General features: G+C 70.2%; 85 protein-coding genes, 1 tRNA gene and 4 pseudogenes. 30 read left to right on the top strand and 60 right to left on the bottom strand.

Annotated features, from left to right (window positions below; translation table 11 throughout):
• Window positions 1-165: 165 nt before the first annotated feature.
• Window positions 166-633: a GatB/YqeY domain-containing protein gene (locus K7G59_RS27495; RefSeq protein WP_225838819.1), complete on the bottom strand. Its 468-nt coding sequence runs from the start codon at window positions 631-633 to the stop codon at window positions 166-168.
• A 108-nt stretch (window positions 634-741) separates the two neighbouring features.
• Between K7G59_RS27495 and K7G59_RS27490 the strand changes: the two genes are divergently transcribed.
• From K7G59_RS27490 to K7G59_RS27480, 3 genes are all read left to right on the top strand, one after another.
• A complete protein-coding gene (locus K7G59_RS27490) occupies window positions 742-1,668 on the top strand; it encodes a metallophosphoesterase (RefSeq protein WP_225838818.1) in 927 nt (308 codons plus the stop codon).
• Between the two features lie 208 nt (window positions 1,669-1,876).
• The gene (locus tag K7G59_RS27485; protein ID WP_225838816.1) at window positions 1,877-2,635 is read left to right on the top strand and encodes a Pr6Pr family membrane protein; all 759 of its coding nucleotides are present in this window, start codon (window positions 1,877-1,879) and stop codon (window positions 2,633-2,635) included.
• Between the two features lie 66 nt (window positions 2,636-2,701).
• Window positions 2,702-2,775, top strand: a tRNA-Pro gene (locus tag K7G59_RS27480).
• 440 nt (window positions 2,776-3,215) lie between these two features.
• Here the strand turns inward: K7G59_RS27480 and K7G59_RS27475 are convergent.
• The 4 genes and pseudogenes from K7G59_RS27475 to K7G59_RS27460 all read right to left on the bottom strand — a co-directional run.
• Window positions 3,216-3,404 (bottom strand): annotated as a pseudogene (locus K7G59_RS27475) (NUDIX domain-containing protein); the annotation flags it as partial.
• Window positions 3,405-3,426: 22 nt separating this feature from the next.
• The gene (locus K7G59_RS27470; RefSeq protein WP_225838814.1) at window positions 3,427-4,380 is read right to left on the bottom strand and encodes an FAD-dependent oxidoreductase; all 954 of its coding nucleotides are present in this window, start codon (window positions 4,378-4,380) and stop codon (window positions 3,427-3,429) included.
• Window positions 4,381-4,476: 96 nt separating this feature from the next.
• Window positions 4,477-4,719: a hypothetical protein gene (locus tag K7G59_RS27465; RefSeq protein ID WP_225838824.1), complete on the bottom strand. Its 243-nt coding sequence runs from the start codon at window positions 4,717-4,719 to the stop codon at window positions 4,477-4,479.
• Between the two features lie 200 nt (window positions 4,720-4,919).
• A pseudogene (locus K7G59_RS27460) lies at window positions 4,920-5,276 on the bottom strand (trans-aconitate 2-methyltransferase); the annotation flags it as partial.
• Between the two features lie 97 nt (window positions 5,277-5,373).
• Between K7G59_RS27460 and K7G59_RS27455 the strand changes: the two are divergent.
• A complete protein-coding gene (locus K7G59_RS27455; RefSeq protein WP_225838813.1) occupies window positions 5,374-6,231 on the top strand; it encodes a hypothetical protein in 858 nt (285 codons plus the stop codon).
• Here K7G59_RS27455 and K7G59_RS27450 read toward each other — a convergent pair.
• The 5 genes from K7G59_RS27450 to K7G59_RS27430 form a co-directional block, all read right to left on the bottom strand.
• Window positions 6,219-7,076 carry an aldo/keto reductase gene (locus tag K7G59_RS27450; RefSeq protein WP_225838812.1) on the bottom strand — a complete coding sequence of 286 codons (858 nt, stop codon included), beginning with the start codon at window positions 7,074-7,076 and terminating at the stop codon, window positions 6,219-6,221. The genes K7G59_RS27455 and K7G59_RS27450 overlap by 13 nt on opposite strands.
• On the bottom strand, window positions 7,010-8,206 hold the full coding sequence (locus K7G59_RS27445) for a cupin domain-containing protein (RefSeq protein ID WP_225838811.1): 1,197 nt from the start codon (window positions 8,204-8,206) through the stop codon (window positions 7,010-7,012). Before K7G59_RS27445 ends, K7G59_RS27450 begins: the two co-directional genes overlap by 67 nt.
• Before the next feature lie 94 nt (window positions 8,207-8,300).
• Window positions 8,301-8,468 (bottom strand): hypothetical protein, encoded by a 168-nt coding sequence (locus K7G59_RS27440; RefSeq protein ID WP_157854473.1) that lies wholly within the window; start codon window positions 8,466-8,468, stop codon window positions 8,301-8,303.
• A gap of 133 nt (window positions 8,469-8,601) precedes the next feature.
• Complete coding sequence (locus K7G59_RS27435) at window positions 8,602-8,919, bottom strand: hypothetical protein (protein WP_225838810.1); 318 nt, start codon at window positions 8,917-8,919, stop codon at window positions 8,602-8,604.
• A gap of 14 nt (window positions 8,920-8,933) precedes the next feature.
• Window positions 8,934-9,428, bottom strand: coding sequence for an ATP-binding protein (locus tag K7G59_RS27430; protein WP_225838809.1), 495 nt, complete (start codon window positions 9,426-9,428; stop codon window positions 8,934-8,936).
• A gap of 252 nt (window positions 9,429-9,680) precedes the next feature.
• On the opposite strand from K7G59_RS27430, the gene K7G59_RS27425 reads away from it, so the two are divergent.
• Both K7G59_RS27425 and K7G59_RS27420 read left to right on the top strand, forming a co-directional pair.
• On the top strand, window positions 9,681-11,024 hold the full coding sequence (locus K7G59_RS27425) for a transcriptional regulator (RefSeq protein ID WP_225838808.1): 1,344 nt from the start codon (window positions 9,681-9,683) through the stop codon (window positions 11,022-11,024).
• A 72-nt stretch (window positions 11,025-11,096) separates the two neighbouring features.
• The gene (locus K7G59_RS27420) at window positions 11,097-12,269 is read left to right on the top strand and encodes a serine hydrolase domain-containing protein (protein ID WP_225838807.1); all 1,173 of its coding nucleotides are present in this window, start codon (window positions 11,097-11,099) and stop codon (window positions 12,267-12,269) included.
• A gap of 77 nt (window positions 12,270-12,346) precedes the next feature.
• Here the strand turns inward: K7G59_RS27420 and K7G59_RS27415 are convergent, their stop codons facing one another.
• A complete protein-coding gene (locus K7G59_RS27415; protein ID WP_225838806.1) occupies window positions 12,347-13,675 on the bottom strand; it encodes a helix-turn-helix domain-containing protein in 1,329 nt (442 codons plus the stop codon).
• Window positions 13,676-13,916: 241 nt separating this feature from the next.
• On the opposite strand from K7G59_RS27415, the gene K7G59_RS27410 reads away from it, so the two are divergent.
• The 3 genes from K7G59_RS27410 to K7G59_RS27400 are packed head-to-tail and all read left to right on the top strand — an operon-like array spanning window position 13,917 to window position 22,812.
• Complete coding sequence (locus K7G59_RS27410; RefSeq protein WP_225838804.1) at window positions 13,917-17,294, top strand: helicase-related protein; 3,378 nt, start codon at window positions 13,917-13,919, stop codon at window positions 17,292-17,294.
• The gene (locus K7G59_RS27405; protein WP_225838802.1) at window positions 17,291-19,975 is read left to right on the top strand and encodes a DUF1156 domain-containing protein; all 2,685 of its coding nucleotides are present in this window, start codon (window positions 17,291-17,293) and stop codon (window positions 19,973-19,975) included. Before K7G59_RS27410 ends, K7G59_RS27405 begins: the two co-directional genes overlap by 4 nt.
• Window positions 19,976-20,013: 38 nt before the next feature.
• The gene (locus K7G59_RS27400) at window positions 20,014-22,812 is read left to right on the top strand and encodes an ATP-binding protein (RefSeq protein WP_225838799.1); all 2,799 of its coding nucleotides are present in this window, start codon (window positions 20,014-20,016) and stop codon (window positions 22,810-22,812) included.
• A gap of 282 nt (window positions 22,813-23,094) precedes the next feature.
• On the opposite strand, the pseudogene K7G59_RS27395 reads toward K7G59_RS27400, so the two are convergent.
• The 3 genes and pseudogenes from K7G59_RS27395 to K7G59_RS27385 all read right to left on the bottom strand — a co-directional run.
• Window positions 23,095-23,698: pseudogene (locus K7G59_RS27395) on the bottom strand (cation:proton antiporter); the annotation flags it as partial.
• 127 nt (window positions 23,699-23,825) lie between these two features.
• On the bottom strand, window positions 23,826-28,721 hold the full coding sequence (locus K7G59_RS27390) for a DNA repair ATPase (protein ID WP_225838797.1): 4,896 nt from the start codon (window positions 28,719-28,721) through the stop codon (window positions 23,826-23,828).
• 91 nt (window positions 28,722-28,812) lie between these two features.
• Window positions 28,813-30,846, bottom strand: coding sequence for an SPFH domain-containing protein (locus tag K7G59_RS27385; RefSeq protein WP_225838796.1), 2,034 nt, complete (start codon window positions 30,844-30,846; stop codon window positions 28,813-28,815).
• Between the two features lie 257 nt (window positions 30,847-31,103).
• Here K7G59_RS27385 and K7G59_RS27380 point away from each other — a divergent pair, with 257 nt between their 5' ends.
• Window positions 31,104-32,162 (top strand): helix-turn-helix domain-containing protein, encoded by a 1,059-nt coding sequence (locus tag K7G59_RS27380; RefSeq protein ID WP_225838794.1) that lies wholly within the window; start codon window positions 31,104-31,106, stop codon window positions 32,160-32,162.
• A gap of 906 nt (window positions 32,163-33,068) precedes the next feature.
• Entirely contained in the window at window positions 33,069-34,358 is a 1,290-nt protein-coding gene (locus K7G59_RS27375) for a serine/threonine-protein kinase (protein WP_225838792.1), read from the top strand.
• A gap of 223 nt (window positions 34,359-34,581) precedes the next feature.
• Here K7G59_RS27375 and K7G59_RS27370 read toward each other — a convergent pair whose 3' ends face one another.
• The 4 genes from K7G59_RS27370 to K7G59_RS27355 form a co-directional block, all read right to left on the bottom strand.
• Window positions 34,582-37,062: a heavy metal translocating P-type ATPase gene (locus K7G59_RS27370; protein WP_225838790.1), complete on the bottom strand. Its 2,481-nt coding sequence runs from the start codon at window positions 37,060-37,062 to the stop codon at window positions 34,582-34,584.
• Between the two features lie 254 nt (window positions 37,063-37,316).
• Complete coding sequence (locus tag K7G59_RS27365) at window positions 37,317-37,928, bottom strand: sulfocyanin-like copper-binding protein (RefSeq protein WP_225838788.1); 612 nt, start codon at window positions 37,926-37,928, stop codon at window positions 37,317-37,319.
• Window positions 37,925-38,203: an SHOCT domain-containing protein gene (locus K7G59_RS27360; protein ID WP_225838787.1), complete on the bottom strand. Its 279-nt coding sequence runs from the start codon at window positions 38,201-38,203 to the stop codon at window positions 37,925-37,927. The genes K7G59_RS27365 and K7G59_RS27360 overlap by 4 nt, the downstream gene beginning before the upstream one ends.
• A gap of 286 nt (window positions 38,204-38,489) precedes the next feature.
• Window positions 38,490-39,395, bottom strand: coding sequence for a hypothetical protein (locus K7G59_RS27355; RefSeq protein WP_225838785.1), 906 nt, complete (start codon window positions 39,393-39,395; stop codon window positions 38,490-38,492).
• Between the two features lie 203 nt (window positions 39,396-39,598).
• Here K7G59_RS27355 and K7G59_RS35110 point away from each other — a divergent pair, with 203 nt between their 5' ends.
• Together K7G59_RS35110 and K7G59_RS27345 are read left to right on the top strand one after the other, a co-directional pair.
• Entirely contained in the window at window positions 39,599-42,721 is a 3,123-nt protein-coding gene (locus K7G59_RS35110; protein ID WP_225838783.1) for a tetratricopeptide repeat protein, read from the top strand.
• A gap of 339 nt (window positions 42,722-43,060) precedes the next feature.
• On the top strand, window positions 43,061-44,614 hold the full coding sequence (locus K7G59_RS27345) for a YibE/F family protein (protein ID WP_374114288.1): 1,554 nt from the start codon (window positions 43,061-43,063) through the stop codon (window positions 44,612-44,614).
• A gap of 406 nt (window positions 44,615-45,020) precedes the next feature.
• Here K7G59_RS27345 and K7G59_RS27340 read toward each other — a convergent pair whose 3' ends face one another.
• From K7G59_RS27340 to K7G59_RS27330, 3 genes are all read right to left on the bottom strand, one after another.
• Window positions 45,021-45,566, bottom strand: coding sequence for a hypothetical protein (locus K7G59_RS27340; RefSeq protein ID WP_225838781.1), 546 nt, complete (start codon window positions 45,564-45,566; stop codon window positions 45,021-45,023).
• 91 nt (window positions 45,567-45,657) lie between these two features.
• The gene (locus K7G59_RS27335; protein WP_225838779.1) at window positions 45,658-47,175 is read right to left on the bottom strand and encodes an alkaline phosphatase; all 1,518 of its coding nucleotides are present in this window, start codon (window positions 47,173-47,175) and stop codon (window positions 45,658-45,660) included.
• Window positions 47,176-47,477: 302 nt separating this feature from the next.
• Entirely contained in the window at window positions 47,478-49,745 is a 2,268-nt protein-coding gene (locus tag K7G59_RS27330) for a cation-translocating P-type ATPase (protein ID WP_225838776.1), read from the bottom strand.
• Between the two features lie 502 nt (window positions 49,746-50,247).
• Between K7G59_RS27330 and K7G59_RS27325 the strand changes: the two genes are divergently transcribed.
• The gene (locus tag K7G59_RS27325; RefSeq protein ID WP_225838821.1) at window positions 50,248-52,116 is read left to right on the top strand and encodes an NAD-binding protein; all 1,869 of its coding nucleotides are present in this window, start codon (window positions 50,248-50,250) and stop codon (window positions 52,114-52,116) included.
• A gap of 37 nt (window positions 52,117-52,153) precedes the next feature.
• On the opposite strand, the gene K7G59_RS27320 is transcribed toward K7G59_RS27325, so the two are convergent.
• A complete protein-coding gene (locus K7G59_RS27320; protein ID WP_225838773.1) occupies window positions 52,154-53,962 on the bottom strand; it encodes a prolyl oligopeptidase family serine peptidase in 1,809 nt (602 codons plus the stop codon).
• Window positions 53,963-54,089: 127 nt separating this feature from the next.
• Here K7G59_RS27320 and K7G59_RS27315 point away from each other — a divergent pair, with 127 nt between their 5' ends.
• Window positions 54,090-54,881, top strand: a complete 792-nt coding sequence (locus K7G59_RS27315) for an SURF1 family protein (protein WP_308295095.1) — start codon at window positions 54,090-54,092, stop codon at window positions 54,879-54,881.
• Between the two features lie 25 nt (window positions 54,882-54,906).
• Here K7G59_RS27315 and K7G59_RS27310 read toward each other — a convergent pair whose 3' ends face one another.
• The 7 genes from K7G59_RS27310 to K7G59_RS27280 form a co-directional block, all read right to left on the bottom strand.
• Complete coding sequence (locus K7G59_RS27310) at window positions 54,907-55,986, bottom strand: hypothetical protein (protein ID WP_225838769.1); 1,080 nt, start codon at window positions 55,984-55,986, stop codon at window positions 54,907-54,909.
• A gap of 128 nt (window positions 55,987-56,114) precedes the next feature.
• On the bottom strand, window positions 56,115-56,795 hold the full coding sequence (locus K7G59_RS27305) for a SigE family RNA polymerase sigma factor (RefSeq protein ID WP_225838767.1): 681 nt from the start codon (window positions 56,793-56,795) through the stop codon (window positions 56,115-56,117).
• A 326-nt stretch (window positions 56,796-57,121) separates the two neighbouring features.
• The gene (locus tag K7G59_RS27300) at window positions 57,122-58,189 is read right to left on the bottom strand and encodes an aspartate-semialdehyde dehydrogenase (protein ID WP_225838765.1); all 1,068 of its coding nucleotides are present in this window, start codon (window positions 58,187-58,189) and stop codon (window positions 57,122-57,124) included.
• On the bottom strand, window positions 58,189-59,466 hold the full coding sequence (locus tag K7G59_RS27295; protein ID WP_225838762.1) for an aspartate kinase: 1,278 nt from the start codon (window positions 59,464-59,466) through the stop codon (window positions 58,189-58,191). Before K7G59_RS27295 ends, K7G59_RS27300 begins: the two co-directional genes overlap by 1 nt.
• A gap of 182 nt (window positions 59,467-59,648) precedes the next feature.
• Window positions 59,649-60,311 carry a DUF5063 domain-containing protein gene (locus tag K7G59_RS27290; RefSeq protein ID WP_225838760.1) on the bottom strand — a complete coding sequence of 221 codons (663 nt, stop codon included), beginning with the start codon at window positions 60,309-60,311 and terminating at the stop codon, window positions 59,649-59,651.
• Window positions 60,304-60,903: a recombination mediator RecR gene (gene recR, locus K7G59_RS27285; RefSeq protein ID WP_225838758.1), complete on the bottom strand. Its 600-nt coding sequence runs from the start codon at window positions 60,901-60,903 to the stop codon at window positions 60,304-60,306. Before recR ends, K7G59_RS27290 begins: the two co-directional genes overlap by 8 nt.
• A 55-nt stretch (window positions 60,904-60,958) precedes the next feature.
• Entirely contained in the window at window positions 60,959-61,303 is a 345-nt protein-coding gene (locus K7G59_RS27280) for a YbaB/EbfC family nucleoid-associated protein (protein ID WP_225838756.1), read from the bottom strand.
• Window positions 61,304-61,540: 237 nt separating this feature from the next.
• Here K7G59_RS27280 and K7G59_RS27275 point away from each other — a divergent pair, with 237 nt between their 5' ends.
• Both K7G59_RS27275 and K7G59_RS27270 read left to right on the top strand, forming a co-directional pair.
• Window positions 61,541-62,293, top strand: a complete 753-nt coding sequence (locus tag K7G59_RS27275; protein WP_225838755.1) for an SLATT domain-containing protein — start codon at window positions 61,541-61,543, stop codon at window positions 62,291-62,293.
• A gap of 113 nt (window positions 62,294-62,406) precedes the next feature.
• A complete protein-coding gene (locus tag K7G59_RS27270) occupies window positions 62,407-62,979 on the top strand; it encodes a dihydrofolate reductase family protein (RefSeq protein WP_225838753.1) in 573 nt (190 codons plus the stop codon).
• Between the two features lie 26 nt (window positions 62,980-63,005).
• Here K7G59_RS27270 and K7G59_RS27265 read toward each other — a convergent pair whose 3' ends face one another.
• Window positions 63,006-64,907, bottom strand: a complete 1,902-nt coding sequence (locus K7G59_RS27265; RefSeq protein ID WP_225838750.1) for a serine/threonine-protein kinase — start codon at window positions 64,905-64,907, stop codon at window positions 63,006-63,008.
• Window positions 64,908-65,154: 247 nt separating this feature from the next.
• Here K7G59_RS27265 and K7G59_RS27260 point away from each other — a divergent pair, with 247 nt between their 5' ends.
• From K7G59_RS27260 to K7G59_RS27250, 3 genes are all read left to right on the top strand, one after another.
• A complete protein-coding gene (locus K7G59_RS27260) occupies window positions 65,155-66,510 on the top strand; it encodes an aspartate aminotransferase family protein (protein ID WP_225838749.1) in 1,356 nt (451 codons plus the stop codon).
• A gap of 101 nt (window positions 66,511-66,611) precedes the next feature.
• Window positions 66,612-67,307, top strand: coding sequence for a GntR family transcriptional regulator (locus K7G59_RS27255; RefSeq protein ID WP_225838747.1), 696 nt, complete (start codon window positions 66,612-66,614; stop codon window positions 67,305-67,307).
• A gap of 48 nt (window positions 67,308-67,355) precedes the next feature.
• Window positions 67,356-68,006: a hypothetical protein gene (locus K7G59_RS27250; protein ID WP_225838745.1), complete on the top strand. Its 651-nt coding sequence runs from the start codon at window positions 67,356-67,358 to the stop codon at window positions 68,004-68,006.
• Window positions 68,007-68,136: 130 nt separating this feature from the next.
• Here K7G59_RS27250 and K7G59_RS27245 read toward each other — a convergent pair whose 3' ends face one another.
• A complete protein-coding gene (locus tag K7G59_RS27245) occupies window positions 68,137-69,954 on the bottom strand; it encodes a bifunctional UDP-sugar hydrolase/5'-nucleotidase (protein WP_225838742.1) in 1,818 nt (605 codons plus the stop codon).
• Between the two features lie 122 nt (window positions 69,955-70,076).
• Between K7G59_RS27245 and K7G59_RS27240 the strand changes: the two genes are divergently transcribed.
• Both K7G59_RS27240 and K7G59_RS27235 read left to right on the top strand, forming a co-directional pair.
• Window positions 70,077-70,709: a hypothetical protein gene (locus tag K7G59_RS27240; RefSeq protein WP_225838740.1), complete on the top strand. Its 633-nt coding sequence runs from the start codon at window positions 70,077-70,079 to the stop codon at window positions 70,707-70,709.
• 175 nt (window positions 70,710-70,884) lie between these two features.
• On the top strand, window positions 70,885-71,106 hold the full coding sequence (locus K7G59_RS27235) for a hypothetical protein (protein WP_225838737.1): 222 nt from the start codon (window positions 70,885-70,887) through the stop codon (window positions 71,104-71,106).
• 555 nt (window positions 71,107-71,661) lie between these two features.
• Here the strand turns inward: K7G59_RS27235 and K7G59_RS27230 are convergent.
• On the bottom strand, window positions 71,662-72,132 hold the full coding sequence (locus K7G59_RS27230) for a hypothetical protein (protein WP_225838735.1): 471 nt from the start codon (window positions 72,130-72,132) through the stop codon (window positions 71,662-71,664).
• A 199-nt stretch (window positions 72,133-72,331) separates the two neighbouring features.
• On the bottom strand, window positions 72,332-73,615 hold the full coding sequence (locus K7G59_RS27225; RefSeq protein ID WP_225838733.1) for an adenylosuccinate synthase: 1,284 nt from the start codon (window positions 73,613-73,615) through the stop codon (window positions 72,332-72,334).
• Window positions 73,616-73,811: 196 nt separating this feature from the next.
• Here K7G59_RS27225 and K7G59_RS27220 point away from each other — a divergent pair, with 196 nt between their 5' ends.
• Window positions 73,812-74,663, top strand: coding sequence for a diacylglycerol kinase (locus tag K7G59_RS27220; protein WP_225838731.1), 852 nt, complete (start codon window positions 73,812-73,814; stop codon window positions 74,661-74,663).
• Between the two features lie 156 nt (window positions 74,664-74,819).
• On the opposite strand, the gene K7G59_RS27215 is transcribed toward K7G59_RS27220, so the two are convergent.
• The 17 genes from K7G59_RS27215 to K7G59_RS27135 form a co-directional block, all read right to left on the bottom strand.
• Window positions 74,820-76,046: a cytochrome P450 gene (locus tag K7G59_RS27215; RefSeq protein ID WP_225838729.1), complete on the bottom strand. Its 1,227-nt coding sequence runs from the start codon at window positions 76,044-76,046 to the stop codon at window positions 74,820-74,822.
• 57 nt (window positions 76,047-76,103) lie between these two features.
• On the bottom strand, window positions 76,104-76,784 hold the full coding sequence (locus K7G59_RS27210; protein WP_225838727.1) for a response regulator transcription factor: 681 nt from the start codon (window positions 76,782-76,784) through the stop codon (window positions 76,104-76,106).
• Window positions 76,781-78,298, bottom strand: a complete 1,518-nt coding sequence (locus K7G59_RS27205; protein ID WP_225838725.1) for a sensor histidine kinase — start codon at window positions 78,296-78,298, stop codon at window positions 76,781-76,783. Before K7G59_RS27205 ends, K7G59_RS27210 begins: the two co-directional genes overlap by 4 nt.
• A gap of 91 nt (window positions 78,299-78,389) precedes the next feature.
• Window positions 78,390-79,616, bottom strand: coding sequence for an acyltransferase (locus K7G59_RS27200; protein WP_225838723.1), 1,227 nt, complete (start codon window positions 79,614-79,616; stop codon window positions 78,390-78,392).
• Window positions 79,609-80,790, bottom strand: coding sequence for an alpha/beta hydrolase (locus tag K7G59_RS27195; RefSeq protein ID WP_225838721.1), 1,182 nt, complete (start codon window positions 80,788-80,790; stop codon window positions 79,609-79,611). Before K7G59_RS27195 ends, K7G59_RS27200 begins: the two co-directional genes overlap by 8 nt.
• Before the next feature lie 162 nt (window positions 80,791-80,952).
• On the bottom strand, window positions 80,953-81,879 hold the full coding sequence (locus K7G59_RS27190; protein WP_225838719.1) for an alpha/beta hydrolase: 927 nt from the start codon (window positions 81,877-81,879) through the stop codon (window positions 80,953-80,955).
• 201 nt (window positions 81,880-82,080) lie between these two features.
• Window positions 82,081-83,280 carry a kynureninase gene (gene kynU, locus K7G59_RS27185; RefSeq protein WP_225838718.1) on the bottom strand — a complete coding sequence of 400 codons (1,200 nt, stop codon included), beginning with the start codon at window positions 83,278-83,280 and terminating at the stop codon, window positions 82,081-82,083.
• Window positions 83,273-84,121 carry a tryptophan 2,3-dioxygenase family protein gene (locus K7G59_RS27180; RefSeq protein ID WP_225838717.1) on the bottom strand — a complete coding sequence of 283 codons (849 nt, stop codon included), beginning with the start codon at window positions 84,119-84,121 and terminating at the stop codon, window positions 83,273-83,275. Before K7G59_RS27180 ends, kynU begins: the two co-directional genes overlap by 8 nt.
• A gap of 176 nt (window positions 84,122-84,297) precedes the next feature.
• A complete protein-coding gene (locus K7G59_RS27175; RefSeq protein WP_225838716.1) occupies window positions 84,298-84,711 on the bottom strand; it encodes a DUF3151 domain-containing protein in 414 nt (137 codons plus the stop codon).
• A gap of 220 nt (window positions 84,712-84,931) precedes the next feature.
• The gene (locus K7G59_RS27170; RefSeq protein WP_225838715.1) at window positions 84,932-86,431 is read right to left on the bottom strand and encodes an MFS transporter; all 1,500 of its coding nucleotides are present in this window, start codon (window positions 86,429-86,431) and stop codon (window positions 84,932-84,934) included.
• A 90-nt stretch (window positions 86,432-86,521) separates the two neighbouring features.
• Window positions 86,522-87,544 carry a class II fructose-bisphosphate aldolase gene (gene fbaA / locus K7G59_RS27165; RefSeq protein ID WP_225838714.1) on the bottom strand — a complete coding sequence of 341 codons (1,023 nt, stop codon included), beginning with the start codon at window positions 87,542-87,544 and terminating at the stop codon, window positions 86,522-86,524.
• Between the two features lie 155 nt (window positions 87,545-87,699).
• Window positions 87,700-88,248 (bottom strand): orotate phosphoribosyltransferase, encoded by a 549-nt coding sequence (pyrE, locus tag K7G59_RS27160; protein WP_225838713.1) that lies wholly within the window; start codon window positions 88,246-88,248, stop codon window positions 87,700-87,702.
• Window positions 88,249-88,258: 10 nt separating this feature from the next.
• Complete coding sequence (locus K7G59_RS27155; RefSeq protein WP_225838711.1) at window positions 88,259-89,047, bottom strand: aldose 1-epimerase; 789 nt, start codon at window positions 89,045-89,047, stop codon at window positions 88,259-88,261.
• Between the two features lie 60 nt (window positions 89,048-89,107).
• Window positions 89,108-90,055, bottom strand: coding sequence for an SRPBCC domain-containing protein (locus tag K7G59_RS27150; RefSeq protein WP_225838709.1), 948 nt, complete (start codon window positions 90,053-90,055; stop codon window positions 89,108-89,110).
• Between the two features lie 85 nt (window positions 90,056-90,140).
• Window positions 90,141-91,781, bottom strand: a complete 1,641-nt coding sequence (locus tag K7G59_RS27145) for a polyamine aminopropyltransferase (RefSeq protein ID WP_225838707.1) — start codon at window positions 91,779-91,781, stop codon at window positions 90,141-90,143.
• 114 nt (window positions 91,782-91,895) lie between these two features.
• The gene (locus K7G59_RS27140) at window positions 91,896-92,420 is read right to left on the bottom strand and encodes a DUF2617 family protein (protein WP_225838705.1); all 525 of its coding nucleotides are present in this window, start codon (window positions 92,418-92,420) and stop codon (window positions 91,896-91,898) included.
• A gap of 794 nt (window positions 92,421-93,214) precedes the next feature.
• Window positions 93,215-93,475: a hypothetical protein gene (locus tag K7G59_RS27135; RefSeq protein WP_225838702.1), complete on the bottom strand. Its 261-nt coding sequence runs from the start codon at window positions 93,473-93,475 to the stop codon at window positions 93,215-93,217.
• Window positions 93,476-93,752: 277 nt separating this feature from the next.
• Here K7G59_RS27135 and K7G59_RS27130 point away from each other — a divergent pair, with 277 nt between their 5' ends.
• Window positions 93,753-94,946 carry a pyridoxal phosphate-dependent aminotransferase gene (locus K7G59_RS27130; RefSeq protein WP_225838699.1) on the top strand — a complete coding sequence of 398 codons (1,194 nt, stop codon included), beginning with the start codon at window positions 93,753-93,755 and terminating at the stop codon, window positions 94,944-94,946.
• 43 nt (window positions 94,947-94,989) lie between these two features.
• Here K7G59_RS27130 and K7G59_RS27125 read toward each other — a convergent pair whose 3' ends face one another.
• Window positions 94,990-95,520, bottom strand: coding sequence for a YbjN domain-containing protein (locus K7G59_RS27125; protein WP_225838697.1), 531 nt, complete (start codon window positions 95,518-95,520; stop codon window positions 94,990-94,992).
• 134 nt (window positions 95,521-95,654) lie between these two features.
• Between K7G59_RS27125 and K7G59_RS27120 the strand changes: the two genes are divergently transcribed.
• On the top strand, window positions 95,655-96,149 hold the full coding sequence (locus K7G59_RS27120; RefSeq protein WP_225838695.1) for a hypothetical protein: 495 nt from the start codon (window positions 95,655-95,657) through the stop codon (window positions 96,147-96,149).
• Window positions 96,150-96,210: 61 nt separating this feature from the next.
• Here K7G59_RS27120 and clpB read toward each other — a convergent pair whose 3' ends face one another.
• A complete protein-coding gene (gene clpB / locus K7G59_RS27115; protein ID WP_225838693.1) occupies window positions 96,211-98,808 on the bottom strand; it encodes an ATP-dependent chaperone ClpB in 2,598 nt (865 codons plus the stop codon).
• A 107-nt stretch (window positions 98,809-98,915) separates the two neighbouring features.
• Between clpB and K7G59_RS27110 the strand changes: the two genes are divergently transcribed.
• Complete coding sequence (locus K7G59_RS27110; RefSeq protein WP_225838691.1) at window positions 98,916-99,338, top strand: pyridoxamine 5'-phosphate oxidase family protein; 423 nt, start codon at window positions 98,916-98,918, stop codon at window positions 99,336-99,338.
• Between the two features lie 143 nt (window positions 99,339-99,481).
• Here the strand turns inward: K7G59_RS27110 and K7G59_RS27105 are convergent, their stop codons facing one another.
• Window positions 99,482-99,817, bottom strand: coding sequence for a hypothetical protein (locus tag K7G59_RS27105; protein WP_225838689.1), 336 nt, complete (start codon window positions 99,815-99,817; stop codon window positions 99,482-99,484).
• A 273-nt stretch (window positions 99,818-100,090) separates the two neighbouring features.
• Between K7G59_RS27105 and K7G59_RS27100 the strand changes: the two genes are divergently transcribed.
• Window positions 100,091-101,128, top strand: a complete 1,038-nt coding sequence (locus K7G59_RS27100; RefSeq protein ID WP_225838687.1) for a helix-turn-helix transcriptional regulator — start codon at window positions 100,091-100,093, stop codon at window positions 101,126-101,128.
• Window positions 101,125-102,141 (top strand): helix-turn-helix transcriptional regulator, encoded by a 1,017-nt coding sequence (locus K7G59_RS27095; RefSeq protein WP_225838684.1) that lies wholly within the window; start codon window positions 101,125-101,127, stop codon window positions 102,139-102,141. Before K7G59_RS27100 ends, K7G59_RS27095 begins: the two co-directional genes overlap by 4 nt.
• Window positions 102,142-102,153: 12 nt before the next feature.
• Here K7G59_RS27095 and K7G59_RS27090 read toward each other — a convergent pair whose 3' ends face one another.
• Together K7G59_RS27090 and K7G59_RS27085 are read right to left on the bottom strand one after the other, a co-directional pair.
• Window positions 102,154-103,194 carry a helix-turn-helix transcriptional regulator gene (locus K7G59_RS27090; RefSeq protein ID WP_225838682.1) on the bottom strand — a complete coding sequence of 347 codons (1,041 nt, stop codon included), beginning with the start codon at window positions 103,192-103,194 and terminating at the stop codon, window positions 102,154-102,156.
• Window positions 103,195-103,486: 292 nt separating this feature from the next.
• On the bottom strand, window positions 103,487-104,596 hold the full coding sequence (locus K7G59_RS27085; RefSeq protein ID WP_225838679.1) for a sugar ABC transporter substrate-binding protein: 1,110 nt from the start codon (window positions 104,594-104,596) through the stop codon (window positions 103,487-103,489).
• Window positions 104,597-104,892: 296 nt separating this feature from the next.
• Between K7G59_RS27085 and K7G59_RS27080 the strand changes: the two genes are divergently transcribed.
• The gene (locus tag K7G59_RS27080; RefSeq protein WP_225838677.1) at window positions 104,893-106,590 is read left to right on the top strand and encodes a fibronectin type III domain-containing protein; all 1,698 of its coding nucleotides are present in this window, start codon (window positions 104,893-104,895) and stop codon (window positions 106,588-106,590) included.
• A gap of 64 nt (window positions 106,591-106,654) precedes the next feature.
• On the opposite strand, the gene K7G59_RS27075 is transcribed toward K7G59_RS27080, so the two are convergent.
• The 5 genes from K7G59_RS27075 to K7G59_RS27055 all read right to left on the bottom strand — a co-directional run bounded on the left by K7G59_RS27075 (window position 106,655) and on the right by K7G59_RS27055 (window position 111,929).
• On the bottom strand, window positions 106,655-107,107 hold the full coding sequence (locus tag K7G59_RS27075; protein ID WP_225838675.1) for a heat shock protein transcriptional repressor HspR: 453 nt from the start codon (window positions 107,105-107,107) through the stop codon (window positions 106,655-106,657).
• Between the two features lie 7 nt (window positions 107,108-107,114).
• On the bottom strand, window positions 107,115-108,284 hold the full coding sequence (gene dnaJ, locus K7G59_RS27070) for a molecular chaperone DnaJ (protein WP_225838673.1): 1,170 nt from the start codon (window positions 108,282-108,284) through the stop codon (window positions 107,115-107,117).
• 42 nt (window positions 108,285-108,326) lie between these two features.
• Window positions 108,327-108,980: a nucleotide exchange factor GrpE gene (grpE, locus tag K7G59_RS27065; protein WP_225838671.1), complete on the bottom strand. Its 654-nt coding sequence runs from the start codon at window positions 108,978-108,980 to the stop codon at window positions 108,327-108,329.
• Window positions 108,977-110,815, bottom strand: a complete 1,839-nt coding sequence (dnaK, locus tag K7G59_RS27060) for a molecular chaperone DnaK (RefSeq protein ID WP_225838669.1) — start codon at window positions 110,813-110,815, stop codon at window positions 108,977-108,979. Before dnaK ends, grpE begins: the two co-directional genes overlap by 4 nt.
• 94 nt (window positions 110,816-110,909) lie before the next feature.
• Window positions 110,910-111,929 carry an MraY family glycosyltransferase gene (locus K7G59_RS27055; protein ID WP_225838667.1) on the bottom strand — a complete coding sequence of 340 codons (1,020 nt, stop codon included), beginning with the start codon at window positions 111,927-111,929 and terminating at the stop codon, window positions 110,910-110,912.
• Window positions 111,930-112,146: 217 nt separating this feature from the next.
• Here K7G59_RS27055 and K7G59_RS27050 point away from each other — a divergent pair.
• Window positions 112,147-112,844 (top strand): annotated as a pseudogene (locus K7G59_RS27050) (Fe-S oxidoreductase); the annotation flags it as partial.

The following is a 112,844-nucleotide window of genomic DNA, read 5'->3' as shown; positions in this document are numbered from 1 at the left end:
TCCACGCGCCGTTTGACGGCGGGCGCGGACAGGCCGACCAGTTGGGCGGCGGTCCCGTGGGGGGGGGGGGGGGGCCCCGCCGTCGTACGAGCATGGACCGGGTCGGGCGTTCGTACGGGGACCGGCGGGCGTGCCGTACCCGAACCGCCGTCGGCCCGTGCGTGTTCAGCCTTGGAGGAGCTTCTTCACCGCGGCGGCGACGCGTCCGCCCTCGGCCTGGCCGGCCACCTTCGGGTTCACGATCTTCATCACGGCACCCATGGCCCGCGGCCCCTCGGCACCGGCGGCCTTTGCCTCCTCGACCGCCTGGGCGACGATCGCGTCCAGCTCCTCGTCGGACATCTGCTTGGGCAGGTACTCGGCGAGGACCTCGCCCTCGGCCTTCTCCCGCTCGGCCTGCTCCGGACGACCGCCCTGCGCGAAGGCGTCCGCGGCCTCGCGGCGCTTCTTCGCCTCACGGGTGATCACCTTGAGGACCTCGTCGTCGGACAGCTCGCGCTTCTCCTTGCCCGCGACCTCCTCCTTGGTGATCGCGGCGAGCGTCAGCCGGAGCGTCGCGGAGCGAAGCTCATCGCGCTCCTTGATCGCGGCGTTGAGGTCGTCCTGCAGCTTCGACTTGAGCGTGGTGGTCATGGGCTCGATTGTCGCAGGTGTCCGAACCCGAACGCCCGTTGATTAACGCCCTCTGACATCGACGGCGGCCGGTCCCGGGGCAGGAGCGGTGTCTGACACGATGGTCGTATGCGCGCGCGATACGGAGTACCCCTGGGAATCATGGCGGCAGGCGCCGCCGGACTGGCGTACGCGGCGGGCTTCGAGGCCCGCTCCTTCCGCCTCCGACGAGTGACGGTACCGGTCCTCCCGCCGGGCATGCGCCCGCTGCGCGTGCTCCAGGTCTCCGACATCCACATGGTCGGCGGCCAGCGCAAGAAGCAGCGCTGGCTGCAGTCGCTGGCGGGCCTCCGCCCCGACTTCGTGATCAACACGGGCGACAACCTGTCGGACCCCGAGGGTGTGCCGGAGGTCCTGGACGCCCTCGGCCCCCTGATGGAGTTCCCGGGCGCGTACGTCTTCGGCTCCAACGACTACTACGGGCCCAAACTGCGCAACCCCGCCCGCTACTTGTTGGAGAAGACGAGCGGCAGGCACGGTCTGAACGGCAACCCGCCGGCCGTGGGCGCGATCCACAACCCGTGGGAGGACCTGCGGGACGGCTTCGACGCCGCGGGCTGGCTGAACCTCACGAACACCAGGGGTGTCCTGAAGGTCGAGGGTGTCTCGATCGAGCTGACGGGCCTGGACGACCCCCACATCAAGCGTGACCGCTACGCACGGGTGGCGGGCGGCCCGTCGGGCACGTACGACTTCTCCCTCGGTGTGGTCCACGCCCCGTACCTCCGCGTCCTCGACGCCTTCACGGCGGACGACTACCCCCTGATCCTGGCCGGCCACACCCACGGCGGCCAGCTCTGCATCCCCTTCTACGGCGCTCTGGTCACCAACTGCGACCTGGATACGGACCGGGTGAAGGGCCTGTCGACGCACACGGCGGAGGGCCGCACGTCCTACCTCCACGTCTCAGCAGGCTGCGGCACGAACCGCTACACACCGGTCCGCTTCGCCTGCCCACCGGAGGCGACGCTGCTGACGCTGACGGCCAGGGAGTAGCACGGCCGGGGCGCTGCGGGTCGGGACACAACGACTCAGGGGCGACGCAGAAGGGCCATAACGGATCGGAATGCCGCACATCAGGGTGCGACGGATTCAAGGGTGTGACCGATCAAGGACATACCGGGCCGAAACATAGCGGAACAGCATGTAACCCACCCAGACGCCCCAAATAGCCTCACCCCTCTCCCCTCCTTAGCGTGAGGGCATGACCGCACCGATACCCAGGGACATCCCGGACCTGCCCGCGGTCCCGTGCCCTCCCCTCCTTCTGCCCGCACCGGTCCCGGCCACGGCGGTGGTCGGCCCGACGCGCCGCCCTCTCGCAGCGGCGTTCCGCCTCCTGACCGCCGTGGCGGCGGCGGCCACGGTCGCCCTGGAACTCCTGCTGGGGACCCCGACCCGAACGCTGAGCTACTTCAGCGTCCAGGCCGGCATCCTGGTATTCGTGATCATGCTCATGTCCGCGACGAGGGCGTGGCGGGCCCGCCGCCCGCTCCCCGCGTCCGTGACAGGCGCCGCACTCTTCTACGCCTTGATCACCGCGCTGGCCTACCACCTGCTCCTGGCCCATACGACGCCGCCGTTCTCAATGACGGACGCGACCACTCCCCCGGCCCGCTGGCACGCCCAGTGGGCGGCCCTCCAACTCCTCCACACGGCCGTTCCGGCAGCGGCCGTCCTGGACTGGCTCCTCCTCACCCCCGCGGCCCGCTTCCGCCTCCGCCACGCCGCGACCTGGCTGCTCTACCCCCTCGCCTACCTGGTCTTCTACCTCGCGCGAGCAGCCTCCCTCCCCCCTTCGACCCCGGCCCGCTACCTCTACCCCTTCCTGGACGCAGCCGCCCACGGCTACCGCAGCACCCTGGCCAACGCCCTCCTCGTGGGCCTCGCCGTCTACGCCCTGGCGGTCCTCCTGGTCGCCCTGGACCACACCCGCCCGACCCCGAACCGCCACCTCGTCTGAATCGGATTTCGTCTCCAGCCGCCGGTGGGCTAAAGTAAACGACGTCGCCGCGACAAGCAGTGACACCGGGGTGTAGCGCAGCTTGGCAGCGCGCTTCGTTCGGGACGAAGAGGTCGTGGGTTCAAATCCCGCCACCCCGACAGCCGAAACACCAGGTCAGGCCCGGTGCTGAGAGATCAGCACCGGGCCTGATTTGCTTTGCGGCCCCGTTTTGGGAGCCATTTGGGAGCCGACTTCAGGGAGCGGCTCCCCAGTGGCTCCCAGCGGGAGGTGTTCCGCCTTCGAGCACTCCGTGCGCTGCGCAAGAGTCACCCCACGGCTTGTGTCGAGGAGACCGCAGCCGGTACGACGATCGATATGCACCGACGGTCCCCGTTAAATGACCGGCAACTCGCACTCCGCACCCGCATCGGGGACGGAGCCGACCCCGTCACGTCGGACAGCCCAGAGTTCGCTCTCACCGCCCGCGCGCTCAAGGAGCGGCGTGTGATCACCATGCCCAAGCAGGATGGGAAGTGGCGGGCGGAGATCACTGACGCGGGGCGCTTCTCCCTGGAACACGGCCATCACCCGGACCGGCCAAGCCCGTCTCTTCCCGCGTCTCACGGACGGCAGCGTCTTCACGTGTCTCACCAGGTTCGACCTTGCCGACCGGGAACTGCCAGGCGACCGAACCCTCGTTGACACGACGACGCACCATCAGCACACGTCTCTCGTGAACGATGACGGCTGCGGCTACGCCCGGCTGGTGCTCCGCTGTCTGCCGCAACGCCCGTTCCTCCAGGTTCAGATCACTTGATGGAGAGCAACGCCCGAGTCTCCTCGGCGCACCCCCACGACAGCGTGACGCCGGCGCCTCCGTGGCCGTAGTTGTGCACGACCACGGTGCCATCCTCCCGCACCTCTTCCTCCACACGGACCGTGGCGCGGGTCGGTCGAGCGCCGATCCGGTGCTCCAGGACACGGGCCTGGGCGAGGCGGGGCTCGACCTCGGCACAGCGGGCGAGGATGCCGGCCGCAGCCTTATCGTCGGGGGCCAGATCGCCTTCGCCGTCGATCGCTGTGCCCCCCAGGACGACGGTGTCGCCGTGAGGATAGAAGCACAGCAGATCGGGCGAGAGGCCGGTGTCCTCGGAGAAGAACTCGGTCAGCCCGGGGTTGGTGACGACGACGTGCTGGCCGCGGATGAGCCGAAGGTCAGGATCCGGCACGAGCTCGCGTGCCCCGAGGCCCGCGCAGTTAACGATCACCGACGCCGGACCGACGTCAGAGAGCGAAGTCAGCCGTCGCTGCTCGACCACACCGCCGGCGTCGCGGAGCCGGCGCAGGAGGTAGTCGAGGTAGGTGGGCATGTCGATCAGTGGCACGGTGAACCGGTAGCCCGCCGTGAACCCGGCCGGAAGTTCGGCCCGCTCACACGGTCGGAAACCCGGCAAAGTGGTGGCCCAGTCCGGCGCGGCTTCGGCCGTGCGGGATGCCTCGATGCCACTGGTGAGCCGGACGGCCGTCGCCGGGTCCTGGGCCAGCTCCCGGAAGATCTCCAAGGACCGTTGTCCCCACTGGTCGACCTTGTCCTTCGGCTCGACCAGGTAAGGCCCCCACATCGCCCCGGCCGCCAGCGAAGTGACCCCCGGCACCTGCTCGGCGATCACGTGCACCGAAGCCCCGGCCTCGGCGAGAACGACGGCCGTGGTGAGCCCAGCCACCCCAGCCCCGACAACGACAACGCGCTCCCCTGCGGTCACGAGGCCGACCCTAAGCCCCGGGTGACTTCGACAGGGCATGTTGCGCGAGTCCAAGATTGCCCCTCCCTGTCCAAAACACCTCTCGTGCTGTCGCACTCAACTCCCGCTCCGCCACCCGAAGCGGATCAGAAACTCGTTCTCCTCCGGAAAGGTGTCGTCCTCGCTGAAGTCCGCGAGCCGCTCCTTGACTGCGATCTCAAATTCCGGCAGCCGGTCGCCGAAGAGGTGGGGTGCGGCAAAGGAGGTGGAGTAGAGGTAGCCGAGGATGCTCTCAGCGGTCCAGGTGCGGTGCACGGGGATCCGCGCCTCCTCGACCCGATCGAAGGGCGACTCCTCCATGATCTCGGTGTACGGGCGGGCTGTGGTGCTGAAAAGGTGCCGGAACCGGCACGCCGTTCCTCGCCGAGGAACGTCTTGATGACATCCCGCACTGCCTCCTTCCAGGGGCTGGTCGCGGTCCAGAAGCTGCTGTCCCCGAAGATGGCCACGACACCATCGGGTGCGACCTGGTCATCCAGGCGGGCCAGGACGGCGGTCTGGTCGAGCCAGTGGAACGCGCGGCAGATCGTGGCCAGGTCGGCCTTCCAGCCGACGGGTGGCACGAAGTCCTCAGCGGTGCTCTCGACGAGCGACAGGCGCGTCCCTTCGGGCAGCTTCGGACGCAGCGCCGACTCGGCCGCAGCCAGCATGTCGGCGTCGTTGTCGAGGGCGATGATGTCGTCGAAGCGGCCGAGCAGCGCCTCAGCCACCAGTCCGGTGCCGGTGCCGATATCCAGCAGGCGACGCTGGCCGCAGGACCGGTGCGGAGCGGCCTGGCCCAGGGTCTCGGCGACGTCTTCCGGGATGCCGGGGCGGAACTGACGGTAGTAGCTGGCGGTCCCAGCGAACAGGTTCATGTGATCTCATCCCATGAGGTACTGGGTGTAACCGAACGTAGCGGCTGGTTTCTCGTGTTTGACTACCTCGCGCTGCCTCGCTGCTACGGTCCCGTGTATGACGCTCTCGGTCTCCACGAGTCAGGCTGTTGACCTACGCGTGCGGCCAGTTGACGAGGTTCTGGATCGCGTGGCGCGGTCTCTGCAGGTGCGTTTCCTACCGGATACAGTGGTGCGCAAGCGTCGGTCTGTGGGAGCACGGACCGACCGCGAGACCTGGGTCCGCATCGAGCGACGCCTGCTCGACAAGATCACCGATCAAGGATGGAACGGCGCGGAGTGCGCCGCCCGCTTGGGCGGCGTCGCCCAGCCGGCATGGCGGGGATGCCTGGTCTGGCGGGACACGAACGAACAGGTGATGTGGCGGGCCGACGAAACTGACCTTCTGCCCGCCGCTCCAGTCGGAAACGCCATTCTGAGTGAGACCCCGGAACTCTCGGACGAGTGGTGGGACGGGTTGAACGCCTCTCTGGACGCGCTGGCAGCGCACCAGACAAGGCGGGTCGCCACACCGGACACCGAGACCATCACCCAGACGTCGGTCACCGAGGCCATTCGGGCTGTCTTTCCCAGCGATTTCGATACGACCGTCCAGCGTTGGGTGCCCGCCCACGCCGACCTGAACTGGGCCAACGTCACGGCGCCGGTGTTCAGCCTCTTCGACTGGGAGGACTGGGGGAACGCCCCACAGGGACTTGACTCGGCCTCGCTGTGGGCGAGCTCGCTTGCCGTCCCGTCTCTGGCCGAGCGTGTACGGCAGGAGCGTCGGCGGGACTTCGAGAGCCGGGACGGCAAGCTGATGACGCTGTTCGTCTGCTCGAAGATCCTTGGGCCGTACGCGCACCCTGAGGATCCTCGGTTGGAGCCTGCACAGCGCACGGCCGAGCAGGTCATCGAGGAGCTTCAAGCGGAGTGATCACGCGAGCGATCGCGGAGGAACTTCCGATACTCCTGGACGGTCCGTTCCTCCACCTGGCCTGCCAAGGCTCTGACGAGTTCCCCAAGGTGGGTCGGCTCGTCGGTGCCCACGGCGATGGAGCCGACCCGCGGGAGATGGTAGGCGACTCTGAATGCTGCCTGGACGCGGGAGAGCCGACGGCCGTCCTGGAGGAAAAGGCGCGGCTCCAACCTGTCCCACACCGAGGCACTGGTACTGCCCCCAAAGGGGCTCATCCCCCAGACCTCGCCACAACCCAGATTCCACGCATTGATGAGGTTGTCCGCCGCGGCCAGCGTTCTGGTGCCGACCAGCAAGCCGGCGCGCACCATGAGAACCGATGGCCTCGGCACGGTCAGGTCGACCACGCTCAGCACCGGTGACGGATCCCATGACGCGACCCCCCAGGCGCCGCACAGCCCCTTGGCTTTGGCGTCATCCAGGGCGGTGCACGCCGCTGCAAGCAGATCCTTGTCGTGCGGGACAGCTTTCCGGAGCGAGTGTTCCGGGTTGTGCAGGAACACCAGGTCCGGCTCCCGCCCCAGCTTCTTGGCCGCCTCCTCCACGGCCGAGTTCAGCCGCGTGGGATCCAGGGAATGCTCCGCCCCGTCGGGCCCCGGGAAGTAGCCGACCTTCGTGGAGACCGTGAACTTCGGCAGCAGGTCACCGGCTGTTCGAGCCAGGACCTGGTGCGAGCGGAAGTCGAGGTAGTTGGTGCTGGTGTCGAGCGCGGTGACCCCCAGGTCCAGCGCCCCGGTCAGGAGCTGGCGTTCGTGACGAGACCGGTGTAGCCCGAGGACAACTCGGGGGTCAGGACCGCGCACAGCTCCTCCTTCACCAGGATCTCGGCGACCTCCACCACTTCGGCCCCTGCGACGGCCGCGGCCTGTTCCAGCACGACCGGCCTGCCGCTCAACAGCAGATGCAGCGCCGGCAGGGCCTTGGCCGCGAGGGTCAGCCTCTTCCCCGAGGCCAGGACATCGACGGTCTCCCCGCTCTCCCGTATCCGGGGAGGGAAGTGGGTGGTGCACACGACGGCGTCGAGCGGCCCGAGGATGTCGAGGAAAGGCACATGCCTGGGCAGGGTCGTCTCCTGCTCGTACGCGGCCAGGTAGTCGGCCGGGGAGCGCTCGCCGAGCAGTGCCGTGGCGGCCTTGGTCAGAGCCGCGCTGTCGGGAACGTGCCAGCGGTCCAGATCGTGCCTGAAGATCTCGTGCTCGCGGCTCCAGTCGGCAAGCCAGGAGAGCCAGCTGGCGCCGGTGCGTTTGGTGATGCCGAATGTGACGTGGAGGCTCTTGCCCGAGCCGCTGCCGGTCCTGGTTGCCTGGTGCCAGTGGCCTCGGGGGATGTGCATGACGTCACCGGTCCTCATCACGCCGGCCCAGATGATCTCGTCGCTCGGGATGGTGTTGGGGTCGGAGTCCCGGTACATGGGGACCTTGCGGGACGCGCCCCGCACCTCCCACTCCTTCTCGCCAGCGAGTTGCAAGATCACGACGTCGTGGTCGTCCCAGTGCAGGGGGAAGCCGGCGGCGTCGTTCGTCGTCAGGTACGCGTTGACCTGCACACGCTCATGGGACCACCACTGCAACGCCCGGCACGCGACCTCCATCGTCGGGTCGAAGACGTTGGCCTGGTCGAGGATGAGCGTCGCGCCTTCTCGCAGGAGGTTTCCGAGGCTTCGCATGTTGACCATGGGGATGCTCTGGCCCCGGGGGCTCACGCTGTCTGTGTAGTAGACAGCCGGGTGCACCTCCACCCCCTTCTGGAAGCACCGGAACTGCGGACGATTCAGGCTCCTGCGCATGGCGATGTCGAGCAGCCGGTTGGGGGTCAGGAGGCGGGAGAGGGGCGCGGGGTCGTCCAGACCGCCTCGCGCGAAACCCTTGCCCAGCTTCTCGGCCCCGCTCCATCCGAGTGCTGTCTCGATCGCGTTGATCAACCGATGTTCCATCGCTGTCCTTCCAAGGGTGTGGTCGCCTGATGTGGACACGGCTGGGGCCGGCACGGCCAGTCGTGCCGGCCCCAGCCGCTTGGTGCGCTCGCGCCTACTCGCTGTCGTGCAGGTTGCCGTCGCCGCCCGGCCACGGCGCGTCGCCGGAGCTTCCGGCGTTGTCGGACCGGAGGCTGTCGTACCGGTCGTGGACGGCGGTCAGCTCTTCGACCGCCATCAGCAGGCCGCTACGGGCCGGAGGCGGTGTCGTGCGCTCTTCCACCTCGTGCTCCTTCCTCTTGGGTCTCCCGCCGGGGCTCCGGCGGGAGGTCAGGGCCGCGCCTCACGGCCGTGGGAGAGACGGATTTCCGTGAGGCGGCGGTCATTGGGCGGCCCAGTGAGCCGCAGCTCTGCGCCTACGGCCGCATGGACTGACCGCTCATCGGCAGAACGGCCGCGTCCTGGCGCATGTTGGCCTCCAGGACGCGCTGGTCCAGTTCGTACAGGCACGCAAGGCACGCAAAGAGAGCCGCGTGCATGCCGCTCGACCGGACGGGCCCGATCCACGTCACCTCGACGTCGTCACGGCCACACCACAGCCAGCACTCGCCATGCGCCTGCCACTCATGCCTGTCCCACAGCGCATAGGCCGTCGGCTCGCCGGTGACGGGGTCGATGTCGCCGCGGGTGGGGCAGAAGACCACATCGCGCTCCGGAGAGAGAGCCGCTCGCACTGCGTGCCTCCCCATCAGGCGACCGCCACCGTCAGCGACTTGGGCTCGGCCCCATCCCGGTGCTTGGCCCACATCGCGAATAAGCCACGCGGTCCAGCGGCAGCCGTGCTCGTCTCCACCGCCATGGGCAGCGCCATCTCGGCCCATACCCGCTTACCGGCGCCGGCGGGCTCCCAGGCACAGCGCGCCGAGAGCAGTCGGACCAACGCCAAGCCACGCCCGTTCTCGTCATCCGGTTGGGCACCCCCTGTACGCGGAACCGACGGGTCGCCGTCCAGGACATCGATCACCAAGCGACCGGGCCAGTTGAACACGGTGACGGTGATCGGCCCCGCCCCGTGGACCACAGCGTTGGTGATGAGCTCCGAGGCGACGAGTCGGATGGCGTCGGCAGTCTCCTCGTCCAGCGGCACACCCCATGCGCGTACCTTGTCGACGATCTCGCGCCGGGCCGGGGGCACCTCGGATTCGATACCCGCGAGGACGAACCGATGGACGAGCGTGGGCATGTCGGACGCCTCCGAAGAACTGGAGAGCGGCTCCATCCCCGACGGGGGGCACAGGAATGGAGCCGCCGATCTGAGGAGCCGCTCCGCGAGCGTTCAACTGAACTCGCTCGCCGGCGGCTGATACTCAGTCAACGGCGGTGCCCCGGCCCACCGGAACGTTTCTAGGGGGTTTCTCCTGGGGACGCCTCCCCGTACTCGGACACGCGAAGTAGCCTTCCAGCTACGTCTTGAGCGGACGACAGGAGTGATGACGTGCCTACCGAGCCGTTAGCAGTCCACCCGCTGACCTTCCTCCTCCAGACGCGTGGATGGGGCAAGGCCGAATTCGCCCGGCTCATGCAAGACCACGGGAGGAAGCTCGGGATCCCGCTCGCGACCAACCGGACGACTGTATGGAAGTGGGCACAGGGCCAGGAGCCGGACGCGGACGCCCAGCGCGTCCTCGCCGACCTGCTGGGCGTCCCGTACGAGCAGGCGCGTGCGGAGGGATGGCCCCGCTGGCTCCCCGTCTGGGAGGTGACCGGACTCACCGCTCCGTGGACAGAGGCCGGTACCGTCGAGGCATTGTCCGATCTTGTGGGGAGTGGACGGATGGACCGCAGAGGCTTTCTCACCATCACAGGAGCCGCCCTGACCGGTCTCGCGGCGAGCTGGGTGGACGCGCCCTCCGCCATGGCCGCGGCGCTCAACGGTGACCAGGTCACGGACACGATGGTCTCGACGATCGAGCAGCGCATCAGCACACTTCGCACACTCGACGACCAGCTTGGCGGCGCTCGGCTGCTGGAACAGGCACGAGGCGACCTGGCTCTGGTCACCGGTCTCCTCGGCGGTGGCCGCTACACCGACAAGGTCAGGCTCCGGCTGTACGCGCTGGCGGCCCGCGTGTCACACCTGACCGGATGGATGGCCTACGACGCCGGCCTACGATCCGCAGGCCAGCGCTATTACGTCGGTGCCCTGCGCAGCGCCCGCACTGCCGGCGACGACGCCTTCGGCGCGTTCATCCTCGTGGAGATGGGGGTGCACGTCTCCGAGGCCGGGCGCACCGCCGAGCGTGTCGACCTCATCTCGACCGCCATCGACAACGCGCCACGCTCTCTGTCGCCCTGCACCCAGTCGTTCCTCCACCTGCACAAGGCAGAGGCCCTCTCACGCGACGGCGACCACCGCGAGGCGGGCACGGCCCTCAACCGTGCCACCTCCCTGTGGGAGCGCCAGGTGACGGACGACAACCCGGACTGGCTCGACTGGTTCGGCGAGGCACAACTGCGGTCGACCGAGGGAAAGGTCCTGTTGCGCTCGGGGCAGGTGGAACGCGCAACCAGTTCCCTGGAGACTTCCGTGACGAGAGCCGCCCCCCGGGACAAGGCCGTACGGTCAAGCCGTCTCGCTGAGGCGCGGCTCGCCGGCGGCGACCTGGAGGGTGCGTTGGACGCCGCGAACTACGGCGCCGAACTCCTGGAGGACAGCGTCAGCTCCATTCGGGCCCTGAACCGCCTCAAGGAGTTCTCCACACGGCTGGAGCCGCACAAGTCCGTCCCCTCCGTGCGCGAGTTCCGGGAGCGCCTGCAGGAACTGTCCGTCGCCGTTTGACGTCGACCGTCTCACCAACCAGGGCGAGCCCGCCTCGGTGAAGAGGGCCGCAAGACTGCCAGGATGGCCGACATGACGACGATCTACGGTGAGGTGGCATCAGGGTTCGAGCCGGTGCGGGCGGCGTTCATGGAGAACTTCACCCGGCACGGGGACCTCGGCGCGGCGGTGTGCGTGTACCGGAACGGCCGGCCGGTGGTGGACCTGTGGGGTGGCGTGGCCGACGCCGAAACCGGTGGTCTTTGGACGCGGGACACGCTGCAGCTGGTCTACTCGGCGACCAAAGGCGCGACGGCGACCATGGCGCACATGCTGGTCCAGCGCGGAGCGCTCGACTTGGACGCGCCCGTCGCGAAGTACTGGCCGGAGTTCGCCGCGAACGGCAAGGCTGACATCCCTGTGCGCTGGCTCCTGTCCCACCAGGCCGGCCTGGTCGCGCTGGATCAGCCGGTGCCGTTGAAGGAGGCGCTGGCCTGGCACCCGATGGCGGCGGCACTGGCCGCTCAACGCCCCCTCTGGACTCCGGGCACAGCGCACGGATACCACGGCCGGACCTGGGGCTGGCTGGTCGGCGAGGTGATCCGACGGGTGTCCGGCCGCTCACCGGGCCGCTTCTTCGCCGACGAGATCGCGGCTCCACTGGGATTGGACTTCTTCATCGGTCTGCCCTCCAGCGAACGCGACCGAGTCAGCCGCATGGTGTACCAGCGGCCGGACGTCGATCTCACCACCCTGCCCACCGAGTCGGTCCCCAAGGAACTCCGTGAGCAGGTCGCCGCTTGGCGGGACCCGAACTCATTCAGCAACAGGGCGTACGCCGTCACCGACCCGCCTGAAATCGACTTCGACTCGCCAGAGGTGCAGGCTGCGGAGCTCCCGGCCTCCAACGGCATCGGCACCGCACGCGCTCTTGCCCGCATGTATGCCGCGCTGATCGGCGAGGTGGACGGCGTGCGCCTGCTCTCCCCGGACGCCCTGGCGTCAGCGACCGAGGAGCAGGCCAGCGGGAAGGACCAGGTCATGCTGATCCCGAGCCGCTTCAGCGCCGGGTACATGCTGCCCACCGGGAGCAACCCGATGATGGGCCCACGCTCCTTCGGCCACACCGGCCGAGGCGGGTCACTCGCTTTCGCCGATCCGGGGCAAGGTGTTGCCTTTGGGTACGCCATGAACAACGTCGTCGGAGGGACCGGCGATGTCCGTGCGGCATCTCTGGTCGACGCGGTGCAGAAGTGCTTGAGGTAGAGAACAGGGTCGATATGGCAAGGACGCGGACGTGAGCCACATCAGCAGAGCCCAGCAGGACCTCAGGGCTCCGCTGTTCAGCTACTGACTGAGTGCTCTCTGCCCAAGGCCATCCATGCCTCTATCTGCAGGCGCTCGGCTACAGCGAGGCGCTCCGACCTCACTTCTCCGTCATCGCGTAGCAGCGTAGGTTCGTACACGCCGTAGTCGGCAAGCAGATCCATCGAGATGTTGCGGGCCATGGACCTCAATTGGTAGCCGCCGTTCGCCAGTGCCTCCAGGTAGCCAATGTGGTGGCATGGAGTGCCCGCGTCACTCGTCACAGGCACTCCAGGAACGTAGCGAGCACTTCCGTTGGGAGGGGTGCGGTCGAGGTGCACCTCGGGCGGCGAGGCTGTGCTTGCCATCACGTCGGCATCCCCGTATGCACCTGCCCATTCAGCGTAGGCGCAGGCAAGGTGCAGGATGCAGAGCAGCTGGTGTTCCAGCCGAGTGAGGTTAAGCACGGGGACACCAGAGTCCGCAGCAAGAGTCACCTGAAGAGTTGCTCCGCCGTCCGAGTGCCAGACCGCATGGATCCCCGGCCCTGCAACCCTCATGCGGCCCCGCCGAATCTGGGGCGGCTGCGACAACAAGGCACGCGGCAGAGCGGCGGATGGGGCTCGCCCAGGTTGGGTGAGCAAGCCGAGAAATGAGCGCACCTCCTGGACGAAGGTACGGTCGATACGTCGCTCCGCACCTACAGAAGGAACAACCGACAGCTGCAGCGCCAGGCCGCCGTCGCCGCTCTCGGGGAGCCATGCTGTGTCGTCCCGGAGCTGCCGGCGTACGCGCTGTGTGTGGTCCTCTGCCTGTCGGAACCGGTCACGATAGAGAGCGGCAATCTCGGACTCATCCAGCCAGGCTGTCGTACGACCGAGCCGACGTGCGTAACCGTACCGCTGCTGCCCTTTCCCTCCGACCGGACGGACTGCATGCGGGGCAATCGGACTCCGGGGGATGCCGATAAGGATGTATCCCAGGTCCGGAGTGGCCACGTCGTCCGCGACCATGCGTATCCGGAAGTCAGGAGGCAGGAACGGGAAGACCCGGCTGCGCAGCGCTGCCACGAGCTGATTGTGGATCTTGTCGCTGATCGTCACAGGGCAGAGCCTCCCGGCATTGCCCTGCCCATCCTCAGCGATACCCACGACGATCAGACCACCGCGGGCGTTGGCCATGGCGGTGACATCCTTGGCGAGCTCGTCCTGGCCGTCGCCGTCCTTCGTGTAGGCGTTGTCCTGCTTGAAGTCCAGGTCGATGTCCTCGGCCGCGCTCTGGGAGCAGAGCGCGGCCAGATGGCTTCGCTCAACGTGGTCGAAGTCCGCCCCCACGAGCTGGGCGACTCTGGGAATCCTCACAGTCACCTGAGTAGCGTACGACCGACCGAGGCGCGGCTACGCCAATCTCCCTGCGCGGGACGCCGGTTGAGACGCTGACAGCTATGACCGCGCCGGTTAGACTGTACGATCTTTGCGCATATGCGTTTGGTCAGCGCGCTGGGGGCGCACACACTGACGGGGAGGGGCGCGGGTGTCAGTTTTTGACCCGCAGAAGCTGGTTCCTGGGGCACGACTGCGTCTGCCTGGACATGCGGACCCGGCGACCGTGATCCAGGTACAGCCTGGCAGCTTCTGGGAGTTCCTGCTGGAGGGGGAGGCCGGGGACTTCCGCCGCGTGAGCTTATCCGAGGATGAGCTGCCGGAGATTGAGGTCATTGACTCCACCAGCGAGCGTTCCTTCGACGCAGATGCGCAGTCGTTCCGGCTCGGTGTAGAGGCTCGCCGGATCCGCACTCGGTTCCAGCACGACATGGGTGCTCTGGCCGTCTCGAGCATCGAGCCGCTTCCGCACCAGCTCGAAGCGGTGTACGGCAAGTTCCTCCAGGAGCCTCGACTCCGCTTCCTCCTCGCGGACGATCCGGGGGCAGGAAAGACGATCATGACTGGGCTCTACATCAAGGAGCTGCAGCTCCGTGGTGCGGCCGACCGTGTACTGATCGTTGCCCCCGCCAACCTCGGCTTCCAGTGGCAGCGTGAACTGGATGAGCGTTTCCGGATCGCTGCGCGCCGGATCACGCGGGAGACTATCGATGCAGACCCGATGGTCAACCCTTGGGAGGCAGACGGGGTTTTCATCGTCTCCCGCGACCTGTTGAAGACCGAATCGGTGCTGGAATCGTTCGCTGCTGCCCAGCGGTCTTGGGACTTAGCGGTTCTCGACGAGGCCCACGGCTATACCCTCAAGATCAACAAGCGGGGTGCGATCGACCGCCGCACCGACCGTTACAAGGCTGCCGAGCGTGTGGCGCGCCAGGCTGACCGGCTGCTTCTCCTTACCGCAACTCCACACTCGGGCCGTGAGGAGTCCCTCTGGGGGCTGATGCGCCTGCTGGACGGCGATGCATATGGCGACCGCTGTCCCGAGCGCGTGGAGATCATGCCTCACCATTACTCCAGGACCACAAAGGAGCAGATGGTGGACCTGCGCGGTCGTGCGCTCTTCCGGCCGCGTACGGCTCACACAATCACCTACGCCCTCGAGGGCTCCGAGTGGGAGCTGTACAAGCGGGTGTCCCGCTTCATCACTCAAGGGCTCACCGAGATACGCCGGGAACGGGCCGACAGCGGGCGAGCGTCAGTGTCAGGGTTCGCCCTGACCACCATGCAGCGACGTCTGGCCTCATCTGTCCGGGCAATCACCCGAACCTTGCGCCGTCGGGTCGAGCGCCTGGAACGCGAGTTGGATCAACCCTCCGGCCACTACGCTGGCATCGGGGCCCCTGAGTTCGATCGCGATGCCAACGGTGACCGCCCCGAGAACGAGCGCTGGGCCCTCGAGGAACAGGCTCTCGACCAGGTCGCACTCTTTCGTACACCAGAAGAGGTCGAAGCCGAACTCGAGCTGCTCAGGCCGCTCCTTGCGCAGGCTGAGGAGACCGAACTGCAGGGTGGCGAAGTCAAGCTCGGCGAGTTATGGAAGATCCTAGACACGTACGGGGTGGGCGACGACGCCTCAAAGAAGCTCCTGATCTTCACCGAGCACAAGGACACCCTGGACTTCCTGGTCGACGAGCTGTCATCGCGCTTCGACGTCACAGCGATCCATGGCGGACTGCGGCCGGCCGACCGGGTCCAGGCTGAGCGGGATTTCCGTGAGCATGCACAGATCATGGTGGCCACGGAGGCGGCCGGTGAAGGCATCAACCTCCAATTCTGCCATTTGATGGTCAATTACGACATCCCCTGGAATCCCAACCGCTTGGAGCAGCGGATGGGGCGGGTGCACCGTATCGGCCAGACGGAAGATGTCCATATCTTCAATCTGGTCGCGGCGAACACCAAAGAGGGCCATGTACTGGGCACGGTGCTCGGAAAAATCGAGACTATGCGAAAGAACGAAGCCCTGGGCGACCAGGTCTTCGATGTCATTGGCGAGATTCTGGCCGGCTACCGCCTTCCCGAACTACTCGAATCGGTCATCTCCGATGAGCGCACCCCTGAGGAAGCACTCAACGAGTTCGGCGCACAGGAGGGCGAATTTGACGAGCGCCTAATCGAGCGGATGCGGGAGCTCTCGGAGAAGGCACTGGCTACCGGGCACATCGACTGGCGGCTCCACCGACGGGCTACCACCAGGGCCGAGGAACGGCGCCTTCCGCCGGAGCACCTCAAGCGCTTCTTCCTGGATGCCGTTGACCACCTGCAAGGCCGGGCGGAGGAGCGACTGGATCGGGCCAGCATCAGGGTCTCCCGGACGCCCGACATCCTCATCGCCCGAGATCGTGACCGTGGCACCATGCGGCAACTGCAGCCTGCCTACGAGAGGATCACCTTCGACAAGACGGTCGCCGTCCAACGACTGGCCCAGGACTCGGAGCTTGGCGCACCACGTCCCGAACTCTGTGGCCCTGGTCATCCATTGTTCGAGGCGCTACTTGACCACGTCATTGAGCAGACCGGCGAGAACCTGTCGCGCGGTGCGGTTTTCCACGACCCGGCGCTGAGCGCGCCGGCTTTGCTGCACATACTGCAGGGGGAGGTCGTCGACGGCCATCGCACAACGGTGCATCGCAGCATGGCGTCCATCATCGAGTCCGAAGGTGAGTTCCGCCCCGTCGGCGGCGCTCTGTACGACCTACTGGCCGGAAGGCTTCCCGATCACGAAATGGGCCTACGGCCATCCCCGCTCCCGGAGCAAAAGCTGATCACCTGGGCCCGCCGGAACGTGTACGAGGACCGGCTGATGGAAGTACGGGACCGGCGAAAGCGGACTGCCGACATCCAGGAGGAATTTCTGCACACGTCGTTCCGCGCCCTCCTGGCACGCTACGACGGCGAGCTGTACGACCTCGAAGAAGAGATGGAACAGGGCATCACGGGCGCAGAGGGGCGCTACCGCCGAGTCGAACTGCTGCGTCGTACTGCAGTTGAGCGCCGGGACCGGCGCATCGCCGACACAGCCCGCACCCGACAGGTCGACCGCGGCCCCGTCACCGTCATCGCCCAAGCCTTGTTGCTCCCCTCCCCAGCCGAGCACATTCCGCACCAGACCTCTCGAGGCGGAACGGGAGCCAGCAATGGGCTGAGCGACAGAGAGATCGAGCGCATCGCCGTCAAGATCAGCATGGACCACGAGTACGCCCATGGCTCGGAGGAGCTCAGGTCTGTTGAGGTAGAACACCTGGGGTTCGACCTTATATCTGAGCGTAGGGACGGCACCCGCTACATCGAGGTCAAGGGCCGCTCGGGAGTTGGCTCCGTGGAACTCACGTGGTCCGAGTACATAGCGGCGGGCAAGTTCGGTCCCGCCTACTGGCTGTATGTAGTGCTTGACTGCGCGTCTGAGCAGCCCCGTCTCTATCGCATCCAAGATCCGGTCACCACGTTGGCCGGCAGCTTTAAGCCCACTCAGGAGGTCCGCTACGGCATCGCCCCCGGGCCCATCATCGACGCTGCACAGGCCGCGGAAGGGGACTCGCCGTGAAACGTGCTCTCATCGAGGAGAAGCTCCCCCTCGTCACGGTGAATGCGGCATCCGACCGGGAGAAGCATCTACGGCACGGCCATATCTCCACCATGCACCTGTGGTGGGCACGTAGGCCGCTGGCTATGGCCCGCACCGTGGTGCTCGCTAGCCTGATTCCCGATCCTGGGCCTGAGAGTCCGCGCACCAGGGATGGACTTCTTACCGACATTGGTAATGCTGCTCGCTTCGAAGCAGCCGCCAAACCCGGAGCGCTAGCCCCACTGCGCGATGCCCTAACCGCAGCCTGGCCTCAGCAGCGTGCCAAGGTGCTCGACTGCTTCGCCGGGGGCGGTGCCATACCCCTGGAGGCTGCCCGTCTCGGCTGTGACACGACCGCTGTTGACATCAACCCGGTCGCCCACCTCATCCAGCGCTGCACATTGGAGTATCCCGCCCGCTTCGGCGGCATCGACGAGAACGGCGGGCGCCCCTTCACCGAGGAACTGACGCACTGGGCTGCCTGGGTGCGCGAAGTGGCGGACAGTCGCCTCGTTGAGGTACTGCCCCGCACTAACGATGGCAGCCGGCCCGCGGTGTACTTCTGGTCGCGAACGATGACCTGCGCCGACCCTCACTGTGGCCGCACCGTTCCGCTCATCTCTTCCCGGAAAGTGGCCGACTCTACTCGCCACAAGGTACGGGTCGACTACGACATAGATAAGGACCGGATCGAGCTGCGCCTTGCCGAGGGACCGCCAGGCGACGGAAGCGACTGGCGAGTGGGCACCAAGACCAGCCGTGGGTCACAGGTAACCGCCACCTGCCCGGCCTGCGGTACTGCTCGCCCCGATCGTGAGTTGCGGGCATACGCACGCGAGCAAGGCTTCGGGCACTACTTGTACGCGGTACTCGATATCGACGCCAATGGGGTGCGCACCTACCGTGAGCCCACAGTTTCCGATCTAATGGCGATCGAACAGGCCGCAATCGAAGCGGAGAGCCTGGAGGACTACCCGGACGGCACTACGGCCATTCCGGACGAGCGGGTGACAGCTTCGCAGTACCGGCGATACCCCAATCTGACGTATGGCATTGACACCTGGGCGGGCATGTTCACCCCGCGCCAGCGCCTCGTGCTCGGCGTACTTGCCCAGGCCGTGCGAAAGGCCCACGCAGCGATGCTGGAGCAAGGGGTTGAGCCGGAACGAGCACAAGCTCTGGCAACTTATCTAGGGCTGGCAGTTGATCGGATCGTGGACTACAATTCGTCCTTTACGACCTGGCGCCCCACAGTTGAAGCCCCAAGGAGCACCTTCCCCCAGCAGGCAATACGTATGGCCTGGGACTTCACCGAGATTGACCCTTTCGGTGCTGGTCCTAGCGGCTGGACCAGCGCATTGACCTGGATCACACAGGCATTTCACCATTGCGCCGTTGCCAACCCCGGTAACCCGGTCCGCGTCCAACGAGCAAATGCACAGCAGCTACCGTTCGCCGATGGGGAGTTCGATGCTGTCATCATAGATCCGCCGTACTACGATGCGTTCCAATACGGCGACCTTTCGGACTTCTTCTATGTCTGGCTCAAGCGATCCATCGGCCATCTCTACCCCGAACTCTTCGCTACGGCCCTTACTCCCAAGCGTGCCGAGGTGATCCAAAATCGGGCGCAGCGCGAGTCCGCCGAGTACATATCTCGCGACGAATTCGAGACCCGCCTCCAGCGGGCCCTCAACGAGGTCGCTCGTGTGGTCTCGGACGACGGAATTGTCTCTCTCGTCTTCGCCCACACCGATACCGCTGCTTGGGAACACTTGCTGCGCGCTCTGCGTCGATCAGGACTTGTCGTTACCACATCGTGGCCGATGCAATCTGAGCGCAACGGTCGTACGACCGACAACATCGGCTCCGTATTGGCCTCCTCGATTGTCCTGGTCTGCCGGAAGATTTCAACCACGACCGATGGCTTTTATGACGACGTGGTGCGCGATCTCGACGCGCGAATCACCGAGCGTCTCGAGGTGTTCGAGGATATGAAGCTGTCCGGGGCGGACTACTTCGTCTCTGCCATCGGGCCTGCCTTCGAGGTGTTCGCGAAGTATTCCCGTGTTCTACGGCTGTCTGGTGAGGAGGTGGAGGTTGACGAACTCATGGTGCTGGCTCGACAAGCGGTTGCCCGACACGCCACTCGGGCTCTAACCCGGGGAGAGTCACTGGAGCGTCTTGACAGCAGTTCGCTCTTTTACCTGACATGGCGATGGGCCTACGACGGCCTTGCGATTCCCGCTGACGAGGCTTACATGCTGTGCCGAGCCTTCGACCTGCACCTCGACTCGCTGACCGCCCGCGGTGGGCTGGTGAAGAAGTCAGGGACCGACTACAAGCTGCTAGCCCCCCACGAGCGGGGCCCTCTCAGGCTTGGCCAGCGACCCTCCTGGGTGGACGTCATGCACGCAGCCTGTCTCCTCCACGACCAGGGGCGCCGACAGGAGCTGGACGCACTGCTGGGCACATCCGGCGCGGGTACGGAGCCTGCCTTCTGGGCCCTGGTCACCGCCGTCACCGAGCTGCTCCCCGAGGGTGCCCGCGAGCGCACCCTGTTGCTCGGCCTCGGCGGCAATCGCGATGTTCTTGAGGAACGGGCAGCCCGCTATGTCCCGGATTTCGAGGAACTCACTCTCTTCGGAACACAGCCCTGACTTCTGCTTCGTCCCATTGCGAAAGGATCTCCGCTTCAGTGCCTGGCCTCCCGAGTTGGATCGAAATCGCCCCACCACACCGTGACATCGTTGACGGCACCTTCGACGATGCGTTGTTCGCTGCCGACCTGGGACGCGTCAGCAAGGGAGAGGGCCCTCAGGACTACCTCGACGCCAAACTCTTCGCGCAGAAGACTTACCTTACCGAGAACCTTCGTGCGGCTCTCGTCGAGATCGGCAACCGGCTGGGTGGCGACCCGACCGCGCGGGCAGTCCACCGGATGCAGACCGAGTTCGGTGGCGGGAAGACCCATACGCTTCTGTCCGCCTATCACCTGTTCGGTAACGCTCGTTCCCTTTCACGTACTCAACTCGCTCGTCAGCTTGCCTCATCGCTCACAGGCGGTCGGCTCCCAGAGGCCACCGTGGTTGTTCTCGACGGTTCGGACCTGACCCCCGACCGTGACGAGGAGTCCAACCGCTCCCCCGGCCGTACCCTGCTCGGGCATCTTGCGTATCAACTCGGTGGAAGCGAAGCGTACGGACGCGTCCGTGAACAAGACGAAGCACTTCAGGGAACATCTGTCACGCATCTGGTCGGGCTGCTCAAGCGATACTCTCCCTGCCTGATCTTGATGGATGAAACGCTTGAATACCTTGCGAAGACGATCACGGCGGACGGTGATCGTGGAGTACGCACAACGAATGCTCTGGTCTTCATCAAGGAGCTGGCCACGGCGGTCACCTCTGTTCCGGGCGCATGTTTGGTTGCAACCCTTACCGCCTCTCATTTGGAAGACTTCGCCGGCGTCAATCACGAAGATCTCCTCGAACGCCTGGTGAAAATATTCGGCCGGACCGAAAGTGTAGTGACGCCAGTCGAGGGTGACGACATCTTCCCTGTCCTACACACCCGGCTATTCCAGAGCACTGGGACGGTCTCCCAGAGACGCGCCGTTGCGGATGCCTACGGCGATTACTATACAGAGCAGTTCGGCGATGCCCTCCCGTCTGTCTACCGGGACCCGGCCTATCGAGACCGCATTGAGGCAGCCTACCCATTCCACCCAGAACTGATCGACCTGCTCACTAATCGTTGGGGATCCCTCTCGGGCTTCCAACGAACTCGTGGCGCGCTGCGCACCCTGGCACACACGATCAAGACGCTCTATGCCTCGGGTCACGCCTTCCCGCTCATCCATCCTGGCGACATACCGTTGCATGATCCGGGAGTGAGGGCCGAGGTGTTGAAGATCGCCGGGGACTCCTACAAGTCAGCCCTAAACGCCGACATCATCCGCGACGACTCACGGGCCCGTCTGGAGGACCAGCGGCGTGGTGGCGAGGTCGAGAAGCTTCGGTTGGCCACTGGACTCGCTACGACGGCCTTCATCCATTCCTTTAGTGCCGACAAGGTCCTGGGGGCCTCTGACGCACAGATGACTCTTGGCGTAGGACAACCCGGCTTGTCTCGCGGCACCCTCGAGGACGTGCGGGACACGGTCAAGAACGCCGCCTGGTACATGAGGTATGAAGGGGGCCGCTACCGGTTCACCACCGAGCCCAACCTCAACAAGGTCATCGTGGAACGTGAGAGTGCCGTTCCCGAGGAGGCCATAGTCCAGCTGCTGGAGGTGGCTACGGCCAAGGTGGCCCCCGCCCAGTCTCCTTGGCGTACGCAGATCGATGTGTTGAGCTCAGTGGACGTCAGGGATGAGCCACGCCTTACCCTTGCCCTGCTACACCCAGATCACCGAGTCGAGCCCTCTGATCCGAAGGCCGTGCTGCAGGTGGCGGGTCGAATCCTCAACGAGTATGACCAGTCCGGCCGCACCAACAAGAACTCCTTGGTTCTGGTCGCGCCTGATGCCGGCGCCTTCGGTCGCGCCCGCTCGCTGGCCAGGACCCTTGCGGCCATGCGGGACTTGCGTGACGACAGCCACCGGCTCAAGAAGTTCAATCGGGAACAGCAGGACGACCTGCGAGACCGGATCACTCGTGCAGAGGAGCGACTCCCGGTCTTGCTCGCCATGGCCTACCGACACGTGTATCTGCTCGCCAACGGAGTCGGCGGTGCTTCGCCCACCGTCTTGCACCTGGATCTCGGGGCTGCTCGTGCCAGCGAGACGGTTACGTCGCGCGTCACCGAGCGGATGCGGTCATCGGACGGCCTACTGGACAGACTCGCGCCAGCAGCCTTGCTCTCAGAGCGCTTCGGGCTGATACCCGAGGACGCTGAGGCGATCGAGATCGAGGGCCTACTCAAGGCGTTCCAACGCTTTCCACGGCTGCCAAAGTTGGCATCAGTCGAGGTCCTGCGGGACTGCTTGGTCGAGGGCGCACGCCGCGAAGTCTTTGGATTGGTCTCCGGCTCCAACTGGCAGGCCGTCGACGCGGTAGTTCGTATAGGAGAAGACGTTCTGCCAGGAGAGATCGACTTCCAGCCCGGCACGTGGCTCGTACGAGCATCCCGCGCGCAGGCCCTACGCGCCACACGGACCCCAGATAGTCCCCCTCCGCCTTCTGAAGGTCAGCGGACCGCTTCACCCACTGTCCCTCAGCCACGCACCCCTGGCACTCCCGACAGGCCGTCGCCGACCCCTTCAGCGGCAGGACCCACGGAACTGCGGCTTCACATCGCCGACGTCCCGGCTGACAAACTTAGGGATGTCGTAAAGGTCACCGTGCTCCAATTCGCTGCTCAGGGCGCCGACGTACGCGTCGACATGGACGTCTCCGTGCAGTCCGGGCAGCCGATCCCTCCGCACATCATCGATCTGGTCGTCGAGGAAGGACTCGGCCAACTCGGACTACGTGCAGAAATGACCGTGGAGTAGGCATCCCGCTGTCGTCTCAGCCACAGTCATCTGCGGAAGAGGGCATCCCTCCGTGGGAGCCATCTGGGAGCCAACCCGCTCCCCAAGCCTCTTGAAGACCATCCGAGACCACCGCACCCCAACGCCCTGACCAGGCAAAACAGCAAACAAGCCGGTGATGATCACGCCCGAACCTCGTTCGGGACGAAGAGGTCGTGGGTTCAAATCCCGCCACCCCGACGCCATAGTGCAGGGGCCTGATCCAGCTAGTGGATCAGGCCCCTGACGGTTTTCCAGAGACTCGCCGCGGGCCAGTTCCAGGGCGATCCGGCCCAGCGACGCGTCGCCGGTGTGCCCGGTGGCGGTGGGCCCGGCTGCCGCTATGAGGAGCAGTACGACGGGCAGGGCCAGGCCGTCGTTGACGCCACTCTCCACATTGAGGAGTTCCCGCAGCTTCGCCGGGATCTCCTTGCGGCCCACGATCGCCGACGCGAACACGGGGTCCGTCGGCGCCAGCACCGCGCCGGCCAGGAAGGACGTCGTCCAGTCCAGGCCGACCAGGTAGTGCGTGACCAGCGCCATGAACACGAACGCCAGGGGCATGCCCAGGCCCAGCGCCCGCGCCGGGTTGTGCCAGCTGGTGCGCAGACACGTGCTGGCCATCGGTGAACAGCACCGCGAAGAGCGCCAGGTCGGCGGTGACCGACACGATCTCGCTGTCCGGGGTGATGTGGATCAGCCCTAGGAAGCCCTCGCTGACCAGCGCGCCAGCGAGGAGGAAGAGGAATGAAGTGGACAGCACGGTGCGGGCAGCGAGCCCGGACAGCAGCACCGCGACGAGCAGAGCCACGCCGAAAACGGCAACAAGAACGACCGCCGAGACCGGGGGGTTGACGGGTTCCGGCAACCGAGGCCGCGTCAGTACAGGCGTTCGGTAGCTGATGTCATTCGTCGGCGGTCGCGACGCACCAGGACGAACGTGGTCAGCACCACCACGACCGAGGCCGCGGCCACCGGTGCGAGGAAGTACACCATCACGGCTGCCTCCGCTCGCTCGCGTGCTGGGCGTTCGGGTTGACGAGCAGGCGGCGTGGATCGGCGGCGCACGTGATGGCCCTCTCGACGGCCGCCATCCGGTCCGCGAGCAGCCCGAGTGCCGCCACGGCTCGCGTGAGGGGGCCGTCTTCCGGGCTGCCGAGGGTCTGGGCACGGACGTACGCCGCCTTCACCTCTGCCCAGCGTGCTGCCTGATCGGCGGAGAGCGTGCCGCGCAACTCGGCCAGCTTCAGCAAGTTGGTCTCAGCGCCCGTCGTCAGAGTCTGGGCCTCGGCCCGGTAGTGGTCGTCGATCAGGGTCGCCAGCTCTGTGTCGTTCATGACCGGCTGGACCCGCTGGGCGATCTTGTTCATGTTCCGGTAGGAGCCCTGGAGCTGGAACGGCGGTTCGATGCGGGTCGTGTCCGACTGGGCGGCCGAGGCGATGTAGGCCGAGTTGACCGCCAGGACCGTCTCCCGGGCCGTCAGCAGGTGACGCAGGACCGCCAGAATCCGCTCCAGCTCGGCGGGCGCGTACGGGTGGATCAGCCGGTCGGCTCCGGCCGTCGGATCGCATTGGGCGATGCGGACCAGCAGGTCGAGGTCGGCGCGGTCGCGGCCGGCGAGCGGGGCGAGGACCGGGTTCGCGGTGAGCGCGTTCTCGATGAAGCTCAAGCCGAAGACCTCCTGCTTGCCGGTCAGGACGTCGCCGAGGTTCCACACGTCAGCACGGTTGGCAAGCATGTCCGGCACCCGGAAGCGGCTGCCGGACTCGGTGTACGGGTTGCCGGCCATGCAGACCGCGAACCGCTTGCCGCGCAGGTCGTATGTGCGCGGTTCGCCGTCGCGGACGCCGTCGATGCGGCGGGTGGCGTCGCACAGCGGGATGAATTTCTGCAGCAGTTCCGGTGAGGTGTGCTGGATGTCGTCCAGGTAGAGGAGCGTGTTGTTGCCCGCCTCCAGCGCGAAGTTGATCTTCTCGACCTCCTGGCGGGCGGTGGTGTTCGGAGCCTCGGCGGGGTCGAGCGAGGTGACCGCGTGGCCCAGCGCCGGGCCGCTGACCTTCACCAGCATCAGACCGAGGCGGTCGGCCACGTACTCCACGAGGGTCGTCTTGCCGTAGCCGGGCGGGGAGAGGAGCAGCAGCAGGCCGCCGGTGTCGGTGCGCTTGGTGTCGCCCGTGGTACCCAGCTGCTTGGCCAGGCTGTCCCCGATGAGCGGCAGGTAGACCTCGTCCACGAGCCGGTTGCGGACGAAGGAGGACATGACGCGGGGGCGGTGGTCCTCCAGGCGTAGGCGGGCGCGTTCGGCGGTCACCAGGGCGGTGCGCCGCTGCTGGTAGGCGCGGTGGGTGGGTACGTCCTGCTCCGCGAAGCGCGCCGTACGGGCGAGGAACTCGTCCAGCCGCAGGGGCAGGCGGCGTGCGGTGATGCGGGGGTGCGTGCCCAGCAGACCCTCGGCCGTCGCCGTGAGTGGGGCGTCGCCGTCGTAGCGCGGCAGGTCGGGGCAGAGTTCGGCCGCCACGGCCTCGGCCAGATCACCCGGGGCGAGATCCGTGCCGGTGGCTGCCGCGTACGAGGACAGCCACGCCTCGACCAGCTGCCGGCGGGCCGGGAGGTCGTCGAGCGCGGTCAGGTCGTCGGCGTAGGCGCTCGTGCCGGCCATGCGGCGGAACTTGTCCAGCAGGGTGCGGGCGCTCGCGCTGAGGACGAACCCGTCGGGGGCGGTCGTCAGCTCCTCGAAGAGGTAGGAGGCGGCGGCCCCCGCGTACTCCCCGCCGATTTCCTCAGCCAGCTCCCGCTCCAGGTCGGCGATCGCGGGTGCCAGACCGAACGTGTCCCGGGCGCGGGCCAGCGAGAGTGCGCGCCGGGTCCACGCCTGGCGTGCCCCGGGGGTGGTGCCGTGAGTCCAGAAGAGCTGGGCGGCGGCGCGGGCGGCGGGTTGGTGACGCAGGGCACCGGCTGCCTCGTACAGGGGCAGGAGCGCAGTGAGGATGAGCGTCGCGTCGTGGTCGTGGACGCCGGTCTCGTATCCCTCGTCGTACGCCTCCTGCGCCACTGTGCGCACCAGGGCCGGGAGGTCTTCGGCCGCCGCGAGGGCGGCCGGGCCGTGTGCGCGCAGCAGGCGGGCGGCCAGGTACTCGGCGCGGTAGACCTCTGGTGACTCCGAGGACAGGGTGCGGTGCCAGTGCGCGCGGGTGGCCGCGAAGTCGGGGTCGGTGACCGGGGCGCGGTAGTCGGTGCCGGTGACCGCGAAGGCGAGGCCGTCGCCGTCCGGGAGCAGGGTCAGGTCGAGGGGCTGGGTGTTGACGGCGAAACGGTGGGCGCCGAGGCGGACAGTACGGCCGTCGTCGGCGTACAGGTCGGTGCGGTCGCGCAGGGCGCGGTCGGCTTCCTGGCGGGCGGACTTCAGGCGGCCGTCGAGTTCCTCGGCTCTCACGCTCTCACCGAGCGCGCGCAGGTCGTCGGCAGTGCGGCGGACCTTGGCCACCATCGGGTCGGAGGCGAAGTAGGTGGCGATCACGTCGGCGTCGGAGAGGGCGGTACAGCGCCGGGTGATGGTCTCCAGGATGCGGCCGGCGGAGGCGGTGAGTTGCTCGGCGCGGCGGGCGCGGGCGTCGGCGAGCGACTGTTTGCGGGTGGCGAAGGCGTCGTAGACCTCAGTGCGCTTGTCGGAGAGGGCGCCGAGGAACTCGTCCGACTCCGCGAAGCGGGATTCCAGGTCCTCCAGCCTGCTCAGAAGCCGGGCGAGCTGGTCGTCGCACGCCTGCGGGGTGTCCGCGGCCGCGAGGGCCGCGGTGACGGCCTGCCCGAGCAGTGCGGTCTCGGCGGCGAACTCGGCGCGGCCCTCGTGGTCGGCCAGTGCGCGGCGGCGGGCGTCGAGGGTGGCACGGGCCCGGTTGACGCCGCTCAGCACCCCGGCGATGCGCTCCAGGACGGACGTACGGACAGTGGCGTCGCCGGAATCCAGAGCGGCGACGACGTCCGTGACCGTCCGGAGGGCGTCGCCGAGTTCGTCCAGCCTGGCGGCCACCGGGGCCGCCTCGGCGACGGTGGTGATGGCCTCGGCGTCGGCGACGAGCTCTTCGACGTCCCTCTGCTGGCCGGCGAAGGCGTCCTCGCGGGCCAGGAAGACCACGGCCCGCTGCCCGAGAGCGGCCAGGTCGACCTCCGCTTCGGCGGCGAGGGCGTCTACGCGGGCGCCGTCCGCGTACCGCATCTCCTTGAGGGTCAGCAGGTGACCGTGGGCGTGCCGCAGGTCGGTCAGCCCCCGCACCCAGGCCGCGGCCTCCTTCGGTGCCTCACCGCGCAGGCGGCGGACGACGGAGGCGATCCGCTCGGCGGCCTCGTCCAGGGCGTCGGCGGCCTGCCGGGTCAGCGCTCGCACGACCTCGAACTCGGCCAGCACCTGCTCGGCCGTCCCACGGACCGCGTCCAGCACGCCGAGCAGGTCGCCCAGGTCGTCTTCGGCCAGCCAGTGGTGGGCGTCGGCGGCGCGCACACAGGCGGCGGCCAGTGCCCGGTAGCCCTCGCTCGTCGAGATGTCCTCCCGCGCCAGGCGCGCGACGGACAGGCAGACGGAAATGCCCCGCACAAGGTCGGCGTTGCCCACGCGCCCCAGTGCGCCGCTCCCGGTGGGGGCGGTGGCGACGTGGGCGTCGGAGACGTAGGGCGAGTTCCAGAGCTGGACCGGATGCACCTGCGCCGGTTCCTCACCCTCGGCACGCAGCACCGCGAAGGCGCCGTCGTCGAACAGGGCCCAGCCGCGGCAGGGAAGCGGGTTCGCGAACTCCTTGCGGATGGTGTTGTACGACAGCAGCAGACCGCGGCTCTCCCCGCGGGCGTGGAACGCGTACAGCACGTCCTCACCGTTGGGCGAGCGGATCTCCCTCTCGAACTCCAGGCCGCTCGCATCGGTTTCGTAGGTCTTGTGGGCACCCGTGGCCAGGCAGTAGCCGCCGGGGAACACGATGCCCTGGTCCTCGGGCAGTCGGCGGCATGCCTGCCCGATGCCGTCCAGGCGGACGACCGCCTTGGTGAGGGTGTTGAACACCAGGTACCGGTGGGCGTCCTCCTTGTAGGGCCGCACGCGCAGCAGGATCAGGGCACCCACGCGCGCGTGCGCGATGTCCGCGTCGGCGAGCGCCTGCAGCGGCTCGTCCACCGGCTCGCTGTGGATGCCTTCGCCCGTCTCGGTGTCGTTCTCCAGCTTGACGGTGAGCGCGCCGCCGATGGTGGCGACGTACAGCTCGCCCTGGACACGGACGTGCGGATGGCGGCCCAGGACATGGTCCTCGCGGGTCGCCTCGGTCCAGGTGAAGGCGTAGGAGGGCGGGAAGGTGTCGTCGCGTTCGCCGCGCGCGTCCAGGAACACCGGCCGGTCGGCCTCGTCCAGGGCCCAGCGCAGCACGCGGATGTCGTCGGCCTTCTCGCCGGTGCGGAAGACCGCCAGCAGTCTGCCGTCGATCCGGCGCAGCCGGAGCAGGCGGGCCTGCTGGTAGTAGCGGTGCAGGTCGGCGAACTCCCGTACGAAGGCCGGGTCGTCCAGCAGGCCCGGCACGGCCGTCTCGGGCAGCCGGCCCAGGTCGCGGTCGTACAGGGCGAACACGTCGGCGACCGCTGTCTGCGGGCGCGGGCCGGGCCGACCGGTGGCGCCGACGAGCAAGGCGTCCCCGACGGCCACGACGTCACGCGGCACGCACGCGTACTCCGTACGCAGGCGCCGGGTACCGGCCAGCTCCAGCCGTGCCGTCCCGAACTCCTCGACGCGACGGGCGTTGAGGAGCTCGGCACGCCGGGCGAGTTCGCCGGCCTGCGCGGTGAGCCGGTCGCGCAGCACCTCGTAGGTGCCGGCGTCTACGGCGTCGTACGCACCGGTCTCCAGGGCGGTGGCCATGGACGGTTCATCCCTTCGAGGAGGTGGCGGACGAGAGTGGTGCCGGAGCTGCCGTCCCCTGTGCGGCAGCTCCGGCACCACCTGGTCCTGGTCAGACCCTCGCCGCGCCGTTGAGGGCGGTGAGCGGGGTGTCAGCGAGGCCGAGTTCGCCCGCCTTGTCGAGGAGCTGCTGGAGGTGCCCGGCGTTCGTGCCGCCCGACTTCATCAGCCGCATCAGCAGGGCCGAGACGGTGAGGTTCTGCACGTCGGCCGTCAAGACCGGGCCCAGGATGCGGGCGAGGTCGTCGGTGAAGCTGGACGTGCCGTCCAGCCAGGGCCTCGCCAGCGTCTGCGCGGTCTCGGAGTGCTGTACGAAGGCGTCGACGCCCTTACCGAGCGCGATCGAGCCGACCAGCTTGTCGAAGAAGACCGAGTCACCGCCGACGATGTTGATGTCGGCGTTCTCCAGGCCGGTGGCGAGAACCGTGGCCTGCGCTTCGGCGACCTGGCGCTGCACGTCCAGTCCAGCAAGCCGGATGGCCTTCTCCGCCTCCAGCCGCAGCCGGTACTCCTCGTGCCCGCGGGACGCCTCGTCCAGGACAGCCATCGCGGCGGCCTTCTCGGTGAGACCGGCGGCCTCCGCCTTGAGCTTCTCACCGATCGCCTCTGCTTCGGCGAGGGCCTTGGCCCGCACGCCCTCGGCCTCTGCACGCAGCCGGGCCTGGGTCGCCTCCGCCTCGGCGCGGCCGGCCTTCTCGATGACCTCGGCCTCCTTGTCGCGGACCTGTACGGCGGCCAGTCCCTCGGCGGCGGCCTCGGCCTGGACGCCCTCGGCGAGCCGCAGCTTGGCCTGTGCGTCGAGGTCGGCGCTCTTCAACCGGGCCTCTGCGAGAGTGAGTTCCTCGGCGGCACGGTGGACGGCGGCCTGCTCGGCGGCCTCGGCGGCCTTGATGTCCTTGACGAGCTTCTCCTGCGCCTCGGCCTCGGCGGCGATGACGACCGCCTGCCGCTGCCGCTCGGCCTCCTCCACGGCGCGCAGCTTCTTGATGGCCTCCTCCTGCTCGGCGACCGTTCGGTCGACGGCGACCCGCTCGCGGATGACCTCGGCGATGTCCCGCTTCTCCGCCTCGACCTCCTTCTCGGCGGCGATCTGGGTCAGCTGGGTCTCCCGCTCCCGCGCGATGACCTCCAGCAGGCGGTCCTTCTCGATACGCTCGTTCTCGACGGCGATGACCCGCTCGCGGTTCTTCTGCGCGACGGCGACCTCGCGGGCCTGGTTCTCCCGCTGGACGCCGAGCTGCTCCTCGGTGCGCAGGAAGGCGGACTGCGCGCGGAGCCGCTCCTCCTCGACCACCCGCGCGGTCTCGGCCTCCTCGCGGGCACGGGAGGTCTCGATCTCCCGGCGCTGCTTGATCTCCGCATCCGCCTGCCGGCGCTCCAGCTCCAGGATCGCTTCGCGGGCGTCGACGTTCTGCCGAGTGATCTCCTTCTCCTCCGTGCGCTGCGCTTCGTTGGTGCGCACGTGCTCCACGGCCGTCAGCTCGGTGATCTTCCGGATGCCCTGGGCGTCGAGGACGTTGGCCGGGTCCAGCTGGGTGAGCGGCGTCTGCTCCAGGTAGTCGATCGCCGCGTCCTCCAGGTGGTAGCCGTTGAGGTCGACACCGATCAACTCGATGATCTTGTAGCGGAGTTCCTCACGCTGGGTGTAGAGGTCGGTGAAGTCCATCTGCTTGCCGACGGTCTTCAGCGCCTCGGAGAACTTCGCGTGGAACAGTTCCTGCAGGGTCCGCTGGTCGCTCGCCCGCTGGGTGCCGACGGCCTGGGCGACCTTGATGACGTCCTGCACGGTCTGGTTGACCTTGACGAAGAATGAGATCCGGATGTCGGCGCGGATGTTGTCCCTGCAGATCAGTCCTTCCTTGCCGGCCCGCGTGATCTCGATGGTCTTCACCGAGATGTCCATCACCTCGGCCTTGTGCAGCACCGGCAGCACGACCTGCCCGGTGAAGGTGACATCGACCTTGCGCATCTTGGAGACGATCAGCGCCTTGCCCTGCTCCACCTTGCGGAACAGCCGGGAAACGACCAGCAGTACGACGGCGACGACGAGGAGGAAGGCGGCTGCGAGCACGCCGATGACAGTCATGGCATACGTCCTTGAGGCAGAGGCGGTCGACGAGACAGGCGCGCGTCAGTGAACGGTGCACTGCTTCGGTGCGGGTTCCGGTGCCGCCCCACCTGCCGGTGTCCGGCACCGGAACCCTCCGCAGTGCTCCCCGCAGGTCATGATGTGCGACCGGTGCACGCCCGCGCATTGCCGATGTCCGGCAGTGTTCACTAGGGTCTGCGTGCCGGTGACCTGCTAAGAAGACGTCATCGGCGCGTCAAAATCCTGGGGGCGGCGTGACGGGGCGGGACATTCCCGAGCAGTATCTGGAAGGCTATGCCCGCATCCTGACCGATGTCTCGGCAACGGGCCGCCGCCTCACCCGGGAAGAGATCGAGTCCCGGCGGATCCTGGGCGAGCAGGCAGCGGAAGCCGGTTACGGACTGCGGGCCCTCGTCAGCGCCCACCTGACCGCCGCACGCGCCGTCCGCTCGCAGAACACCAGCTCGCTCGACAGCGCCCTGGCCGCCGTGCAACAGGCTGTGGACGCCTTCGCCGAGGGCTACGAACGCGCCCAGCGCCTCGCCGTGCGCCAGGAAGAGGCCGCCCGTCGGGAGTTCATCGACGACCTGCTCTACGGTCGCAGCGACCTGGGCCGACTTGCCGAGCGCGCCGAACGCTTCGGCCTGCGCCTCTCCCACGCCCACGCCGTCGCCGTCGCGGAAGGCCCGGTGGCCTACGAGGAGGGCGCGCCGGTCGCCCGGCAGGTGGAGCAGGCGCTGCTGGCCCGCTTCGGCAACCGCAGCGTCCTGCTCACCACCAAGGACGGCCGGCTGCTGTGCATCGCCCCCGGCCACGAGGACGAGGTCCTCCCCTACTTCGCCAAGCAGGCCTACGCCGCCACCGACGGCGGCACGGTCGCCATCGGCCGCCCCCAACCCGGCCCCGGCGGGGTCGTCCAGTCGTACGAGGAAGCGCTGAACACCCTCGAACTGGCGGAGCGGCTGGGCCTGGACGACCCGGTACTGCGCGCCGCCGACCTGCTCGTCTACCCCGTCCTGACCCGCGACCGACAGGCCATGGCCGACCTCGTCCTCGGCACCCTCGGCCCGCTCACCACAGCCCGCGGCGGCGCCGAGCCGCTCCTCGACACGCTCACCGCCTACTTCGACTCCGGCTGCACAGCCGCCGAGGCCGCGCGCCGCCTCTCCCTCAGCGTGCGGGCCATGACCTACCGCCTGGAACGCATCCACAAACTCACCGGCGCCAACCCCGCCGACCCCGCGCACCGCTACATGCTGCAAACCGCGGTCATCGGCGCCCGGCTGCTCGACTGGCCGGCCAAGGACCTCTGACCGGGGCCCCAGGCACAAGGCTGCCTGCGGGCTGCCCCGGCTACCGCGACGGCAAGTACCGGCGCCGATCACTGTGCCGGGTACCGGCATGGCCTTGGTCGCGGCGCAGCCGCCACCATGAGCTCGTCGATCACCGCAGTCACGCGATCGCCGCCGTGCTCGCCGTTGTCGCGCGACAACAGGAGGGACAGGTCACCGTCTTCACCTCGGACGTCGACGACCTGGAGAAGCTGGTCCCGGACACGATCGTCGTCAAGAAGGTGTGACCCGACCCGCGCCCCTCCAGCGCCCACTCCGTCGCAGGTCAGCACGGTCCCGTCCCGCCCCGGCCCCCAGACGAACCTGCGGAAAGCGCGTTGGGGTCAGCTCCAGCCGATGAGTTCCAGCCGGTGCGACCGGCGCACAATGGCCCATCGGCGGCTCGAACCGGTCCACCGCCGCCGACAGCGGGGGCGGCCTCACAGTCGCCCCGCCCGCGACGGCAACCCCGGCACCACTGCCACGTGGGACACCCGGGCTGTCGTACGTGCGCAGGAGCGAGCCGGCACGGGGGGGGACTAGCCCGCTCCTGCGGTCGGCGTCTGTGTACCTCACCATGAGAGCGGGCGCCTCGACGACCCACATGATTGGGTCACTCTGTCCAGCGCACCCGGACCCTGCAGCATCACCGGCGGCGGTAGAAGTCCACCGACCCAACGCTCTTGTGCAGAACGGACGTTGAGACCATCACGGCTCAGCCGAGGACCATGCACGGCATCCTGTGGTCGGCTGCGCAGCCCCGGAAAGGCGCCGTCGGGGGCCGGTACGCTGGAGCCGCTGAGGCACTTTCCACCTTGATCTGAGCCGTCGCGGTGAGTCATGGCCTGCGGCGGTCGAGGCGTCTTTGGGGATGAGGATGAGGCACAGGTGCTGATAGCGGGCCGGTACCGGCTGCGGGACGCGATCGGGCGGGGCGCGATGGGGGAGGTCTGGCGGGCCTTCGACGAGACGCTCGGCAGACCGGTGGCCGTGAAACTCCTGCTTGCCCAGAACTCCGACGCCACCACGCTCTCCCGATTCCGCCTGGAGGCGCAGACCGCGGGCAGCCTCAGCCACCCGCACGTCGTCGGCGTCCTCGACTTCGGCGAATACCAGGACCGCCTCTTCCTGGTGATGGAACTGGTTGATGGCGACAGCCTCGCCGGGGTGCTCACCGGCTCCGGTCCGCTCCTCGCCGAGCGTGTGGCCCGTATCGCCGCCGAGGCTGCCGCCGGACTCGCCGCCGCTCACCGGCAGGGCATCGTCCACCGCGACATCAAGCCCGCCAACCTTCTGCTGGACGCCGACGGCACCGTGAAGATAGGCGACTTCGGGATCGCCCGCTTCCTCGATGATCCCGGCGCGGCGCTCACCGCCACCGGGCAGATCATCGGCACCAGCCTCTACCTCGCGCCTGAACGGGCCTTGGGCCGCACCGCGGGCCCGGCCTCCGATGTCTACTCACTGGGCTGCGTGATCTACCAACTCCTCACCGGCCGACCGCCGTTCCAGGCGGACACCTCGCTCGCGATCCTCCACCAACACCTCGACACGCCCCCGGTGCCGCCCCGGCAGCTCAGCGTCGACGTTTCGCCGGCCTTCGAGAGCTATCTGCTCGGCCTCCTGGCCAAGGAACCCGACAACCGGCCCACGGCCCAGGAAGTAGCCGACTGGTTCGGGCGCGGAGCATGGCGCGGGACACCGGAGCCCCTGCCGAGCGGGCACCAGGGCCACCGGCATCCGAACGGGCCGACTTTCGCCGGTCCGGCGGTGACAGTCCCTGCCACCTCGATGCCGAGTACGTCCGAGCCCGCCTTCGTCGCGGTGGCGGACACCGAGTGGAAGACGAGTGTGCACCGAGCCGCGCCCCGCCGCTCGCGGCTGTCGTTCCTCGGCCGTTCCCGCCTGCTGGCGGTACTGGCTGGCACCGCCCTGTTCACCGTGGCGCTGCTCGTCGGCCTGGCCTGGTTCTCGCCCGGCACCGGCTCGGCTCAGGGGCCGCACGCCGAGCCGTCCACGACCACCGCGACGTCCCCGTCGCGGGACAGCACCGCCTCCTCACCCTCGCCGTCACTTTCCTCATCCCCGGCGCAGCCCACCGGCCAAGAGAACGCGGCGACCAGCGGCCGAACAGGCGCCGGGAAGGTTGACGAACACGGAGGCAAGGGCAAGCACTGACCGGAGTTCGGAGCACTCGCACGTGGTCGCGTCCCGCCGCAGACTCGGGACGAAGAGGTCGTGGGTTCAGATCCCGCCAACGCCCCGCACGCACGCGCGAACGGCACCCGAACGGTCGTTCGGAACGGGAACCACGGGGACAACGGGCAGTAGCCCGATCAGGCGATCGGACGCCCCTCAGCGCTCCGGCGCGAGTCGGCCGAGCAACCGCTCGTAGGTCACCTCAGCAGGGTTCGCCGGTGTCCTGCCGTCCGCTGGTGTTCCAGTGGCGCAGACGGGAGGAGTTGGTGACCACCGAGAGGGAGGAGAGTGCCATGGCGGCAGCGGCGATGATGGGGCTGAGGCGGATGCCCCACAGCGGGTAGAGGGCTCCGGCGGCGACGGGGACGCCCACCGCGTTGTACACGAGGGCGAAGAACAGGTTCTGCCGGATGTTGCGCATCGTGGCGCGGGAGAGCCGGATGGCGGTGACGACGCCGGTGAGGGAGCCGGAGATGAGGGTGATGTCGGCGGCCTCGATGGCGATGTCGGTGCCGGTGCCGATGGCGAGACCGACGTCGGCGGCGGCGAGGGCGGGCGCGTCGTTGATGCCGTCGCCGACCATGCCGACGGTGCGGCCCTCGCCTTGCAGACGGCGGATCTCGTCGGCTTTGTGCTCGGGGAGGACCTCGGCCAGGACGCGTTCGACGCCGACCTGAGCGGCGATTGCTTTCGCCGTTCGGGCGTTGTCGCCGGTGATGATGACGACGTCCAGGCCGAGCTGTTGGAGGGCGGTGATGGCGGAGGTGGAGTCGTCCTTGACCGTGTCGGCGACGGCGAGCACCCCGGCCGGACGGCTGTCGACAGCGGCGAGGACCGGGGTCTTTCCCTGGGCCGAGTAGCGGGAGGCGACCGGTTCCAGGGTGCTGGTGTCGATCCCGGCGTCGGTGAGCAGCCGGGCGGTGCCGACGAGGAGTGCGCGGTTCTCGATGGTGGCCTCGATCCCCTTGCCGGTGACCGAGTCGAAGTCTGTCGGCTCCGGCAGGTCGAGGCCGCGCGCGCGGGCGCCTGCGACGATCGCCGCGGCGAGGGGGTGTTCGCTGCTCTGCTCGGTGGCGGCGACCAGTGTCAGGAGCTCGTCCTCGGTGAAGCCGCCTGCGGTGTGGAGATCGGTGAGGACGGGTTTCCCGGCGGTGACGGTGCCGGTCTTGTCGAGCACGATCGTGTCGAGCTTGTGGGCTGTCTCCAGGGCCTCGGCGGAGCGGATGAGGATGCCTGCCTGGGCGCCTTTGCCGGTGCCGACCATGACCGACAGCGGCGTGGCCAGCCCGAGCGCACAGGGGCAGGCGATGATCAGCACGGAGACGGCGGAGACCAGCGCGAGCGTCAGGGCCGGTGCGGGGCCGGTGGTGAACCAGACGGCGAAGGTGGCGACGGCGATGGCGATCACGGCGGGGACGAAGTAGGCGGAGACGGCGTCGGCGAGGCGCTGGATGGGGGCCTTGGACGCCTGGGCCTGGCGCACCAGGCGGATGATCTGCGCCAACATGGTGTCGGAGCCGACCTTGCCGGCACGCACCCGCAGGGCGCCGGTGCCGTTGACCGTGGCGCCGATGACGGTGTCTCCTGCCTGCTTGGTGACGGGCATCGGCTCCCCGGTGACCATGGATTCGTCCACCAGCGAGGACCCCGAGAGCACGTCGGCGTCGACCGGCACCTTCTCGCCGGGCCGGATCACCAGCTCGTCGCCGACGGCCACCTCCTCCACGGGGATCTCCTGCTGTTCGCCGTCGCGGACCACCCGGGCGGTGCGGGCCTGGAGTCCCAGCAGGGCGCGGATGGCCTCGCCGGTGCCGGCCTTGGCACGGGCCTCCAGCAGGCGGCCGAGGAGGATCAGGGTGAGGATCACGCCGACCGCCTCGAAGTACACCCCGCGCACGTCCGCGGGGAAGAGGGACGGTGTGAGGGTGACGAGGAGGCTGTAGCCGTAGGCGGCCGATGTCCCCAAGGTGATCAGGGAGTTCATGTCGGCACCCCGATGGCGCAGGGTCAGCCAGCCCGTGGAGTGGATCGGCCACCCGGTGTAGAACATCACCGGTGTGATCAGGGCGAGTTGGAACCAGTGGTCGAGCAACACGGCCGGAACCCAGTCGGCTTTGAACAGCTCGTGCGCCATGACCGCGAAGAGCACCGGCAGGGTGAGCACCGCGCCGACGCCGACCCGCCGGCCCAGGTCCGTGATCTCCGCCTGTCGTTCGGCGGTCTCGGCCGCCTCCGACTCGGCGGCCGGCTCCTCGGGCGGCACATCGACGCGTTCGACCGGTGTGGCCGCAGGCGCCGTTGTCCCCTCCGCCGGTTCGACGACGAGCGTTCCCCGGATCATGTTCATCCCGCAGGCGAAGCGGAACGACCCGGCCCGGTCGGGGCTCACCCGAACCGTGGTGCGGGCGTAGGCGGGCAGGGCGGCACTGAGGTGCAGGTCCGGGAAGACCACGCGCGAGGTGCACTCGCCCGTCTCCTGACGGTCGAAGACCAGCTCCGCCGGAATGCCCTGCCGCACGACGATGACGTCGGGGCTGTAGCCGCCACGGACCGTGACCTCCGCCCGCTGCACACCGCCCTCGATCCGCGCGGTACGGGACGTGCGGGGGCCGAAGAAGAACCAGCCCAGGGCCGCGACCAGCCCCGCGGCCACCAGCGCCACGACGACGTCGGCAACACCCATGACGGGGCCTCCATCCCCCGTGCCGGAACCACTTCCACCTTTTCAGACCGCACCGACCGGAAAGAGGGGCCCACCGGCCCCGGCACAGGGGCTGGTCGGGGCCTTTTCGCGGCTCGGTCAGAGCAAGCACGCGGCGGAAGGTCACCTGCGGGCGCGGTCCCGGCGGCCCGCTGACCGGTGCCCTCGTGGGCCTGCGGGCCGTCCTTGCCCACAAAGGTGGATCACGTGCGCGGTCTTGGTCATCACCTCGACGCTCACCTGGTGACGTCCAGCTCTGTGTACATGCCGGCCGCGTAGTGGCCCGGGACATTGCACAGCAGCTCATAGTGGCCCGGCCGCAGCGTCACCGTGGTCCAGGCCGCCGCACCGGAGGCGATGCCCTCTCCGGCACCCGCGCCACAGGTGCGTGACGCCTCGCCGAGGCTGCCCGCTTCCGACACCCGGCCGTCGGAGCCGACGGCACGTTCTCCAGCGGACCGGCCCGCCGGCAGCGGCAGCACGATCACCTCGTGCGTGAGGATTCCCGCATTGACCACCCGCACGGTCACCCTTCCCGCAGGAACCGTGCTCGGGTGGGCCACCAGACGCATCATGCCCATGCCGTACCAGCCGGGACGGAGGTGGTGGTTCGGCGCAGGTCGGTTCGGGCCCCTCATCATGCCGCCCATGTCCCATGCGGTCACGTCCACCGCCGTGCCCGTGGCGGCCGGTGCGCTGCATCGCGCGCCCTGCGCTCGCCAGGAGGCAGGCCCCGTCCTGTGGAAAGCGCCGGACGCGGCCATCAGAGCCGTCGTGGCGATGCCCAGCACCACGGCCGCGGCAGCGAGGGCGATCGCCGGCCACATCCCTCGGCGGCGCGGAGTCATCGGTGCTCCCGAAGCAGCGCGAGCCGACGTCTGTACTCCTCCTCGTCGATCTCCCCGCGCGCGAACCGCTCGGCGAGCAGGTCCTCGGCGCGGCGGCCCTGCCACCCGCCTGCGCCGGGCGGTGGGGGCGCGCCGGGCTGCTGATGGTGATGGGCACCGGTGAGGTAGCGCACCAGAGCGACGAGGCCGAAGATCAAGACCGCCCAGAACAGCACCATGACCACCGTCATGACGACCCAGCCGCCCCAGCCCCATCCGCCGTCGTACCACATCATGCCGACCACTTCCCTCGGCCAACGAGTCCGTCGATGCCAGGATCGATCGGTGCCGGCCCAGGGCGCCCGGGGCCGAAGTTCCCGGGCGTGGGGCCGGTGGACCCAACGCATCGGCCGGACCGGGATGCCGGAGCGGGAGTCGTCGGCGAGGAGGTCCGGTGATCAGCTGATCACCGGCATGCGACCCGGTGGTCCCCGCCTCCTGCATGGTCCGCGTCCGCCAGATGGGCGTTGCGCATGCCGCCACATGGGGAGAGCCGAAAGCCGCCACCGCCCCCGGTGCGGGTCACAGCAGCTCGGTGAGTGGCTCCACGGTCTGCCAGTGCTTGAGGTACTCGACGGCCGCGTGCGGGTTCGTGTTGCGGTTCTTCACCAGGCGGGTGCGCTCCAGCACGGCGTCGTTGTCCGGGAACAGCGTCCTCAGCCGCAGGGTCGCGACGATGAAGTCGTCGCGGTCGGCGACGTTCACCCAGCGCTTGAGGTGGCCTGGCGAGCGCAGTGGCTGGGGGCGCAGCCGCCGGCGGACGATGGAGCGCAGGCCGAGCGGCGACCCGAAGGTGACCAGAAGCGGCAACGGCTGGTCCAGCCGGTGCAGGGCCTCGTAGGCGACGACGGTGCCCAGCGAGTGCGCGAGCACCGCCTTGGTGTCGGGGGTCACCCGGGACAGCACGGCCTCGATCGCGCCCTCGCGGACGGTCTCGTCGTCGAGGTACGCCGCGACCTGTCCGAGGTGGAACACCCCGGTGCTGCTCAGCGCCGCGAAACCGGAGCGGGCGACCGGGCCGAGCCGCCCCAGCATCGCGACGAACATGCGCAGCAGCTCGGCCGGACCCTGCTCGGGGCCCACCTCGGCGCGCAGTTCGTCCAGGGCACGGGTGGCTTCGGCGCGGGCTGCCGGGTCCGAGGCGTGCTGCTGGATGTTGTCCATGATGTCGGCGGCGACGTCCTCACCGGTCGCTGCCATCGGGTCGGGCAGCGGCATGTCCCAGTCGTCCTGCGGGACGTAGCGGGCGTACAGATGGCGGTAGTACGCCATGGCGGCCGTGACGGAACCGTCCTCCAGCCGGGCGGCCTGCTCGGCGCGGCCGTTCTCCCGCAGGGTCCTCGCCAGCGCGCGCATCCAGGCGCCACTCAGCTGCTCCTCGGTCTCCTCCTCGGGACCGATGCCGTGCACCATGACCAACTCAGCCATGCGTCTCCGTTCGCCTGGCGCCGTGCCGTGCACGCGCGCGGCCGTCCGCAGGACGGTACGCCCGCCTGCCCGTCCGTCCGTCCGTCCGTCCGTCACCACCACAACGCGCGGCGGCGGGCGGCGGGTTCCTCGCCGGTCGGCTCGCTCTCAACTCCTCCTGTCAGAGGAGGGAGTTGCCCGACCTCGGCGCCGATAATGCCAGAGTGACGGATGAGCGCAGAGCGTTGGTGATCGCCTCCCACTGGGATGCCCGTGAGGAGAAACCGCACAGCAGGCTCGAGTTCCTGGAGCCCCTGGCAGCCGAGTTGACGCAGCTCCTGCTGGACCCACTGCGCGGTGAATGCGAACCCGCCTTCGCGGACGGGCTGTTGATGAACCCGCAGTCGGTGGTGCAGGTGACCGATGTCCTGGCCGAAGCGTTCGAGGAGGCGTCGGCCGCCGGAGCGCCCTTGGTGCTGGGCTTTCTCGGGCACGGTCATGTCGTCCGCGAGGGCGAGTTCCTCTTCCCGGTCCGCTCCACCCCCGATGCGCCCAGTCCCGAGACGGCCTTCGACCTCGCCTCCGGGCTGGGCGAGCTGGTACGGCGCCACGGTGGTGTGCCTGAGCTGACCGTCGTCATCGATGCGTGCCTGTCGGGGTACGCGGGGCTCTTCGCGACGCAGAAGTGGTTCAAACCCGCCATGCAGACCGGCCGGCGGATCGAGCTGTTGACGTCCTCGGACGGCCGGGTCTCCTACGGACTGCAGTTCTCGGGTGCCCTGAACGGGCTCATCCGGCACGGGGACATCCGGCTCGAGCAGATCCTGCGCACCCGTCCGGTACGGCAGGCGGTGCAGGTCCGTCTGACCCGGCAGGTGCCGCAGGCCACCTCGTACGACGGCGGCGGGGGCGCTCCGGAGGCCCCGTACGACACCTGGCTCGCCCACAACGTGGCGTACCAGCGCGAGCTGAGCGTGCTGGCGGGGTCGGTCGACGCAGGGGTGCTCATGCCTGCGCTGCGGCACTTCCAGCCGCCCGTGGAGCTGGGGGAGTTCGTCGAGACGGTCCGCCGGAACCGGCTGGTCGCCGTGCTCGGCACCATGGGCACCGGCAAGACCACGCTGGCCTCCGCGCTGTGCCGCGCGGAGCTGCTCCCGCCGGAGGAGGCGGAGCGTGCCCCGGCCGTCTGCGGGATCGTCCGTCTCGACACCACCCGCTGGACCGCCGGCTCGGCGTGGTCGCTGCTGTCCGACCAGCTGAAGAAGTACCTCCCTGGGTTCGCCGATGCGAAGAAGGCGTACAACGCCCGTACGCCGGAGGGCGAGCGGACGCTGCTGCCGCGCACGGTGGCCGAGATCGGCGGGCCGCTCGGGCAGATGGAGCCGCGCGGCCCGGTGCGCGTGATCGTGGACGGACTGGACCAGGTCGACGCTCCGCACCGTCCTGAGCTGGTCCGCGAGCTGAGCGCGCTGGCCGGTGCGGCGCCGGAGTGGTTCGGCGTGGTGGCGACGGTCCGGGACGGGGTGCCGCTGCCCGATGACTGGCGGCGCGCGCCCGTTCCTGCGCCCGGGGAACAGCAGCTGCGGGCGTACCTGCGGATGGCCCGGCGTGCGTCCGGGCGGACGCAGAACGCCATCCTCCAGCAGGCGAACGGAAACTGGCAGGTCACCCGAGTTCTGGGCGAGAGTGGCCCGCTGGCCCGGACGGGTCGGGTGTCCTTCACCGATATGTACCGCGAGACGCTGCTCGGCAAGAGGGCACAGGTCCCGGACGGGCGTGGCGTATGGCTCGACGCCGTCCTGGTCGTGACCGCCGCCGCCGGCCCGAGCCCCACGCTGCCCCGCCCGCTGCTCGTCCAGGCGTCCGCCGAGCTGGGCGGTCCCGTGGACGACGAGGCACTGGAGCAGGTCCTGGACCTGGTCCCGGGCCTGGTGGTGCGGTCGGCGCACCCGAACGGTGCCGAACTGTTCGGCGTGTACCACCCTTCGCTGATCGAGTACGTGCAGCAGGAGGAAGACGTGGTGGCCGGCCATCAGGCACTCTGCCGGGTACTTGAAACCATGGCCCCCATGGACCAGCACACGCCCGACGACCCGCTGCACGCCTACGCTGAGCAGGCAGAGCCAGAACATCTGTGGCAGGCGGCCACGCGCGACCCGTCGCTGTACGACCGGCTGCTCGAGTGTCTGGAGCGGCGCCCGGCACCCGAGGCCGGCGTCAACCGGGCCCGCTGGGCGGCCTGGGGGGACCGCCTGGCCGAGCGCCCCGGCAGCGACTCGCCGGTGACGCTGCACGCCCGGGAGCGGGCCGCCTACTGGACGGGCAAGGCCGGGGCCTACGGCCGCAGCCGCGAGCTGTACCGCGATCTCCTGGAGGACCAGCGCCGCGTGTTCGGCGAGGACGATGCACGCGTGCTGGAGTCCCGGTACCGCATCGCGTACGCGACCGGCGAGATCGGCGACTTCGACGAGGCGGTGCGGCTGCACCAGGCTGTACTGCCCGACCAGATCAGGGTGTTCGGTGCGGACGACCCGCGCACCCTGAAGAACCGGCACGACATCGCGTACTGGACGGGCCGCGGCGGGGACATGGCACTGGGGCTGCGGCTGCACGAGGAACTGCTGGAGGACCAGCTCCGCGTGCTCGCGCCGACGGACCAGGCGGTGCTGGAGAGCCGCCACTACATCGCGTACTGGCACGGCATGCTGGGCCGGTACGACACGGCGCTGGCGCTGCACGAGGAACTGCTGCGGGACCGGATCGCGGTGTTCGGCGAGGACCACACACAGGTGCTCTTCAGCCGGTTCAACATCTACAAGTTCCTCGGCGAGTCCGGGCGCCGGCAAGAGGCACTCGACGGCTTCCGCGCGCTGCTGCCGGACGTGCGGCGCATCCGCGGCGAGGACCACCCCAACACGCTGCTGGCGCGGCTGAACATCGCCCGCTACACCTGGGAACTGGGCGATCCGGCGGGCTCCCTGCCGCTGCACGAGGAACTGCTGCGGGACCAGCGGAAGGTGCTCGGGGACACCCATCCCGCCGTGCTGATCACCCGCTTCAACATGGCCAGGATCAAGGCCGAGCTGGGCGACCTGGCGGTCGCCCTCGCCGAAATGGACGTTCTGCTGGAGGAGCGACTGGTCCGCTACGGCAACCCGCTCCACCCCGAGGTGATCAGGACCCGCTTCGGCAGGGCCCAGATCATCGCCCGTGAGGGAGACGTCGAGACCGCCGCGGTGCTGCTGCGCGAGGTCCGGGACGACCGCGCGCGGGTCCTCGGCGAGGACCACCCCGACACGCTGGCCGCACAGGCGGAGCTGGACGGACTGCCGGTCACGGACCTGTGAGACGGTGCGGGGCGGTCGGTGACCGGGGGTGAGCCGGTGGCCGTGGACTGAGTCGGCGACCGGGGGGTGAGCCGGTGACCGTGGACTGAGTCGGCGACTGGGGGCTGAGCCGGTGACCGTGGACTGAGGTGACCGGTCACCGACCACCCCGCCGACGCCTCGCCTCCTGCACCGGCTCGTCGCCGTCCGCCCGAACGAGGCGGCCGTGCGTCCCTGCAAGCGGCCGAGCCGCGTCGTGATCGGCGCGAACCACGACGCAGCCGTTCCCGTACCCTTCCCCAGAGCCGCTGCTCAGGCCCGGCTCCGGAGGGGGGCACCGACGACCGCGAGGGAGACGGCGTGGGAACCGCTGACCGGCACAGTGCCGGGGACTGGAACGAAACCGGTGAACGGCCTCGGGCCGGGGCCCGTCGCGCGAGCGAGTACAGCCAGGAGTACCAGCATGAGCACGCGCAGGAGTACGGGGATCCTGGCCCGTCGGCACCTCCTCGCGGCTCCGCAGCCGGTACCGGCGCGGGTCATGTCCCCGCCCCGGCTGCAGGCCACGGACGCAGCCATGGGCACAGCCATGGGCACACCCGCCCGCACGGCCACGGCCACGGGCACGGGCACAGCCACAGCCACGGGCCTGCCGCGCCGGTCTCCCGGCGTCTGCGGAAGGTCATCGCGGCGATCCTGATCCCCTTCACCGCCGCGGTCGTGGTGGGGCTCCTGGTGCTGTGGCCGGGCGGTGCGCCGTCGCACAAGCGCACCGGCGTCGGCTTCGACCGCCAGACGCAGCAGGCCACGGTCACCAAGGTCGTCGAAGTGAGCTGCGGGTCGGTGAACGCCTCGGGCGGCACCCCGGCCGGGGGCAGCTCGGCGCCGCAGAAGGCGACCGGCACCTGCCACAGGGCCACGGTCCGGGTCGACACCGGCAAGGACAAGGGCCGCACGTTCACCGAGATCGTGCAGCCCGACCAGCCACGGCAGCTGCACCAGGGCGAGGAGGTCGTGGCCGCCTACGAGCCCTCCGCTCCCAAGGATCTTCAGTACTCGGTCACCGACGTCAACCGCCGGTTCCCGATGGGCCTGCTGGCCGGCATCTTCGCGCTCGCCGTCGTGGTCGTCGGGCGGATGCGCGGTCTCATGGCGCTGGCCGCGCTGGCCATCAGCTTCCTGGTGCTGAACTTCTTCATCCTGCCCGCGATCCTGCAGGGCTCGAACCCGCTGCTCGTGGCGGTGGTCGGGGCGAGCGCCATCATGCTGATCGCCCTCTACATGTGCCACGGCCTGTCGGCCCGTACGTCGGTGGCGGTCCTCGGCACGCTGGTCTCGCTGCTGCTGATCGGCGTCCTCGGCTCGCAGTTCATCGACTGGGCGGCCCTCACCGGCAACACGGACGACAGCACGGGCCTGATCCATGGCCTGTATCCGTCGATCGACATGAGCGGCCTGCTGCTCGCCGGCGTCATCATCGGCTCCCTCGGCGTACTCGACGACGTCACCGTGACGCAGACGTCGGCCGTGTGGGAGCTGCACGAGGCCAACCCGGCGATGGGCCGGCGCGGGCTCTACCGGGCGGGCATCCGTATCGGCCGTGACCACATCGCCTCCGTGGTCAACACGCTCGTCCTCGCCTACGCGGGCGCCGCGCTGCCCTTGCTGCTGCTCTTCTCCATCGCGCAGAGCGGCGTCGGGACGGTCGCCAACAGTGAGCTGGTCGCCGAGGAGATCGTGCGCACGCTGGTCGGATCGATCGGCCTCGTCGCCTCGGTGCCGGTCACCACAGCCCTTGCCGCTCTGGTGGTCGCGGCGGACCGGCCCGGTCCGGCGGCGGAAACGGCGCCTGCGGGCGCGGTGACGGCCGGGAAGGCGGCTGCGCGGCGAGGCGGGCGTCGACGGAAGCGCTGAACGGCGCGGCCGGCCCAGGTGCTGAGCGGGGCTGTCCGGCAGTGGCTGGACGTGGTCCCGAACCGGTCGCCAGGCGGCCTCGTTCGGGAGTGGCGATCGATGCCGTCGTGCGTCCGATGCGTATGCAGAGCCGTCTCCGTGTCGCGCGGGGCTCTCCCGGCGCCGGATGCGGGGGCTCTCCTGGCGCCGGAGCGCCGGGTGTCCGCCCGGACGGCAGTCGCCGCCTCGGGTCTAAGGCTGCACCATGGTCGACGACCGCCGCTCCCGCGTCCCGCTGCCGCCGGGCACCTACACCCTGTGCCCCGCCGGCCTCGCCGGCCTCGCCGGTGCGCTCACCCCGATCGCCCAGCCGGTGACCGTCACGTCACCGGCCCTTCGCCGTACGGCGCCTCGGCGCCGGCGCGGATCACTCGTTGACCAGTACGGGCAGGGAGACGACCGCGGCGGCCGGGGTGCCGGTGAGATGCGTGGCGGGGACGGTGAAGTCGATGCCGCCGCTGGCGGCGCGCGGGCCGTCGGCGTGGTCGTCGCCCTGCGCGTCCTCGCCCTCCTCCTGGTACTGGAAGGTGCCCGTGCCCAGCAGACGGCCGCGGGAGTCGTAGTAGGCGGCGCGCAGTTCCAGTGCGAGCACGTCGCTGACGTCGGAGGTGATGGTCAGGTGCCCGGTGACCGCGGGCTTGTCCGTGAGCGTGAGTCGCTTGAGGCTCACCCGGTCCGTGAACGGTCCCGCCTCGATGCGGACTTCGCCCCGGTGCGGCGCCGGCGACAGCGTGGGCGCCGGGGCCGGCTCGGTGCGCGGGGCGGGCAGGGCGGCTGCCGTGGCGGATGCGGGCGGTTTCGGGTCGGCCGGGTGATCGGCCGCCGAGTGGCTGCTGCAGCCGGCGAGGGCCACCAGGGCGGGGACGAGGAGGCCGAGCGCGGCGGCCGTGGGGCGGCGGATGAACGGGCTCATCGGGCTTGCTCCGGGGGCGTCTGGGTTGGGTGGTGCGGTGCTTGCGGGCACGGGGCCGGAGCGCTGAGCGCGCGTCCGGCCCCGCGGGTGGTCAGCTGGTGCGCGCAGCGGTGCCGAACAGGGAGCGGTACATCTTGCCGTACAGCTCGGTGTTGTTCTGGCTGGTGGCGAAGCGCTTGCCGTCGGGACCGTACGCGTAGATCGGCACGTCGGCACCGGTGTGGTTGCCGGAGAGGTAGGTCAGCCACAGGCTGGCCTCGGGGCTGCCGTCCTTGACGTCCGCCGGGTCGTCGGGCGTACGGAAGGTGGCGGGACCGAAGTTCTTCGGGTCGCCGGAGCCGGAGCCGTTGACGATGCCCGAGGAGCGGGCGGGGTCCTTGACGTTGGCCGCGGACGACCGCGACGGCGTGGAGTTGTTGGCCGGGTTGCCCGCGTCGGTGTTGGCCGGCGGGGCAGCCGCCTCGGCGTTGGTGAAGGTGCCCTTCTCGATGATGTTGAAGCCGGCGCACTCGTGGTCCGCCGTCACGACCACCAGGGTGTGGCCGTCCTTCTTGGCGAAGTCGACCGCGGCCTTCACGGCGTCGTCGAACGCCTTGACCTCGCCGAGGGTCTGGGCGGCGTCGTTGGCGTGCGAGCGCTTGTCGATCTGGGCGCCCTCGATCTGCAGCAGGAAGCCCTTCTTGGAACGGCCGTTGAGCAGGGAGATGGACTTCTCGGTCATCTCCGCCAGGGTCGGCTCCTGCCGCTGCGGGGCGTCGGCGGGCAGCTGGGCCTTGGCCTGCTCGACGGTCAGGTTGCCGCGGCTGAACAGACCGACGACCTTGCCGCTGCTGACGTTCTCCAGGTCCGTCCGGGTGGCCGGCTTCTGGCTGCCGGCGGTCTGCGCGGGCAGCGCCGGGTCACCGAAGCTGCCGAGCACCTGGTAGCCCTGCGCCTGCAGCGCCTTCTGGTCGTCCGGCTCGAAGCGGGCCATGCCGCCGCCGAGGATCACGTCGGCGGTGCCGTTGCGGGCGATCTGCTCGGCGATCGGCGTGATCAGGGTCGGGTCGGCGGGCTTGTCCTCGTAGCTGCCGTCGGCCTTCTTGGGCAGGCAGGAGGCGTCCGAGTAGACCGGGCCCTGGCAGCCCCGCAGCAGCGCGTGGCTGAACTGGGCGGCCGGGGTCGCGTCGGTGACCTCGGCGGTGGAGACGTTGCCGGTGGCGAAGCCCGCCTGGTGGGCCTGCTCCATCAGCGTCGTCACCTTCTTCTCGTAGGCGTCGACACCGATGGCGGCGTTGTACGTCTTCACGCCGGACGACCAGGCGGTGGCCGAGCTGGCGGAGTCGGTGACCAGCGACGGCTGGTCGGTGCCCTTCTCCACGGCGTAGGTGGCGACGGCGCCGTAGTTCGGCAGCTGCTCCATGTTCAGCTTGCCGTGGGCGCCGTAGTAGCGCTCCCGGGCGGCGGTGACGTGGGTGCGGCCCATGCCGTCGCCGAGCAGGTAGATGACGTTGTGGATCTCGTTGTCCCGACCTCCCTGCTGGGGCGTCGAGTTGGCCGCCACAGCCGTACCGGCGGCGAGCGCGCCGGTCGTGGCGATGACCGTCAGGATTCTGACGGATCTGCGCATGCGGATGCTCCTAGGACGCTGGGCGCCGCGGCCCGACCCCCCTTGCGTGCCGGCCGCGGGCGCTCCCGGACATGCCGGGTGAGGCGACGGTAAGAGCGGGGTGTGAACACACCACGATGCCGACGTGTCCTCGAGGAGAACAGGTTGACGCTCAGCCGGGGTCCGCGATCGGCTCACGCACCCGGCGCTCGATCTCGTCCTGGGTCGTCGACCCGGCGCAGGCGTGCTCGGACACGTGAAAGCGGGGCGCCCGCCGTCTGCAGTGAGACGGCGGGCGCCGCGCAGGTCCCGGGGGGCTGGGGTCAGCGGTCGGCGGGCTGGAAGCGGCGCAGGCGCAGGCTGTTGCCGACGACGAAGACGGAGGAGAAGGCCATCGCGGCGCCCGCGATCATCGGGTTGAGCAGTCCGGCCGCGGCCAGCGGCAGCGCGGCGACGTTGTAGACGAAGGCCCAGAAGAGGTTGGAGCGGATGGTGCCCAGAGTCCGGCGGGCCAGCCGGATGGCGTCGGCCGCGACCCGCAGGTCCCCGCGGACCAGGGTCAGGTCACCGGCCTCGATCGCGGCGTCGGTACCGGTCCCCATCGCCAGGCCCAGGTCGGCCTGGGCGAGCGCCGCGGCGTCGTTGACGCCGTCACCGACCATGGCGACCGAACGCCCTTCGCCCTGAAGGCGCTTGACGACGTCGACCTTGTCCTGCGGCAGGACCTCGGCGATCACGTGCTCCGGGGCGATGCCCACCTCGGCGGCCACGGCCTCGGCGACGGCCCGGTTGTCGCCGGTCAGCAGCATCGGGGTCAGGCCGAGGGCGCGCATCCGGCGGATGGCCTCGGGGCTGGTCTCCTTGACGGCGTCGGCGACTTCGAGGACCGCGCGGGCCTCGCCGTCCCAGGCGACCGCGATGGCCGTGCGACCGGCGGCTTCGGCGGCGGTCTTCTTCCGCTTGAGGTCGTCCGGCAGGGACATCGCCCACTCGGCCAGCAACTGCTCGCGGCCGACGAGTACGGCGTGCCCCTCGACGACCCCCTGGACACCCAGGCCGGGCACGTTGGCGAAGTCCTCGGGGGCCGGCAGGGTGCCGACGCGGGCGGTGGCTCCGGCGGCCACGGCCTGCGCGACGGGGTGCTCGGAGGAGTGCTCCAGGGCGCCGGCCAGGCGCAGGGCGTCCTTCTCGTCGGTGCCCGCGGCGGTGTGCACGGCCAGCAGGGTCATGCGGCCGGTGGTGACGGTGCCGGTCTTGTCCAGGACGATGGTGTCGACCTTGCGGGTGCTCTCCAGCACCTCGGGGCCCTTGATGAGGATGCCGAGCTGTGCGCCGCGCCCGGTGCCGACCATGAGCGCGGTCGGGGTGGCGAGACCGAGGGCGCACGGGCAGGCGATGATCAGGACGGCGACCGCGGCGGTGAAGGCGGCGGTCGGACTCGCGCCGCTGGCGAGCCAGAAGCCCAGGGTGGCGATGGCCAGGACGATCACGACGGGAACGAACACCGCGGAGATCCGGTCGGCGAGCCGCTGGGCGGCGGCCTTGCCGTTCTGGGCGTCCTCCACCATCTTCGCCATCCGGGCGAGCTGGGTGTCCGCGCCGACCCGGGTGGCCTGCACGACCAGCCGGCCGCCCGCGTTCAGGGTCGCGCCGGTGACCGCGTCCCCGGCAGCGACCTCGACCGGCATGGACTCGCCGGTGAGCATCGAGGCGTCCACCGCCGAGGAGCCCTCGACCACCGTGCCGTCGGTGGCAACCTTCTCACCGGGACGGACCAGGAAACGGTCCCCGACCTGCAACTCCGCGACCGGCACGAGTTCCTCGCGCTCGCCGCGCAGTACGGTGACTTCCTTGGCGCCGAGTTCGAGCAGGGCCTTGAGTGCCGCCCCCGCCCGGCGCTTGGAGCGGGCCTCGAAGTACCGGCCGGCCAGGATGAAGGCGGTGACCCCGGCCGCGGCCTCCAGGTAGATGTTCCCGGCGCCGTCACTGCGCGCGATCGTCAGCTCGAAGGAGTGCGTCATGCCGGGCATGCCGGCGCTCCCGAAGAACAGCGCCCACAGCGACCACAGGAACGCGGCCGACGTACCGACCGAGACCAGCGTGTCCATGGTGGCGGCGCCGTGCCGGGCGTTGGTCCAGGCGGCCTTGTGGAAGGGCCAGGCGGCGTACGTCACCACCGGCGCCGTGAGCGTCAGCGACAGCCACTGCCAGTACTCGAACTGCAGCGCCGGGACCATCGCCATCGCGATCACCGGCACCGCGAGCGCCACCGCGGTCACCAACCGCTGCCGCAAGGGCAGCAGTTCGTCGGCCTCCGTTGCCGCCGCACCGGTGCCGGACTCCGCCTCGGTGCGGGCGGGCCGGGGCTCGCGGGCGGTGTAGCCGGTGGCCTCGACCGTGGCGATCAGGTCGGCGACGGTGACGTCCTCGCGGAAGGTGACCTTCGCCTTCTCCGTGGCGTAGTTGACGGTGGCCTCGACGCCGTCCATGCGGTTGAGCTTCTTCTCGATGCGGGCGGCGCAGGAAGCACAGGTCATTCCGCCGATGGCGAGTTCGACCTCGGCGGCACCGGATGTCGTGGTGGTGGTCATGTCTGCTCCTCGCAGCTCACGGAGGCGGCGGTCCTCATACCCCCCTGGGGTACCTGGCGACGACTTCATGTATACCCCCACCCCGTATCGAACGCAAGGGGATCTCCGGCGCAGTCCACGCTCTGGCGCAGTCCACGGCTGACGCCCCGCGAAGTCCCCCAGGACTGCGCGCAGGAGCGTCACCGGCGCTGCACACGGCCTGTCGCATGCCTCGTCAGCTTGTTGCGGCCCTTACGCCCCCGGACGTCGCCCCGCCCGGCACGGCCGGCCACTCCACCGACGACCGCGTGGACGACGGCATGGACGACGGACCGGTACTCCACCGGCCGGGAGCAGGCGGCCATCACGCCGGACGACCGGCCCATGGGCACCGACGCCCTGGCGTCGGGCTGACGGCACGGCCGTGCAGGCCGTTCCTGGAACCACCGGTGTTCTTGGGGCAGTCTTCACCGCCGTGGGGAGCGTTCCGAACCAAAGCGGGCCCGGCGTGGCGTCGGCACACATGATCGTCTGCGGTGACGACGGACTCGCGCACCGGCTGGCCGCCGAACTGCGCGGCGTCCACGGCGAACGGGTCACCCTCGTCGTACCGCCGGACGAACGCACGGCCCGCCCCCCGGTGGTGGGCCGGGCGCGCGGCACGTCCGGGCTGCTCGACCGGATGGTCAGCGCGGCCGTCGCCAGGGCCGGCGGGAGCGGCGGGCACGGTGCAGGCGCCGGAAGCACCCCCGGCCCCGGCCCCGGCCCCGGCCCCGGCGGCAACGTCGACGGGCCGGACGGCGCACGCATGGTGGAGGCCGCCGCGGTCACCGAGGTCACGCTCGCCGAGGCCGGTGTCGAGCGGGCCGCCGCGCTCGCCCTCGTCTACGACGACGACGAGACCAACATCCGGGCGGCGCTGACCGCCCGACGGCTCAACCCGAGGATCCGGCTCGTCCTGCGCCTGTACAACCGGCGGCTGGGCCAGCACATCGAGGAACTCCTCGACCAGGCTGCCGCGTTGGCGACCGGCGACGGCACCGTCGGAGCCGTGGACGCCTCCACCACCGTGCTGTCCGACGCGGACACCGCCGCACCCGCGCTGGCCGCGTCCGCGATCGCCGGGACCACCAAGGTCGTCCAGACCGACGGGCTGCTGCTGCGGGCCGTGGAACGGCTGCCCGCCGGGGTCGGGCACGTCCCCGCGCCCGGGCTGTGCACGCTGGCGCTGCTCTCCGCGACCAGCACGGATCCGGCCGGGGCCGACGGCTCCGAGGGCAGCGGGGAACACGGGCCCCGGCTGCTGCCGGACGACGACGAGGTACGGCGGGCCGCCGGCCGGGCGACCGTGGTGCTGGAGCAGGTGTCGTTCGCGGACGAGCGGGGGGCCGCCGCGAACGGGCGCGGAGTAGGGGGCGTGGTGCCGCTCGGCTCGCTGTTCTCGCGGCGGCTGCGGTGGTCGCTCGCGGGGATCGTGGGCTGCGTGCTGGCGCTGGCGGTCGCGTTGTGGGTGGTGACGGGCATCCACCCGCTGCGGGCCTTCTACCTCACGTTGCTGGACATGTTCGCGATCGACGACCCCGCCCTCGGGGAGTCCCTCGGCAGGCAGATCCTGCAACTGCTGTCCGGACTCGTCGGGTTGCTGCTCCTGCCGGTGCTGCTGGCCGCGGTCCTGGAGGCGCTGGGCACGTTCCGTACCGCGTCCGCGCTGCGCAGGCCGCCGCGCGGACTGGGCGGACATGTGGTGCTGCTCGGGCTCGGGAAGATCGGCACCCGTGTACTGACCCGGCTGCGGGAACTGCAGATCCCGGTGGTGTGCGTGGAGTCCGACCCGGAGGCCAGGGGGCTGGCGACCGCGCGGCGGCTGCGGGTGCCGGTGGTGCTGGGTGATGTGACCGAGGAGGGCGTCCTGGAGGCCGCGAAGATCCACCGCGCCCATGTCCTGCTGGCGGTGACCAGCGCGGACACCACCAACCTGGAGGCGGTGCTGTACGCGCGGTCCGTCCGGCCGGACCTGCGGGTGGTCCTGCGCCTGTACGACGACGACTTCGCCACCGCCGTCTACCGCACCCTGCGCGCCGCCCACCCGCACGCCCGCACCCGCAGCCGCAGCGTCACGCACCTCGCCGCGCCGGCGTTCGCGGGCGCGATGCTCGGCCGGCAGATCCTCGGCGCGATCCCGGTGGAACGGCGTGTCCTGCTGTTCGCCGCGGTGGACGTGGCCGGCCACCCGGAGCTGGAGGGAAGGACGGTGTCCGCCGCGTTCCGGGCCGGGGCCTGGCGGGTGCTGGCCCTGGAGGGCCGCACCGACGTCCCGCCCGACCACGTGCTGCAGAAAGAGGACCGTGTGGTGGTGGCCGCCACCCGAAGGGGCCTGGCCGAACTGGGCTGAGCCCCCGAAGGGGCTCCCGGCCGAGGAGCCCGGCTCCCTACGCCCGCCCCAGATGCCGCTGCGCGAACTCGATCTCCAGGCGCACCTGCTTGATGCGCTCGTCCACCACCAGGGAGCCGTGCCCGGCGTCGTAGCGGTACACCTGGTGGACCGCGCCCCGGGCCTCCAGTCTCTTGACGTAGTTGTCGATCTGGCGGATCGGGCAGCGCGGGTCGTTGACGCCCGCCGAGATGTACACGGGGGCCTTGACCCGGTCCACGTAGGTCAGCGGGGAGGACGCCTCGAAGCGCTCCGGGACCTCCTCGGGAGTGCCGCCGAGCAGTGTGCGGTCCATGGCCTTCAGGGACTCCATCTCGTCGTAGTAGGCCGTGACGTAGTCCGCGACCGGCACCACCGCGATGCCCACCGCCCATGCGTCGGGCTGGGTGCCGACGCCGAGCAGGGTGAGGTAGCCGCCCCAGGAGCCGCCGGTGAGGACCAGCCGGTCCGGGTCGGCGAGGCCCGAGGCGATCGCCCACTCGCGGACGGCGGCGACGTCCTCCAGCTCGATCAGGCCGACCCGGTGCTTGAGGGCGTCGGTCCAGGCGCGGCCGTAGCCCGTGGAGCCGCGGTAGTTGACGCGGACCACCGCGTAGCCGTGGTCCACCCAGGCCGCCGGGCCCGCCGCGAAGGAGTCGCTGTCGTGCCAGGTCGGGCCGCCGTGCAGGTCGAAGACCGTGGGCAGGGGGCCGGTGGCACCGGCCGGCTTCTGGATCAGGGCGTGGATACGGCCGCCGGGACCCTCCACCCAGGCGTCCTCCACGGCCACCGACGGCGGGCACTTCATGCCGGGCGGGTCCAGGACGATCCCCCCCGCCGTGGACCGGACCACGGGCGGGTGCGCCGCCGACGACCACAGGTACTCCACGCTGCCGTCGGGCCGGGCCGTCGCCCCGGAGACCGTGCCGGACGGGGTGGGGATGCGGGTCAGCTCGTGGGTGGCCAGGTCGTAGCGGAACAGTTCGCCGCGGGCCTCGAAGCCGTGCTCGACGAGCAGGGCCGAACCGTCCGGGTACCACTCGGCGCCGACGTCGCCCGGCAGGTCCAAGGCCAGGTCGGTCTCCTCGCCCGTGGCCACGTTCCACACCAGCGGCTCCCAGCGGCCCCGGCGCTGGTGGCCGATGAGCAGGCGGGTGTCACCGGCGACCGGGGCGAAGCCCATCACCTCCAGGCCCAGCTCCTGCTCGCCGCCCTTGGTGTCGTCCAGCTCGGCGACCGTCGTGCCGTCCGGGCGCAGCACACGCAGCGCCGCGTGCATGGCGTCGCCGTGCTCGGTGTGCTCGACGGCGATCAGGGAGCCGTCGTACGAGAGGTCACCGACGCCGGCCGACTCGCGGTGCCGGTAGACCTCGACGGGCGGTTCCCCCTCGCGGGTGAGGTGGATGGTGGTGCCGTCCTCGTCCGTGGAGCGGCCCACCACCGCCGTGCGGCCGTCGCGGGCCAGCGCCAGACCGGCGGGGTAGGAGGGCTCCAGGCCGGGGACGGCCGGCTCGTCCGGGCCCCCGGCGAAGGGCTGGCGGCGCCAGATGCCGAACTCGTCGCCGTCCTTGTCGTCGAACCACCAGATCCACGCGCCGTCCGGGGAGAGCACGCCGTCCGTCGTGCCGTTCGGCCGGTGCGTGGCCTGGCGCTGCTCGCCCGTCGCGCGGTCCCACGCGTACAGCTCGTACGTGCCCGTGGCGTTCGACACGAACAGGGAGCGCTCCGGGGCGTCCACCGCCCAGTCGGGCAGTGACACCCGGGGCGCCCGGAAGCGCCGCTCCCAGTCCGGCATGTCAGGTGTGTCCGGCTTGCTGCTCTCGCTCATGGCCCCAGTCATGCGCCCCATACTGCCTGGTCGCACCGACAATTGGTGTCGTTCGTGCGCAAGCCTGTGGATAACTTCGCGAACCCCGGGCCGTGCCGCCCCGCACCGGCGCCGTACCGTGGAGGCTGTGTACCGGTTTCTGCTGACACCCCGCTGGTGGGGCATCAACGTCTTCGTGCTGCTCGCCATCCCGTTCTGCGTCTTCATGGGGTCGTGGCAACTGAGCCGGTTCGAGGCGCGGATGCAGGACCACCGCACCGCAACCCGGCAGGCCGACTCCGGCAGGCGGGAGGCCGCCCGGCCGCTGGCCGAGCTGCTGCCCGTCGACAAGAGCACCTCGGGACGGCGGGCCACCGCGAGCGGCCGGTACGGCAAGCAGCTCCTGGTGCCCGACCGGCGGCTGGACGGCAGGAACGGCTTCTACGTCCTCACCCTGCTGCGCACCGACTCCGGCAAGGCCCTGCCGGTGGTGCGCGGCTGGCTGCCCGGCGCGGCGGACCCGGCGAAGGCACCCGAGGCGCCGGCCGGCGAGGTCACCGTCACCGGCGCGCTCCAGGCGTCCGAGACCCCCGGGGACAACGGGGTCAGCAACCGCGGCGGGCTGCCCGCCGGGCAGACGTCGGCGATCAGCTCGGCCACGCTGGTGAACCTGGTGCCGTACCGGCTGTACGACGCCTGGATCACCCTGGACAAGGCCGACGCGGGCATGAAGGCCGTGCCCGCGACCGCGCCGGACAACACCGGTCTCGACCTGAAGGCGTTCCAGAACCTCGGCTACACCGGCGAGTGGTTCGTCTTCGCGGGCTTCGTGGTCTTCATGTGGTTCCGGCTGCTGCGCCGCGAGGTGGAGGTCGTCCGGGACGCGGCGCTGGGCCTGGTACCGGAGCAGCAGCCCTCTCAGCGGACGACGTCCGTCTGAGAGGGGCGGGGCCACGGGCGGGGGCCTACGACCCCGCCAGCACCCCGGTGTAGTACACCGTCCCGGCGCACGCGCCGGGCACCGTGGCGGTGGCCGTCGCGCCCGTCTGCGTGGTGTGGGTGACCACGATGCTGCCCTCGGCCGTGCCGTCCTCGGTGACGAGCTGGGGGGTGGTGCCCGTCGCGCCGCTCGTGTCCGTGCCGCTGGTGGTGCCGGGATCCTCGGTGGTGGTCGGGTCGGGCGAGGGGCCGCCGCTGTCCGGGCCGGTGGTGCTGCCGGTGGGGGTGGTGGCGATGGGGCAGGTCTCCGAGGGCACGAAGGCGAACTTTTCCTCGTAGGCCGAGCCGGGTTGCAGCACCAGTCCGGTGACCTCCTGGGAGGGATCGGGCAGGCCGGCCGCCGCGTCCCCGGCCACATGCCGGACGGCGCTGACCTTGGCCGGGTCGGCGGCGCCCTGCGGCGTCACGCCCACCGTGCCCGTCCCGCCGACGGTGCAGGCGGAGCGGGAGACGTTGCTGACGCGGAAGACGCCGTAGACGGTGCCCGCGGAGTCGGGGGCCTCGGCGCTGCCGGTGGCGGAGCCCAGCTGTTCCGGCGTGCACACCGGGACCGTGGTGGCGACGGTGGCGGAGGGGTCGGCGCCCTGCGTGGAGCCGGTGCTCGTGCCGCTGTCGCCGCCGCCCTGCCGGTCGCCGCTGCTGCCGGGGTCCTTGCCGGGCTCTGCGGACCTGCCGCCGGGGTCGTCGCGCCTGGTGCCGGTGTCGCCGCCGTGGTCCTTGCCGTGGCCGTTGCCGCTGTGGGCCGCGGAGGACTGTCCGGCCATGGCGGTGTTGGGGTCTGAGCCGACGGCGTTGGAGACGTGCACGAGGGCGGGGATCGCGGTGCCGATGAACAGCGCCGCGGCGGCCATCCCGACGGCGGCCTGCCGCTTGCGGGCCCGCCGGGCGGGGACGGCGCGGCGCAGGTGGTCCAGCGCGCCGTCGCTCGGTTCGACGTCGTCGACCGCCGAGTGCAGCATCCGGCGCAGGGCCAGTTCGTCGGGGGCGAGGCCGGTGAGGGCCGGGTCCCGCTCCTCGAAGCCCATTTCGTCGGGGCCGTGGTTCACAGTTCCGTTCCCAGCGTGCGATTGCGTGTGTTCGTGCGCGTGCCGCTTCGTCGGCTCGTGCCAGGCGTAGGGCTCGTGACGCTCGTGCGAGTGGCGTTCATGCGAATCGCCCCCTTCGGCGTTGGCGCTCATGCCGGCGTCCCCATGGCCACGCGCAGGGCGGCGATGCCCCGCGAGCCGTAGGCCTTGACCGAGCCCAGGGATATCCCGAGGGTCTCGGCGACCTGGGCCTCGGTCATGTCCGCGAAGTAGCGCAGGACGAGGACCTCGCGCTGACGGCGCTGCAGCCCCTTCATCGCCTTGATGAGGTCACGGCGCTCCAGCTGGTCGTAGGCACCTTCCTCAGCGCTCGCCATGTCGGGCATCGGCTTCGCGAGCAGCTTCAGGCCGAGGATGCGCCGGCGCAGGGTGGAGCGCGAGAGGTTGACGACCGTCTGTCTCAGGTAGGCCAGCGTCTTCTCGGGGTCGCGGACGCGCTTGCGCGCGGAGTGCACCCGGATGAAGGCCTCCTGGACGACGTCCTCGCAGGAGGCGGTGTCGTCGAGGAGGAGCGCGGCGAGACCCAGCAGCGAGCGGTAGTGCGCACGATAGGTCTCGGTGAGATGGTCGACGGTGGTGCCGACCACCGTGGGCTGAGCGACCGTGACGGCGTCCTCGGAGCCGTCGCGCTGACCGGGTACGCGGGCGGGCCGCGCTGCGGGCATGGGCGCTATCACCGGCATGCCGCCGGGTATGCGGGGCCGGAGCACCGCAGGGGGCGGCCGTAGGGCCGTGCCGCGGGCCGCACTGAGTTCGAGTACCTCTGCCACGCCTGTTGGACACGCTTCACCCCGCTGAGGTTGTACGTGCCGGACGTCACATGCACAACAACCCGCAATACACCAAGTGCCCTCATGCGTCCCGCTCTTCCCCTATGCACCATATGAACGGGCGTCCCCACGCCCGGAGTCCGGCGTCCCCACACCGGACTCCCCACGCCCCCACGCCCCCCGCGAGGGTGACCGCAAAGACGCTCCCCGCCGCACGCGCGGTTGCGCGGGGCGGGGAGGAGATTCTTACTGGGATCCTACAAACCTGTCAGGCGAGAAAACGTGTGAGTGGCATCGAAACCACCCGCGAGGCGCGGCTCGGCCGGTCAGGTCCGGTCCGCCGCCTCGGCGGCCACCAGCTCGGCGATCTGCGCGGTGTTGAGCGCGGCCCCCTTGCGCAGGTTGTCGCCGCACACGAACAGTTCGAGCGCCGTCGGGTCGTCCAGGGCACGCCGGACCCGCCCGACCCAGGTGGGGTCGGTGCCGACGACGTCGGCGGGGGTGGGGAACTCCCCGGCGGCCGGGTCGTCGTACAGCACGACGCCCGGGGCGGTGGCGATGATCTCGCGGGCGCCGTCCACGGTGACCTCGCCCTGGAACCGGGCGTGGACGGTGAGGGAGTGGCCGGTGACCACCGGCACCCGCACGCAGGTGACGGCGACCGGCAGCTTCGGCAGTCCGAGGATCTTGCGGGACTCGTCCCGCACCTTCATCTCCTCCGACGACCAGCCGTCCTCCCGGAGGGACCCGGCCCAGGGGACGACGTTCAGGGCGACCGGCTCCGGGAACGGCCCCGTGCCCTCCCCGACGGCCCGCCGTACGTCACCGGGCTTGGTGCCCAGTTCGGTGCCGGCGACCAGGGACAGCTGGGCCCGCAACGTGTCCACGCCGGCCCGCCCGGCGCCGCTCACCGCCTGGTACGACGACACGACCAGCTCGCGCAGGCCGAACTCGGCGTGCAGCGCGCCCAGGGCGACGATCATCGACAGGGTCGTGCAGTTGGGGTTGGCGATGATGCCGCGCGGCCGGAGGCGTGCCGCGTGGGGATTGACCTCGGGCACCACCAGGGGCACCTCCGGGTCCATCCGGAAGGCGCCCGAGTTGTCCACGACGACCGTGCCGCGCGCGGCGGCGATCGGCGCCCACTGGGCGGAGACCTCGTCCGGCACGTCGAACATCGCGATGTCGACCCCGTCGAAGGCCTCCTCGGACAGGGCGACCACCTCGACCTCCTCCCCGCGCACGGCCAGCTTGCGGCCGGCCGAGCGCGGGGAGGCGATCAGACGGATCTCGCCCCAGATGTCCGCGCGCTGGGACAGGATCTGGAGCATGACCGCGCCGACGGCCCCGGTCGCTCCCACGACCGCGAGCGTCGGCCTGCCGGTCGATGCCATCAGCGGCCCGTGCCTCCGTAGACGACGGCCTCGTCGGTGTCGGAGTCGAGCCCGAAGGCGGTGTGCACGGCGCGCACGGCCTCCGGCACCTCGTCGGCGCGGGTGACGACCGAGATGCGGATCTCGGATGTCGAGATCAGCTCGATGTTGACGCCCGCGTCGGACAGGGCCGTGAAGAAGTCGGCGGTGACCCCGGGGTTGGTCTTCATGCCCGCGCCGACCAGCGAGATCTTGCCGATCTGGTCGTCGTAGCGCAGCGAGTCGAAGCCGATGCCCGCGCGATTCTTCTCCAGCGCGTCGATGGCCTTGCGGCCCTCGGTCTTGGGCAGCGTGAAGGAGATGTCCGTCAGGCCCGTGGACGCGGCGGAGACGTTCTGCACGACCATGTCGATGTTGATCGCGGCATCGGCGATGGTCCGGAAGATCGCGGCGGCCTCACCCGGCTTGTCCGGCACGCCGACGACCGTGATCTTGGCCTCGGAGGTGTCGTGCGCGACACCGGAGATGATGGCCTGCTCCACCTTCTTGTCCCCTTGCGTAATCGGCTCACTGCTGACCCAGGTGCCCTGGAGCCCGCTGAAGCTGGACCGGACATGGATCGGGATGTTGTAGCGGCGGGCGTACTCCACGCAGCGGTGGAGCAGCACCTTGGAACCGGACGCGGCCAGTTCCAGCATGTCCTCGAAGGAGATCCAGTCGATCTTCTTCGCCTTCTTCACCACGCGCGGGTCGGCGGTGAACACGCCGTCGACGTCGGTGTAGATCTCGCAGACCTCGGCGTCCAGCGCGGCGGCGAGCGCCACGGCCGTCGTGTCGGACCCGCCACGGCCGAGCGTGGTGATGTCCTTCTTGTCGGCGCTGACGCCCTGGAAACCGGCGACGATGGCGATGTTGCCCTCGTCCAGCGCGGTCCTGATCCGGCCCGGCGTGACGTCGATGATCCGGGCTTTGTTGTGGACCGAGTCGGTGATGACGCCTGCCTGGCTGCCGGTGAACGACTGGGCCTCGTGTCCCAGGTTTTTGATCGCCATGGCCAGCAGGGCCATGGAGATCCGCTCTCCGGCGGTCAGCAGCATGTCGAACTCACGCCCGGCAGGCATCGGCGATACCTGCTCGGCGAGATCGATCAGCTCGTCCGTCGTGTCGCCCATCGCGGAAACGACGACGACAACCTGGTTGCCGTTCCTCTTCGCTTCCACGATCCGCTTGGCGACGCGCTTGATGCCCTCGGCATCGGCTACGGAGGAGCCTCCGTACTTCTGCACGACAAGGCCCACGTGCGCTCCTCGCTCGGTTCGTTCTGTGTCGGCTCAGTCTATCGAGCGCCCGAAATCGTCCCCTCCGCTCCCGCATGGTGAGACGCGGCCGCCCGTTGTCCGCAGGGCCTTCTGCCCACCGGGGAACGACCCACGCGAAAAGTGCCCCGGGTCACAGTCCGGCGGCTCGCGCGTGCGACGGCCTACTGGGCCTGACCCAGCCCCAGCGGACCGCCGATCTCCTGGGCCATCACCCGGCCCGCCTCGAACTCGAGGGTCTCGTCACCGACGTCGGCCTGGTCGGTGTCGAGGCCGTCCAGTTCCTCCAGGGGCTGGTTGAGGCGGACGTGGATGAGGACCGACTGCAGGGCGCGCAGCACCGAGGAGGCCATGGGGCCCCAGTTGGAGAAGTAGGAGAACTGCCACCACCACAGGGCCTCGGTGATACGGCCCGAGCGGTAGTGGGCCATGCCGTGGCGCAGGTCGGTGATGACGTCGGCGAGGTCGTCGGAGATCCGGGCCGGGACGGGCGCCTTGCGGGGCTCGTAGGGGTCGAAGACCTCGGAGTAGATGTCGACCGGCTCCAGGAGGCGGGCGAGGTTCTCGCGGAGTTCGTCCACGTCCGGCTCCGGGCCGAGGTCGGGCTCGTAGCGCTCCTCGGGGACGATGTCCTCGTGGGCGCCGAGACGGCCGCCGGCCAGCAGGAGCTGGGAGACCTCCAGCAGCAGGAAGGGCACCGTCGAGCCGGGCTCGTCGCCCCTGGCGACCTCCGTGACCGCCACCAGGAAACTCTCGATCTGGTCCGCGATCTGGACCGCGAAGTCGTCCGGGTTCTGCGACGTGGCGTGCAGCGTGGCGTCAGACATCTAGGAGTCGTCTCCCCTCGAAGGCGCGGCCGAGCGTGACCTCGTCCGCGTATTCCAGGTCGCCACCCACCGGGAGGCCGCTGGCCAGGCGGGTGACCTTCAGGCCCATGGGCTTGATCATGCGGGCGAGGTACGTCGCCGTCGCCTCGCCCTCCAGATTCGGGTCCGTGGCCAGGATCAGCTCCGTGACCGTCCCGTCGGCCAACCTGGCGAGAAGTTCTCGTATACGCAGGTCGTCGGGGCCCACACCCTCGATCGGGCTGATGGCGCCACCGAGAACGTGGTAGCGCCCGCGGAACTCACGGGTGCGCTCGACGGCGACGACGTCCTTCGGCTCCTCCACGACACAGATGACCGAGGGGTCGCGCCGGGCGTCGCGGCAGATGGTGCACAGCTCCTCCTGCGCCACGTTGCCGCAGGTCACGCAGAAGCGGACCTTCGCCTTGACCTCCAGGAGCGCCTGCGCGAGCCGCTTCACGTCCGTCGGCTCGGCCTGCAGGACGTGGAAGGCGATCCGCTGCGCGCTCTTGGGACCGACGCCGGGCAGCCGCCCCAGCTCGTCGATGAGGTCCTGGACCACGCCTTCGTACACCGGACTGCCCTTCCTGGAGTCTTACGGTACGTACCGTAGTTGGCCGCGCCCGGTCTTAGAAAGGCAGACCGGGGATACCGGTGCCGCCGCCCAGGCCCTGCGCCAGCGGGCCGAGCTTGTTCTGCTGGAGGGCCTGCGCGTTCTCGTTGGCCGCCTGTACGGCCGCCACGATCAGGTCGGCGAGGGTCTCGGTGTCCTCCGGGTCCACCGCCTGGGGGTCGATCCGCAGCGCACGCAGCTCACCGGCGCCGGTCACGGTGGCCTTCACCAGTCCGCCGCCCGCCTGCCCGTCGACTTCCGTGTTCGCCAGTTCCTCCTGCGCCCGCTGGAGGTCCTGCTGCATCTTCTGGGCCTGCTGAAGCAACTGCTGCATGTTGGGCTGGCCACCACCGGGAATCACGATCAGCTCCTGGATTCGTCGTTCTTCCTGCGTTGTGAACGAGCCTACGTGGTCCACGCGGCCCTCGCTCCGCCACTCTTTCGAGTGACAACGCCACGAGCCCTATACCTGACCAAGGCCCTCTTCTGGGCGGAAAAGTCGGGAAAGCCACCTCTTCGCCACCCATTGGGCGGTAGGAAGGGGGCCGCGCGACGGCGTGCAATGTCACGCGATGTAACCGTTCATAAGGAGTGCCGGGTGGGTCAGCCGGAGATGCAGCCCGAGGGTCCCCCTCATCAGGACGGGCGGGGCGAGGGTGCGGCCGAGCTGCGGCCTGGCGATCTGACCGGGCGGCCCTTCCCGCTCGGCAGCTGGGGCGAGCCGGCGCAGCGGCTGGACGAGCTGTACCGCTGGGTGGAGCACGGCGCCCTGGAGACGGCGGCCTGGTATCTGGCGGACCGGGTGTGGAAGCGGCGCGGCGCACGAGCCCTGCGCGCCGGGGCGGCCTCGGGAGCCGTGGCCGGCGCCGCCCTCCCCCTCCTGGACCTGACCGGGGTGACGGGCGGCGTGGCCCCGTGGGGCTATCTGGCGCTGCTGCTCGCGGTCTGCTGCGTCGGCGTGGACCGCTTCTTCGGCGTCACCTCCGGCTGGATGAGGGACGTCGCCACCGCGCAGGCCGTGCAGCGGCGGCTCCAGGCCCTCCAGTTCGAGTGGGCCTCGGAGAACGTCCGGGAGGTGCTGGGCCCGGCGGAGGGCACGGCCGGCGAGGCCACCGAGCGCTGCCTCGGCGTCCTGCGCCGCTTCTCGGAGGACGTCACCGACCTGGTCCGCACCGAGACCGCCGACTGGATGGTGGAGTTCCGCACGGGCTCCACCCCCCTCGGTATCCAGGCCGCGGTGGCCTCCGGCCCGCGCGCCGAGTCCGCGCACGCGACGGGCCGGTTCCCCCTTCCCCCGCCGAACGGCGCCCGCCCGAACATGCCCCGCCAGCGACCGCCGGAGCCGCGCTAGGCAGGTGACAGGGCACGGCGATGAGTTCTCCCCGGCTTCCCGGTCAGACATCGTGAGAACGTGAGAACCAGGCACGAGACACTGAGAAGCCGACCCACACCCAGGAGACCCGGATGCGCACCCTGATCAGCACTGCCTTCGTCTCGCTCGACGGCGTCGTGGAGGCCCCGGGCGGCGAGCCCGGCTACCGGAACTCCGGGTGGACCTTCAAGGACGTCGAGTTCCTCCCCGAAGCCTTCGAGATCAAGGGCCGGGAACAGAAGGAGGCCACCGCGATGCTGATGGGCCGGGTCAGCTACCAGGCGTTCAGCCCGGTGTGGCCGGACATGCCGGAGTTCGCCGACTACAAGGTGATGCCGAAGTACGTCGTCTCCACCACGCTCGGCGAGGACGACCTGGTGTCGAACTGGGGCGAGACCACCATCCTGCGCTCGCTCGACGAGGTCGCCGCGCTGAAGGAGACCGAGGGCGGCCCGATCATCGTCCACGGCAGCGCCACCCTGAACCACGGCCTTTCGGACGCCGGCCTGATCGACCGCTACCACCTGCTCGTCTTCCCGCTGCTGCTCGGCGCGGGCAAGCGGCTGTTCAGCGCGACGGACAAGGACACGCAGAAGCTGAAGCTGGTGGAGCACGAGGTGTACGCCAACGGCCTGCAGAAGAACGTGTTCGACGTGGTCCGCTGACGCGGGTCGGGGCACGCGGCGCGCATTCACTCCTTGCTGTACGTCAGGCTCTCCCCGCCGCTGCTCTTGGCACGCCTGAGCCGCCCGTCCGGCAGCAGAGTGACCTCGGTGGCCTCACCCGGCGTGCAGGACGTGGCCGGTTCGCCGGAGGTCACCGTGGACGGACCGATCTCCAACGGGCCGCCGGTGCCCGGGTCTTCGGCGAGCGTGGCATCGAAGACGCAGTGGTACGTGCCGCCGCCGTCGGTGGGCCCGTCGGCGACGAGGGTCAGCACCGAGTCCCCCACCTTGCCCTGTCGGATGGTGAGTTCGCGGGTGCTGGCGCCGTCGGAGGTGTCGATGGTCGCCCGCCAGGTGCCCAGGTACCCCTGCGGGATCGCCCCGTCCGCGGACGCGGAGGGGGTGGGCGAAGCCGAGCCGGTGGGGCTGGGCGGCCCGGACGTCGTGGGTGTCGGCGGCGCGTTCGTGCTGACGGTGGGTGCGGGGCTGACCGTGCGGTCGCCCTTGTCGTCGCTGCCGCCCCTGTTCATCAGCGCGTACACCGAGCCACCGGCACCGAGCGCGACGACCAGCGCCACGACGACGAGCAGCACACTGGACCGCCCGTTGCGCCGCGCCGGCTCCGGCGGCCCCGCGACGGGCGGCGGCCCGTACGAAGGGGACCCGTACGAAGGCGTGGCATACGAAGGCGTGGCGTACGAAGGCGGCCCGTAGGGCGGCGTCCCCTGCGACGGCGGCCCGTACGGCGACGCGTACGGCTGCTGCTGCGGATGCTGCTGCGGGTACCCGTACGCCCCGGCGGGAGCCCCGTACGCGGGCGGCGGCGTACCCCCGGGGACGACGGTGGGCGTGTGATCGGCAACCGGAGTTCCTCCGGCACCTCCGTCCCCCACCGGAGCATGCTCGACGGAGCCCGCACCGCCGACAGCCCCGCCCGCACCCGGTGGCGGCAGCTGCACGGGTGGTGCGAGCGGGAAATCGGGACCGGACCCGGCCGGGGGCCGCGCCGCGGGGTCCTCGGCGTCCAGCAGCCGCACCGCGTGCCGCCCCAGCTGAGCCACCAGCGCCCCCGGCAGCCAGGGATCCCGGGACCGTCCCTCGGCGACGGTGTCCTCCGCCCCGCTCCGCTCCAGAATCTCCGCCAGACCGGGCCGCGCCGCGGGATCCTTCCGCAGACACTCCCGCACCAGGTCGGCGATCCCCTCCGGCACCCCCGCCAGATCCGGTTCCTCCTGGGCGATGCGGAACATCAGCGCGTGCGCCCCTCTGTCGTCGGAGCCGAACGGCAGTACCCCGGTGGCCGCGTACGCCAGCACGGACCCCAGGCAGAAGACGTCGCACGCGGGCGTGATCCGGTCCCCCCGCACCTGTTCCGGTGCCATGAACCCCGGCGACCCGACCAGCGACCCGGTACGCGTGAGCCCGTCCCCGGCCGGCGTCTCCATCGCCCGCGCGATCCCGAAGTCGATGACGCGCGGTCCGTCGATGGTCACCAGGACGTTGGACGGCTTGAGGTCCCGGTGGATGATCCCGGCCGCGTGGATGTCCTGGAGCGCGTGCGCGAGCCCGGCCGCGAGGATCCGTACCGACCGCTCGGGCAGCGCCCCGTGGTCGTGGCCCACGACCTGCTGCAGGCTCGGCCCCGCCACATACCCGGTGGCCACCCACGGCACGGCCGCCTCCGTGTCGGCGTCCAGCACGGGCGCGGTCCAGTACCCGCCGACCCGCCGCGCGGCCTCCACCTCCTGCCGGAACCGCGCCCGGAACTCGTCCTGCCGGGCCAGCTCCTCGCGTACGAGCTTCACGGCGACGGTACGGCCCCGGTCCGACCGGGCGACGTACACCTGCCCCATGCCGCCCGCACCCAGCCGCGCCAGCAGCCGGTAGCCCCCGATCTGCTGCGGATCCCCCGGTTGCAGCTCCTCCATCGCGGCCCCGCCTCCCCCACGCCTGTGCAACGGACCGAGATCCGAGAATAGTGCCGCGGCCGGCATCCGCTGCAGCGGATCCCGTCTCCGGCCACCCGTCGACCACCCGTCGACCACCCCTCGGCCACCTGTCGACCACCTGTCGGCCGTCTGCCGCCCGTCTGTCGACAACCTGTCGCAAAAATCCCCCGCGCAGGGAACAGGACGCCGATATCCGTTCCGCATCGCGGACATTACGCTCGCCCGCATGACCCCTCAGCCCCATCCCGAAGCCGGCGCCGCAGTGAAGGCCGCCGACCGCGCGCACGTCTTCCACTCCTGGTCCGCCCAGGACCTCATCGACCCGCTCGCCGTCGCCGGCGCCGAGGGGTCGTACTTCTGGGACTACGACGGCAACCGGTACCTGGACTTCACCAGCGGGCTCGTCTTCACGAACATCGGCTACCAGCACCCCAGGGTCGTCGCCGCGATCCAGGAGCAGGCGGCACGGATGACGACCTTCGCCCCCGCGTTCGCCGTCGAGGCACGCTCGGAGGCGGCCCGGCTGATAGCCGAGCGGACCCCCGGCGACCTCGACAAGATCTTCTTCACCAACGGCGGCGCCGACGCGGTCGAGCACGCGGTGCGCATGGCCCGGCTGCACACGGGCCGCCCGAAGGTGCTCTCGGCCTACCGTTCGTACCACGGCGGCACCCAGCAGGCCGTGAACATCACCGGTGACCCGCGCCGCTGGCCCTCCGACAGCGGCACCTCGGGTGTCGTCCACTTCTGGGCGCCCTTCCTCTACCGCTCCCGCTTCTACGCCGAGACCGAGGAGCAGGAGACCGCGCGGGCCCTGGAGCACCTGGAGACGACGATCGCCTTCGAGGGGCCGGGGACGATCGCCGCGATCATCCTGGAGACCGTCCCCGGCACCGCCGGGATCATGGTTCCGCCACCGGGCTACCTCGCCGGCGTACGCGAGATCTGCGACCGGCACGGCATCGTCTTCGTCCTGGACGAGGTCATGGCCGGGTTCGGCCGCACCGGCGAGTGGTTCGCCGCCGACCTCTTCGGTGTCGTCCCGGACCTGATGACGTTCGCCAAGGGTGTGAACTCGGGTTACGTGCCCCTCGGCGGCGTCGCCATCTCACAGAAGATCGCGGAGACGTTCGGCAAGCGCCCCTACCCCGGCGGTCTCACCTACTCCGGTCACCCGCTGGCCTGCGCCGCCGCCGTCGCCACGCTCAACGTGATGGCCGACGAGGGCGTCGTCGAGAACGCCAAGCGCCTCGGCGAGACCGTCCTGGCCCCCGCCCTCGCCGGGCTGGCCGAGCGGCACCCGAGCGTCGGCGAGGTCCGCGGCACGGGCATGTTCTGGGCGCTGGAGCTGGTGAGGAACAAGGAGACCCGCGAGCCGCTGGTGCCGTACAACGCGGCCGGCGAGGCGAACACCCCCATGGCCAGGTTCACGGCCACCGCCAAGCAGCACGGCCTGTGGCCCTTCGTGAACATGAACCGCACCCACGTCGTGCCGCCGTGCAACGTGACCGAGGCGGAGCTGAAGGAGGGCCTGGCCGCGCTGGACGCCGCACTCACCGCGGCCGACGAGTACACGGACTAGTCCGAGCGCGTAAGGTGGCGTGCTCGTAAGACCATATGCACGACCGTGAGCACGAGTACGTACGAGTACGTCACCTTGACGCCTGAGGAGAGGCCCGGACGATGCCCGGCAACGGCACCGTGACGCGCAGCACCCTGCGCCAGCAGATCGCGGACGCGCTCCGTGACGAGGTGCTGGCGGGGCGGCTGCGACCGGGCCGGGCGTTCACCGTCAAGGAGATCGCCGAGCAGTACGGCGTCTCCGCCACCCCCGTCCGTGAGGCGCTGGTCGACCTGTCTGCGCAGGGCATCCTGGAGGCCGACCAGCACCGCGGTTTCCGTGTCCCCGAGTACTCGGTCGCCGACTACCGGAACATGATCGAGGCGCGCGGCCTGGTCACCGACGGCATGTTCCGGGTGATCGCCGACGGCCATCCGGCCTTCCCCGCCCCGTCCGAGGACCCGCGCACCGCGGCGTCCCTGGCCACCGTCCGCCGCCGCGGCGAGGAGGCCCAGCGCGCGGCCACCGCCGGCGACCTGACCGTGCTGATCGGCTACGACCTGCGTTTCTGGCGTGAGCTGAGCGCCCTGTTCGGCAACCCCTACCTCGGCGACTTCTTGCACCGCCTGCGCGTCCAGGCCTGGGTCTGCGCCGTCCAGCACCTCCTGCGCCTCCCCGACCTGCGCGGACGCCTGTGGGCCAGGCACACCGAGCTGGTCGACGCGCTGGCCCGCGGCGAGACGGAGCAGGCCCGCGCGATCGTGACCGCGGCCAACGCGCACTCCCTGGCACTGCTGGAACTCCTGACCAACGGGTAAGGGACCGTTACGCTGCCCTGACCACCTTTCGTGTGTAAGGAGCCCTCTTTGGCCTGTGACCTGTGGCTGGTACCGCTCGTCGACGTCTTGTGCCACACCCCGGACAACCCCTTCGCCGAGGAACTCGCGCACTACAACGACGCGCTGGCGGCAGCCGGGCTCCCACCGGTGCCCGTGTACCAGTACATGCCGGGCCTGTCCGGCGAGGTCGCGCCCGTGGCCTGCTTCGACTACGACGCGCTGCACTTCCTGCGCCGGGTCCACCTCCTCCAGGTCTGCGGGCTGCCGGTGACGCCGGTGGACGAACTGGGCGGCGACTACGAGCAGTTGCTGGAGATGTTCGAATCCACGGCCCAGCAGTCCCACCTGGTGTGGCACTACGACCACGCGGGCGCGTACGTCCCGGTCGACTTCCCGTACCCGCTCTCGAACGAGGAACTCCTGGCGGGCGGCGGCCCCTTGGGCTCGTCCCAGGCCCTCCTGCGGGAGCTCGAGCACATCGGCCCCGCGATCGGCATCGACCCGGCCAACCCGCCTGCCGCGCCGGCCCCGCCGACGGCTCCCACGGACCTGGAGGAACCGGCCGTCCCGGCACCGTACGACCCCAGCCCCTTCGCCCGCGAACGGCACGTGTGGCTGGGCCTGCACGCGGCGGCGACCCGGAGCCTCGCGCAGGGTTCGATGATCGTGTTCAGCTGAGGCCCGGACCGTACCCCGGCCGGCCCGATCAGCTGACCGGCATCCGCGGCTCGAAGGCAGCCCCGCAGGGTCCGGACCTCTCCGTCCCCTGGGCGCGTGGGCTGCCTTCCTGCCGTCCCTCGAGTGATCCCTAGAAGACCGGCGTGCCGTCCTGCGTCAGCTTCCAGTTGCTGTCCGCGAAGTCGGCCGGGTCCAGCGTGCCCTTCGCCGTGACGTAGTCGATCATCAGCTGGCGGATCTCGTTGGTGGAGCTGTACGCGATCGGCGCCGTGGCGATGTGCGGGTAGCCCGAACCGCCGTTCGCGCGGTAGTTGTTGACGGCCACCACGAAGACCTGGCTGTCGGAGACCGGCGCGCCGTTGTAGGTGAGGTTCTTGATCCTCGACCCCTCCGGCTGGGCGATGTCGATCTCGTAGCCGACGCCCGCCGCCGTGTCGTACATGTAGTCCCAGAACTTGTTGGCGTTCGTGAGGGTCGCGGTGTCGACCTTCGTGCCGGACGGCACCTGGTGGTAGTACTTCGCCGCGTACTCCAGGTAGTCCTTGAGCTGGGCGCCCGTCAGCTTCTTGCCGTAGAGGGTGTTGTCGTAGATGTAGAGGCCGGCGATGTCCTTGATGGTGACGCTGCCCTGCGGGATGTCGGCCGTACGACTGAAGGGGGCCGCGACGGAGATCAGGGGCAGGGCCGCGTCTGCCGTGGACAGGCCCGCCTTCACGGTCTCCGTCTGCACCTTGTGGATGAAGTCCATGATCGGCACGTCCTTCCAGCAGGACTCCGCCGCCGAGAGGTCCTGCGTGCAGGTGCCGACCGCCGTGTTGACGTACTTCACCACCAGCTCGTGGTCGGCCTCCAGGAGCTCCTTGATCTCCGGGTCCTCGTCCACCGTGCTGGGGTTGAGGGTCTGGGCCTTCTTGCCGACGACCTTCCACTGGCCGTGGTGGAGTTCGAGCTCGAAGTCGAAGACGCTCAGGCGGAAGCCCCAGCAGTACGGCTCGGAGAGGAGGACGTCCTCGCCGGTCTCCGCGTTCTTCACCGTGTAGGAGGGGACTTCGACGTGCGTGTGGCCGACGAGGATCGCGTCGATGCCGGGCACCTGCTCGGCGACGAGGTTGGAGGCGTTCTCCACGTACGGCAGCGAGTCGCCCCAGGACGAGGAGCCGTCCATGCCGGAGTGGTCCGTCAGGAACACCACGTCACAGCCCAGGGCACGCAGCCGCGGGACGTACTTCTTCGCCTGCTCCACCAGCCCCGGGAACACCATCTTCCCGCTGACGTTGTCCTTGTCCCACAGGGCGATCCCGGGGTTGGTGAGTCCCAGGATGCCGACCTTGATGTCGGGCGCACCCGGCACGCAGATGCGCTTGACGGTGTACGGGCGGAACGCGGGCAGCAGCGTCGTGGCGTCGAGGGCGTTGGCACCGAGGAGCGGGAAGTGGCACTGGCTCTCGAACTTGCGCAGGGTGTCGATGCCGTAGTTGAACTCGTGGTTGCCGAGGGCCGCAGCGTCGTAGCGCATGTGGTTCATGGCCACGGCCATCGGGTGCTTGGGGCCGTCCTCGCCGTCCGTGCCGGTGATCGGGTCCACGCGGGCGAAGTAGTAGGCCAGGGAGGTCCCCTGGATGATGTCGCCGGCGTCGACGAGCAGGACCCGGTCCTCGCCCTTCGCCTCGCGCTGCTGCTTGATGAGGGTGGCGACCCGGGCCACGCCGCAGGAGTTGCCCGCCCTGTCGGTGTAGGGCTGGTCCTTGTAGTAGTCCCAGTCGAAGACGTGGCTGTGCAGGTCGGTGGTGCCCAGGATCGAGAAGGACCAAGTCCGGGGCGCCCTGGCGGAGTTCTGCTCGGCCGCCTGGGCGGGCGCGGCGGCGACCGTGCCGGCGGCGGTCACGGCGGCTCCGGTGACGGCCGACTTCTTCACGAACTCGCGGCGGTTCATGGGACTGACGGGCATGCGAGGCTCCTGGGGCGCGATCGGGGGTGGTTCATGTGCTGCGGCGGCTACACGCGTAGATGCTTCTCAAGGCCCCATGAACCGAGAACCACGAACAGACCATGTCCAGGTCAAGTTCTCGCATGCTCTGGAATATCGAGAACGTCGCGGTGAAGCTGATCCGCACCGACCCCGACGCTCCGCCGACCGAACTCGCTTCTCTCCACCGGTGGTTCACCCCGGAGGCGGCCACCGCCCGCCGGAGCAGCGGGGCGTGGACGACACGGGTGCTGGAGCGGACACGGATGCCGGACAGCCGTGGGGGGCCACCGAGCACGTCCCCGGGCCGGCCCTGCGGACCGCCGTGCGCGGCGACTTCGGGCCGCTGCCCTCCGCCTCCGCGCATGTCCTCGCACACCGCCTCACGCAGGTCCTGGACGCCATCCACGGCGCCGGTCGCCGTGGACTCGACCGCCGACTCCACGCTCACCCGTACCGGAACCCTCGTCGGCACACCGGAGTTCATGGCGCCGGAGCAGATCAGGGGCGAGCGGGTCACCCCCGCCGGGGACGTGTTCTCCCTCGGCAGCGTCCTGACGTACGCCGCCACCGGCCGCTCCCCCTTCCAGGGCGCGGGCGAGGGCGGGGTGCACGCGCTGTTGTTCCGTATCGCCTTCGAGGAACCGGAGCTGACCGGGGCGCCCGAGGCGGTCGCGGACTCGTCCGGCACCTGCTGGAGAAGGACCCGCGCGGGCGGCCGTCCGTGGCCGAGGTGATGGCGCTGACCCGGCGGGCCCGGAGAGGGCGTGGCTGCCGGCAGCCCTGCTGGCGCGCCTGGACCGGGTGGCGGCGCAGCCGCTGCCGCAGATTGCGTGCCGGGCAGGCTGCCCGCCCCCGGTCCTGACTTCCGTCCCCGAGTTCCCGGAGCCCGGGAAGCCCTACGCGTTGCCGGTGCCGGCCGTGCTCGCGGTGGTGGCCGGCGGCTACTTCGCCCTGCCCACGCTGGTCGCCGCCCCCGAGCCGAACAGCAGACCTCCCGAAGGCGCCCTGGGCCGCACCGCCCTCGCCGGCGCCTGGGGCATCAGCCTGGACGAGGACCGGCCCTTGCTCAGCAGCCGGCTGGACCTCGTACGCGGCGCCACCGTCGTCACGGCCGCCCGCGACGCGATCTGAGCCGGGGCGGCGGTGGTGCGGTCCCGGTCGGACCACACCCTGGTGCCCGGCGGGTTCCGGACGCACGCACCGGTCCGGGCCCGGCCGGCAGGGGGAGCCGCGGAGCGCCGTCCGCCATGCGGCTCCAGGCAGGCATCGGCCAGGTCGGCGTCACCTGGGCCGGGTCCCGGGTCTCCTACGGCCTCGACCGGGTCGCCGGGACCGGCGAGTCCGTCCCTGCCGCCCTGCGCGGCGCCTGGTACACCGGCGGCGGCCCGCGCATCGTCATCGGCGGCGGCAGGGGCGGGTCGATCGCCGTCCACGGCACCGACGACCGGGGCGGACGGCACCGCGCGTGCCGGGCGGCGGTCCTGGACGCTCGCACGACGTCGATCGCCGCGACCGGCGCCCAGCTGATAGGGGGACGCTCGGCCCCCACGTGCGCTCGGCCCCGGTGCCGTACGGCTACGACGTCCAGGGCACCGGCGCCGAGGTCACCCTCACCCGCCGGTACCCCGCGGACAGGGCCACGCTGGTCCTGTACCGCACGCCCTGGACGGTCGCGTCACCCAGGGATCAACGCGGGTCGACGTCGCCGAAGTTCCAGATGAGGACGTCCGTACCGGCCGGCTGCTGGATGTGCAGCGTGAGGTTGTGGAAGGTCACCGAGATCAGGTGCACCGTCCAGTTGCCGTTCGGGCAGACCTGGCTCGGCGAGGGGTTGGGCGGCGACGTCATCGAGACCGAGAACGTGATCTGCCCGGCGTGCGGAGTGATGTTCTGGACCGGCCCCGTCAGAAGCTGGAAGAAGGCGGGCTTGCCCGGGGCCGTGTTGCCGCCGGGGTTGACGCAGACGTACTGGGCCGCGATCTGGTCCGCCGTCAGGAAGACCCTCGCTGGACTGGTGCCGAGTCCAGCGGCCTTACCGCTGCAGGTGACGGTCGCACGGTCGTTGATGACCGTCTTGGAGCAGGTGGGCTCCCCGATGAAGTGCGGGTTGGCGGCCAGGGCGGGGGTCACCCCGATGCCCAGGGCCAGCAACGTCATGGCGAGAAGCCTGAGGACTCGACGCACGTACGTCTCCACTTCTTGTGGTCGGCTGTGTCGACTGTGTCGCTCCCGTGAAGGAACGTCAGAGTCATACCGCAAAACCGAGTCAATTCCCTCTCAAGTAACCCGAATGCCGACATAAATGGTCCCCGCCGGAATCTTCCGACGGGGACCGAAGCGTGCCTCGTGCGGCGGACTACAGGAACGAGTTGATCTCGATCGTCTCGTCCCGGCCCGGGCCCACGCCGATCGCGGAGATCGGAGCCCCGGACATCTCCTCCAGCGCCTTGACGTAGTTCTGCGCGTTCTTCGGCAGGTCGGAGAACGTCTTCGCCTTGGTGATGTCCTCGGACCAGCCGGGCAGCATCTCGTAGACGGGCTTCGCGTGGTGGAAGTCGGTCTGCGAGTACGGCAGTTCCTCGACGCGCTGGCCGTCGATCTCGTAGGCCACGCAGACCGGGATCTGCTCCCAGCCGGTCAGCACGTCCAGCTTGGTGAGGAAGAAGTCGGTCAGACCGTTCACGCGGGTCGCGTAACGGGCGATGACCGCGTCGAACCAGCCGCAGCGCCGGTCGCGGCCGGTGGTCACGCCCCGCTCGCCGCCGATGCGGCGCAGCGCCTCGCCGTCCTCGTCGAACAGCTCGGTCGGGAAGGGACCGGCGCCGACGCGGGTCGTGTACGCCTTGAGGATGCCGATGACACGGCTGATCTTCGTCGGGCCCACGCCCGCGCCGGTGCAGGCGCCACCGGCGGTCGGGTTGGAGGAGGTGACGAAGGGGTACGTGCCGTGGTCGATGTCCAGGAGGGTGCCCTGGCCGCCCTCGAACAGGACGACCTTGTTCTCCTCCAGGGCCTGGTTGAGGACCAGGACCGTGTCGGCGACGTACGGGCGGATCTGCTCGGCGTAGCCCAGCAGCTCCTCGACCACACTGTTCACGGCGATCGCGCGCCGGTTGTACAGCTTGGTGAGGATCTGGTTCTTGGCGTCGAGCGCCGCCTCGACCTTCTGGGTCAGGATCGACTCGTCGTACAGGTCCTGGACCCGGATGCCGACGCGGTTGATCTTGTCGGCGTAGGTCGGGCCGATGCCGCGGCCGGTGGTGCCGATCTTGCGCTTGCCGAGGAAGCGTTCCGTCACCTTGTCGACGGTCACGTTGTACGGCGTGATGACGTGCGCGTTACCGCTGATCAGGAGCTTGGACGTGTCGACGCCACGCTCGTTCAGACCGCTCAGCTCGGAGAGCAGCACCGACGGGTCGACAACGACACCGTTACCGATGACCGGCGTACAGCCGGGCGAGAGGATTCCGGAAGGGAGAAGGTGGAGGGCGTACTTCTGATCGCCCACGACCACCGTGTGGCCGGCGTTGTTGCCGCCCTGGTAGCGGACGACGTAATCCACCGAGCCACCGAGCAGGTCGGTGGCCTTCCCCTTGCCTTCGTCACCCCACTGAGCACCGAGCAGCACAAGTGCGGGCACGCGCGTACACCCCTTCCGGGCGGGGCATGTCCAAGGTCAGGGGCGTGGGCGTAGGGTGCCCGCCGCGTACCACCGCGACCGCCATTGGTCGCACAACCGTCGGACCGGATGCCCCGGAATAGACGAAGCCCCTGGCGCAATAGCGCAAGGGGCTCTTGCACAAAGATGCTACCCGAGGAAGCGAGGCAGGACCGAGGTGGCGACTTTCGCGACGTCCGATCAGCTGCTGTTGATCATCGATCCGGCGGCACGGCATAGGGACGGAGAGTCCGTACGGATCGCGAAAGACGTGCTCAGCGCGGGTGCGACAGCCAAAGTGTGCATGCCGGACGGGCCGGAGGAGTTCGCCCGCGCACTGGGCCGGAGGGGCTCCAGGCGCCCGGTCGTGGTCGGCGACGACCGGGCCCTGGTCCGGGCCGTGACCCTGCTGCACCGGCAGCGGGAGCTGGCCGGGTGCGGACTGTCCGTGGTGCCGGTCGGCGGTGCTGGGCTCGCCGAGTCGCTCGGCGTGCCCGCCGGGACGGTGGCGGCGGCGCGTGCGGTCCTGGACGGCGCCGAACGCCGCCTGGACCTGCTCGTGGACGACAGCGACGGGGTGGTCCTCGGCGCCCTCGGCATCCCGCCGGCGCCGCTGCGGCAGGCCCCCGTGGAGCCGTTGGCCGTCCCCTCCGGCCGCCCCTGGCTGCGCACGACCTACCGCTCCCTGGTCCGTACCCTGGCGCCCCGCCCCGCCCGGCCGGACCCCGCCGGGCCCGTCTGCGGCCCCTCCCGGCTGCGGGTGGAGGTCGACGGGCAGACGGTGGTGGACCTCCACCAGCCCCTGGAGGCCGTGTCGGTCACCCCGGGTGCCTCCGGGGCGGCCAGGGTCGAGATCCGCCCGCTGTCGCTGGGCGCCGAGGCGACCCCGATACGGGCCCACGGGCAGACGGTGACGGTCACGGGCGCGGACTTCCGCTACCGCGCGGACGCGGCGGTGTCGGGCCCGGTGCGGCGCCGGACCTGGCGGGTGCTGCCGGAGGCGTGGGCACTCACGCTGCCTGCCCGATGAGCGCCCCCTGCTCCTTTGTCCGTCCCGAGCCCGGAGATCCGCTGACACCTGGGTGACAGCGCCGACCGGTTGCCGTCCGTCACGCCTCGGCGGGCAGCGGTGTGCCGGGCGGTCGTGCCCGCACGCCGGTTCGGGCACAGGACCACCTCTGGGTGATCACCTGACCTCGACGCTCAGCCCCTCCAGCCCGCGGATCACGAAGTTCGGCTTGCGCTCCGGCTCCGCCGCCAGGGTCAGTGTCGGGGCCTTCTCCAGCAGGGCTGTCATGGAGGCCGCCAGTTCGATGCGGGCCAAGGGGGCGCCGATGCAGTAGTGGATGCCCGCGCTGAAGGAGATGTGGGGGTTGTCCCGGCGACCAAGGTCCAGGCGGTCGGGGCTTTCGAAGACCTCCGGGTCACGGTTGGCGGAGCCGAAGAGCATGGCGATCTCCGCGCCGCGCGGGATCGTCGTGCCGGCGATCTCGATGTCGTCCAGGACCCAGCGTTCGAAGAGCTGCAGCGGGGTGTCGTAGCGCAGCAGCTCCTCGATCGCCGACGGGATCAGGGAGTGGTCCGCACGCAGGGCGGAGAGCTGGTCCGGGTTGCGGAAGAGAGCCCACCAGCCGTTCACCGTCGCGTTCACCGTGGCCTCGTGGCCCGCGTTGAGGAGCAGCACCGCCGTGGAGATCATCTCCTGCTCCGTCAGCCGGTCCCCCTCGTCGTGCGCCGCGATCAGCCCCGAGATCAGGTCCTCGCCCGGCTCCCTGCGGCGGGCCGTGATCAGCTCGCGCAGGTAGTCCGAGAACTCCAGCGACGCCCGCACCGCCTTCGCCGCCGTCTCCTGCGACGGGTTCAGCTCGTACATCCCGCAGATGGCGGCCGACCAGGGCCGCAGCCGGTCCCGGTCCGGCTCCGGGATGCCCAGCATCTCGGCGATCACCGCCACCGGCAGCGGCTCGGCCACGTCTCCCAGCAGGTCACCGCCGCCCGCCGCCACCAGGGCCGACACCAGCTCTTCGGCCAGGTTCTGCACATACGGTCGCAGCCGTTCCACCGTGCGCGGTGTGAACGCCTTCGACACCAGGCGCCGGATGCGGGTGTGGTCCGGCGGCTCCAGGTCGAGCATGCCGTGGTCGTTGAGGACGTGGAACGGCTCGTGCTCCGCCGGGGGCGGGGTCCGGCCGAAGTCCTCGTGCGTGAAACGGTGCTGGTAGGTACGGCCCAGGCGGCGGTCGCGCAGCAGCGACGAGACGTCCGCGTGGTGCGGGACCAGCCACTGAGCGGTCGGCTCGAAGTACAGCACCCGGCCGCGCGCCCGCAGCTCGGCGTAGGCGGGGTACGGGTCGGTGAGGAACGCCGGGTCCCAGGGGTCGAAGGCGAGGTCCCGCCCATCAGCAGCTGCCATGGACGGACGCTAGCCCTGCCCACCCCGCTGTGACCAGTCCCTCCTCGTACGCGCACGTCAGCGGGCGCCGGGACGGACCACGCCGGACTCATAGGCGAAGATCGCCGCCTGGGTGCGGTCGCGCAGCCCCAGTTTCACCAGGATCCGGCCCACGTGCGTCTTCACGGTCTGCTCGGCCACCACCAGCCGCTCGGCGATCTCCGCGTTCGAGAAACCCTGCGCGATCAGCGCCAGCACCTCGGTCTCCCGCTCGGTCAGGCCGCCGACGCGGTGCTTGAGCGGGGCCCGGTGGCTTGCGTCCAGGCGGGAGAACTCGTTGATGAGCCGGCGGGTGATGCCGGGCGCGAGCAGGGCGTCACCCGCGGCCACCACCCGCACCGCCTCGGCGAGTTGGTCCGCGGAGGCGTCCTTGAGCAGAAAACCGGAGGCACCGGCGCGCAGCGCGTCGTACACGTGCTCGTCCAGGTCGAAGGTGGTCAGCACGAGCACTCTGACGGCCTCGTGGCCGGCGGTGATGCGGCGGGTCGCCTCGATGCCGCCCATCTCGGGCATCCGGATGTCCATCAGGACCACGTCCGGGGCCAGTTCGGCGGTCCTGGCGATCGCGTCCACGCCGTCCACCGCCTGCCCGACCACCTCTATGTCGGGCTGGGTGTTGAGCAGCACGGTGAAACCCTGCCGGACCATCTGCTGGTCGTCGACGATGAGTACGCGGATGGGGCCGGCGCCGCTCGTCATGGGGTCTGGTCTCCTGTCGTGGGTGGATGGGCGGACGGGTACGGGGGCGAGGACGGCGACGGGTACGGGGACGCGTACGGATCCCCGTCGGGGGAGCTGTCGTGCGGGAGGAACGCCGTCACGGTGAAACCGCCGTTCCGGGTCCGCTGGGCGGTCACGTGCCCGCCGAGCATCGCCGCGCGTTCCCGCATGCCCAGCAGACCGTGTCCGCTGCCGGGGGAGGGCTGGACCGGGTGGCGGGGGCGGGAGTTCGCGATGTCGAGGCAGATTCCGTGGGGGAAGTGGCTCACCTCCACGCTGACCGTCGACCCGGGGGCGTGCCGCAGGGCGTTGCTCAGCGCCTCCTGCACGATCCGGTACGCCGACAGCTCCACGCCGGGCGCATAGGGGCGGGGCTTGCCGGACACCTGGAGACCGACTTCCAGGCCGGCCGCCCTGGTGTTCTCCATCAGCGCATCCAGCCGGGAGAGGTTCGGCTGCGGGGCGTCGGGGGCCGGTTCGCCCGGATCGTCCGGGTCGCCGGGCGCCTCGGAGCGCAGGACGCCGAGGACACGGCGCAGTTCGGTCAGCGCCTCCAGGGCGTTGTCGCGGATCCCGGCGAGGTTCTCCTTCAGCTCCTGTGAGGGGTTCTCCACGAGGTGGGGTGCCACCTGGGCCTGGATGGAGATCACCGACATGTGGTGGGCGACCACGTCGTGCAGTTCGCGGGCGATACGGCTGCGCTCCTCCAGCAGGGTGCGGCGGGCGCGCTCCTCCGCGGTGATCGTCGTCTGCCGGACCAGCTGGGTACGGGCCTCGCTGCGGCTGCGCAGGACTGTGCCGAGGAGGGCGGCGACCGCGAACAGGACCACCGCGACGGGGCCGGTCGGGGAGTAGCGCTGGGCCCCCACGAGGCCTTCGAGGGCGTACGTCGTCAGAGCGGTCACGCCGAAGGCGGCGACGGTGCCGCGGATGCCGACACGCAGGGCGAGCAGCACGAGCACGGCCATCTGTGCCAGCAGGGCCGGGGTGCTCCAGGGCCAGTTGGGTGCGTTGCCGAGCGGGATCGACTCCAGGTTGTGCCGGACGAGCAGGGCGGCGACCGTGGCACCGCACAGGGACAGGGCCCAGGCGGGGACGGGGCGCCAGAGGGCCAGGACGACGGCGGTGCCCTGGATGAAGCCGGTGATGAGGGCGACGGGCGTGGTGAAGCGGTAGCTGTCGGTCAGTTCGGCACCGCCGCCGATGGCCAGGGTCAGGGCTGCGTAGGTGGTGAGCACATAGGTGAGCAGGCGGAGCCAGCGGTGGCGGGAGAAGGGGGGTGAGTGGGGGGAGGGGTTCTCGCCCAGCCAGGCGCGCAGGCGGGAGCGGCCGGGGGTGGTGGCGCCCGCACCGGCCGTGCGGCTTTCGCCGTCGGGTGCGGCTGGCCCCGGTGGGGCGGTCTCGCCGCCGGCGGCTGCGGGTGCGCTGTGGGGGGCGGCTTCGCCGGACGTGGGTGCAGCGTGGCGCGGGGCCGCTTCGCCAGGCGTGCGCATCGGCACCTGGTGCGGGGCCGCTTCGCCAGGCGGGGGTGCCAGGGTGCGCGGGACTGGGTTGTCGGGGTCCGCGGCTTTCACTTGGTCAACTCTATGCATGGTGCTTGGCCTTTGTCGGGGGCAGATGGCAATGGACCACGCGCGACGGGCGGTTCCGGGTGCGGCGGGGGCCCTGTTCGTAGGTGCGGAACGTCGCCCAGCAGACGGCCAGGGCGAGGGCGAAGACGGGGAGCCACACCAGGCGGGCCGCGACCCAGGTCAGGTCGTCCGGTGAGGTGTGCAGGCCGGGCAGGCGGGCCGCGGGGAGAGTCGCGACCGTCGTGGCCATCAGCGCCGTCTGGTGCCAGAGGTAGACCGTCATCGCGGAGAGGTTGACCAGGGCCGTCGCGGCCCAGGCCGGCGGGTGGGACATCGCGCGGCGCAGACGGTCCCGGAGCAGCAGGGCCAGGCCGCACTGGGCCAGGCCGAAGGTGACCGCCGCCAGGGTCGGTGGGTCGAGGTTGGAGACCGGGGCGCCGGGGACGCCGACCATGGACGCCGGGTAGCCCGCGCAGATGACGAGGGCCGCCGTCGCCGCCGTACCACCCAGGAGAAGGACCCAGGCCGCGCGGCGGCTGTCCAGCTCGCCCCGGGTCCAGGCCGCGCCGAGGGTGTACGGGACCGTCCAGCCCGCCGCCACGTTCGCCCAGGCGAGCCAGGACGGGCCGAGGTGCAGGCCGAAGCGCAGGACGTCCACGTGCAGCACGACGGCCAGGGGCCACAGCGGGTTGAGACGGGCGAGGAGCGGAGTCGCGGCCGTCAACGCCGCGAAGACCATGAGGAACCAGAGGGGGGACAGGGCGAGTTTGAGAAGTGTGTGGACCGTGGCGAAGGGGGTGCCGACGAGCAGGAGGACCGTCGCCACCACCGCCCACAGGCCCAGGAGGGCCACCACAGGGCGGAGCAGCCGGGTCAGGCGGGCACGCAGCCACTGGCCGTAGGTCTCGCCCCGGGCGCCGGCCGAGGCGAGACTTCGGGTCGCCACATGGCCGCCGACCAGGAAGAACACTGCCAGGGTCTGGAACAGCCAGGAGACCGGGGCGAGCCAGGGCACGTGGTGCAGCGGGCTCGCCGTGCGCAGAGCACCGTCCTGCGCCACCAGCGCCGTGACCAGCCAGTGGCCCAGGACCACGCCGAGGATCGCGTACGCCCGCAGTGCGTCCGTCGCACGGTCCCGGGAGGCAGGGGTGGCCGCGTCGACTCGGTGGGCCGCACGGTGGACGGCCTGGTGGAGGGCGCGGAGTCGGCGGTGGGTGTGGTGTGGGGCCGGCTCAGGCACGGGTCACCTCCGAGGACTCGCCGAGGGTGATCCGGGCCAGGTTGGCGAGGGAGGCCGAGCCCGGGGTGAAGTAACCGCTGTGGTTCGCGCCGGCCGCGTCGAAGACCCGCGCGCCGAAGGCTCGGGAGACCGGGTCGGTGCCGAGGCCGATGGTGGTGCCGAAGAGCCGGGTGCTGACGTGCGGTACGTGTGCGACCCAGTCGGCGCTGCCCCGGGCCGCCCAGATCCGGGCACGGGTGTGCAGGCCTGAAACTGAGCCCGCGCCCGTGCCGGGGCTGCCGACCAGGGCTATGTCGTCCGCGTCGGTGCCCTGGGCGGCACGGCCGCAGACGACCGAGCCGTAGGAGTGGCACAGGAGGGAGACGCGGACCGCCGGCGGGGCGACGCGGCGGAGGTCGCGGACGAAGGCGCGCAGGTGGGGCGCCGCTTCGTCGGCTCGGGTGGTGGTCGTGACCGTGGTGCTGACCGTGGCCGGGGTGGTGTAACCGAGCCAGGCGACCACCGCCACGCGGGTACGGGTGCCGGCGGCGGCTCGGTGTGTGAGGTCCGAGTAGAGGGCCGATGCCGCCCTGTGGAAGCGGGCGTAGGTGTCGAGGGACGTGTCGGAGCCGGGGACCAGGACCGCGATGCGGGTGGCACGGGTCAGGTCGCCGAGGACCTCTGTCGCCCGGCCGTTTCCCCGGCCGTCGAAGGCGAGGAGGTGGCGGGAGGCGGCGGCCAGGGTGCGGTCGGCCGCGGCGCGTCGGGGGTCGCCGTGGGCGGCGGCCATGCGGGCGGCCTCGGTCGCGTCGGCGCGGTTCGCCTCGTAGGCGGAGGTGAGGGTGGCCGGGGTGAGGGCAGAGGTGAGGGTGGCTGGGGGCGGGGCGGGAATCGCCGGGCGGGCCGCGGCGGAGAGCGGAGCGACGAGGGCGGTGGTGAGGAGGGTGGCGAGGAGGGCCCGGCGGAGTCGAGGGACGATGCGGGAGCTGCGGCGCGTCGTTCTGTGCAGGCTGGTGGGCGGGCACGCGGCCTTCGGCCGGGTGCCCGATCCCCTCCGCACCGCCTGTGCGACTTTCGTCGCCGGGGGCGGGTGGCCCTCGTGCGGCTGATCCGCCTTCGGCGGCCGCGGGCCGTGCCGCTCGGCGGTCAGCGCGTCGGCCGGCTGCGGGTCCTGCGTTGCCGTGGTGAGCCCCATGGGTGGCTTCCTCTCAGTTCGCCCGGCCATCGGGCTTTCCTGACAAGGAAGTTAGAAATCGGGGCCTGTCGCTCGCGTCCCGCCAGGGAGCTGTTCCGACGCGTAGCTCTCAGGTACTACGGGTATCACCGGGGCCCACCCCCGAAGGGGCGACCCCGTTGCTCACCACGCCAGTTGCGCGATCTCCTCCGCCACCACCGCACAGGCGTCCGCCGCCGGGTCGATCAGCGGGAAGTGGCCCACGTCCGCCAGCAGCGTCAGGCCCGCCGTCTCCCCCGCCTTCGCCGCCGCCTCCGCGTACGACTCGGCCACCGCCTGCGGCACGACCAGGTCCGCACGTCCCTGGACCAGCGTCGTCGCGATGCCCGTGGGCAGCAGCAGGACCGGGTCCGCGTAAGGCCTGCGGACAGCGACGTTCTCGTGGCCGCCCAGCAGTTGCAGGGCCGCGTTGCCGCAGACGTCCAGCTTCTCCGCCACCTCGAAGTCCGCGATCGGCGCCAGCGCGACCACCCCCCGCAGCGGAACGGGGCTGTCGGTGCGCCAGGGGGCGTCGGCGGGCAGGACGTGCCGGGCCGCCGCCCACAGTGCGAGGTGGCCGCCCGCCGAGTGGCCGGTGAGCACCGTGCGGCGCGGGTCGGCCTGCGGGAGTGCCTCGCGGACCAGGGCGGGCAGTGCGTCGAGCGCGGCGGCGACGTCGTCGAAGGTCTCCGGCCAGCGACCCGCGAGCGGGGTGCCGTCCCCTTCGCCCCCTTCGCCCCCTTCGCTCTGCTCGGGGACCGGGCTGCCCCCGCCCCGCCGGTACTCCACGTTGGCCACCGCGAAGCCCCTGCGGGCCAGGTGGTCCGCGAACGGGGTGATGTGGCGGCGGTCGTAGCGGTGGCGCCAGGCACCGCCGTGCAGGACCACGACCAGCGGGGCGAGGGAACCAGGGGCGAGCGGGGACCCCGGGCCGGTGCGGGGGGCGTAGAAGTCGATCACCTGGTCGGGGTGGTCGCCGTACGGCGCGCTGGCGTCAGGGTCTACCGGGCGGTGTGAGAAGGCAGACTCCTCCTCGGCGGCGGCGCGGGCTGCTGCGGCGTCGTCCGGCATACTCCAACCTCTCAGCGACGGAACGGGTTTTGAACGAACCAGGTGGCGATTCCTCGTCGCCGTTGGCGGGGACGGTATCACCGGTGACGTGCGGGGACATGGGGCTGTCACCGAGGGGGAGGGAGAAACGGTTCTGCGGGCCGGGCGGGAAGGGGAGCAGGGGGCCGGGCAGAGTACCGCCCCCTGCTCCCCTGGACTCCCTTAGACCAGCACCTCCCCCAGCACCCGCGCCGCCCGCTCCACGTCCCCGAAGCTCACGTACAGCGGCGTGAAACCGAAACGGAGCACGTCCGGGTGGCGGAAGTCGCCCACCACGCCGCGCGCGATCAGGCGCTTCATCACCTCGCCGGCGTCCGGGCAGCGCAGCGCCACCTGACTGCCGCGTTCCTCATGGGGCTCCGGGGTGACCGACTCGACCCGGCCGGGCTCGGTGTACGCCGCCACGCACTCCAGGAAGAAGTCGGTCAGGGCGAGGGACTTCGCCCGCACCGCCGAGACGGAGACCTCGTCCCAGACCTCCAGGGCCGCCTCCAGGGTCAGCATGGAGAGGATGTCCGGGGTGCCGACCCGGCCGCGCAGGGCGCCCGGTGCCGGGGCGTACGACGGGCTCATGCCGAACGGGTCGGTGTGGGAGTTCCAGCCGGGCAGCGGCGAGTCGAAGCGGTCCTGCAGTTCGTGCCGGACGTACAGGTACGCCGGTGAACCGGGGCCGCCGTTCAGGTACTTGTAGGTGCAGCCGACCGCCAGGTCGACCCCGTGCTCGTCCAGGCCGACCGGCAGGGCGCCCGCGCTGTGGCACAGGTCCCAGACGGCGTAGGCGCCCACCTCGTGCACCGCGGCCGTCAGGGACGGCAGGTCATGCAGACGGCCGGTGCGGTAGTCGACGTGGTTCAGCAGCACCGCCGCCGTGCGCTCGCCCAGCGCGTCCGGCACCTGCGCCGGCGGGAGCGCGCGCAGGGTGCGGCCGGTCAGGCGGGCGGCCGACTCGGCGATGTAGCCGTCCGTGGGGAACGTCGTCGCGTCCACCAGGATCTCGTCCCGGTCCTCGCCGGCCATGCGGACCGCGGCCACGACCGCCTTGAAGACGTTGACGCTCGTGGAGTCGCCGACGACGATCTGGCCCGGCGCGGCGCCGACCAGCGGGGCGATCCGGTCACCGATCCGCTCCGGCGCCGTCCACCAGCCGCTCTCCTCCCAGGAGCGGATGCGCAGTTCGCCCCACTGTCTGCGGACGACGTCCTCGACCCGGCCCGGCACGTTCGCCGGCAGGGCCCCCAGGGAGTTTCCGTCCAGGTAGACGACGTCGTCGAGGACGAACCGGGAGCGCAGCGGGGCCAGTTCGTCCGCCGCGTCCAGCTTCTCGGCCTCCAGTCGCTTCACACGCACAGCGGACTCAGACATGCGACCTCGCCGTCCACAGCTCCGGGAACACGTTCTTGCGGGCACGCTTCTCCAGCCAGGCGACGCCCGCCGAGCCGCCCGTACCGGCCTTGGCACCCATCGCGCGGCGGGTGGCGACCAGGTGGTCGTTGCGCCAGCGCCACACCAGTTCGGCCACGTCCGTCAACGCCTCGCCGAGACGGGCGAGTTCGTCGTCCGGGTCGCCGGAGTAGATCTCCGTCCAGGCCGCCTCGACGGCGGCGGAGGGCTCGTAGCGCTGGGTCAGATCCCGTGCCAGGACGTCCTCCGGGATCGTGTGACCGCGCCGGGCGAGGAGTCCTACGACCTCGTCGTACAGGCTCGGCTCGTGCAGCGCCTTCTCCAGTTCCGCATGGACACGCGGGGCGCCGCGGTGCGGGACGAGCATGGACGCGGACTTCTCGCCGAGCAGGAACTCCAGGCGCCGGTACATCGCCGACTGGAAACCGGAGCCCTCGCCGAGAGCGGAGCGGTACGAGTTGAACTGCGCCGGGGTCAGCTGGCCGAGCGGCTTCCAGGAGGCGTTCAGCGCCTCCAGTTCCCGCACCGAACGCTTCAGCGCGTCGATCGCCACCGCCACCCGGTCCTCGCGCAGGGCGCGTGCGGCGGTCTCCCACTCGTGCACGATGACCGTGAACCACAGCTCCATGACCTGGGTCGTCACCAGAAAGACCATCTCACCGGGGTCGTCGGAGAGGGTGTGCTGGAGGTGGGTGAGCACATCCGCCCTGACGTAGTCCTCGTACGGTGTCGTACCGGCGAAGTCCAGGTTCGGGGTCTCGGGCTCGTGAGTCGCCGAGAACTGGTGAGCCTGTTGGGACATCGCTGTCTCCTGTTATTACTCCGGGTAGCGGTCCGCCCCTGCCGATGCCGGCACGGGGGCCCCGGTCCCCACTGGCATCCTGCGCGATCACCCGGGGCGCGGCAAGGCCCGTCCGCTGCCAGACGGGCCACACCGGTGAATCCCTTCATGGGGGCGCTGGAGCCCAGGTGCAGGGCTCAGCCCAGGGTCTGGGCCGCCGTCGGCGAGGAGTCCTTCAGGAACTGCGTGCAGCGCTCGTACTCCTCCTGCTCACCGATCGCCTGCGCGGCGCGGGCGAGGCCGTGCAGGGCGCGCAGGAAGCCACGGTTGGGCTCGTGCTCCCACGGCACCGGGCCGTGGCCCTTCCAGCCGCTGCGGCGCAGGGCGTCCAGACCGCGGTGGTAGCCCGTACGGGCGTACGCGTACGACTCCACGACCGCGCCCCGCTCGAACGCGTCGTCGGCCAGCTGCGCCCAGGCGAGGGACGACATGGGGTACTGGGCGGCCACGTCGGCCGGGGCCGTACCGGCTGCGAGCAGCGCGCGGGGCTCCGGGTCGTCGGGGAGGTGGGTCGGGGGCGGGCCCGCCAGAAGGTTCTCGTGCATCGTCATGGGTTCCAGTCTGCTGCATCGGCCTTGATCGGTAACGGCTGTGTCCCGCCTGACGGGAAGGCGTGGTCCGGGCCGGGTGCTGCCGACGGCCACGGCACCGACCATGACGTGGTGACCCTGACCGCCCAGGAGGGCCGCCGGCCCTGTGCCGACCCGGACGGGCCGGTGGGGCGCCTGCCGGGCCGGCCCGTCCTCGGACCGGGTGGGCGCGACGGCTCGGTCACCCGGGTCGACCAGGGCTGGAAGCCGTGGCCGCCTCGGCCTCCGCTGCGCCGGGCACCGCCTCCAGCGGTGGATGCGTCACGCAGCCGTGCCTGCGGCACTCAGGCCGGCGGCGGTCCGGTGCCGGGCGGCGGACCAGTGCCCAGGCCAGCGCCGCGCCGGCCACGAGCACGCCCGCACAGATCGGCATCGCCCGCCGGAACGCCGCGTCGAAGGCGCCCGGCGAGCGGTACGCATCCGGTCCCATGGCCGCCAGCAGCGGCAGCGCGGCCACCGCGACCAGGCCCGCCGCCCGCGCCGCCGCGTTGTTGATGCCGCTGGCCAGGCCCGCGCGGGCGGTGTCGACGGAGGCGAGGACCGTGGCGGTGAGGGGTGCCACCAGGATGACCATCCCGGCGCCCATCACCAGCAGGGCGGGCAGGACGTCCGTCAGGTAGTCCGCGCCCGGCCCCACCCGCAGCATCAGCAGCATCGCCGCCGCGCACAGCAGCGGGCCCACGGTGAGCGGCAGGCGCGGGCCCGTACGGTCGGCCAGCGCGCCGGAGCGGGACGAGAACAGCAGCATCAGGGCGGTGGTCGGCAGCAGGGCCGTGCCGGCGGCGAGGGCCGAGTAGCCCGCCACCACCTGAAGCTGGAGCGCGGTGAGGAAGAAGAAGCCGCTGAAAGCCGCGTACACGCACAGCGTGACCAGGTTGACCGCGGTGAACTGGCGCGAGGCGAAGATGTCCGGCGGCAGCATCGGATCCGGGCGGTGCCGCTCGACCCAGGTGAAGGCCACCGCCGCGGCCAGGCCCGCGACCCCCGTCAGCGCCACCGCCGAAAAGCCGCCGTGGGCCTCGATCAGGGCGTACGTCAGCAGGGCGAGCGCCAGGGCGCCGAGGGTGGCGCCGAGCACGTCGAAACGGCCGTGAGCGGCCGGGTCGGCCGACTCCGGGACATGCCGCAGGGCGATGGGCACGCACAGCAGGGCCAGCGGCACGTTGAGCAGGAACACCCAGCGCCAGCCGGGGCCGTCCACCAGCCAGCCGCCCAGGAAGGGGCCGACGGCCGCGCCGATCCCGCCGAAGCCGGACCACAGGCCGACCGCCCGGCTCCGGTCGTCGGGGTGGAAGGAGGCCTGGATGAGCGCGAGCGAGCCGGGCGTGAGGAGCGCACCGCCGACGCCCTGGAAGGCGCGGGCGGCGATCAGCACGCCCGGGGACGGCGCGAGGCCGCACAGCAGCGAGGCAGCGGCGAACCACGCCACCCCGAGTACGAAGACCTTCCGGCGGCCGTAACGGTCGCCCAGCGAGCCGCCCAGCAGGATCAGCCCGGCCAGCGTGACCATGTACGCGTTGACCGTCCACTGCAGGGCGGTCAGGCTCGCGCCCAGGTCGTGGCCGATGCGCGGCAGGGCCACGTTGACGACGGTCGAGTCCAGCATCGCCATGCTGGAGCCGAGGACCGTGGTGAGCAGGATCCACCTGCCCGGGGGCGAGGCCAGCCGGACATCGGGCATGGTCCCAGGTATACAGCGGGCCCGGCGACGTGGACAGTCGCCGGGCCGGCCGCAGAGATCGTCCGACGCGCAGGGCGCGTACGACGACGCTTACTTGATCTTGTTGCCCGCGGAACGCAGGTTCTGCGTGGCCTCGAGGACGCGCGCGGCCATGCCCGCCTCGGCGAGCTTGCCCCAGGTGCGCGGGTCGTAGGTCTTCTTGGAGCCGACCTCGCCGTCGACCTTCAGGACGCCGTCGTAGTTCTTGAACATGTGGTCGGCGACCGGGCGGGTGAACGCGTACTGGGTGTCCGTGTCGATGTTCATCTTCACGACGCCGTTCTCCAGCGCGGTCAGGATCTCCTGCTCGGTGGAGCCGGAGCCGCCGTGGAAGACGAAGTCGAACGGGGACTGCTTGCCGAACTTGGCGGCGACGCCGTCGTTCAGCTCCTTCAGCAGTTCGGGGCGGAGCACGACGTTGCCCGGCTTGTACACGCCGTGGACGTTGCCGAAGGAAGCGGCCAGCAGGTAGCGGCCCTTCTCGCCCAGGCCCAGGGCCTCGACGGTGCGGATCGCGTCGTCGACCGTGGTGTACAGCTCGTCGTTGATCTCGTGGGAGACGCCGTCCTCCTCGCCGCCGGTCGGGGTGATCTCGACCTCGAGGATGATGTTGGCGCGGCGGGCCTGCTCCAGCAGTTCCTGCGCGATCTGCAGGTTGTCGGCGAGGGTCTCGGCGGAGCCGTCCCACATGTGCGACTGGAACAGCGGGTTGCGGCCGGCCTTGACGCGCTCCTCGGACAGCGCGAGCAGCGGACGCACGTACCCGTCGAGCTTGTCCTTCGGGCAGTGGTCGGTGTGCAGCGCGATGTTGACCGGGTACTTCTCGGCGAGGATGTGCGCGTACTCCGCGAGGGCGACCGCGCCGGTGACCATGTCCTTGCTGTACTGGCCGCCGAGGAACTCCGCACCACCCGTGGAGATCTGGACGATGCCGTCGCTCTCCGCCTCCGCGAAGCCGCGCAGTGCCGCGTTCAGGGTCTGGGACGAGGTGACGTTGATGGCCGGGTAGGCGAACTTGCCTGCCTTCGCCCGGTCGAGCATCTCGTTGTAGACCTCGGGGGTTGCGATGGGCATCTGTCCGCTCCTTGGGTGTGCGGGTCGGATTACTGCGTTACGGCCCTGACCTAGACCTGGGGGGTGACATCATCGTCGTCCCCATCTTTCCAGACATGGGGGGATGGTCGACCCCGTCGGCCATCCCCCGGACAAGTCCAGATCAAACCGCCGGGTCAGTCCAGACCCAGTTCATCCTTCGAGAAGGCGAACAGGTACGGCACGCCCGCCTGCTCGGCGATCGCCTCGGCCGCGCCGGTCGCCCGGTCCACGATCGTGGCGACGCCGACGACCTCCGCGCCGGCCTCACGCAGCGCCTCCACGGCGGTCAGCACGGAGCCGCCGGTGGTGGAGGTGTCCTCCACGGCCAGCACCCGGCGGCCCTTGACCTCGGCGCCCTCGATACGGCGCTGCAGGCCGTGCGCCTTGCCGGCCTTGCGTACGACGAAGGCGTCGAGCACCTTCCCGCGCGCGGCGGAGGCGTGCAGCATGGCGGTGGCGACCGGGTCGGCGCCCAGGGTGAGCCCGCCGACCGCCTCGAAGTCCAGGTCGGCGGTCAGGTCGAGCATGACCTGACCGACCATCGGCGCGGCCTCGCCGTCCAGCGTGATCCGGCGGAGGTCGATGTAGTAGTCGGCTTCCTTGCCCGACGACAGGGTCACCTTGCCGTGCACCACGGCCTTGTCCTTGATCTGCTGCAGCAGCGCGCCGCGTACGTCCGTCATGCCGACCAGCTTAGATGCGCCGCCAGCTCCAGGTCGTCGTCGCCTCCAGCGGGTCCAGCGGTGTGACCAGGCGGGGAAGGGTGTTCAGGCCGTTGGGCGGCCCGGTCTGCGGCTCCACGCAGACGGCCTCGGACTGCTCGTCGTAGACGACCACCCACTCCTGACGGCTGGCCACCTTCAGTTCCAGCTGCCCGGGCCAGGTGAGGGTGACGTCGACACCGCCGGGCATGCCGAAGCAGTCGTCCCAGGGGCCGGGCCGCGGCTCGATCCGGTTGCCGGTCGGCAGCTGGTCGTCCCCGCGCTCCTCCTGCCAGGCGGGCTCGAAATCCAGCTGTACGTCCTCGCCGCCGAGGTTCCGGTTGAACCACGGGTGCCAGCCGATCTGCGCCGGGAAGGAGTCCTCGTACGTCTCCACGGACATCGTCAGCGTCAGACTGTCGTCGGCCAGCGTGACGACCTGGGTGACCTGGCCGGGATGCGGCCAGGGCTCGACCAGCCGGTACGTGATCACCGCCTCGTTCTCCGAGACGCGCGCGGTGCGCCAGGCGGCGTCGCGGGCAGTGCCGTGGATGGCGTGCGGCGGGGAGTTGAGCGGCATCTGGCGGACCGTGCCGCCGTCCAGGAAGCGGCCGTCACGGATCCGTCCGCACCAGGGCACCATCGGGAAGCAGCCGTAGCGCTCCCCCTGGCGCAGCAGCTCCACGCCGCCGGTCCGCAGCCCGGCGATACGGCCGCCGTTGCCGGGGGACACGGTCACTTCCACGTCGCCCGCGGTCAGCGTGATGTCTTCGTTACTCACGGGACGACCCTACTGGGGCGACCGAGCGTGCCGATCCGATTCGGCCTGCCCCGGATCGGTCTAACGACGGCGGCGCAGGGCACGGCCCACCACGATGGCCGAGGCCAGGGCGAGGGCCGCGGCCGGGGCGGCCCAGCGCAGGGCCGGGTTCGCCCCCACGGTCTGGGGGGCCGGCACGGGGGCGTAGCGGCCACGCGGCGGGGCGTGGTCGACCTCCTCCGCGCTGCGCCCGATCATCGTCCGGCGCGCGTGCGCTGCCTCGGCGGGGGGCGCACCGGTGTCGGTGAAATCGCCGGTGGTTCGGTCGGCGGTGCCCTCAGAGGCGTCGTCGTCGGCGTCGGGGTTCAGGGAGGACGGCGGGACCTCGGTGTCGAAGACGGAGACGTGACCGGCATCGGGCTCATCAGCACCCTCGGCCTCGGTCTCTTTCTCCGGTTCGGACTCGTGTCCGGACTCCGGTCCGGGTTCGGACAACGGCTCTGGCGCGGGTTGGGACTCCGGCGCCGGTTCAGACAGCGGCTCAGGCGCTCCCTCCGTCTCCGGCACGGACCCGGGCTCCCGCTCGGGCGCCGTGTCGTGCGGCTCGTCCGGGGCGTGCGCCAGTGCCTCCGCGAAACGGTTCAGCAGCCGGGTCACCGCTGAGGTCACCGCCTCTGGCGGCAGTTCCACGAGGCGTCCGTCCACGTCGGCCGTGCCCTCGACGGTGAGGGTGGAGCCACCTTCGGTGTCGGCGAGGCGCAGGGTCAGGGCTAGCTTGACCGAGCCGGCGCCGCGGGCCTCGGTGCCGTCGCCCTCGAGGGCGTACGTGCCGTCCTCCCGGGCGGTGACGCGGACCGCGCCCCGGTAGGTGATGGAGTTCCCGCCGACCCGCAACTTCAGACGCCCGGCGCCGGGTTCGCCATCCGTGTCCTGCTGGAACCCGGGGATCGCCCGGGCGACGCGCAGAGGGTCGGCCAGCGCCGCCCTGAGCCGATCACCGGAAACCGGAACGAAGACCTGGTGCTCCATGTCGAGTGACCCTACCCATGTGCGGACCGAACGTACCCTCCGAGAACGGGTGACCTGTCGTGACCCGCCGGTGCCGCAGGCACCGTCAGTACCGGGGGTGCACCAGCGTCGACGCCGCCAGCCCCCGGATCCGGGTGCGCTGCGCCGCCCGCTCGTCCGCTCTCAGGCCCTCCGGCGTCAGGGTGCGCGGGCGCGGCCCCCGTGGGTCCAGGCCCAGGGGTGGCGGGGTGTGGCCCGGGGAGGCCAGGAGGAAGCCCCAGTCGTGGGGGGCGCGGGAGGGGGCCGCGGAGCGGTCGGGGCCGGGGGCGAAGCCGGAGTCATGGCCGAGGATCCGGTACGGGGACGTGGCGAACCCGGCCGCGCGGAGGGTCGCGTCGACCGTCCAGAAGACCCGGGGGCGGGTGGAGACGGCCCCGGCGTGCACCACCAGCCGCCCGCCGGGGGCGAGAACGCGGCGGGCGAGGCCGTAGAGCTCCTGGGAGTACAGCTTGGTGCTGGCGGTGATGCCGGGATCGGGAAGGTCCGCGATCACGACGTCGTACGGCTGGGCGGGCGCCCTGCGCAGCCAGCCGAGGGCGTCCGCGGTCAGGGCGTGGACGCGCGTGTCGTCGTACGCGTGCCCGTTGAGGGTGGACAGGCCGGGGTCGCGGCGGGCCAGGTGGACCAGGCCGGCGTCGAGTTCCACGATGTCGACGCGGCGCACGTCCGCCCGGCGCAGGACCTCGCGGGCGGCGAGTCCGTCCCCGCCGCCGAGGATCAGCACGCGCGCGTGCGGGCCGCCGGACAGGGCCGGGTGGACCAGACCCTCGTGGTAGCGGCGCTCGTCACGGCCGCCGACGCGCAGCCGGCCGTCCAGGAACAGGTCGAGGGGTTTGCCGTCGGTGCCGCCCGCGAGGACGATCTCCTGGACGTCGGTCTGCACGGCCACGCGGACGTCCTTGCCGTAGACCGCGTGCCGGGCGGCACGCTCGAACTCGTCCGCCAGGGCGGCGGCGGAGGCGAGGACACCGAGCACGGCGAGTCCGGCGACGAGCAGCGCCCAGCGGGCCCGGCGGGTCAGGTCGCGCCGGAAGAGGCCGAGAACCAGCGCGCCTCCGGCGACGACGTTGACGCTGCCGGTGAGCAGCGCGCCGGTCAACTGGCCGAGGCGGGGCAGCAGCAGGAAGGGGAAGGCCAGGCCGCCGACCAGTGCGCCCACGTAGTCCGCCGCGAACAGGTCCGCGACCGCGCCGCCCGCGTCCTGGCGGCGGATGCGCTGGATCAGCTCCATGAGCAAGGGGACTTCGGCGCCGATGAGCAGGCCGATGGCGAGGGAGAAGGCGACCAGCAGGCAGCGCGGTCCCTCGGCCCAGACCCCGCCCCAGCTGCTGGTCCAGGCGAAGACGGCGTACAGGGCCATCGCACTGCACCCGCCGACCAGCGCCAGGACGGCCTCGACCGCGCCGAACCCGGCCGCCGCGTGCCAGCGCAGCCGCTTGGCGGCGAGCGAGCCGATGCCCATCGCGAACACCATCACGGACAGCACGACGGAAGCCTGGGTGACCGAGTCACCGATCAGGTACGAGGCGAACGCGACGAGTTCGAGTTCGTAGACGAGCCCGCAGGCCGCGCACACGAAGACGCACACGAGGACCAGGAACCGCCCGGTGCCGGGCCGGACGGGCAGCCGCGCGGGGCCTGTCCGGGGCGCGGCGACCGGGGGCGCGGGAGCGTGCGATTCGATCACGCTGCGACGTTACGTCACACACTCGGCACGCTTCGTCACCCACACGTGTGGAACTAAGGGCGATTGACGCCTTGCGGGTTTATGTCGCCCCGGGAGTGATCCGCCGGGCAGGCCCTAGCCGCGCCGGCCCACCGGGACGCGTACGCCGACCCGGGTGCGCGTCGCGACCAGCTGGCCGTCCTGCGGGTAGGCGTGCCAGGTGCGCCACTGCACCTGGCCGTCGTGCCGCTGGGCCAGCATGGCCGTGAACGCGTGCGGGCTGCCCGGGAAGACCCCGGCGAGGCCGTGCGGATGGTCGGAGACCAGGGCCAGCAACTCCTGGGCGCGGCCCGCGAACGAGCCGGGCGTGAGCAGTTCCACCCGGGCCGCGAACTCGTACTCCCAGTCCCCCACGCGCTTGGCGACGCCGAGCGGCAGCGGGGTGCTGGAGCCGGGGATGCACGCGACCGTCTCCGAACAGCTGCCCCGCTCCTCGTCCAGCAGGACCTGGTGAGAGGCGCCGAGCAGCCTCAACTGCAGGGTGGCACCGGTCAGTTCCAGGTCGAGGGTGGCCAGGGCGGGAAGCGGTTCACGCCCGAGGGCCCAGGCGAGATCGGCAGCGCGCGTATCGGTGTAGGAGGTGTTCAGGGTCGTGAGCATGGGTCGGCTCCGCTAACACGCAAGGAGGGGGTGTGGTCCGGCGCACCTCGGTCGACACCGGGTGATCGCCATGTCGGCCCGGTGTGCCCGGCCGGCCCGGCGGGACGGGGTGTCTGCGGGGCGTCCGAGGGCTGCTTGGTGCTTTAGAGGGAATCACGAACACCGGCGGTGCCACAGTGTTTTTACCCAACTTCGTCGGGTTTCCATCCCTCAGAGGGCTCCACAGCTCAACTGTTCAACTACGGCGTACGCCTGGCGCGGAAGACAAGCCGCCGAGCGCCCCTCAGCCACTGCTCCCGCAGCCGCCTCCGCCGCATGAGGAACCGCACGAAGACCCGCAGGACGAGTGACCGCCGCACGAGTGTCCAGAGTGGTGACCGCCGGACGACGACGATCCGCTGTCGTCGGCGCCGGCCCACCAGCTGCTGCTGCTGCCCGCGCCGGACGACCCGCGCCCGCCACGGGACGTGCGCCGCCGCTTGTCGCGCTTGTCGCTACGGGCCGAGGAGGCCACGATCAGCGCGAACACGACCCCCACCGCCACCACACCCACCACGGTGCCCATGGCGCCACCTTCCTTTTCCGTTCCCCCGAAGCGGCCCCCCGTGGGCGCCTCGCAGACTGCCTGCCGCTGCTGCCGCGCTGTGCGCGGCAACCGGCAGATGCCCGACCGGTCCGGGGTCCAAAGCACAGTTGAGGAAGTTCTGAGGGACTCTCAGGAGAAACGGCCCTTGACCTGCGCCGGGCCAGGAACGCGAAACGGCCCCGTGGGCTTCAGCCCCGGGGCCGTTCACTCAGAGGAAGTGGTGAAGCATCTCAAGCAGTTTGTTTAGAAAACCGTCATCAACATATTGAGCCACAAATTTAGCAACTATACCCGAAAACACGGAATAAATGATACTTTTTACTGGAATCCGACATTTTTTGTTATGTCGCTTCCGCGTAACCCACCGAGGACCGGGGCTCACCTGCCCTTCGTCCTCCGCTGGTGGCACCGGGATCACGACGATCACCATGTTGGTGCGCGGGCGCTCTGTTGTGTTGTCATCCTGCATCGGAAACCTCCGGCGTCAGGCGGGCCTGGCCGACCCGCACCTGGCGAAGTGAGTCACTCGACGCTCACTCCGCTGGGCACGGGACGGTCACTGGCACCGTCCTCCAGGGGTAACGCCGCCCCCGGAGGCCCGAGTTGGAAGGTTTTCCTGATCGCATTGTGGACTGGACCACACCGGGTGTCAACGATCCCCGAAGCCGGCAGGGACCGGGCTGCGGGCACGGCACGGCTGCCCGCCGGCGAAGGCCGGTTGAGGAAGTCCGTGACCTGGGCGCAGGATGACCCGCATGACCTCCACCGCGCGCCCCTACCTCAACCGCCGGCTCGCCGAGTTCGGGACGACCATCTTCGCCGAGATGTCCGCCCTCGCGGTCCGGACCGGGTCGATCAACCTCGGCCAGGGCTTTCCCGACACGGATGGACCCGAGGAGGTCCGCGAGGCCGCCGTGCGGGCACTGCGCGACGGCCGCGGCAACCAGTACCCGCCGGGGCCGGGCATCCCCGAGCTGCGCTCCGCGATCGCTGAGCACCAGCTGCGCCGCTACGGCCTCACCTACGACCCCGACACCGAGGTCCTGGTCACCGCGGGCGCCACGGAGGCGATCGCGGCCTGTCTGCTGGCGCTGCTCGAACCCGGCGACGAGGTGATCGCCCTGGAGCCGTACTACGACTCCTACGCGGCGAGCATCGCCATGGCGGGCGGCCGGCGCGTACCGGTGACGCTGCGCCCGCACACCGACGGGGGTGCCGGATTCCGTCTCGACCTGGACGAGCTGCGGGCGGCGGTCACCGACCGCACCCGCCTGCTGCTGATCAACACCCCGCACAACCCGACCGGCACCGTCCTCACCCGCGCGGAGCTGGCCGCGATCGCGGAACTGGCGGTCGACCGGGACCTGCTGGTGGTCACCGACGAGGTCTACGAGCACCTGGTCTTCGACGACGCCGAGCACGTGCCGCTCGCCACGTTCCCCGGGATGCGGGAGCGCACGGTGACCATCGGTTCGGCCGGCAAGACGTTCTCCTTCACCGGCTGGAAGGTCGGCTGGGTGACGGCATCACCGGGCCTGGTGACGGCGGTCCGCTCGGCGAAGCAGTTCCTGACGTACGTCTCCTCGGGCCCCTTCCAGTACGCGGTGGCCGAGGCGCTCGCCCTGCCCGACTCCTACTTCGACGGTTTCCGCCGGGACATGCGCACACGCCGGGACATCCTGGCGGAGGGGCTGGCCCAGGCCGGTTTCGAGGTGTTCAGGACGGCCGGGACCTACTTCATCACCACCGACATCCGCCCCCTCAGCGAGAAGGACGGCTTCGCCTTCTGCCGCGCCCTGCCGGAGCGGGCGGGCGTGGTGGCCATTCCGAACGCGGTGTTCTACGACGACCGGGAGGCCGGGGCCCCGTTCGTGCGGTTCGCGTTCTGCAAGAAGGAGGAGGTCCTGCGGGAGGCGGCCGAGCGGCTTCGGCGCATCTGAGCACCGTCCGGGGGCTGCCGCCCCCGGATCCGGCCGGACTCGCCTACTCTCCGTCTTCCTCGGGCTTCTCCGCGTCGTTGACCTCCTGCTCCAGGCCGAGCTGGTCCACGAGCCACTTGTCGAACTCGATCGCGGCCCGCACCCAGCTGACCGTGGAGGAGACGAAGTGCTCCAACGCGACACCGGTGCCGATCAGCATCTGCGCCTCACCGATGAGGCGGACGGTGCCGTCGTCATGGGTGTGCGTGTACATCTTCGGCCACAGCGTGCGCCGGTTCCAGTCGTCGATGGCCTCCAGCAGCGCGGGCTTGGCGCTGATCGGGTGGGGGCGGTCGTAGAAGGTCCGCACCGAGAAGACCGACTGCTCGGCCTCCCCACGGAACATGAAGTACGTGCGGAACTGCTCCCACGGCGCCGCGAGGTCACCCTCCTCGTCGACGACGTACTTCAGCTCCATCTGGTCCAGGAGCTGCTTCACGAGGTCCTGATCCGGGACGACGGGGCCGGCCGGTCCCTGGGGCTGCGGTTCGGGCTGGCCCCCGAAGTTCGGAATCGAGGACGGGTCGATGCTCACCGTAATTTTCCCTTCATGCGGATTCCGCCATCCTCCCCCATGCGGGGAGGGGGGTGGCAAGCCCCGACGCCGCCTGTCAGCCCATGGCTGACATGATCCGGTCCATCGTGATGACCCGGTAGGGGGAGGGCAGGGTGCGGGAACGGCGGACGGCCGGGGGCGAGGGGCGCGGCCGGACACGGTGGGGTCTGGTCGCGGCAGTCCTGGCGCTGCCAGGACTGCTCCTGGCGTGGATGGTGGTGCTGGTGGTGAAGTCGGCGCTGTCGGACTACCCGCTCGGCGGAGCGCCCGAGAAGGTGTCGTGCGCAGAGGCGCTGTCCTTCGGCGGCGCGAGGCTGCCGACCGGGGCGTACGACACGCACTGCACGGTGCAGGCCTGGCAGGACACCGACTACGAGGCCGGTTTCCGGATGCCGAGGGCGGACGTGCGCGGCTGGCTGAAGGCCACCTACCTGCAGGGGCCGGCACCCGGCACGGACCTCTGCGACGAGGGTGCGGACCTCTGCCTGAACCTGAACTCCGATGCCCATCCGCCCCCGGACGGTGTCGACGCGAACGCGGTCGTCGTGAACGTGACCTACGAGAGCGCAGGCACCGCCCGGGTGTCCTTCTCGGCGTTCACCGTGTGACGCGGGCAGTGGACCCGCGTCACACGGTGGCCCGGCCGTGTCGCACGGTGTCTGCCCCGCCTCAGAGCGTCTTGCCGGTCGCGGGACCCACCAGCAGCCCCTCGCCGAAGCGGTCCACACGGACCGTGTCGCCGTCCTTGATCTCGCCGGAGAGGATCTCCTTGGCGAGCCGGTCGCCGATGGCGGTCTGCACCAGGCGGCGCAGCGGACGGGCGCCGTAGGCCGGGTCCATGCCCTCCTGCGCCAGCCAGGCCAGCGCCTCGGGCGTGACGTCCAGGGTGAGCCGGCGCTCGGCGAGCCGGGCCGCCAGCCGGTCGATCTGGAGCCGGGCGATCCGGGACAGCTCGTCCTTGCTGAGGGCGGAGAAGACGACGAGGTCGTCGAGCCGGTTGAGGAACTCCGGCTTGAAGGACGCCCGTACGACCTCGAGCACCTGCTCCTTCTTCTCCGCCTCGCTGCTGATGGGGTCGACCAGGAACTGGCTGCCCAGGTTGGAGGTGAGCACCAGGATGGTGTTGCGGAAGTCGACCGTACGTCCCTGGCCGTCCGTCAGGCGCCCGTCGTCCAGCACCTGCAGCAGGATGTCGAAGACCTCGTGGTGGGCCTTCTCGACCTCGTCCAGCAGCACGACGGTGTACGGCCGCCGTCGTACGGCCTCGGTCAGCTGGCCGCCCTCCTCGTAGCCGACGTACCCGGGAGGCGCGCCGACCAGCCGGGCCACGCTGTGCTTCTCGCTGTACTCGGACATGTCGATGCGGACCATGGCCCGTTCGTCGTCGAAGAGGAAGTCGGCGAGCGCCTTGGCGAGTTCTGTCTTGCCGACGCCGGTGGGGCCGAGGAAGAGGAACGACCCGGTGGGCCGGTCGGGGTCGGCGATACCCGCCCGGGACCGCCGTACGGCATCGCTCACGGCCCGTACGGCCTCCGTCTGTCCGATCAGCCGCTTGCCGATCTCCTCCTCCATGCGCAGCAGTTTCTGCGTCTCGCCCTCCAGGAGGCGGCCGGCGGGGATGCCGGTCCAGGCGGCGACGACGTCGGCGATGTCGTCGGAGCCGACCTCTTCCTTGACCATGGTGTCCCTGGCTGCCTCCTCCTCGGCCTCGGAGGCGGCCTCCAGCTCCTTCTCCACGGCCGGGATCTCGCCGTAGAGCAGTTTGGCGGCGGTGTCGAAGTCGCCGTCGCGCTGGGCGCGTTCGGCCTGGCCGCGCAGGTCGTCCAGCTTCTCCTTCAGCTCACCGACGCGGTTGAGGGACTGCTTCTCCTTCTCCCAGCGGGCGGTGAGTCCGCGCAGTTCCTCTTCCTTGTCGGCGAGGTCACGGCGCAGCTTCTCCAGCCGCTCGCGCGAGGCCGGGTCGGTCTCCTGGCCGATCGCCAGCTCCTCCATCCGCAGCCGGTCGACGGCGCGCTGGAGTTCGTCGATCTCGACGGGCGAGGAGTCGATCTCCATGCGCAGCCGGGAGGCGGCCTCGTCCACCAGGTCGATGGCCTTGTCGGGAAGGAAGCGGGAGGTGATGTACCGGTCGGAGAGGGCGGCGGCGGCCACGAGCGCGCTGTCGGCGATCTGCACCTTGTGGTGGGCCTCGTACCGCCCCTTGAGCCCGCGCAGAATGGCGATGGTGTCCTCGACGGAGGGCTCGCTGACCAGCACCTGCTGGAACCGCCGCTCCAGGGCGGCGTCCTTCTCGATCCGCTCCCGGTACTCGTCCAGCGTGGTGGCGCCGACCATGCGCAGCTCACCGCGGGCGAGCATGGGCTTGAGCATGTTCCCGGCGTCCATGGCGGAGTCGCCGCCGGCGCCGGCCCCCACGACGGTGTGCAGCTCGTCGATGAAGGTGATGATCCGCCCGTCGGATTCCTTGATCTCGGCGAGCACGGCCTTCAGCCGCTCCTCGAACTCACCGCGGTACTTGGCACCGGCGACCATGGCGCCGAGGTCGAGGGCGACGAGCCGCTTGTCCTTGAGCGACTCCGGCACATCGCCCTTGACGATCCGCTGGGCGAGCCCCTCGACGACGGCGGTCTTGCCGACCCCGGGCTCGCCGATGAGGACGGGGTTGTTCTTGGTCCTGCGGCTGAGCACCTGTACGACCCGCCGGATCTCCTGGTCCCGCCCGATGACGGGGTCCAGGCGCCCCTCACGGGCGGCGGCGGTGAAGTCGGTGCCGAACTTCTCCAGGGCCTTGTACTGGCCCTCTGGGTCGGCGGTGGTCACGCGGCGTCCTCCCCTGGCCTTGTCGAAGGCCTCCTGCAACTTCTTCGCATCGGCGCCCTGCGCCTTGAGCACCTCGGCCACGCGACCGCCCTTGGCGGCGATCGCGATGAGCAGATGCTCGGTGGACAGATACTCGTCACCGAGTTCCTTCGCCCGCTCACCGGCGTCCGCGATGACGGCGAGCAGCTCGCGGTCGGGCTGCGGCGGCGCAACGGTGGACCCGGTCACGCTGGGCAGCGACGCGAGGATCTTCTCCGCCCCGGAGCGTACGGCGGCCTGGTCGGCGTCGACGGCGGCGAGCAGGTCGGTGATGTTCTCGTTCTCCTGCCCCGCGAGCAGGGCGAGGAGCAGATGGGCAGGCGTGAGGTCCGGGTGCCCTTCGGTCACGGCCCGACTGCCGGCCGCGTTGATCGCTTCCCGGCTCCTGTTGGTCAGCTCGGCGTCCACGTTCGCGCTCTCCTACTCGGCCACGTGTCCCACTACGGCTACTGCCACTACCAACATACACAAAGTTGAGTCGATTCCGCTCAAGGCAACGGGGCTAGTTTTCTCCCATGCCTTCGAAGCACTCGATAGACCCAGCGGCCCTGGACAGCACATACCTGGCCTTCTGGCGGGAGCGGCACCTGTGCACGCTGACGACGATCCGCCCGGACGGCAGCCCGCACGTGGTCCCGGTCGGGGTGACGTACGACCCGGAGGCGGGCCTGGCCCGGGTGATCACGAACAAGACGAGCGCGAAGGTGGCGTACATCCGCGCGGCCGACGCCGGCCCCGCGGGCGCGCGGGTGGCCGTGTGCCAGGTGGACGGCCGGCGCTGGGCCACGCTGGAGGGCAGGGCGACGGTCCGCACCGAGCCGGAACGGGTCGCCGAGGCGGAACGCCGGTACGCCGAACGGTACGAGCGGACACCGTCCCCGAATCCCTCACGGGTGGTGATCGAGATCAGGGTGGAGCGGGCGCTGGGGCATGGCTGAACAGACTGATTTCAGCCACTGTAGAAGCGCACCCATACCCTGAAATGTCCCCACGAACGACAGCGGCGTCACCGTGTTCAGGTCACGGTGACGCCGCTGCGGGGGGAAGCGCCTGAGCGATCTTTTACGACGGGGGAATCGCGTCAGGCACTGCGGGGGGTGGCCGAGATGGTTCTTATGTCGGAGACATCCGGCTCTGCCACCCGATGGTCTCGTTGGTCCAGGTTCACAAAGATCATGCCGTACCGGATGGCACAGCGCACCGGCTGCGGCGCACCCCGGGGCTTGCGCAGGCACCGGTAGGCCCGCACGTCACCGTCCTCGTCCCGGGCGACGACGACCGGTTCACCGAAGACGGTCACCATCAGCGAGTCACCGCTGTGGGGGATGGCGGTGACCAGGTCGATGAAGTGCCAGCCGGACCGGTAGGCGGTGGCCATCTCGCGGCGGAAGGATCGATCGTCAGGTGGAGTGGTCACGTCAGCTCCCGGCTCCGCCGACCATCGCATCGGTCTGCGAGACCACAATGGGCCACTCGGTGATCGCCCGGACAGTGCCTTTCCCGCCAGCGACGCCACTCAGGATCCCGAGAGCTGCCAGGGCGGAAAGGGCAGCGCCAAGTACCGAGCGAAGCAGTCTGTTGCGCATGGTCAGCTTCGTCCTCACTTGAAGGTCCCCTTTTCCCCCGTCAGGTATGACGATGGCTCATTCAGGCACGTGATGGCCACACAATCGGTGCATCATGTTCCTGCATGTTCAGGACCCTGGGGGGTGGAGAATTGGCGACAAGTCGGGCAAAACCTGTACATCCTCATGCAGTAGCCGAGCTATGCGCCGAAGGCAACCGCCTTTACGCCGCCGCGCTGCGTGCTGGACGAGTCGCTCGCTCGGAAGCGGAGTCCGCCCCGTGCCTGGTCGATCTCGCCCTGCTCCAGCCGGATACGGACGACTCCGCCTGGCTGCGACCAGTCCCTCCAGCAGTCGCCCTGGCGCGACAGCTCGGCCCCATCGAGCACGAGATCGCTGAACGCAGGCAACTGTCAATCGAACTCGCACAGGTCTTTGAGCCGTTCATGACCCTCAGTAGGGAGGCGCACGCCCCTAGCGACTCCGTCACCGTCCTGGAGGGCGGAGAGCGGATCAACGCGGCGCTCAACCTTGCCACAGCCCAGGTCCAAACGGAGCTTCTCACCGTTCAGCCGTCCGATCGTATTTCGGAGAGCAGCCTGCTGAAGGGACTTGAGCGAGACCGGGCCCTACTAGAACGTGGGGTCGAGATCCGGAGCCTCTACCAGCACACCGCACGCTACAACCCAGAGAAGCTCGCCTATGCTGCCCAGCTCTCGGGCGGCAGGGTCGAGTACCGCACCATTGATGAACTGGTCGAGCGCCTGATCATCTGTGATGGCGCCGTCGCCTTCATACCGGCCCGCGACGACCAGAAGATCGCTCTGGAGCTGCGCCACCCCGGGCTGGTCCGCTATCTCATGAAGGTGTTCGAGTACCTGTGGGTCCGCGCTGTCCCGATGAGCACGAGCGGCCCATATACAGTCGACGCTGCAGGCATCACAGAAGTCCAGCACTCCATCGCCAAGCTCCTGGTCGAAGGCCATGTGGACGAGGCCATCGCGCGCCGGCTCGGGATGAACGTCCGCACCTGCCGAGCGCACATCGCCAAACTCGCCCAAGCCCTGGGCAGCGGCAGCCGCGCCCAGCTCGGCTACCTCATCGCCCAGTCGGGAATCCTCGACAAGGACGCCACGCTCCCGGAGCAGGGAGCCACACGGTGACCCTCGCGCCGAGACCGCACCCGGAGCACGGTGTCGAGGAACTTTGTGTCTCGGGGGCGGAACTGTACGAACGTGCGCTGCGCGAGGGAAACGTAAGCGCCACGGCTGCCGATGGGACGCCCTGCCTGATCGACTTCGGCCTGTTACACCCAGCGCTCCACGACCCCGACCGGCTCGAACCGGTCACCCCCGCAGCCGCCCTGCACCGACTCCTACGCACATCGGCTGCCCGCATTGCGGACGAACGCCTGCGCGAGGACCGGTTGGTGGAACAGTTCGAACCATTCTTGCAACTCAGAGTGGACCCCGCCGTCGGCGCCGATACCCCGATGCTACGGCTCCTCAGCGGTACCGAGCGGATCAACCTGGCCATCACCGAGGCCATGGCCGAGGCTCGCTCAGAAGCCTTGTGTGTCCAGCCCTACCACGGCCTCGGCGGCCCGCGGGGACTCGCCTCCCAGACCGTCGCTATGCGACGCGACCAAGCTCTGCTGGACCGGGGAGGCCGCATCCGCACGCTGTATCACGACACGCTGCGCCATCTTCCCGCCGTCGTCAGTTACCAGGAGCAGCTGAAGGGCGATGCCCAGGCTCGCAGTCTGGACGAGATCACCGACCGGATGATCATCTTCGACCGCACCGTGGCCTTCCTGCCCGCGAACACCGACCGCACTGCCGCCGTGGAAGTCCGACAGCCGGCGGTGGTCGGCTACCTGGCCGCATTCTTCGACCGGCTCTGGCACCTGGCAACCCCCGTGTTTCCCCAAGCCGTTCAACGCCCCTCCCTGAACGGCATCACCCCCCGCCAGCAAGCCATCGCCGCCCTCCTCGTCGAAGGCCACACCGACGCCGTCATCGCCGACCGCCTCGGCATGAACATCCGCACCGCCCGCGTGCACATCGCCAAACTCGCCGACACCCTCGGCAGCGAGAGCCGCGCCCAACTCGGCTACCTCATCGGCCGCTCCGGGATTCTGGCGCAGTCGCAGGAGGAGGGCGAGGAGAGCCCGTAATACCGGCAGGGGTCAGTGGATGCTCGGGGACTCCTGGCCCGGAAGGCCGAACATGTTCGGGGCGGACGGCCTGCGGGAACCGTCCAGGCCCACCTGGGCTATCCGGACGCCGAGTTGTGTGCGGCTCGCCGCGCCCAGGGTCTCCGACAGGCGGGCGATGTGGGCGCGGCAGGTGCGCACGCTGATGCCGAGGCGTTCGGCGATGACCGCGTCCTGGTGGCCCTCGGCGAGCAGCGCGGCGATGGACTGTTCGCGATGCGAAATGCCCTCGATGCCGGTGTCGGGAAGCGCGGCGGTGAGCGGGATCGCCAGGCGCCACAGGCGTTCGAAGACCGTGACGAGGTATTCGACCAGTGCCGGGTGGCGCAGTTCCAGGGCCATCGTGCGTTCGGTGTTGGCCGGGATGAAGGCCACCGTGCGGTCGAAGAGGATGAGGCGGTCGATGACCTCGTCCAGGGTGCGTGCCTCGACCGCGCCGCCCATCAGGTCGAGGTAGTTGAGCAGGCCCTGGCCGTGCCGGGCGACGTGGGTGTACAGGTCGCGCATGCGTACGCCCCGGCCGCGCAGCGCCAGCGCCCGGTGCAGGCCCTCGGTCAGTTCGGCCTCACGGCGGATGCCGCCGGGCTGCACCGAGAGCACCTCGGTGGTGCACGCCTGCGTGGCCTCGTCCATCGCGGCCTGGATGCGGGAGAGCCCGTCCAGGACCCGGATCGCGGCGCCCCCGCCCGGCGCCGCCGGCATCTGCCGATCCTGTCCCAGGGCGGCGTACCACTCGAAGGCGGCGACCGCCGAGCCCACCCGCCGCTGACTCTCCCTGACCTCGTCGTAGACCCCGCGCAGCAGCCGGGTCATGACCTCCTGCGGGGAGGTCGGCACCAGCCAGTCCATGTCGTCGGGGTCGGGATGCAGCAGCGCCAGTTCAAGGAGACAGGGCACCGGATCGGCGTCCGTGCGCGGCACCCGCCCCCGGCGCACAGCCCGGGAATACACACGATCCCCGGCCTCGCACAGTCGGTCGACACCATGTGGATGCTTCGCCCCGCGCTCGGCCATCGCCCATTTCACCCCCGGTGTCTGCCTCTTCGCAGCGCAACTATGCGCGGCGCCGACCAGGTCCGCAACACGGCTCATCGCGCCAGGGGCGGGACAATCATGGGGTATGTCACGTTATCGCCCGGCCTCCGCACTTCCCGCTGCAACAAGATGACGGTGGTGCGCCGAGGCCGGCCGAGGCATCGTTGTTACCGCTTCCCCCGGATACTGGACACCCGGGGCGGTTCCGGCCGGGCTGCCCCCAGTCCGGCCGGGGCCCGCTGCTCCCACCGTGCGAACGGCACCGGCACGGCTACTTGAGCCCGATCGCCGCGCAGTCCGCCTTGTACTTCGCGGTGCAGATCTCGTCGACCGTGTAGATCCCGTCCGCGATCACCGTCTCCTCGATCTTGCTCTTGGTCAGGGCGTTCACCTGGACGAGCTTCGAGGGGATGTTCTTGATGGTGGGGCTGTCGACCTTGTCCTGGGTGAGGGCGTCGAACTGCATGTCCCTGCCCTGGACCTTGGCGACGGCGATCTGGGCGGCGGCCTCGGCCTCGTCCGGGTAGGGCTTGTACACGCTCATGTACTGCTCACCGTCGAGGACCCGCTGGACGGCGTCCAGTTCGGAGTCCTGTCCGGTGATCGGGGGCAGATGGGTGACGCCGGCCGCCTTCAGGGCCTTGATGACACCGCCCGCTACGCCGTCGTTGGCGGCCAGGACGCCGGCGATGTTGTCCTTGCCGATCTGACTGATCGCCTGGGCCATGTAGGCCTGGGCGATCTCCGGCTTCCACTCCTTGGTGTCGTAGCTCGCCGCGATCTGCACCTTGCCGTCCAGCTCCGACAGCGCGCCCTCCTTGAACTGCTTGGCGTTCGGGTCGGTGGGCGAGCCGTTCATCATCACGATCTTGTCGGAGGCGGCGCGGTCGGGGCCCATGCCCGCCAGCAGGGAGCGGGCCTGCACCTCGCCGACGAGGTCGTTGTCGAAGGAGATGTACGCGGAGATCGGACCCTCGGCGAGCCGGTCGTAGGCGATGACCGGGATGCCCGCGTCCTTGGCCTTCTGCACCTGCTCGGCGACGGCGTGCGAGTCGACCGCGTCCAGCAGGATGACGTCGACCTTGTCGTTGATCATCTGCTGCATCTGGTCGGCCTGCCGGGCGGCGTCCGCGTTCGCGTTCGCGTATTGCACCTTGCCCTTTTTGTGGGTGAGTTCGGCTACTTTGTCCCTGATGATGGGGTAGTCGAACTTGTCGTAACGCGTGTTCGCCGTCTCCGGCAGCAACAGCCCCACCTTGACGTCGTCACCGGCCGTCGGGCTCGCGCTCGCGTCGCCGTCCCCCGTCGCGTTCAGCATGCCGCAGCCGGCAAGCGAGAGGGTCATCGTGGATGCGGCCATGGAGATGGCGATTCGGCGCATTCGGGGGCTCACTTCGGGTGTGTTGCGGACATGGGCGGCTTTACGCCACCCAGGTGTCTGAAAGACAACGCGGGGGCTCCACCCGGCGTCAAGCAGAACTACTTAACGAGTACGCAACGACACGCACCGCTGTGTCTGCGGGGAAGGTGCGAAATCCCCTCCAAACGCCCTTTACGGAATATTCTGTTCAAGGAGCGTTCATGGGTCGACAAAGATTCGTACAACCAACACCCTTCCTCGCTGGTCATGATCACGACGGCTGACGGCAGCCGTCGTGATCATGACCAGAGGATCGAATGAATCCAGCCAGACACACGACGGCGTCGGCCGCCACCGCCGTCGTGCTCGCCACCGCCGGGGGACTGCTCACCGCGACCACCGCGCCCGCCTCCGCCGCGACCACCTGCACCTCCCCCGTCTACAAACGCCAGTTCTTCGCGAACACCACCTTCTCCGGCACTCCGGCGAAGACCGACTGCGACGACGTCATCGACCAGAACTGGGGCACCGGTGCCCCCGCTACGGGCCTGCCCAGCAACTACTTCGGCGTCCGCTGGACGGTGACGAGGGACTTCGGTTCCGGCGGCCCCTTCGCCCTCACCGCCTCCGCCCAGGACGGCATCCGCGTCTACCTCGACGGCACCCGCAAGATCGACCTGTGGAAGAACGTCTCGTCCACGGTGTCCAAGACGCTCAACCTGACGATCCCGTCCGGCAAGCACACCCTGCGCGTCGACTTCGTCAACTGGACGGGCACCGCCAACGTCAAGTTCGGCTACACACCCCGCACCTCCGCCGACGTCGACACCGTCAAGCCCCTCACCCCGACCGGGGCTTCCGTCTCCTACGACCCGGCCACCGGCAAGGCCAAGCTCGCCTGGGCGAAGAACAAGGAGATGGACCTCGCGGGATACAAGGTCTACCGGCGCCTGAAGGACAGCAGCAGCTGGACGAAGGTGGCCGCCACGACGGCGACCTCCTACACCGACAGCCCGCCCACGACCGGCGCGACCTACTACTACGAGGTGCGCGCCTACGACCGCGCCGGCAATGTCTCCGCCGGCACCGCCGACCTGCCCGTCACCACCGCCGACCGGACCCCGCCCGCCGCCCCCGCCGGAGTGAGCGCCGACAGCGGCGGCGACGGGGTGAGCCTCGCGTGGGGCACGGTCGCGGACGCGGGCACCTACCGCGTGTACCGCGCCACGAGCGCCGACGGCACCTACAGCCGTATCGCCACCGCCGGCCAGCCGTCCTACCTCGACGCGTCCGGCACCGAGGGCACGCGGTACTACTACCGCGTCACGGCCGTCGACGCCGCGGGCAACGAGTCCGCGCGGTCGGCCGCGGTCAGCGGGGTCCACGAGGACCTGACCCCGCCGTCCGCGGTCACCGGGCTGACGGTCAGCCCGACCGGCTACGGCTTCCACCTCGCGTGGGACGCCAACCCGACGCCCGACCTCGCCCGGTACGTCGTCTACGCCGGCGAACTCCACCCTGTCGACGAGGCGGAGCCGGACGGGGAGAAGGTCTGCCTGGTCTACGCGGCGGAGTGGCTGTCCACCAGCACGACCTCGTACGACTACCCCACCCTCCCGGACGGCGAGGAGCGCTGCTTCTTCATCGACGCCGTCGACGACGACGGGAACTCCCACTACGAGTGGACCCGTTCGCCGAACATCGTGAACGCGACCGAGCTGGACACCACCCCGAGCGTGCCGACCCCGGACGGCTCGCCGGTCCAGGTGGAGGCCTCCCCGGGCAACGGCGTCGTCGGACTGAGCTGGAACGCGGTGGCCGATGCCACCGGCTACCAGGTCTACCGCTGGAACCCGGACACGCACGCCTACGAGAAGCTGGCGGCCACCACGCAGACCTCCTACACCGACACCGGCGCCACGAGCGGCACCACCCACTACTACTGGGTGACCGCGCAGTACGCGGACGGCACCGAGTCGGCGCCGGGAGCGGACTACGCCGTCCTCCTCCCCTGAGCACGCGAAAAGGGGCCCGGAATCCGGGCCCCTTTCCACTGCAGGCTTTCAGTGGACGTGAAGGTCAGTCCGAGGACTGCTGCCGCTTGGGCCGCCACACGACCAGCGCGCTGCTCTGCTGGACCTCCTGGTACGGAACCAGGTCGCGGCGGTAGGAGGCGTGTACGGCGGCCTCGCGCTGCCGCATCGTCGCCGCCGCGCCGTCCAGGGCCGCCTCCAGTTCCGCGACGCGGGACTGGAGCGCGGCGACGTGGTTCTCCAGTTCGATGATGCGCTTGATACCGGCCAGGTTGATGCCTTCGTCCTGCGACAACTGCTGCACCTGGCGGAGCAGCTCGATGTCGCGGGCCGAGTAGCGGCGGCCCCGCCCGGCGGTCCGGTCCGGGGAGACCAGGCCCAGGCGGTCGTACTGGCGCAGCGTCTGCGGGTGGAGTCCGGAGAGCTGGGCCGCCACCGAGATGACGTAGACCGGGGTTTCCTCGGTCAGTTCATACGGGTTACGCCGACGGCCGTCCATCTCTCTCTCAGTCTCCCTTCGCGGCCTCGAACAGCTCCGCACGCGGGTCCTCACCCGCAGTCGCCTCGCGATACGCCTCCAGTGCGTCACGAGCCTTCCCCGACAGGTCCTTCGGAACACTCACCTCGACGGTGACCAGGAGGTCGCCGCGGGTGCCGTCCTTGCGGACCGCGCCCTTTCCCCGCGCACGCATAGTACGGCCGTTGGGTGTGCCCGCCGGCAGCTTCAGGGTGACGGGGGGACCGCCCAGGGTCGGCACCCTCACCTCGCCGCCGAGAGCGGCCTCGGCGAACGTCACCGGCACGGTGACGGTGAGGTTGTCGCCCTTGCGCCCGAAGACCGGGTGGTCACCGACGTGCACGACCACGTACAGGTCACCCGCCGGGCCGCCCCGCTCGCCGGGCGCGCCCTTGCCGCGCAGCCTGATGCGCTGGCCGTCGGTCACCCCGGCCGGGATGCGGACCTGCATGGTCCTCGACGACTTGGCGCGCCCGCTGCCCTTGCACTCCAGGCAGGGGTGCTCGGCGATCAGGCCGCGGCCCTTGCAGTCGGGGCAGGGGTCGGTGAGCGAGAAGCCGCCGCCCGAACCCCGGGCGACCTGCCCGGTGCCGACGCAGGTGGGGCACACACGCGGTGTGCCGTTCTTGTCGCCGGTGCCGGAACAGGCCTTGCACGGGGCCTGGGAGGACATTCTGAGGGGCACCGTGGCGCCCTCGATGGCCTCCGTGAAGCTCAGCGTGACCTCGGACTCGATGTCCTGGCCGCGCCGGGGCTGGGTACGGGTGCCGGTGGCACCGCCCCGGTTGAACAGCCCTCCGAAGACGTCACCGATTCCGCCGCCGAAGCCGCCGCCCTGGGCGCCCCCGCCGCCCCCGAAGAGGTCGCCGAGGTCGAAGTTGAAGGAGCCGCCGGCACCCGGCCCGGGGCGGAAGCCGCCGTTGCCGAACAGGGCGCGTGCCTCGTCGTACTCCTTGCGCTTCTTGGGGTCGCCGAGGACGTCGTTCGCCTCGGAGATCTCCTTGAAGCGCTCCTCGGCCTTGGCGTTGCCCTTGTTGGCGTCCGGGTGGAACTCGCGGGCGAGCTTCCGGTACGCCTTCTTGATCTCGGCCTCGGTGGCGTCCTTGGGGACGCCGAGGACCTTGTAGTAGTCCTTCTCGATGAAGTCCTTGGTGCTCATCCCCGACGCACCCCCTTCCTGTGGGCCCCGTCGATCCCTGCGTCAGCCCTCGTCCGGGCCACCGCTGTCCTTGTCGTCGGCCGCCGCGCTCTCCTCGGCGCCCTCGCCCTTGCCGGTCTGCGCGCCGGGCTGCGGTTCGGCGACGGCCACCCGCGCGGGGCGGATGGTGCGCTCGCCGATGCGATACCCGGGCTGCAGGATCGCCACGCAGGTCGTCTCCTTGACGTCCGGCGCGTACGAGTGCATCAGGGCCTCGTGGATCGTCGGGTCGAAGGGCTCGCCCTCCTTGCCGAACTGCTGCAGGCCCATCTTGGCGGCGACGGTCTCCAGCGACTCGGCGACGGACTTGAACCCGCCGACCAGTTCGCCGTGTTCCCGTGCGCGCCCGATGTCGTCGAGCACCGGAAGCAGCTCGGTCAGGAGGTTCGCGATGGCGATCTCCCGGACGGCCACCCGGTCCCGCTCCACCCGGCGGCGGTAGTTCTGGTACTCGGCCTGAAGGCGCTGGAGGTCCGCCGTGCGCTCGCTGAGCGCCGTACGCACCTGGTCCAGCTGGGCCAGCCGGCCCGCGTCTGCTGCTCCGTCCCCGGCCGGGGCCGCCCCCTCCTCGGGGGCGGCCTTCGACTCGGCGTCGTCGGGGGTCGCGCCGGAGGGGACGTCGGGCTTCTCCTCGAAGCCCGGGGTCTCCTCCGTCACGCTGCACCGTCCTTGCGCTCGTCGTCGACGATCTCGGCGTCGACCACGTCGTCGTCGGCGGCCTTGCCGCCCTGAGCGGCCTCCGGACCGCCGGCAGCGGCCTGGGCGTCGGCGTACATGGCCTGGCCCAGCTTCTGCGAGACGGCGGCGACCTTCTCGGTGGCGGTGCGGATACCGGCGGTGTCCTCGCCCTTGAGCGCGGCCTTCAGCTCCTCGACGGCGGCCTCGACCTCGGTCTTGACCTCGCCCGGGACCTTGTCCTCGTTGTCCTTGAGGAACTTCTCGGTCTGGTAGACGAGCTGCTCGCCCTGGTTGCGGGTCTCGGCGGCCTCGCGGCGCTTGTGGTCCTCCTCCGCGTAGCGCTCGGCCTCCTCGCGCATGCGGTCGACCTCGTCCTTCGGCAGCGAGGAGCCGCCGGTGACGGTCATCTTCTGCTCCTTGCCCGTGCCGAGGTCCTTCGCCGTGACGTGCATGATGCCGTTGGCGTCGATGTCGAAGGAGACCTCGATCTGCGGGACGCCACGCGGCGCCGGCGGCAGACCGGTCAGCTCGAACATGCCGAGCTTCTTGTTGTAGGCCGCGATCTCACGCTCGCCCTGGTAGACCTGGATCTGCACGGACGGCTGGTTGTCCTCGGCCGTCGTGAAGATCTCGGAGCGCTTCGTCGGGATCGTGGTGTTGCGCTCGATCAGCTTGGTCATGATGCCGCCCTTGGTCTCGATACCGAGGGACAGCGGGGTCACGTCGAGGAGCAGGACGTCCTTGACCTCACCCTTGAGGACACCGGCCTGGAGCGAGGCGCCGATGGCGACGACCTCGTCCGGGTTCACACCCTTGTTGGCCTCCTTGCCGCCGGTCAGCTCCTTGACGAGCTCGGCGACGGCGGGCATACGGGTGGAGCCACCGACGAGGACGACGTGGTCGATCTCGTTGATGGAGATGCCGGCGTCCTTGATGACGTTGTGGAACGGCGTCTTGCAGCGCTCCAGCAGGTCGGCCGTCAGCTGCTGGAACTGGGCGCGGGTGAGCTTCTCGTCCAGGTGCAGCGGGCCCTCGGCGGACGCCGTGATGTAGGGCAGGTTGATCGAGGTCTCGGTGGAGGAGGACAGCTCGATCTTGGCCTTCTCGGCGGCCTCACGCAGGCGCTGGAGGGCCATCTTGTCCTTGGACAGGTCCACACCGTGGCCGGACTGGAACTGCTTGACCAGGTAGTCGACGACACGCTGGTCCCAGTCGTCACCACCGAGGTGGTTGTCACCGTTGGTGGCCTTCACCTCGACGACGCCGTCGCCGATCTCCAGGAGGGACACGTCGAAGGTGCCGCCACCGAGGTCGAAGACGAGGATCGTCTGGTCGTCCTTGTCGAGGCCGTAGGCCAGCGCGGCGGCGGTCGGCTCGTTGACGATGCGCAGGACGTTCAGGCCCGCGATCTCACCGGCCTCCTTGGTGGCCTGACGCTCGGAGTCGTTGAAGTAGGCCGGGACGGTGATGACCGCGTCCGTGACCTTCTCGCCCAGGTAGGCCTCGGCGTCCCGCTTCAGCTTCTGCAGGATGAACGCGGAGATCTGCTGCGGGTTGAAGTCCTTCCCGTCCAGCGCGATCTTCCAGTCGGTGCCCATGTGGCGCTTCACGGAACGGATGGTCCGGTCCACGTTGGTGACCGCCTGGCGCTTGGCCACCTCACCGACCAGCACCTCGCCGTTCTTGGCGAAGGCGACGACGGACGGCGTGGTCCTGGCGCCCTCGGCGTTGGTGATGACGGTGGGCTCGCCGCCTTCCAGAACGCTGACGACGGAGTTAGTCGTGCCCAGGTCGATGCCGACCGCACGTGCCATGGTTGATTCCTCCAGCTGACTTGAGTGGAACAGGCTCAAGTGTGCACGAGCAGGTCGCCCGGGTCAACGGACCTGAGTCAACTGGGCTCAACTCTTATCCGTTCCTTACACGCAACTGCCCTCCCACCTGCGTATTCGCCACCCGGTGGGGCACACGGACAGGGATCCGGAGGAGGACGAGAACCGCGAGCACCACCCCTCCCACCACCCACAGCACGGCCGTCTCCCCCACCCACCCGGTGTGCACGAGCACGCCCACGAGCACCGAGGAGAAGGAACCGGCCCCCACGAGCACGACCGTCCCCTGCGGGGTCAGCCCGAGCCGCCGCAGCCGGTGCCCGAGATGGCCGGACCCGCGCCGCGGCGACGGGCGACGGCCCAGCCGCCGCGCCAGCACCACCAGGAGGGCGTCGGCGGCGGCGACGGCACCGAGGCAGAACAGCACCCCGGCACTCGCCCCGAGCCCGTACCCCGCGCGCGTGATGACGGCGGCCGAGGACAGCAAGAACCCGGTGAACAGCGACCCGCATGCACCGAGCCCCATCCGTGCGGGATGCCAGTTGTGCATCAGGAAGCCGGTGAGGGCGGCGGCGAACACGCTGAGCAGCACGGCGAGCCCGTCCATCACCTCGGCGGCGGCGCAGGCACCCGCACCGAAGGCGGTGACCACCCCGACGGTGCCGGCCAGCCCGTCGGCATGGTCGAGCCCCTTGAAGGCGAGGGAGACGAAGACGATCCAGCCGACGGCCAGCAGTCCGCCCGCGACGCCCGTCTCGTCGTACGGCACCACGCACACCGCCGCCACCGCCGTACCGGTGACGAGCACCCGCGCCCGCAGCCGCCACACATCGGCGACCAGCCCCAGCGCGGCAAGTCCGGCCGCGGCGAGGAGCAGCCGCCCGACGCCTTCCCCGAGCGGGGCGACCCGCGTCCACTCACCCGCCCAGGCGACGAGACCGGTGACAGCCACGACGGCGGGCCCGCCGAGCACCGGCAGGGGCCGCTGCCGCCGCCGGTCGACGATGCCCACGCGCAGGGCGGGCATCCGGAGCAACGCCGCGAGCACGGCGGCGAGGAGCAGGGCCGCGGTGGCGGCGACGATCCCGTAGAGCACGGCTCTAAGTTAGGCGCGAAGGTAGCAATTCGGTACGAATAACACGATCCGATTGCCGCCGCCGCCCGTCGGCCGCGCACGGACCGGGCGACAGGCCGCGCTCAGCGACCCATGTCACCCCGCGCAGGGCTGCCCCTCGGGGGAATATGGAGGTAGTCTCAAACAGACTAAATAAGTTACCGCTTAGTAATTTCTAGGCCCCGCCCCAGGAGCCCCCATGCAAATCGCCGCGATCATCGTGTCGGTGACCCTGATCGTGGTCGGTGTGGCACTGTTCGGCCGCGCCGTCCTCCAGGTATACAACTTCATGCGACTCGGCCAGCCCGTGCCGGCCGGGTCCCGGACTGACAACCCGTATCAGCGCAGTGTGACCCTGGTACGTGAGTTCCTGGGCCACACCCGCATGAACCGCTGGGGTGTCATCGGCCTGGCCCACTGGTTCATCGCGATCGGCTTCTACACGCTGCTGCTGACGATCGTCAACGCGTTCGGTCAGCTCTTCAAGAGCGACTGGCTGCTGCCGATCATCGGCACGTGGGCGCCGTACAACATGTACGTCGAGTTCATCGGCACGGGCACCGCGGTCGGCTGTGTGACGCTGATCGTGATCCGCCAGCTGTCGAGGCCGGGCAAGGCCCTGCGCAAGTCCCGGTTCGCGGGCTCCAACACCGGTCAGGCGTACTTCGTCGAGGCCGTCATCTTCACCGTCGGCTCCTGCATCGTGCTGCTGCACGCCCTGGAGGGCGCCCAGCACCACGTCGACGGCTACGAGGCCTCGTACTTCCTGTCGTACCCGCTGGTCGCCTGGTTCCGGGGGATGGACGTCTCCACCCTGCAGAACCTGTCCTACTTCTTCGCGGCCCTCAAGATCGCGGCGTCCTTCATCTGGATGATCGTGGTCTCGCTGAAGACCGA

This window comes from Streptomyces sp. NK08204, assembly GCF_020400585.1.
Taxonomy (GTDB): domain Bacteria; phylum Actinomycetota; class Actinomycetes; order Streptomycetales; family Streptomycetaceae; genus Streptomyces.
The sequence above is the reverse complement of the archived record's forward strand: the minus strand, read 5'-3'. Positions and strand labels throughout refer to the sequence as shown.

What these genes read in the sequence shown, in the direction of transcription:
- K7G59_RS27140 (WP_225838705.1), bottom strand. Translation starts at nt 92,420, where the DNA reads ATGCTCACGACCCTGAACACCTCCTACACCGATACGCGCGCTGCCGAT.
- K7G59_RS27210 (WP_225838727.1), bottom strand. Translation starts at nt 76,784, where the DNA reads ATGACGAGCGGCGCCGGCCCCATCCGCGTACTCATCGTCGACGACCAG.
- pyrE (WP_225838713.1), bottom strand. Translation starts at nt 88,248, where the DNA reads ATGACGGACGTACGCGGCGCGCTGCTGCAGCAGATCAAGGACAAGGCC.
- K7G59_RS27445 (WP_225838811.1), bottom strand. Translation starts at nt 8,206, where the DNA reads ATGGAACATCGGTTGATCAACGCGATCGAGACAGCACTCGGATGGAGC.
- K7G59_RS27335 (WP_225838779.1), bottom strand. Translation starts at nt 47,175, where the DNA reads ATGCGCAGATCCGTCAGAATCCTGACGGTCATCGCCACGACCGGCGCG.
- K7G59_RS27370 (WP_225838790.1), bottom strand. Translation starts at nt 37,062, where the DNA reads ATGGGTGTTGCCGACGTCGTCGTGGCGCTGGTGGCCGCGGGGCTGGTC.
- K7G59_RS27355 (WP_225838785.1), bottom strand. Translation starts at nt 39,395, where the DNA reads ATGGCTGAGTTGGTCATGGTGCACGGCATCGGTCCCGAGGAGGAGACC.
- K7G59_RS27130 (WP_225838699.1), top strand. Translation starts at nt 93,753, where the DNA reads ATGACCCGCATGACCTCCACCGCGCGCCCCTACCTCAACCGCCGGCTC.
- K7G59_RS27240 (WP_225838740.1), top strand. Translation starts at nt 70,077, where the DNA reads ATGCTCTGGAATATCGAGAACGTCGCGGTGAAGCTGATCCGCACCGAC.
- K7G59_RS27170 (WP_225838715.1), bottom strand. Translation starts at nt 86,431, where the DNA reads ATGCCCGATGTCCGGCTGGCCTCGCCCCCGGGCAGGTGGATCCTGCTC.
- K7G59_RS27495 (WP_225838819.1), bottom strand. Translation starts at nt 633, where the DNA reads ATGACCACCACGCTCAAGTCGAAGCTGCAGGACGACCTCAACGCCGCG.
- K7G59_RS27390 (WP_225838797.1), bottom strand. Translation starts at nt 28,721, where the DNA reads ATGGCCACCGCCCTGGAGACCGGTGCGTACGACGCCGTAGACGCCGGC.
- K7G59_RS27320 (WP_225838773.1), bottom strand. Translation starts at nt 53,962, where the DNA reads ATGAGCGAGAGCAGCAAGCCGGACACACCTGACATGCCGGACTGGGAG.
- K7G59_RS27190 (WP_225838719.1), bottom strand. Translation starts at nt 81,879, where the DNA reads ATGCCGGACGACGCCGCAGCAGCCCGCGCCGCCGCCGAGGAGGAGTCT.
- K7G59_RS27465 (WP_225838824.1), bottom strand. Translation starts at nt 4,719, where the DNA reads ATGGAGGAGTCGCCCTTCGATCGGGTCGAGGAGGCGCGGATCCCCGTG.
- K7G59_RS27330 (WP_225838776.1), bottom strand. Translation starts at nt 49,745, where the DNA reads ATGACCACCACCACGACATCCGGTGCCGCCGAGGTCGAACTCGCCATC.
- kynU (WP_225838718.1), bottom strand. Translation starts at nt 83,280, where the DNA reads ATGTCTGAGTCCGCTGTGCGTGTGAAGCGACTGGAGGCCGAGAAGCTG.
- dnaJ (WP_225838673.1), bottom strand. Translation starts at nt 108,284, where the DNA reads ATGAGCACCAAGGACTTCATCGAGAAGGACTACTACAAGGTCCTCGGC.
- K7G59_RS27080 (WP_225838677.1), top strand. Translation starts at nt 104,893, where the DNA reads ATGAATCCAGCCAGACACACGACGGCGTCGGCCGCCACCGCCGTCGTG.
- K7G59_RS27075 (WP_225838675.1), bottom strand. Translation starts at nt 107,107, where the DNA reads ATGGACGGCCGTCGGCGTAACCCGTATGAACTGACCGAGGAAACCCCG.
- K7G59_RS27195 (WP_225838721.1), bottom strand. Translation starts at nt 80,790, where the DNA reads ATGGGGCTCACCACGGCAACGCAGGACCCGCAGCCGGCCGACGCGCTG.
- K7G59_RS27215 (WP_225838729.1), bottom strand. Translation starts at nt 76,046, where the DNA reads ATGGCAGCTGCTGATGGGCGGGACCTCGCCTTCGACCCCTGGGACCCG.
- K7G59_RS27340 (WP_225838781.1), bottom strand. Translation starts at nt 45,566, where the DNA reads ATGAGCCCGTTCATCCGCCGCCCCACGGCCGCCGCGCTCGGCCTCCTC.
- K7G59_RS27260 (WP_225838749.1), top strand. Translation starts at nt 65,155, where the DNA reads ATGACCCCTCAGCCCCATCCCGAAGCCGGCGCCGCAGTGAAGGCCGCC.
- K7G59_RS27360 (WP_225838787.1), bottom strand. Translation starts at nt 38,203, where the DNA reads ATGATGTGGTACGACGGCGGATGGGGCTGGGGCGGCTGGGTCGTCATG.
- K7G59_RS27485 (WP_225838816.1), top strand. Translation starts at nt 1,877, where the DNA reads ATGACCGCACCGATACCCAGGGACATCCCGGACCTGCCCGCGGTCCCG.
- K7G59_RS27135 (WP_225838702.1), bottom strand. Translation starts at nt 93,475, where the DNA reads ATGCAGGATGACAACACAACAGAGCGCCCGCGCACCAACATGGTGATC.
- K7G59_RS27300 (WP_225838765.1), bottom strand. Translation starts at nt 58,189, where the DNA reads ATGGCATCGACCGGCAGGCCGACGCTCGCGGTCGTGGGAGCGACCGGG.
- K7G59_RS27085 (WP_225838679.1), bottom strand. Translation starts at nt 104,596, where the DNA reads ATGCGCCGAATCGCCATCTCCATGGCCGCATCCACGATGACCCTCTCG.
- K7G59_RS27255 (WP_225838747.1), top strand. Translation starts at nt 66,612, where the DNA reads ATGCCCGGCAACGGCACCGTGACGCGCAGCACCCTGCGCCAGCAGATC.
- K7G59_RS27430 (WP_225838809.1), bottom strand. Translation starts at nt 9,428, where the DNA reads ATGCCCACGCTCGTCCATCGGTTCGTCCTCGCGGGTATCGAATCCGAG.
- K7G59_RS27100 (WP_225838687.1), top strand. Translation starts at nt 100,091, where the DNA reads ATGTTCAGGACCCTGGGGGGTGGAGAATTGGCGACAAGTCGGGCAAAA.
- K7G59_RS27325 (WP_225838821.1), top strand. Translation starts at nt 50,248, where the DNA reads ATGATCGTCTGCGGTGACGACGGACTCGCGCACCGGCTGGCCGCCGAA.
- K7G59_RS27290 (WP_225838760.1), bottom strand. Translation starts at nt 60,311, where the DNA reads ATGTCTGACGCCACGCTGCACGCCACGTCGCAGAACCCGGACGACTTC.
- K7G59_RS27110 (WP_225838691.1), top strand. Translation starts at nt 98,916, where the DNA reads ATGCCTTCGAAGCACTCGATAGACCCAGCGGCCCTGGACAGCACATAC.
- fbaA (WP_225838714.1), bottom strand. Translation starts at nt 87,544, where the DNA reads ATGCCCATCGCAACCCCCGAGGTCTACAACGAGATGCTCGACCGGGCG.
- K7G59_RS27420 (WP_225838807.1), top strand. Translation starts at nt 11,097, where the DNA reads ATGACGACGATCTACGGTGAGGTGGCATCAGGGTTCGAGCCGGTGCGG.
- K7G59_RS27175 (WP_225838716.1), bottom strand. Translation starts at nt 84,711, where the DNA reads ATGACGATGCACGAGAACCTTCTGGCGGGCCCGCCCCCGACCCACCTC.
- K7G59_RS27180 (WP_225838717.1), bottom strand. Translation starts at nt 84,121, where the DNA reads ATGTCCCAACAGGCTCACCAGTTCTCGGCGACTCACGAGCCCGAGACC.
- K7G59_RS27385 (WP_225838796.1), bottom strand. Translation starts at nt 30,846, where the DNA reads ATGACTGTCATCGGCGTGCTCGCAGCCGCCTTCCTCCTCGTCGTCGCC.
- K7G59_RS27230 (WP_225838735.1), bottom strand. Translation starts at nt 72,132, where the DNA reads ATGACGTTGCTGGCCCTGGGCATCGGGGTGACCCCCGCCCTGGCCGCC.
- K7G59_RS27365 (WP_225838788.1), bottom strand. Translation starts at nt 37,928, where the DNA reads ATGACTCCGCGCCGCCGAGGGATGTGGCCGGCGATCGCCCTCGCTGCC.
- K7G59_RS27205 (WP_225838725.1), bottom strand. Translation starts at nt 78,298, where the DNA reads ATGCGCACGCCTGGCGAAGCGGCCCCGCGCCACGCTGCACCCACGTCC.
- K7G59_RS27090 (WP_225838682.1), bottom strand. Translation starts at nt 103,194, where the DNA reads ATGGCCGAGCGCGGGGCGAAGCATCCACATGGTGTCGACCGACTGTGC.
- dnaK (WP_225838669.1), bottom strand. Translation starts at nt 110,815, where the DNA reads ATGGCACGTGCGGTCGGCATCGACCTGGGCACGACTAACTCCGTCGTC.
- K7G59_RS27490 (WP_225838818.1), top strand. Translation starts at nt 742, where the DNA reads ATGCGCGCGCGATACGGAGTACCCCTGGGAATCATGGCGGCAGGCGCC.
- K7G59_RS27270 (WP_225838753.1), top strand. Translation starts at nt 62,407, where the DNA reads ATGCGCACCCTGATCAGCACTGCCTTCGTCTCGCTCGACGGCGTCGTG.
- K7G59_RS27150 (WP_225838709.1), bottom strand. Translation starts at nt 90,055, where the DNA reads ATGGAGCACCAGGTCTTCGTTCCGGTTTCCGGTGATCGGCTCAGGGCG.
- K7G59_RS27245 (WP_225838742.1), bottom strand. Translation starts at nt 69,954, where the DNA reads ATGCCCGTCAGTCCCATGAACCGCCGCGAGTTCGTGAAGAAGTCGGCC.
- K7G59_RS27265 (WP_225838750.1), bottom strand. Translation starts at nt 64,907, where the DNA reads ATGGAGGAGCTGCAACCGGGGGATCCGCAGCAGATCGGGGGCTACCGG.
- K7G59_RS27455 (WP_225838813.1), top strand. Translation starts at nt 5,374, where the DNA reads ATGACGCTCTCGGTCTCCACGAGTCAGGCTGTTGACCTACGCGTGCGG.